Here is a 113,832-nt window from a genome sequence, read left to right as displayed (position 1 = left end):
CTCAACGGCAAACCGGTCTGCACCACGACGGGAGCCCGGGCAGCCCAGCTTCTGCCCACTTTGGCGCCGCAGGCAAAACTGACCCTGTTCGGCACTTACAGCGAGTGCGCCCAGGCCCTTAAGCAGAAGCGTGTTGACGCAGTCGTCACCAACGAATCGCTGCTCCTGGGCCTGATGGACCAGAACAAGGGCGACTTCAAACTCGTCGGCGACTACATGGCAAGCGAGGAATACGCCATCGGGTCCGCCAAGGACGACACGGCCTGGCACGACTACCTGGACGGCTTCCTCAAGAAAATCGAAGACAACGGTGAGTGGAAGAAGGCCTATGACAACACCATTGGCGTTGCCAAACCTTCTGATGTCACACCGCCGCACATCACCCTCTGAGGTCTGACATGTCGTTTTTCTCCGGTTACATCGCAGACTTCAGCAGTGGAGTCCTGATCACCCTTGAGCTCACCGTCCTGGGCTGGGCGGGAGCCCTGGTCCTGGGAACGGTCCTGACGGCCATGCGCGTCAGCCCCATCCGCACCCTCAACGCTGCAGCAGCGGCCTACGTGACGGTTTTCCGGAACATCCCGTTGCCGGTCCAGATGGTCCTGTTTGTCTTCGGGCTGCCGCTTCTTGGCATCCAGTACTCCCTCTTCGCCTCCGCCGGCATTGTGCTCGTGATCTATACGGCACCGTTTGTCAGTGAAACACTCCGGTCCGGGCTGAACACGGTATCCACGGGCGAACTGGAAGCCCTGCGTGCCCTCGGGTTCGGTCCACGCCCTGCCATGCAACACGTGATCCTGCCCCAGGCCTTCGGGACCGTGGTCCAGCCGTTGGGCAACGTCCTGATCACCATGATCAAGAACACCTCGGTCGCCGCACTGGTGGGCGTCGCGGACCTAACATTCGCCACTAACAAGGCAGCCGTGGACGAGGCCCAACCCTTTCTCATCTTCGGCGGCGCAGCTGTCAGCTACCTGCTGATAGGCCTCCTCGTCGGCCGCCTGGTCAGCACTTTGGATCGAAAGGCGGCGTTCAGCCGATGAGTACAAAAGTACTGTTCGACGCTCCCGGCCCCCGGGCCCGCCGGCGCCACACACTGATCGAAGTCCTCTGCATCGCCCTGCTTGCCCTGGGCCTCTACGGGGCCTATGCCCTGCTTGAGGAACACGGGGAGTTCAGCCCCGCAGCCTGGAAACCCTTCACCCAGCCAGGGCTGTGGGCGCTCCTTGGCCAAGGGCTACTGAACAACCTCAGGGCAGCCGCCGTCGGCATGGCCCTGTCACTGATCTTCGGCACCTTGCTCGCCTTCGGGTTGCTGTCACGGAAGGCTCCGGTCCGCATAACGTGCCGGATCTTCACCGACGTCTTTGCCAGCGTCCCGCTGCTCCTCCTCCTCTACTTCACGTCACTGGTCCTGCCGACCTACGGACTGAAGCTCTCCGATTTTTGGTTCCTGGTCATCGCCCTGACCCTGTTCAGCAGCGCAGTCGTGGGAGATCTCCTCCGCTCAGGGATCCGCGCCATCCCGTATGGGCAGACCGAAGCGGCCGAAGCCCTCGGCTTCTCCGGGTTCAGGACCATGCAGCTGGTCCTCCTGCCCCAGGCCCTCCGTTCCATGAGCCCGGCTCTGGTCAGCCAAATGGTAATCCTCTTCAAAGGCACCGCACTTGCCTATGTGCTCGGCGGGTACATCGAGCTCCTGCGAAGCGCCACCGTCATCGGCACCTACTACAGCCGCTCACTGCTGCAGGCCCAGGTCGTCGCCGCCATCGGGTTCATGCTGGTCAACATTGCGCTCGGCCTGCTCGCGACCGCAATGGCCCGTCGTCAGAGCCGGCAACGCATTGCGGAACCCGCCCGGGAAAACCTGGATGTGGCAGCGGAACTTACAACCACGTAACAAGAGACCAAAGCATGCGGGGCCCATCGTCCGATGGGTCCCGCGCGTTCGCTGACCAACTGCACGTGTTTGAGAGGCAGCCAGACTGTCAGCCGGCGCAACCTCCCTGGTGACGCCTGACGAGATACAGGCCTTCAGGAGCTTGTCGGAACACTTCGCAGCTTCGAATTGGACAAAGATCAACCGTAGAAGACCCTACCTTTTGGGCTGACTTTGCCGCAGCGCGGCCGATGGTGTCGAGGTAGTCCTGGGCGCCCGGGCCCTTCCGGACCGCATCGGCTTGTCCATAAGGCAGTCGAAGAAAAGCTGATACGACTAACGACCGCCGGCTCACCCAAGTGGGGAACTATCCGTGCTAGCGACGCCGTCCACGCCGAACCGCCGGTGTTGGCAGGCCACAGGTTCGAGTTTTTCACGGTTCACCCGTAGCGCTGTCTGCTTGGCGGCCCGGACTTCCAACTGCAGCGACTGGGCTACAAATGGGTTCATATCTCCCTGTGAACTTTACGTACTAAATGGATTTAACTTACGCATGATTGCTGCCGCCGCTCACCCTTGGAAGGCTTTGCATAACGGGGCGACAGATGCCCCATATGACAAAGGGGTCTCATGAAAGACATAAATCGGCGTACCGCACTCGCCGGAATTTCCGCAGCAGCTGTTGCAGCCTCGGTATCACAAGCCACCGCCGCAAATGCCGCCACCGCCCGGCCGGGAGTCCCAAAAGAAGTCCGCATGACTTGGTTTGGCATTAGCAACTGGCACTATCAAATTGGTGAGCTAGGGATCCTCCTGGACGGCGCAGTAGGCTTCCCGGCCGCCGAACCGAACCCCGCAGTCGTCCAAAAAGTACGCGAAGGGTTGGAAAAAAGGGGGACGATCCAGTACGTCCTGCTAGGACACCTGCATGGAGATCACTCGGTTGATACACCGGAGTGGGTAAAACAGACCGGAGCGACGCTAATAGCATCGGCCAACGCCTGTGCGGAGGCGGCCGCGTATGGAATTCCAGCCTCACAGCTCCAACCCGTCAAGGGAGGAGAGAAGTTTCAGCTAAGCCCTCACGTTGAGATGCACGTCGTGAAATGGGTTCACAGCGTCCGCGTCGGAGAGAAGAGCCCTGCCGACGGTGGTATCGAGACCTTCGGCTTCATCTTCAAGGTGCAGACCCCCGGTAAGATCCTTACCCTTTACGTTTCGGATAGTGGCGCCGGAGGCTCCGAACTCACAAAGGAGCACCTTGTCGAGGGGGAAAATCGCGGGGCGCCCCTCAGCAACCTCGGTAAAGCCATGCGCGCGGCGGATCTTCAAACATTCGAAATCTGGCAGCCCGGTCCCGAGTCCAGAATTGTTACTCAGGCCCGAGTCATCGTGCCTGCGTACCGTCCGAGGTACTTGATGCCGCATCACCTCGGTGCACGCGGCGGCTTCGACCTGTTTGGCGGGCTGCACTACAGCTTCAAGCCTGAAGAGGTCCCCAAGCTCATGTCGGTGCTGGACGACTTCGATGTCCCGCTTGTGCCGCCTGTCAACTATTTTGATGCATGGACGTATGACCGCGACGGTCTCCACTCCGTCGACAACTCTGAAGTGAAGCTATCGCTTGGCCTGCCAGCATCGGGTCCAGGACCTAACCCCCAGGGACCGAACCCTCGCGCTGGAGACCTGGAAGGACCCGACGACTAACCTCAAAATCCGGCTCATTGTCTTTTGCGACTCGGCCTCGGGAATTGATGCATCGTGCACTCGTAGCTGTCTGAGCAGCTATGAGTGCACGATGTCTGGTCAACAAGGAACGTGGTAGTCAGGTCCTGATTCGTGCCGGAGTCTCACTGGGGACAAGCCCGGGTCGCCGGCAGCGATCGCCATGGAATTCATGGACTTACAGCTGTATTCGCAGGCCGCGGCCATCGTCTTCAACAAAATCTGCTTTCCGGACGTCAGCCCCGTCATCGATCTGATCGCTGCGATGGCCACCTACGGCGTGGGCTACGTTCCCCGCCTGTTCGGTGCCATCTATTTCGGCCGCATGGGTGACCGGATCGGCCGCAGAAGGTCCTCTGCATCACCATCGCCTTGGTGGGAGCCTCCACTACTCTGATCGGTGTCCTCCCCACGTACGCCATGACGGGGATCTGGGCGCCCATCCTGTTCGTGGCTCTGCGCCTCTTCCAAGGGTTCGGGGCCGGTCCGGAAATCGCCGGCGCCACCGTGATTCTGGCGGAATTCGCCTCTGCACGCCGCCGCGGCGTCATCTCGTCCCTGATCTGCCTGGGCACCAACTCCGGAACCCTGGATGCCTCCACGCTGTGGGCCATCCTGGTGGCCTCGCTCTCCCAGGACCAGTTTCTGAGCTGGCGTTGACGCATCCCCTTCATGGCCAGTTTCGTTATCATGCTGTTCGCCATCTGGATCCGGCGCTCCATCAAGGAAAGCCCCGTCTTCGAACAGCGCGCCGATGTCGTGGACGGCGTGGCCCTCACCAAGGACAAGATCAAGACCGCCGCAAAGGCGCCGGAACTCACCGGAACCAGCACCATCGAAGCCGCCCTGCACCAGAAAAAGGGCAAGTCATTCCTCATTGCCCTTGGCCTGCGCCTCGGCCAGGCCGGCAACACCGGGCTTGTCCAAACGTTCCTGGTGGGCTACCTCGCCACCGTCCTGCTTACCGACAAGACCGTGGGCACCGACGCCATCATGTACGGTTTCCTCCTGGGCTTCGTCACCGTACCCGTGGTCCGCCTCCTCGGTGACCGGTTCGGCCGGCGCCCGCTGTACCTGGCCCTCAGCGCCCATACCGCTGTTTACGCCATCCCCAAGATGCTGATGATCACCAGTGGCAATAGCGCACTCATCACCATCGCCATGGTGGTCGGCCTTTACCTCGGTGTCCTGAGCCTGTTCGCCATGGAAAGCGTCACCATGGCCGAGTTCTTCGGAGCCCCCCACCCGCTTCACCCAGCTTGCCCTCGCCAAGGAAATCGGGGGCATCCTAGCCACCGCGATCGGCCCACTGCTGGCAGCCAACCTCACTGCCGTCACAGGGCACTGGTGGCCGCTCGCAGCAATGCTCATTGGCTACTCGTTGATCACCCTGGTCTCAGCCGCGGTCGGCCCCGAGGTCCGCGGCCGCGGCCTGGTCCGCCTCGAGGACGCCGTATGAAAGCCGTTGTAGTCCACGGCGCAAACGATCTCCGCATTGATGACCGGTCTGAGCCAGTTGCCGGGCCGGGGGAAGTAGTGCTCGACGTCGAATGGGGCGGCATCTGCGGAAGCGAACTTTCGTACTGGCGCCACGGAGCGTCGGGAACGGCGGCGCTGAAGTCGCCGCTCGTCCTGGGGATGAAGTGGCTGGCCGCATCGCCAGACTTGGTGCCGGCGTCGAACACCTCGAGGTGGGCCAGCCGGTCACGGTGCTCCCGGCCGAACTCGTGGGGGACGGCACCATGCCGGAGCGCCTGCAGGGCCGGACCAACCTCTACCCACAGATCCGGTACTTCGGCTCGGCTGCGTTCGACCCCACACCGACGGCGGCTTCAGCGAACAGAAACTTGCGAAGGCATCCGAGGTGCGTCTCCTTCCAGACGGCGTGGACACCCTCTGCGGGGCGCTGGCGGAACCGCTGGCCGTCGCCATGCACGGGGTGAGCCGTGCGGGCAGCCTGCACCGGCCGGGACATGCTGGTCAGCGCCGGCCCAATCGGGTCGCTGGTCACCGCGGCCGCCCAATTTGCCGGAGCACGGACTGTGACAGCCACAGACATCAGTGACACGTCCCTTCAGATGGCAAAGGCAATGGGCGCTGACGAGGTAATCAACGTTTCGGACAATCCCTTGCCCGCTGACGTGGAACTCGTCTTAGAGGCCGCCCGCATGCTCGTCTACGAACTCCTGGGCGGCGCGGCGGGCGAAGGAGTCATGGTCTACGGCCACGCCAGCGGTACCACGCTGGAGGACCTCGGCGCCGATTTCCAGCACACCTCGTGGGGCGTCCGCATAACGACACAGGTGATCCCACGGTCCTCGCCTCACAGGCAGACGAGATTCTGTTGAGGCTGGACGAGCTACTTGTCCGGGGGGCAGGGCGGACGGTGACCTGTGCAGAGTAGTTTCGCCAACGGTCGGTTATGGATAGTCCTAGCCTCGGCACTGACCGCTCCGCTGGCATTCCGCTCTGGGCCTACTGTCCGTTGTGGGCGTGGGCGGCGAAAATGCGATAGCGGCACGGGCCTTTAGGTCCATGCCGCTTCGCGCTGCTGACTGTGTTCGGGTTTTGGCTAGGGGGACAGTTCTTCCAGCACCCGGCCCTTGGTTTCGATGGCGAAGAAGATGGTGACCAGGCCACCGATGAGGGCGACGGCGGCGAAGACTGTGAAGACGACGCTGATGCCGTAGTTGTCCACGATGTAGCCGACGAGGATGGGCCCGATCGCTGAGCCGGCTCGGAGCCAGGCGCTGCCGAAGCCGGTGCCGATGGCGCGCAGCCGGGTTGGGTAGAGCTCCGCGGAGTAGAGGTAGAGCGAGAACGAGATGGTCTGCAGGATGGCGTAGGCGATGCTGGCGAACACGACCACCTGGGTTGCTGAGACGGCGCCGAGGGCGGTGAGGATGATCAGCGGGATGGTGGCTGCAAGGAAGGCATATGTGTACCAGCGTTTGCGGCCGACGCGGTCGATCAGCAGTGCGCAGAGGATTGATGCTACGACGCCCACGGCGGAGGTGACCCAGCCGTAGGCGAGGCTGGTCTGCAGGGGCAGGTTGAATGTCTGCTTGTAGAGGGTCGGCAGCCAGGTGACCAGGCCGTTGTTGACCATGTAGACGCAGATCCAGAGCATCCAGATCATGAAGGTGCGCTTCTTGTAGATGCCTGAGAAGAGTTCGCGCCAGCTGGTGCGGGCAGTTGCTTTCGGATCCACGGGGCGAACGACGGGCTCGGAGAGGGTGTGTCCTGCCTTGAGTGCTTCCTTTTCGAGCATGGCGACGACGGTTTCGGCTTTGTGGACGTGTCCGCGGGAAGCGAGCCAGCGCGGTGATTCAGGCATCAGCCACCGCATCGGGATGGTGAGCAATGCCGGGACGATGCCGACGATGAACATGGCCTTCCAGCCAACGACCGGGACGAGGAAGTATCCGGCGATGCCCGCGAACATGAGACCGACGGGGAAGATCACCTCGTAGAGCAGGAAGAACCTGCCGCGCTTCTTGGCTCCGACGAATTCGTTGATGTAGGCGCTGGCGACCGGTACTTCGCCGCCGGTGCCGATGCCTTGGAGGAAGCGGAAGATGATCATTGACGCGGCGCCCCAGGCGAAGAGGCAGGCTACGTCCATGGAGACAAAGAGAAGAATCGTGATCAGCAGGACCGGGAGGCGGCCGATCCGTTCGGCGAGTTGGCCGAAGAAGAGTGATCCGAAGATCTGGCCGACGTAGCCGGCGGAGAGGATCATTCCGATTTCCCCGGCGGTCAGGTGCCATTCCGAGGACAGCTGGGGCATTGCGAAGGCGATGGCCAGGACGGTGTACGCGTCGAAGAACGTGGCTGACCCGATGACCACACGAATCAGGGTCAGGCGTCGGGTGAGCGGGAGCCGTTCGAGGCGGGCTACGAGCTCTGCATTGATCCTGGCGGCGTTGGGGCCGCCCGCCATGGTGGTGGTGTTGTTTGGCTCGCGCATTGCGAGTCCTCCTTCTCCAGCGAAAGATGCTGGGGTCCTCATTGACCAAGAGTGGAGACAGGCTAAAGCCTAGGGGAGGATGGCGGGAGTTGCTCCCGCCATCCTCAGGATCCGGGGATCAGGCGCTGACGGTGACCTTGCCGATGTTTGCGGCGGCGAAGGCTTCCGCGATTTCAGTCTCGGCCCCTTCCGGCAGGGGCAGGAGTGGGGTGCGCACCGTGGCGTGGTCCAGAATGCCGCGGTTCACGAGGCCCCACTTCAAGGCGACGGTGCCTTCCATGTGGGAGCCGCGGTGGTAAACGTTCTTCGTTACCGGGAGCAGCCGCTCATGGATTGCGTGGGCACGCTTGTAGTCCTGCGCCTTGCCTGCTTCGATCAGTTCGACGAGCAGCTCGGGGGCGATGTTGCCGTAGCCGACGAGCAGGCCGTCGACGTCGAACATTGTCGGCAGCAGGTATTCGTCGTGGCAGGACAGGATCTGCAGTTCGGGGTACGCGGCGCGCAGCGCGGGGATCTCGGTATACCACCGGCGCATGTTCCGCACGCCGTTCTTTGTGGCAAAGACGCCCTCCTGGCCGGCGATCTCCAACTGGGTGTCCAGGTCGTAAGTTGCCTTGGTGTTGTCGGGGTACTGGAAGAGGATCAGCGGCAGGCCGGACTCTTCGTAGATTTCCTTGTAGCGCGACTGCGGTGCGCCCTGCTGGTAGCCGAAGCGCAGCCAGCCGTGCGAGGGGTAGACCAGGCCAGCCGATGCGCCGGCCTCAACGGCCTTCTTGGCCTCGAGGGCCGCAGTCTTGTTGCCCTCCTTGGTGATGCCCGCCACGACCGGTACACGGCCGTCGGTCGAGGCAACGAACGCCCGGATAACGTCAAGCTGCTCCTCTTCAGTGAGGAACGTGCCTTCGCCAGCGTGGCCCAGGACGACGAGGCTCTTCACGCCCTCAATCGATCCGAGCCACGAACCCAGGCGCTGGATCGCAGCGAAGTCGACAGCGCCATCTTCGGTGAACGGGGTGACGGGTGCGGGGCTGAGTCCGCGGAGATCGAGTGCCATTTGCAGCTACCTTCTTGTCTTCTTTGATTTTCGGTATTCCCGCTATGATGAGAACGTTTGCGGGAACGTTTTCAAGTTTGCACGTGTCGCAGCTCACTGTCAAGAGAACGTTTGCAAGAAAGAGGAATAGAGTGTCTGTTACACCCTTGCTGAAGAGGAGAACCGCGATGGAGCAGGCCTTACCCGCAGCTATCGTTACCCTGAAGGACGTTGCCGCTGCCAGCGGCGTGAGCATCTCCACGGCCAGCCGTGCCTTGGATGAACGTTCAACCTCCCGCTCAGCCGCAGCCGCGCACGTCCGTAAAATTGCTGAGGAACTTGGCTACCGCAGAAATTCTTTCGCTTCCAGCCTCCGCCGCGGTGAAACGCGCACCTTGGGAGTACTAGTTCCCCGCCTCAGCGATACCGTCATGGCGCTGATGTTCGAAGCATTGGAACGAGCCGCGTCGGCGCGGGGCTACTTTGCCATGGTGGCCAGCAGCGGCGACGATCCTGAGGATGAGCGGCGTGCTGCGGAGACGCTGCTGGACCGAAATGTCGACGGCCTAATACTGGCCACTGCTCGGATCGGCGACGAACTACCGCAGCTGCTGCGTCAGCGCCGCGTGCCGCACGCTCTGGTCCTGCGTACTGACGGAGAAAGCCCTTCGGCCATCGGCGATGACGAAGTCGGGGGCTACCTCGCCGTCCGGCACCTGGTCGACCTGGGGCACCGCGACATCGCCGTTATCACCGGCCCGGACTTCACCTCCACTGGAACCGCGCGCCTGGCAGGAGCTCGCAAGGCATTGAACGAAGCAGGTATCCAGCCACGCGAAGAATGGCTGATCGCCGCCGGCTACGGCATCGAAAACGGCTACACGGCCGGCGAAAAACTCCTCGCCCGAACCCCGGAATCCCGTCCCACAGCAATATTCGCGGCCAACGACAACATCGCCATGGGCGTCATGGCCGCGGCCCAGCACAACGGTGTTTCCATTCCTGATGACCTTGCGCTGGTCGGCTACAACGACACGCCCCTTTCCGCGCGCCTGCCCACCCCACTTAGCTCCGTGCGCGTCCCACTGGATCAGATCGCGGCAACCGCCATCGACCTCATCGTTAACCCCGCTACTGAACCGCGGATCCGGCGCGCTACACCCACCCTGATACCCCGCCAGTCCAGCGGAACGCCTGTTCACTTCGCCCGCACAGTTCAGCACTGACCCCCACAGGAGATCCACGCGTATTGCGCGATCTTCCATTGTCAACGAGCCGATGTTTGGCATCACTGACGGCGAAACAGGCGGGGAAGAAACCACCGCCATCAATGGCGATCCTTTCCTTGAGGGCTCTTTTCGCCCGGTTCCATCCACTCGTTGATGGGAACAAACGGACGGTGTGGAAGTTCATAGGGCTGCTGTGGATCAACGGTTACCGGCATGGCTTCAGCGCGGACGAAGGCTTCGACCTCGGTGTTGGAGTCGCCGCGGGCAATATCCACTTATTGGACTGTGCCGCCGAGATTTCTGGACGTCCGGTGCCCAGGTAGTCCTCCCGCGCCCCCAAAAGGGCGTGGACAATGTGCACACTTTTCGTGTCGTACTAGGCCAAACAGCCTTCGGAGTGGCCAGGATCCCGCATGTTTTCGCGGGTTCCCTGTGTTTGCAAGGGCGGGAACGCAGTTCGAGTCCCACCTCGGGCACAGTGTTTCCGCAGGTCAGAAGCTTTTAGTGCTGGCTATGGTGTACAAAACGTCCACGATGGCAAATCAAGGTGTATAAGCGGCAGCTGTCGATCGTGTTTGCGTGAGCCCTGTGTTTTATTGCAAGGGGTGTGTTAGCGGCGTCGTGAGAGTTCATTTCATTCGCGGCCTTGTTCGATTCTGGCGCAGTAGTCGCGCTGACACCCGAGGCGCTGATATTTCCTTCCTGCGCAGCCCCGTACTCGTGCTCCGGATGAAGGAACGCCCGGAACGGTCAGGCTGGCACACCTTCTCGCTCAGGGCGCTGGCCTTTGGCCGTAGGCATACCCCGGTTTCATAAGTGGCTCGTGGGCCTGGCGTGGACAGGCCCCCGAGCAGTCAACTCAACTCGTTCCTGTGTCGGTCCCGAACCGTCGGGGGCGGGGGGCTACTGCTGAAGGGTCGGCCGGACGACGAGCTCATTGATGTCGACATTTGCCGGCTGGGCGACGGCAAAGGCAATAACGTCGGCCACAGCTGTAGCGGGAATCCCGAACTGTTCGGCTGCGGCGTGGGCAGCGGCTCGGACTTCGGGATTGCCGCCCCGGTCCGTTAGTTCAGTCAGCGTGAAGCCGGGCGAAACCACGGTTACGCGCACGTCGGTGTTCTCCTGGCGGAGCCCTTCGGAAAAGGCCCGGACGGCGTATTTCGTAGCGCAGTAGATTGCTGCGGTCGGGTCAACGCGCAGACCGGCGACTGAAGCGACATTGATGATGTGACCTGCCCGCCGGGACCGCATGCCGGGTAAAACAGCTGCCACGCCGTGAAGTACGCCGCGCAGGTTCACATCGATCATGGAGTTCCACTCTTCGATGCGCAGATCATGCACGGGGGACAACGGCATGACTCCGGCGTTGTTGACGAGGACGTCGACCCGGCCGAAACGCTGTTCGGCTGCTTCCACGAACTCGCTGAAGTCGGCAAGGTCTGTTACATCGAGCCGGCGGTAGTCTGCCTCGCCGCCATCCCGCTGGATGTCTGCCACGAGGGTCCGCAGTGAATCCTCACGCCGCGCGCCGAGGAATACCCTGTGGCCCTGGGCCGCCAGAGCGCGGGCAGTGGCTTCCCCGATGCCGCTGCTGGCGCCTGTGACGATGATGTTCTTTTGGTTGTCTTGGTTCATGTTTTGATACTCATTCACTTGAGGATGGGGGGAAGGACAGGTCTGCCTGGGCGTGCCGCACCTTGTCAGTACTGCCTAATGTTTTGGTGGCCGTTTACGGCAAGAATCAGCCTGCCCGTCACGGTCCGTGCTTCCATTTGTGCGTGTGCTTCGGCAGCTTCTTCCAACGGGAGCAGGCTCACCGGGAGGGTGAGCTGACCGCTTGCGATGAGGGGTAGGACAGCACGTCCGGCGGCTGCCCCGCGTTCGGGGTTTTCGGAGAGTGCCAGCCCGGCGCTGAAGCCCAGGATGCCGATGTTGCTGCGCCAAATCCTGTTGGTGTCCACCATGGTGCCCGCGTCCTGTGCGGCGCTGCCGACGACAAGCATGCGTGCATGCTGTGCCATGAGGTCCAGCGTGGCGAGGCGATGCTCTCCTCCTACTGGGTCGATAACGAGATCGAACGTTTCGTCGTGGAGGGCGTCGGGAAATTCGTCGGAGACAATGACACGGTCCAGCCCGAGAGACATAGCGGCTTGAGCCTTGTCCCTGGTGCGGACGGTACCAACTATCCGGTTGGCTCCGAGCATTCGGGCGACGGCGGGAAACGCGGAGGCGAGGCCGCCAATGACGCCGTGGATCAGCACGCGCGATCCGGCACGGATGTTGCCGAGCTCGGTCAGTGCCATATGGGCGGTCGCGGCGTTGCCCAGTCCGGCGACGACCTGGACTGGATCAGCGCCGGATCCTTCGAGCGAGACGACCAGCGCGGCCGGGGCGGCCACGACTTCTGCGTATCCTCCGCTGTTCGGAAGGGTCACCGTTGCGACGTGTTCACCGATCGAGAGACCGCTAACCCTTTCCCCGAGGGCGCGGACCGTCCCGGTGACCTCGAGTCCCGGTATATAGGAGGGCTTGGGGACGTACTCGAGGTCGGCAAACGTTCCTCGACGGATGATGGCATCGATGAGGCCGACGGCTGCGTACTGGACATCAATCGTTATTTCCCCCGCGGCCGGCTCGGGGGTGGGAAGGTGGACTTCTTGAATGACTTCCGGGCCGCCGTAGGCCGTGGTCGACATGCTTTTCATCATGGTTGTCCTGTCGGTGTTGGTTCTCGCCGGCATTGCTTAGACGTGCTCCGGCACGGTGCGCAACAAAAGCAGGTTCCGGTAGTCCTGCGCCCGGTCCTGCAGCTGTTCGTCCGTCAGGTCCCGTACGCCGTGAACGATGAAGGGGCTCAGCCATTGCATTCCGAGCCGGCGGGCTGTGGCCTGCAGTGGGATGAGGATGTCGTTGTAGTCCCACCCGTGGAAGCCGTCGGGGGAATAGGCCTCTCCGGCACCGCCTGTGCTGGTGGCAACCCGGAGTGTCTTGCCTGCAAGTGCTCCGGGTGCCCCGGTGCCGTAGGCCCAGCCGCGGACAAGCACCTCGTCGAGCCAGGTTTTGAGGAATGCCGGAGGCGCGTACCAGTGGGTTGGGTATTGCAGGACGATGTTTTCGGCCGCTTCCACCGCGGCCCTCTCGGCGGCAAGGTCGATGTGGCCGTCGGGGTACAGGCGTCTCAGGTCGTGCACCGTCAGATCCGGTGCATCTTCAAGCGCGGTCGCCAGTGCCCTGTTGATACGGGAAGTGGAAAGGTCAGGATGGTCCAGGAGGACCAGCGTCTTGTGATGTATAGGTGTCATGGTCGTGGTTCCATTTCGTTGGAGGGGAAGCCGCAGCAGGGTGTGGACAGCGGTCGGTTCCAAACCCTCCTGTCGGGTGGCACGCCTGGGTTATTTGTTCAGGAAGCGGAGCAGGATTTCGTTGATCTCGTCACTGTGCGTCCAGAGCATGCCGTGCGGGGCGCCTTCGATCTCCACGTACTCAGCGGATGGAAGACGCTTGGTGAACTCCCGGCCTGTTGCGTCGATTGGGAGGATCCGGTCGTCCGTTCCGTGGACAATCAGGGCCGGGACGGTGATCTTCCCGACGTCGGCACGGAAGTCGGTGAGCCATGAGTCGACGACGGCGAACGAGGCGTACCAGGAGGAGCCGGCCGCAACGTTCCATGCGCTGCGCAAGGCTTCCTCGCTGAGTCGGCTTCCAAGGAAGGTGTCGGTGTTGAAGAAATCCTTGTAGAAACTGGCGAACCAGGCGTAGCGGTCTTCGAGGGCGGCGTTGCGGATGCTGTCGAATACTGAGGAAGGAACGCCGGTGGCGTTGTCCTCGGTGTGCAGGAGGAATGGTTCGAGGGAGGCTAGGAACGCTGCCTTGGCTATCCGTGCCTCGCCGTAGGTGCCGATGTACCGTCCGACTTCGCCGGTGCCCATCGAGAAGCCAACCAGGACGACCTCCTGCAGGTCCAGGGTTTCGAGGACGGTGTTGAGGTCGGCTGCGAAGGTGTCGTAGTCGTAGCCGGTGGTCGGTTTGCTTGACTTGCCGAAGCCCCGGCGGTCGTAGGTGATCACGCGGTAACCGGCGTTCAGGAGGGCCGCGCTTTGCTTCTCCCATGACCCACCATCCAGCGGGTAGCCATGGATCAGGACAACGGGCTGTCCGGTGCCGTGGTCCTCGTAGTAAAGCTCGACGTCCGTGCTGTTTTCCGTACCGACTTTGATGAAAGCCATAATTCTGTTTTCTTTTCTTGAGGGGAGAACGTGGTTCTCCAGCTGTCTGCACATCGAATTGAGGAATGTGGCTTTGGTAGGGGCTGGCTGCCCGGTTCGACGAGGGCGCACTGCCCGAGCAGATGCGTCGCTGAACCTTCCGGCCGGTTACTTGTCCCGAACGGGTGCTTTTTCGGCCAGCTCGGTTCGGGTCACCGGATGGCCATCGATGGACTCGTAGAGGCTCTTGGAACGGGCGAGGCCGTCCATCAGGCTGGCCGGTCCCCGGAAGGGAAGACCGCCGATGTGCCAACCGTCAGTATGCAGTTCTTCGATGAGGACCCAAACGACCTCACGGAAAGCCTCGGATCCTTCGAACTGAACCATGACGTCTGTCAGTGCCGCCGCCATACGGTGCTTTTCGTCTTCGGTGAAGACCCCGTCGACGAGCTTGACGTTTACGAAGGGCATGGCCTTCTCCTTTGTTGTGGTTGCTCCGGTTTGCCCCGGTACGTCAAGCATCGTTCCTGGAAAGAATCAGGGGACCCGCTGATTCGGTCAGGAAACCCACAATTAGCGTCAGGCTGTAGAAGTTACGCGGGGAGGTGGCCGCCGTCGCCGTGGCGCGGTGTGAGGCGCTCAAGATACAGGGAGGGACTCATTCCGATTTTTTGCGTGAATACGCGCCTCAGTGTCTCTGCACTTCCGAATCCGGTTGCGGCTGCCGTTGTGGCAACAGTGGCTCCGCGTTGGAGCATCGCCTGCGCGGCTTCGATGCGTACCTTTTCGACATACCGTGCTGGACTGGTCCGGGTTGCCTCTTGGAACCTGCGGGTAAGGCTGCTGGCGCTGAGATTTGTCATTGCGGCCATGGCGTCTATCGAGTAGTCGGCGGCTGGCTCAGCTGTGATCCGGTCCAGCAGTTCCCTTAGGACGTGGTCCCGGGAAGTGCTCGTACTGACGGCCACTGAACGCTGTGATTGGCCGCCGGGCCGTTGGTTGAATATGACCATTTGCCGAACGACGGCGCGTGCTACTTCCGGACCATAGTCGTCCTCAACCATGAACAACGCCAGGTCCACGCCGGAACTGATGCCGGCGGAAGTGATGATCGGATCATCCTGTACAAACAATGCGTCGGGGACCACATTAACCAGGGGAAATGACTTTCTGAACCGCTCGACCTGGGTCCAGTGCGTTGTCGCGTTGCGGTAGTTCAACAAGCCCGCGTGCGCCAGGAGAAAAGCACCAGTGCAAACGGATGCAATCCTTTTGGCATCGTTCGTCAGCTGGGCAACGGCATCGACTAGTTCCTGCTCGAAAGGCTTGGCCACCATGCCGTAGGCCCCAGGAACGAGCACCGTGTCCAGGGCACCTGCCCCCGCGGCGGTGGTTTCCACCATCAGAAAGTGGCCGTTTGCAGCCCGTTTGGCTTGGCCGTCCGCTGAAACCATAACCGTCTTATAGTCGGCGCCAAAGACATTGGCATGATGGAACACGTCAGCTGGCCCGGCGACGTCCATCATCGTGACGTTGTCGTGGACCAGGAACCCGATGGTCCTGCCGAGTTCACTCACTTCTCACCGCAGTCCTCGCATCCGGCGCTGCACGCCACCAGGCATTTCTTTGCGCGCCTTTCCCATCATGAATCCTGACCCGTAAGTTCACAACGGCTCGACCAGAGGCTAGAAAGCAGGATTAATCCCCTGGCCGTGGCTTGAGCCCAAATGAGCCTGCAGCAGCCCACCGGGCCAGGAGGATGGAGGTGCCTTCTCCGGGTTGCGCAGTGCCTGGCCAACGACTCTCTGGCCCAGGCACTGCTCGATCATCAGCCGAGGATACGTTGCTTCGACTTCGGAACGGTGTTTCTCAGCACGGGGCAGCAGGCTGTCGTCCCCGAAGTCGGCCCGAACGCCGAGTCGGAGGTACCTTGCCACGGGTCCCCGGCGTTCAGCGATCTGAGGTGAGGTGTGTAACGCAATCGCTTCCCAGACCGAGTCAACCCGGGTGGCTTCCCATCCGTGGGTGGTCAGGAACGCCGCGGCCGCGTCTGCACCTTCGACTTCAAACCGCTGGGGGCCGTCATACTCATCGGCGGTCCCCGCATCGTGGAAAAGGGAAGCGAGCCGCAGAGCTGCAACATCAATGGCACAGCCCTCGGCTGCAGCGATGGCTCGGGCATACTCGAACACCCGGGCGCTGTGGTTGAAGATGGGCGGCTGCAAAAGCCGAACCAACAAATCCTCGGCAGCTGCAAGTACGACACCCTCGTTATTCATGATCTTTAGCGTAAACGAGTCCTCGCCTTGTTAGGGGAGGGACAGAGGAGTGCGTCAGCCACCTGTCCAGGGCGAGCGTAGATTGGGGAGGTGGCGAAAAATGAGGCTTTTAGCCAATACCTGCAGGCTCGTCGTGGGCTTGTTAGCCCAGAAGATGTTGGTCTCGGTGGCTTTGGCCGGCGTCGGGTCCCGGGTCTTCGACGTGAAGAGGTCGCAGGACTGGCGGGTATCAGCGTCGATTACTACGTGCGGCTCGAGCAGGGAAAGGACCACCACCCGTCACCGCAGATCCTGGATGCCCTTGCCCGGGCCCTTCGCCTGGATCCACCCTCGACGCTGCATCTGCACCGCTTGGCGCGCCCCGACTTCGTGGCCGTGGCAGGGGTGGAAGAGACAGCAGGCGTTGACATAGGACTTTCGCATCTGCTGATGACCTTGGGCCATGTCCCGGCTTTCGTGCAGGACCGCTTCATGAATGTCCTCGCTGCCAATCCTTTGGCAGTCGCTCTGTCACCCAGGAACAAGGCGGGGACCAACATGCTCCGGGAAGCGTTCCTGGATCCTGCCGAGCGGGAGCTTTACGAAGACTGGGAACAGGTCATGGCGGAGGCCACCGCCGGCTTGCGGGCCTCGGTAGGTGAGCGGGTCAGGGACCCCGCGCTTGAGGCGCTGGTCTCTGACCTGTCAAAGAGCAGCGCCTACTTCCTTCAATTGTGGGCCCGCCACGATGTGCGCCCGAAAGTCGCAGGGAAACGTCTTCTGCATCATCCACTCGTGGGAGACATGGAGCTCTTCCACGAAAAACTGGCAGTAACCGGCACCGACGGGCACCTTCTGGTCATTCATCACGCCGAGCCCGGGAGCCGATCCGAACTGGCCTTGCAACGGTTGGCAGCCAATCTTCCGCAAGCGGACTGAAACTCGACGAGGAACCAAGACGGTTCCTTAGGGTAGCCCTGGCATTCATATGAAATTCAGGGTTCTGGCTGCCCCTTTTCGACCGGCGCACACTGAGTCATAAGCCGCCCGTTCACCGGACTCCTACTCGGAAGTTGCCGAGGTGTGGGCGTTGCCTCCTCAAGATCCTTCGACTCGCGCCTGTCGCAAGAAAGTTCATCACCATGACAAGAATCACCACCAAGTTCGGGTTCAGCTCAACCACCTCCGACGTCACGGAAGGCATCGATTTCACAAGTAAACGTGTCGTGATCACCGGCGGGGCCTCCGGCATCGGCATCGAGACCGCCCGCGCATTCGCCAACATTGGAGCCGAAGTCACTCTCGCGGTCCGCAACGTCAGCGCAGCCGCACCGGTTGCAGCCGATCTCCGGAGTTCAACCAGCAATCCGAACATCTTTGTGGGCCGCGTGGACCTTTCGGACCGGTCCTCTATCTCAGAGTTCGCCGCGCAGTGGAGCGGCCCCCTCCACGTATTGGTCAACAACGCCGGCATCATGGCCCTGCCTGGGCTGGAACGGACCCCTGAAGGCTGGGAAATGCAGTTCGCCACCAACCACCTGGGACATTTCGCCCTCGCCCGCGCCCTGCACGCGGCACTGGCAGAGGCCAGGAACGCCCGAATTGTCTCCCTGAGTTCCAGCGGCCACCTGTTTGCCCCGGTGCTGTTTGATGACCCTCACTTCAACTTCATCCCCTACGACCCGTTCGTCGCCTACGGCCAGTCCAAGACAGCCTCGACATTGTTCGCCGTCGCGGCGACCGAGCGCTGGGCCAAAGACGGCATTACTTCAAATGCGGTTATGCCCGGCGCCATTGCCACCAATCTTCAACGCCACACCGGCGGCTTGCGGACGCCGCTCGAGCGCCAGAAGACTCCGCAACAGGGTGCAGCCACCACCCTGTATGTCGCCACTTCCCCTGACCTGGAAGGCATCGGCGGGCGTTACTTTGAAGACGTCAACGAAGCCCCCGTCGTGGACCACCGCGGCCCGGACTACACGGGGGTGGCTCCCTACGCCCTCGACCCGGCCAACGCCCAACGCCTCTGGGACCTCTCCACCGAACTTCTTCGCGCAGCGCGCTAAGTGAACGCCATCACCTCCTCAACAGGAAGGAAACTCAACATGAGCATCTCCGGAACAGACACACCGCGGGAACCAACCAACCCGAACACAATTCTGCGAGACACAAAAGTGGGCTGGATAGGCCTTGGAGACCAAGGCGCTCCCATGGCCCGAGCCATCGCCGCCGCAGGATTCGAGCTGCATGTCTGGGTCCGACGCGAAGCCTCCCTCGCCACCCTCCAAGGTCTGCCATACGTCCGGCATGACACCCTTGCCGGACTGGGGGCCGCCAGTGACGTCGTCGGACTATGCCTTAGGGAGGACTCCGACATCGAGGAGGTTCTCACCTCGGGGGGACTGCTGGAAAGCCTCACGCCGGGGAACATCCTGATCAACCACGGCACCGGACTTCCCGGCTACGCAGAGTCAATGGCCCACCGCGCCGCATCGTGCGGGGTGCTGGTGCTGGACGCTCCCGTCAGCGGTGGCCGCCCCGGCGCCGAAGCCCGGCAGCTGACGACCATAGTCGGCGGCCCCATCCAGGCGCTGGAGACCGTCCGGCCCGTTCTTTCGGCTTTCTCTGGGAAGATCACCCATATGGGACCGGCCGGATCTGGTCAAACCGGCAAGCTCATCAACAATGCACTCCTCATGATGAACCAGAAGAACGTCCAAGACATCCTGGCGCTGGCCAACAATCTGAAGCTGAACGTGGGACCCCTGATGGATCTGCTGCTCTCCGGAACCGGCAGAAGCTTCGCGCTTGAGGCACTTACCGGCGCCGTCACAACCGACAACGCCGAACACCTCAAAGTCCTGCAGGTCATTGACATGGACATCTTTACCGAAGCGATGACAAGCCGCGGCCAGGATGTCGCCACCATCGACTGGTATGCGCGGGCGGGGGCGAACGGGCTTCCCGGTGCAGCCCGACTCGTGGCAAAGGCAGCGCGGACAGCCTGAAGAACGAGCGCTCAGACAGGCCCTCGGCTGCTAGGCGAGGTTCCGTTGCTGAATGTCGATAGTGCGGTTTGCCCAGGAAGTCGGCGAGGCCTGTCAGGAGTGGGTGTCGAGGTAGTGCAAAATCGCGTGCGCCGTTTCCTCCGGCGCGCTCACGTGGGGGCAGTGCCCTGTTGCCCGAAGCTGCACCAGGGTGCTGTGTTCTAAGTTCTTGTGCAGGTAGGCGCCCACTTCGAGCGGGGCTAGCAGATCGTTGGAGCACTGCAGAATGAGGCAGTTTGTGTGCACCTTAGCCAGTTCGGGGCGGGTGTCGGAAAAGAAGGTCACTTCGGCGAAATGCCGTGCGATTATGGGGTCTGTCCGGCAGAAGCTGGCACGCAGGTCTTCTGCCAGTTCCGGCTCTTGCGGGTTGCCCATGACGATGGGTGCCAGGGCCGCGGCCCAGGCGAAATAGTCGCTGTCCAGAGCTGCCAGCAGACTCACGATGTCTTCCCGCGAGAATCCGCCGACGTAGCCGTCGTACGGGTCGTTCGTATGGCGGGGTGAAGGAGCCAGCAGGATCAGGTGGGAAAAACGGGTGGGCTCCTGGGCTGCGGCGACCACGGCGATCATAGTGCTGACGCTGTGTCCGACCAGGATGACGTCCTCAAGTTCAAGCGCGCGGCAAATCTCCAGCAGATCCGCCGCGTACCCCTTCAGGGATCCATACTTTTCCCAGTCATAGGCGCTGATGTCCGAATGTCCCGAACCAACATGATCAAAAAGCACCAGCCGGTAGTCATTCATGAAGTAGGGGAGCAGGTTCCGCCACATGGTCTGGTCGCAGCCGAAGCCGTGCGCAAACATCATCACAGGCCCATCATCCCGACCCAACAGGGTGACATTGTTCCGGGCGATTACCATAGCGTCCGCTTTGACCACATTCTCACTGACCCTCACGTAGGGTGGCGTTCTTTCCCAGACTATCCACGGGAAATCAAGAAATCCTAGGGCTCCAGCGACTATGACCTTCAAGGTGACGCGGACCCAGCCATGGCGCACGAGGTGCCTTACCGGATACCGCGGCCAGGACAATTGAGCTAGAACCTCAAGCTGGAACGCCGATGACATTGTCAACGCCCTTGATTACGCCATCGAAACCCCACGGCACGTAAATGTTGGCATGCTTGAACTCATGCCCACCTTCCAGGTCCCCGGCGGCCTGACCTTCGACCGCCGCCAACCCACCACCTAACACCCGCCCGGCACCTCAACCACCACCAACCGACAGGCCCCACCACATGCAGCACGTGCACACCGTCAGTTTCCCGGACTCCCAGCTCCTGGCCGATCTCTCACCGCTTCCCGGCAGCCTCCGCGGCGTGGTCTGGGACATGAAGGACGCCCCGGGGGAGGACCTGGGCAGCATCGACGGCGTCATCCTCCCGTACCTCAACGCCGGGGCAGTGCTGGGTTCCCTGGGCGTAGTGCCGAGCCTTAAGTTCGTGCAGACACAGTCAACGGGGTACGACGGCGTCTTGGAGGCTGCCGGTCCGGGCGCCGCGGTAGCAAACGCCTCGGGCGTCCATGCGGCGGCCACCGCGGAACTTGCTGTTGGCCTCATCCTTGCGAAACTGCGGGGGATCGACCAGGCGGTCAAGGATCAGCAAATTGAGAGCTGGAGGCCGCAGCGGCGCCAGTCCCTGGCGGACCGCAAAGTCCTGCTGCTGGGCATCGGCGGGATCGGCAAGGAACTGGCCCGCCGGCTGGAGCCCTTCGAGGTGACCATCACGCGGGTGGGAAGCACGGCACGCACGGACGCGGACGGGCAGGTCCACGGTCCGGATGAGCTGATGGCCCTCGCTGCGGACCACGACATCCTGGTCTCCGTCCTGCCACTCAATGACAACACGCACCATCTGGTGGGCCAGGAAGTCCTGGCCGCCCTGCCGGACGGGGCGCTGGTAGTCAATGTGGGCCGCGGTGCCGTCATCAGCACCGAGGCCCTGACCCGCGAAGTTGTCTCCGGCCGCCTGCAGTGCGCCATCGACGTGGTGGATCCCGAGCCGCTTCCCGCCGGCCACCCGCTGTGGTCGGCGGAGAACGCCCTCATCACCCCGCACGTTGGCGGCAACGCTTCGGCCTTCGAACCCCGGATCCTCAAACTGCTCAAACGGCAGCTCCAGGCGCTGGCCGACGGCCAAACCCCCGCCAACCTCGTCCAGAAGGGACCTTTCGCATGAGCGCCTTATTTGACCTCACCGGGCGCGTAGCCCTGGTCACCGGCTCCAGCAGGGGCATCGGTTCGGCCCTTGCCAAGGCGCTGGCCGACGCCGGTGCCACCGTAGTGCTGAATGGCGTCAACGAGGAGCGGCTGAAGGAAGCCGAAAACGCGCTGGCAGCGGAATTCCCGCCGGGCCGGATCCACAGCGTCGCCTTCGACGTGACCGACGACGACGCCGCTGCCCGGAGCATTGTCTGGATCGAGGAGAACGTGGGTCCGCTGGAAATCCTGGTCAACAACGCCGGCATCCAGCACCGGGTGCCCATGCTTGACCTGGAAGTGGCGGACTGGGAACGCGTCCTCTCCACGGACCTCACCAGCGCCTTCCTGGTGGGCCGCGAGGCCGCCCGTCACATGATCGGCCGCGGCCGCGGCAAGATCATCAACATCTGCTCCGTGCAAACGGACCTGGCCCGCCCCACCATTGCCCCGTACATCGCGGCGAAGGGCGGGCTGCGGAACCTCACCCGCGCCATGACCGCCGAATGGGCCGCCTCCGGTCTGCAGATCAACGCCGTCGCGCCCGGCTATATCCACACCGAAATGACCCAAAACCTGGTGGACGACGAGGAGTTCAACTCCTGGATCCTGGGCCGGACGCCGGCGCACCGCTGGGGCACCGTGGAGGACCTGGCCGGTCCTGTGGTGTGGCTGGCCTCTGACGGCTCCAACTTCGTGAACGGACAGACCATCTTCATCGATGGCGGAATGACGGTGGTGGTCTAGTGGCTGCAATGACTGAAGAACTCCCGGCAACCGTCCCGGCCCTGGTGGCCCACGCCGCCGGGGACCTGCGCATCGACGAGGTGCCGCTGCCCCAGCCGGCGGCCGACGAAGCGGTGGTAGAGGTTCTGTACGGCGGCATCTGCGGGTCGGACCTGCACTACTGGCTGCACGGCGCCGCGGGGGAGTCCATCCTCAAGGCGCCGCTGGTCCTGGGCCACGAGATCTCCGGCGTGGTGGTGTGCCCGGCAGCCAACGGAGCAGGGCCGCAGGCCGGGACCGCCGTCGCCGTCCACCCCGCAACCCCGGGCCCCGGCGCTGCGAAGTATCCTGCGGACAGGCCCAACCTCTCACCGGGATGCACCTACCTGGGCAGCGCAGCCCGCTACCCGCACACGGACGGCGCCTTCAGCCGCTACGTCACCCTGCCGGTGCGGATGCTCCGGCCCCTTCCCGAGGGCATGAACCTGAGGACCGCCGCCCTAATCGAACCCGCCAGCGTTGCCTGGCACGCAGTCTCCCGCGCTGGGGACGTCCGCGGAAAGACCGCGCTGGTCATCGGCTCCGGCCCCATCGGGGCCCTGGCCGTCGCCGTCCTGAAGCGTGCCGGCGCCGCCCGGATCACCGCCGTCGACCTCCATCCCAAGCCGCTGGAGATCGCCCAGGCCGTCGGGGCGGACCAGGTGATCAACGCTAGAGACACTGAAGCCATCGCCGCCGTGGAGGCCGACGTCGTGATCGAATCCTCCGGTAGCCACCACGGACTGGCCTCGGCCATTCAGGGCGCCGTGCGCGGCGGCACCGTAGTGATGGTGGGGCTGCTGCCCACCGGCATGCAGCCGGTGCCCATCTCGCTGGCGATCACCCGCGAACTGGACCTCAAGGGCTCCTTCCGCTTCAACAACGAAATCGACCAGGTAATCGCTGCCCTCGCCGACGGCTCCCTGCACATCGAGCCCGTCATCACGCACCAGTTCCCGCTGGTAGACGCCCTCCACGCCTTTGAAGTGGCCAAGGACTCCACCAGCTCCGGCAAGGTGCTGCTCAGCTTCGGTGAGGGGGAGACCCGGTGAGCGGGCAGTTTCCGCCGCTCGTGGTGATGGGAGTCTCCGGCTGCGGGAAGTCCACGTTATGGCAATCTTTCTCAAAGCGGCGGTAATGCGGACCACCTGGACGGCCCGCCCCCTCGAAGTGCCCAAAAGTACCGTCCCGGTAGGAGCGCGGAATACTGTCTTCTTCCACGAACCCCCGGCAGCTGGAGTGCAACCGGGGGAAAGCTGGCGTCCTCGCAATCCATGCCCGGGGTGGACAGGGCTTTCTTCCGGTAGATGAAAAGTGCCTGGCTGGACTTCCGGTACGACTGAGAGGATTCCGCGATGGACATGATCCGCATTGAGCCGCGCTGCCGCGTCGTGATCGACAATGACTGGGCGGGCGACCCGGACGGGCTGGTTGCCCTGGCCCACCACGCGATGTCGCCCGCCAACAAAATCGTGGCGGTGACCAGTTCGTTGACCAACCCGATGTTTGGGCCGCCTTGCGGTATGGCGCAGGCCGGTGCGGACCTCGCGGAGGATCTTCTCCGGGTACTTAAGCTGCCCGGCCTGGCAGGTATCCACGCCGGTCCGGACATTCCCTTCACAGGGCAACCGCGGAACAGTCCTGCTGCGCGGGCGATTGTTGACGCAGCCGGCGCCGTGGGAGACCTTCCGCTGCTCCTCGTGTGTGCCGGCCCCCTGACCAACGTTGCCGATGCGCTGCTACTGGAGCCCGCCGTCGCCCGTTCATTCACCCTGGTGTGGGTCGGCGGCGCCGAGAAGGATGAGGAGGAGTACAACTACTTCACGGATCCCGCGGCCGCAGACTTTGTGTTGGGCAACCGGGATTTGGCCCTATGGCAGTTTCCGGCGGAAACCTACCGGCAGGTTGTTGTCCCGGTGGCTGAGCTCGACCACGCCTTCAGGAACGCCGGCCCGGCAGGCGCGTGGCTCTGGGAGCACTTCAACAGCCTGGAGGTGCCTGACTTCGTGAAGTTCGGCCCACTTTGGTGCCTGGGCGATAGCGCACCCCTGGTGGTGACGGGACTGGATGACCTTACGTCCACGTACGTCGAAACGTCGGCGAAGCCCCAGCGGCGGAGGTATACCTCGGTGGACACCAGACTGGTCATGGCCGACTTTGTCGCCAAACTCCGGCTGCAGGCTTAACCGGGCGCAAGACAAGGGCCGGATCTCCTGCGGAGATCCGGCCCAATTTCCCGTTATTAAGCGGGCAGGGTGACTTGGGGTGCAGCGTGCTCCCCTGCCAGGCTCCCCAGCCAGCGGGCGCTCTCCTTAGGTGTCCGCTCCTGGGTGGAACGGTCGACGGCGATCAGGCCGAACTTGGGCCGGTAGCCGAAGATCCACTCGAAGTTGTCGAACGCCGTCCAGGCGATGTAACCCCGGACGTCGATGCCATCGGCAAGGCAGGAGGCAACGCCGTCGACCGCTGTCTTGAGGTAACCCACCCGCTGGGTGTCGTCTTCCGTCGCCAGGCCGTTCTCCGTGACGATCACCGGGACACCGGCAACCCGCCAGGCCTCCCGGACGGTTGCCTCCAGCCCCTGCGGGTAGATCTCCTCGCCCATCTGGTTGGTGGCAACGCCCTCCGGCGCGGGAGCGTGGCCGTCCGGGCCGTAAACAGTCCGGCCATAGGTCTGGATGCCCACGAAGTCGTCGCCGCGGGAAGCCTCCAGGAAGCGTTCGTTCACGTCGCGGCGCACCCGGTCCGCGGTTTCTTCACCGCCGGGAATCGACTGGATGTCCGAGTTCGCCAGGGTCCAGCCCACCTGCAGGTCCGGGCGGTGCTTTTTGATGGCTGCCGTGCCGGCGCGGTGTGCCGCCAGCTTGACGTTGAAGCCCGCCTCCGTGGAGCAGAACTGGAACGGCGCCACGGTGCTGGCGTCAACGCCGAGCCGCTGGGCCGCGGCAGCCCACATGGGGACCTTGCCCCGGTTTTCCGGCGCCTCGCCGCCGATGCCGAAGGATTCCAGCAGCCAGGGAAGGTTGGGCTCGTTCAGGGTGCAGGCGACGCCGATCAGGTGGCCCAGGTGCGCCATGACCCGGTCGCAGTACCGCGCGAAGAGCTCCGGCGTGCGCCCGCCCTCCCAGCCGCCCGAACGCAGCAGCCAAAGAGGTGAGGCGAAGTGGTGGAAGGTAACCACCGGGGTGAGGCCGTGCTCCACGCAGGTCTCCAGCACGCGCTTGTAGTGGTCCAGTTCAGCCACGGAGAAGTGGCCCTCTTCCGGCTCGATCCGGGCCCACTCCAGGGAAAAGCGGTAAGTGGTAAAACCAAGGCCGGCAATCAGGGCGATGTCCTCCCGGTAGCGGTGGTAATGGTCCACGGCGTCCCCCGAGGGCTCGGCAAAGATGCTGCCCGGAAGGTGCTCCAGGAACCAGATATCGCTGTTGACGTTGTTGCCTTCCACCTGGTGGCCGGCGGTGGCAACGCCCCAAAGAAAGTTGCGCGGAAACGGGTTGGTCATAGGGATTCCTCTCATGATGGACGCACGCAGACGTCCTAGGCCTCACTGCCTGCCTCCATCCTGTCGAGCCACGTGACCGCCGCCACAATACTTTTTCAATCAATGACATTCTCATGTTTGGCCCAGTCGGCCCCGCCGGATTCTTGTAGGGAGCCGGAGACCCCCGGTCCCCTGAATTTCCTCCGTTTGCAACCGTCAAGAATGCGAAGGCGCACTAGATGAAACTTATGACCACCACCGCACGCGGCAGCGCTGCCGTCCTGACCGGTGCCCTGCTGATCGGTTCCCTGGCCGGCTGCGGCGGCGGGTCCAGCCAAGCCTCCGCCAAGGCTGATACCAGCAGCCTTACATTGGCCATCGATAGTGACTCGGGATCTTTCGGTTACGACCCCCTGCGCGTTTCGGCAGCCCAGCGCCAGTTCTTCGAAGGCCTCTACGACAGCCTCATGACGCTCCAGCCGGACGGCTCCACGGGCCCCGGCCTGGCCAAGGCCTTCAGCTACAACGCGGACAACACGGTCCTGACGCTGTCCCTCAAGGAGGATGTCACCTTCACCGACGGTTCCAAGCTCGACGCAGCCCTGGTCAAGGCCAACCTGGACCGACGCTCCGATCCTGCGCTGACCGCCTACTCCGCCGTGGCAAAGGGCGGCGCACAGGAAATCACCTCCGTGGACGTGGTCAGCCCCACCCAGGTGGCCCTGACCTTCGCCAAGCCGCAGCCGGGCTTTGAGAAGAACCTCGCCTCCACCACGGGCATGATCGTGGGCAAGAACGGCGTCACCGACACGGGCAGCCTCGCGGCGACTCCGGACGGCTCCGGCCCGTACACCCTGGATCCGTCCACGGTGAAGGGCAACAAGTACGTCCTGGTGAAGAACGACAAGAGCGCGGAGGCTTCCAGGTACGCCTACAAGAAGGTGGTCTTCAGCGTTGTCATGGACCCGCAGGCCCGGGCCAACGCCCTGGTCTCCGGGCAGGCGGACGTTGCCATGCTGACCTCGAACACCGTGGACTTCGCCAAGTCCAAGGGCGTCGGTGTCACCCAGATCGGCGGCACCGTCAACACCATGATCTCGTTCGACAAGACCGGCAAGACCGCGCCGGCGTTCGGCCAGGAGAAGGTCCGCCAGGCCATCCAGTACGCCATCAACCGGCAGGCCCTGGTGGACGCCCTGCACAAGGGTGACATTCCCGCCTGGAACGCCCTGCCCAAGGATTCCGCCGGCTTCACGAAGGACCTCGAAACCAAGTTCGCGTACAACCCGGACAAGGCCAAGAGCCTGCTGGCCGAGGCCGGCTATCCCAACGGCTTCGAGTTCACCATCATCGCTGGCGCCCAGACCCAGACGGACCTGCAGGCCGTCCAGAAGGACCTCGCCGCCGTCGGCATCACCATGAACGTCAAGATGGCCGCGTCCACCGACGAAGCCTTCGCCGCCGTCGCCACCACGCCCCTGGGCTACGCGCCACTGAACTGGGACAACCCTGTCGGGGTGATGTACGGCGCTATCCTCAACGGCTTCACGAATGTCCAGAAGGCCACCGACGACCAGCTCAGCGCCGCCACCGGCGAACTTGCCGCAGCCAAGGACGACGCCGCGGTCAAGGCCGCCGCCACCAAGCTGAACACCCGGCTGGTGGAGTCCGGCTGGATGATCCCGCTGTACGAGGCGCTCACCAACCAGGGCTACAACACCAAGAAGGTGTCCCCGGTGAAGTTCGCCGGCACCAACGCCTACCCGCTCCTCTCGTCCTACGCCCCGGCCAGCTAACACCCGCACCTTCCCGCCGGCCCTCCCCATCAAGAGGAGGGCCGGCGGGCAGGGCCTGACCGATGGAGGTCACCATGGCACTATTCATCACCAAGCGCCTGCTGATGGCGCTGGCCACCGTGCTGGTGGTTGCGGTGCTGGCATTCCTGCTGGTCCACGCAATGCCCGGCAGTCCCGGGGCCGTATCCCTGGGGGCCGGGGCCTCCCAGGAAGCCATCGACGAGGTCAACCAGCGGCTGGGCTGGAACGACCCCCTGGTTACCCAGTTCGCTACCTGGCTCGCGTCCGCCATCCAGGGCGACCTGGGCGTTTCGCTGATCGACGGCCGCTCACTCAGTGCAGACCTTGCCAGCCGGCTGCCCGTCACGGCCTCGCTCGCCGCCGGAGCCACCATCCTCAGCGCCGTCCTGGGCATCGCCCTGGGCGTCACCGCTGCCGTCCGCGGCGGGCTGCTGGACCAGGTGATTGGTGGCTTCGTGGGCCTCCTCGTAGCCCTGCCGGCCTTCTGGGTGGGCGTTATCTTCGTCTACCTTTTCGCCGTGCAGTCCTCCGTGTTCCCAGCCACGGGATATGTTCCGTTCGAGGTGTCACCCCAGGACTGGGCGATGTCCCTGGCGCTGCCGGTGATCACCCTGGCCGTGGGCGGCGCCGCCTTCATCGCCCGGCAGACCCGGGCGTCCATGCTGGAAGCGCTGCAGCAGGAGCACATCCGCACGCTGCGCGCCACAGCCACCCCCACCTGGAAGATCCTCTACGTCCACGCCCTGCGCTACGCAAGCCTGCCCATCGTCGCCGGCATCGCCCTGCAGTTCATCGGCCTGTTCGGCGGCTCCGTCATCGCCGAGCAGCTGTTCGCGATGCCCGGCCTGGGCCAGGCCGTCCAGTCCTCCGTCAGCACCCACGACGCCCCCGCCGTGCAGGGCGTGGTGGTGATCGCCACCGTGGTGGTGGTCGCCGTCAACCTGGTGCTGGAGCTCGCCACCAAGTTCCTCGACCCGAAGTTGCGTGCCTCATGATCCCCACAGTTGCCCCGGCCCCCGCGGACGCGGACCAGACAGGAAGTACGACGGCGGCAGGAGCCCCGGTGCCATACGCCGGCAAGGCGGCACTCGCCAGGTTTTCCAGGCACCGTCTCTTCAGCTCGCCGGGTGCCGTGGCCGGACTCCTCTGGCTGGCCGTGCTGGTTGTCGCGTCCCTGACCGCGCCGCTGTGGCTGCCGTTCAAAACCGAAGACCAGGACTTCACCGCCGTCCTCTCCGGCCCCACCGCCGCGCACTGGCTGGGCACCGACGAACTGGGCCGGGACATCCTCAGCCGCATCTTCGCCGCCGCTGCCGGCACCCTGGGGACGTCGCTGATCACGGTGATTGTCGGCGTCGGACTTGGCACCGTCCTGGCCATGCTCGCCGCAGGCGCGGGGGAGCGGACCGAAGCCGTAATCAGCCGGGTCACCGAAATCATGATGTCCCTCCCGGGCACCGTGATCATCCTGGCCGTCATCGGCGCGGTGGGCACCAACATCCCCGTGGTCATGGCCATCCTGGGCATCCTAATGTCCGCCGGCATCTACCGGGTGATCCTGGGCCAGGCCAAGTCGCTGCAGTCCCAGCTCTACGTGGACGCTGCGAAGGTGGATGGCACCAGTCCGCTGGGGATCAGCCTCCGGCACGTCCTCCCGGGCCTGGCCAACACCATCGTGGTGCAGGCCGCGCTCATCTTCGCCGTGGGCATGCTCATCCAGGCCGGCCTGGCCTTCATCGGGTTCGGGCCGCCCATTCCGCAGCCCAGCTGGGGCGGTATGGTCCAAGCCGCCTCCCAGCACGTCTATGACGCCCCCTGGATGATGGTGCCCACCGGTGCCGTGCTGGCCCTGACGGTCCTCTCGGCCAACGCCATCGGCAACGCACTCGGCAAGGCGCCCAATGCCGCGGCCCCGCACCTGCCGTCGGCGGCGGCCCGCCGCCAGCGGGCGAAAGCAGTCGCCGCGATCGCGGCCGCCCCCGGCCTCTCAGGCGGGGACCCAGCCAAGGGGATGCTCGGCGTCCGCAACCTCTCGGTCGCCGTCGACAGCACGGGTGCAGGCAACGGCGTCCGCCTGGTCACCGACGTCTCCTTCGACGTCCAGCCCGGAACCGTCCTGGGGCTGGTGGGGGAGTCCGGCTGCGGCAAAACCATGACCGCGCTGTCCCTCTTGGGACTGCTGCCCTCCGGGGTTTCCGTCGCCGGCGGCCAGATCCTGTGGAATGCCAGGAACCTCGGCGCCACCACGGAGAAAGACATGGAAGCCGTCCGGGGCCGTGAGATCGCGCTGATCAGCCAGGAACCCATGCGCGCCCTGGACCCGATGTTCACCATTGGCTACCAGCTCACCGCCACCATCCGCCGGCTCCGGGGCATGGGCAGGGCCGAGGCACGGGCGGAGGCGTTGAACCTCCTCGAAAAGGTGGGCATCGTCGATGCCGCCCGCATCCTGAAGACCTACCCCCACCAGATCAGCGGCGGCATGGCCCAGCGCGTGGCCATCGCCCTGGCGCTTTCCGGCCGGCCGAAGCTGCTGGTGGCGGATGAACCCACCACCGCACTTGACGTCACGGTGCAGGCCGAAATCCTCTCCCTGCTCCGGACCCTGGTGAAGGACACCGGAATGTCCGTCGTCATGGTCACCCACGACCTCGGCGTGGTGGCGGACATCTGCGACCAGGTAGCCGTGATGTACGCCGGCCAGGTGGTGGAAAACGGAAAGACCGCAGCCATTTTGGACAACCCCCGCCACCCCTACACACTTGCCCTGCTGGCAGCGGACCCGCACGCCAACCACGCGGACAGCATGCCCGAACGCCTGGCCACCATCAACGGCCAGGTGCCGCAGCCCAAGGACTGGCCCACCGGCTGCCGGTTCGCCGCCCGCTGCCAGTTCGCCGGCTCCGCCTGCCTGGAACCGGTTCCGCTGCTGCCCTCAGGTGCGGGAGAAGGCCTGGTGCGGTGCGTCAAGGCCGACCAGCTCGCCGTCGAAGGGATGGACTGGCTGGCCACGGACGTTCCCGCCGCGCGCCAGCTGGAAGTCACCCCCACAAAAGACCACATCGTTGAAAAGGACCTGGCATGAGCACTGCTGTCACGGAACGCCGCGACCCCACGCCGCAGCCCCCCGCCACTCCCATGCTGGAGGTCAAGGACCTGGTGGTCCGCTACGGACGGGGCCGAAAGGCAGCCGCCGCACCCGCCGCCGTCGACCGTGTCAGTTTCAGCATCGCCCCTGGAGAGACGGTGGGACTGGTGGGGGAGTCCGGCTCCGGCAAATCCACAATCGGCAAGGCGATCCTGGGCCTGCAAAAGGTCTCCGCGGGGTCCATCACCTATCAGAGCAAGGACATCACCTCCGCCGGCGCTGGCCAGCGCAGGACCCTGGGCGGCGAGCTGCGGGCCGTCTTCCAGGACCCCAATTCCTCCCTGAACCCGCGGAACACCATCGGCACGTCCCTGGCCGAACCGCTCCGGCTCCGCGGCGCCTCTCCGGCCGAGGCCCGGGCCAAGGCAGAGGACATGCTGGAACGCGTCGGCCTGCCGCGCGAGGCCGTGGACCGGTACCCCAGCCAGTTCTCCGGCGGTCAGCGGCAGCGCATCTCCGTGGCACGCGCCCTGATTTGCGACCCGAAACTGGTGGTCTGCGACGAAGCCGTCAGCGCCCTGGACCTCTCCACCCAGGCCCAGGTCCTCAACCTCCTGGCCGACCTCCGCGACGAACGCGGCTTGAGCTACCTGTTTATTGCCCACGACATCGCAGTGGTGCAGTTCCTGGCCCAGCGCGTGGTGGTGCTCTACCGCGGCCAGGTGATGGAATCTGGTCCGGCCGCTGTTGTCACCGAAAACCCGAAGCACCCCTTCACCCAGGCCCTCGTTGCAGCCTCCCCGGTGCCGAGGCCCGCCGAGCAGGCAGCCCGGCGCGAAGCCCGCGAGGCGCTGGGCGTCCGCACCGGCGCCGCCGCCGTTCCCGGACCCGGCGGCTGCCCCTTCCGGCTCCGCTGCCCGCTGGCCACGGACCTCTGCGCCACCGAACGGCCCGCGCTGCGCAAGGTGGGCAGTGCGGACGTTGCCTGCCACTATGCCTGAGCGGATCAACGCCGGCATTTCCGGAGGTGCGGCTTCCTGTACCACCGTAAAGACAGCATTCAACCTGGAAGTGGAGACCCGATGACTGAGCAGCAACAGCAGCCGGATGGAACAAGCGATCGGATTGTCATGCTGGGAGTCAACGGTGGCCCCGTTCTGGCCCCTGACGAAGCCAAACCTGCCTTGGCGCTGGTGGTCAACGACGCTGTGTACCTAGTTGATTGCGGCTTGGACACATCCCGTCAGCTGCTCAATGCGAAATTGGGATTCGCCGGGATCCGGGGCATTTTCATCACACATCATCACCTGGACCACACCTCAGGGCTCCCCGGACTCCTGTTGCACGGCTGGACAGCGCGGCCGCCCCTTCCGGCCGTGGACATCTGGGGGCCGCCAGGAGCTAAGCAGAAAGCGACCAATCTCTTGGCCGGCTTTGAGGACGAAATCGCTCTCTTTCAGGCCGGTGGTGGCTTCGGAAACTTCACGGCACCGGCCGGACATGACGTTGAGGTTCCCCTGGACGGCGGAATCGTACCTGTCATGGAAGACGACAACGTACGTGTTGATGCCACCCGGGTGTTCCACGGTCCGGAAGTGGCCGATGCCTATGCCTACCGGTTTTCGGTTAAGAGAACAGGCAAGGTGATCATCTTTTCGGGTGACACCGCCGCCCATGACGTAAACCTTGCCGCCATCGCCAGGGGATGCGACGTGCTGGTCCACGAAACGCAGGACAACAGCGCCATCGAACGCATTGCAGCCGAACTTCCCCACCCCCGTGGGAAGGAGCTGAAGAAGCATCTCTTCGAAGCACACTCCAGCGTCCTTGACCTCCCGGCTGTCGCGCAGGCGGCACAGGCCAAGAAGCTGGTCTTCTGCCACTACACGCCGGTTGCGCACCCACCCGCTGTCTGGCTTGCGATGGCAACGCCTGCGGCGGAAGCCATCGGCTACCAGGGCGAGATCATCGCGCCGAAGGCGCTGGACGTCATACCGCTCTAGCAGGAGGCTGTATCTGCTGTCACTGCCGCCCACTCCTAACCTGATACCCGCTACACAGAACGGACCGCTTCATTCATGACTTCCACCCCCTGGCACGCCGCCATGATCACGCCCGAAGAAGACTTCGACGGCGCCCCGCTGCTCCGCAAGGAGTTCACGCTCGAGGAGGGGCACGGCGCCGTGGTGAAGGCGACGCTGCGCGCCACCGCCCTGGGCGTCTACGAGGCGTTCATCAACGGCGCGCCCGTGGGCCCGGACGTGCTCAGCCCGGGGTGGAGCTCCTACGAGTGGCGCCTCCGGTACCGCAGCTACGACGTTACGGCGCTGATCAAACCGACCAGCGTGATCGGCGTGGAACTGGGCAATGGCTGGTACCGCGGCCGCCTCGCCTGGCACGGACTGTCCAACCTGTACGGCAACGAACTGGGGTTCTTCGGGCAGCTGGACATCGAGTTTGCTGACGGCCACGTCCAGACAGTCGCCTCGGACCCCAGCTGGCAGGCCGGCCCTTCAGCCACCATCTTCAACGATCTCTATGACGGGCAGACCATTGACGCCCGCCGGCTCCAGGCAGGCTGGGCGGAGCCAGGCTTCGCTTCCGGCACGGACTGGACCGGCGTGCGGGAACTGGCGTTCGACGGCGGCCGCCTGGCTGAGCCGGTGGGCCCGCCCGTGGTGCGTGCCGGCGTCGTCCGTCCCGTCAAAGTCTTCACCTCACCCGGCGGGAAGACGCTGGTGGACTTCGGCCAGAACCTAGTGGGCTGGTTGCGGTTCAGCGTGCAGGGCGAGGCAGGCCGGGCCGTCACCGTCCGGCACGCGGAGGTACTGGAAGACGGCGAGCTGGGCGTCCGCCCGCTGCGCTCCGCAAAGGCCACGGACACCTTCATCCTCTCCGGCGGCCGGGACACCTTCGAGCCCACCAAGACGTTCCACGGCTTCCGTTACGCCGAGATTACCGGCTGGCCCGGAACGTTGATGCCGAATGACCTGGAAGCCGTGGTGGTCCACTCCGACCTGGAACGCATCGGCAGCTTCGAATGCTCCAACGACCTGGTCAACCAGTTGCACCGCAACATCGTCTGGGGCCTGCGCGGCAACTTCCTGGACCTGCCCACGGACTGCCCGCAGCGCGACGAGCGGCTCGGCTGGACCGGGGACATCGCCGTGTTCGCGCCCACCGCCGCCTACCTCTACGACGTGAAAGGCTTCCTGCAGGACTGGCTGCTGGACCTCGCTGCCGAGCAGAAGGCACAGGACGGGCTGGTCCCCATCACCGTTCCGGACGCCCTGAAGTATTGCCCGCAGCCGCCGGAATTCCCCGCTCCTGAATCTTCAGCGCTGTGGAGCGAGGCCTCGGTGTGGGTGCCGTGGGCGCTGTGGGAGGCCTACGGGGACCACTCCGTGTTGGAGAACCAATATGAATCGATGGCCGCGCACACCCGCCGCGTCGAAGGCCTGCTCTCACCTGCCGGGCTGTGGGACTCCGGCTTCCAGTTCGGCGACTGGCTGGATCCCGACGCCGCGCCGGACCAGCCATGGGCGGCCAAGGCGGACACCGCCGTCGTGGCCACCGCCTGTATGTACCGCACCGCGCGCCTCACCGCGCAGGCCGCCGGGCTCCTGGGAAAGCACGACGACGAAGCCCACTTCAACGCCCTCGCTGACCGGGTGCGGAACGCCTTCGCCGAGCACTATGTGGCGGCCGACGGCACCATCCGCAGCGACTGCACCACGGTCTACGCGCTGGCGATCGCCTTCGACGTGCTCCTGACGCCGGAACTGAGGGACTTCGCGGGCAACCGCCTGGCGGAACTGGTCCGGGCCAACGGCTACCGGGTGTCCACCGGGTTCGCCGGGACACCGTTCATCACCCACGCCCTGACGGACACCGGCCACGTGGACGAGGCATACCGCCTGCTGCTGGAGGAGGGCTGCCCGTCCTGGCTGTACCCGGTGACCATGGGGGCCACCACGGTCTGGGAGCGCTGGGACTCCATGCTCCCGGACGGCAGCATCAACCCCGGCGAAATGACCAGCTTCAACCACTATGCCCTGGGCGCGGTGGCGGACTGGATGCACAAGGCCATCGGCGGCATCCGGCCGCTGGCGCCCGGGTACGCGAGCGTCCTCATCCACCCGCAGCCGGGGGAGGGGATCGACTGGGCCAGGACCTCCCTGAAGACCCCGCATGGCGAGGTCCGCGTCTCGTGGACGTCCGACGGCGGGGAGTTCCGGCTTGAGGCGACCGTCCCTGACGGGGTGGCGGCCGACGTCGTGCTTCCCGATGGTGCGCGGCACAGCGTGGAGGGTGGGACCTACTCCTTCGGCGCGCCCCTCACGCTTGGTGTCGCTACCGGTGCCTGAGTGCTTTGACATGCGTTCCAAGGGGGTCTCGTTTTGGGGTTTCTCCCATGGATCGTGCTGGTGGGGCGTGGTAGTTTGGCCCTCTCGCGTCGCTTATCCGAAGCGATCCAGGAGGAGGGCCTACTCATGAGTGATACCAATTCCGCAGGAACGAACGTCGATGTCGTGGACATCCTGACAAGCGACCACCAGGACATGATCGCGCTGATCGGGCAGATCAAGGGTGCGCCCGGTGAAAGTGAGCGCAGGGACCTGGCTGACACCTTGATCGCGGAGGTCATGCGCCATGCGGTCGCCGAGGAAATGTACGTGTACCCGGCCATTGAGGACCATGTGCCCGACGGCCACAACGAAGTGGAACATGACAAGAAGGAGCACGGCGACATCGTCAAGCTGATGAAGCAGCTGGAAAAGGCCGAGCCGGCAGAGGCGGCCTTCCTGGAGTTGGTCAACGAGCTCGAGGCACAGTTGAGCCACCACGCCAAGGACGAGGAAGCCGATCAGTTTCCGAAGCTCCGCGAGCACATCCCGCACGAGAAACTCGTGGACATCGGGAAGAAGGTGGAGAACGCGAAGAAGCTGGCGCCCACCAGGCCGCACCCAAGTGCACCGCATTCGGAGCTGTTCCATAAGACCGTGGGGCCGGGCGTGGGCATGGTGGACCGGATCCTGGACAAACTCACCGGCAGGCACACCGGCTCGTAGGGCGGTGCCTTGATCGGTTTACGGCCTGGGTCTGGAAGGATGAGCGGGTAAACACCCCAGGGAGGACTCATGCCGTACACCGTGGATTTCAAAGATGTGTCCACCGTTGGTTTGGAATCGTCGCCGGTTGCCGGCGCGCTCGCCGGGTTGCGAGCCAACGAGGCGCGCTACTACAAGAACAAGTACGACCATGACTTCACCGTGACGCCCGCGGGGGACGCTCCTGAGGTTGTGGAGTACGTGAACAACATCCTGTCCACGGAGCGGAACCTGGTCATTGCGTCCAGGCCGCTGGAGGTGTCTTCGTTTGAGGTGGACGGGCTGCGGATGGCGTACGTGTTCTACGAGTCCGGACTAGCCATCAACGTCATGTACGGCCTCGACGAGGGGTCGAAGCGGGCGGTCGGGTTCAAGCTCTCCGACGGCATGGAGGTTCCGGGGGAACTGGCATCCAGCTTCAAGTTCGCGCGGCAGAAGTCCAAGCTTGCCGGCACCATTCGCGGCTCCTACTTCGTGATCAAGGGCCAGTACTGAACATTCCGGCTACTGCGTAAGCCAGACAAATGGTTTGAATGACCTCCCGAACCGGTCCGGACTTGTGATGACGCATGGCGCCCGCCGTTGGCGCGGCGAGTGCTAGATCGAACTGCCGGAAGTCGTTCGTCCAAAACTGTCTGGCCATAGGCGGCATTCGATGTGTCTCACAACTAGTGGTTGGCACGGCGAGTTGCGCCAACTCACAAGAACTTGGATACTTCAGTCGTGCACTCCTGTCCGCCGGTCAGACGTCTCATATCGCAAGGGTTTAGAGACAATCTGGAGCGTTGCGGTTAGGGCACCTTCACCGTGCATTTCATCGTGCGGGGTATACGTGCACATGGGGGCCAGCAACGGTTGCGAAAGAAAAATCCTTGCCCAGCTGCACGGTAAACGACCGGCTTACGGGCGATCAGCTCGGCTACCGACTTCACAGAATGACTGGGAGGATCGGGATGTGGTTCTTTTAATTGACACCTCTCGTGCGCTCCGCACCCCAGACCAAGTACGGTCGCTCATTCAAGCTGTCTTCGAGGCAGAGCCCGAGGATGAGAGCCGATCTATCGAATGGAAGTCGGCATACGGCGACCTCACCAGCACAGAAGCCTCGTTCGCCATCAGTCGAGCAATTCTTGGGTTGGCAAATCGTCCCGTCACCGTCGCGGCCGCCTCATTCGAGGGCGTGGGTTACGTCGTAGTCGGAGTCGAACCAGGTTCGCTGGAAGGACAACGCGTCCCCGACAGTGCAGAGCTCCTAAACGCCATTCATCGTTACACGGGGCACGGATGGCCTTATTGGGACGCTCGAACTCTGACATTCAACGATGCGACAGTGCTCGTAGTAACGGTGGAGCCCCCGCGCGATGGTGACCGCATCGCCTTGTTGCAGAAGTCGTATCAGGCGGCGAAGGGGCCCATGGTTCCAGAAGGGACGATCTTCGTGCGCCGCCCGGGAGCCACAGAGCGTGCTTCACGTGCCGAATTGGAGATGCTGCAGGATCGGTTGCTAAGCGGCTCCGAGGCAGAGGGCGCCGCATTGCGTGAGGCCACAAGGAAGAGCGAGCTGCGAGAGATTGTCACAGACCTCGTTCAAGCAGGGAACCGCTGGGCAGATACGATGCAGATCCTGGTCATGTCGAGCACTGGTCACGAGTGGAAGCAGCGGGATTGGATCGAATGGGTGGACACCGACAGCGGCAGAGAGATGACCCAGAATGCTCAGTCGGTGGATCGCAATATTCGGAAGCTTCGGCTCCACACCGGCGAAGACTCGCTTGTACTGCCCGCGTTGGAGGCGCAGCGAAGGATCCGAGGTGGCAAGGCGTTCGCTGTCCTTCATTCCAAAGGCAGGGACAGTCAGGACGATCGGGTTTCCGCCTACCAAGAGATAAATGCGATCAAGTCAGATTTGGTGAAGTTGGAGCTCGCCGCCATTAAGCTGCTCACCGCTGCGAAGTGACCACGGAGTCCGGAAGGAATCCTCCACCGGGCGCCCATCGTCGAAATCCAGCTGTCGGGTACGGGACATCACTTCGTAGCCGGTTAAGGGCAGTGATTTAGGCTGGCCATGTGAGTATCAGCGCGGCCCAGGCGAGCCGCTTCTACCAAGAGGTCATCCTGCACCAGCAAGTGTGGGGAATCCGTGATTCAGGTGGCTTCCCTGCACCCCGCAATGGAGATGGTGAACGCAGCATGCCATTCTGGTCGCTGCGAAGCAGAGCTGAGAAAGTGATCAGTAGCATTCCGGCGTATCGCGCCTTCGAAGTAGAGGAGATCCCCCTCAGCGTCTGGCGCACGCGGTGGATTGATGGGCTCGACCGAGATGGCATTCTGGTGGGCCTCAACTGGTCGGGCGTTCGCGCAACGGGTTATGACGTTCAGCCGCTTGTAGTCCGCGCAGGACTCGAGGCCATCGAATAGGGCCTAACAGGGCCATTTGGACTACACGGTAAAGGATCCCTTTACGGGCGCCGGAGCGTCCCTGATCTACCGCTGATGGGCGGTGCTCGCTGGCTAGCCGGGAGCCGCGATCGTGGGAGACACCTCTTTCATAGTGGGCGGTTGGAGCGGGGTCCAATAGCCCATGTCACTTGGAGTTGTCGGCGGATAACAACGCTCGTGACGGCCCCGCACACCGCCAGCGGCCGCGAGCCCAGGCCAGTTGCTAGTGGAGAAGAATTCTAGGGCCCAGCCGAGATAGACAAAGATGACGGATCCTGATGCAACTGCGAAAAGCAATCTTGGAGTGCTGCGGACTGGGTGGTTGAGCGCCAGTCGTGCAATTCCCCCGAACAAGGCTCCGATCGCACCACCGCTAAGAGCAGCAACAGATATTACAATCACCCTCACCCATGGGCTGGCATGGGTAGACGGCAAAAAGATTCCCGCTAGCACGATGAAAGTCATAAAGATCCCGCCAATGAGGCTGCCTTTTGCGGCACCGACAGCCACCCAACTCCTGGTCGAACTGAGCTTTGTTTGAACTAGCGGCTTCATAACTCTCCGAACTAAATTCTGAATTCCGTTGATGGCGGCCCACGGGCGCGCCGCAGTCCCCTTAGCGTACTGAACTGGCGGTAACGGACCCGGATATGTGCGGCCTTCCCGCCAGTGGGTGAGTATCTGGCCAAGCCACGTGAAAGGAACGGCCCTGAACAGGTTCACCGGGACAAGGAACTGTGCCGCAGCTGCTGCAGGAGCTTCGGCCCGCAGTAACGTCCGGTAAAGGATCCCCAAAGGATTCTCTAACTTCAGACAGCACCGTCGAGATCGGGCTCCTCAGACTGTGAGTCTCCCGGTCATCCATTCCTCGAGATAGCGCATGACGGTCGGCGCGACCCATGTCCGACTGTCGTCCACGTGGTTCCAGACGTAGATCTCGCAATTTCCGCTGAGAGAAACGGCGAACTGGTCACCGTTGCCGGCGTCAGCAAAGAATACGAGTCCTAGGAACGGCATGTAGAGTTCCCGGTAGTCGGCGTCGGTCCGGAAGTAGGTGTTATCTCTGGCGATCCGCTCTGTGCTCCAGAGCAGACCCAGACCGTACTCACCCTGAATGCCATTCGTCTCTTCCAAGAGTTGCCGAAGGTGGCCGGGGAGTTTTCCTCAGTTGTGCTTCGCAGGTTTGGATGGCGTTCACCGATGCAGGGGCGCTGAATGTGGCCTTTCCCCAGCGCTGAATCTCGTCCGTGAGCATCGTGCCATAATGCCACGCCGAACTCTGCGTGGTCCGCACACGAATCCGATCGGACGCCGAAAGAAGGAGCACTGTGCGCCCGTTCGAGGATCCTCAACCGGACGCTTGGAGCAGTCGGTTGGTCCGCTCTACCGTTCAGGTGTGCCTCGGTCAGGTGTCACTGGGCGGAGGACGGGTAGTCATCGGCCACCAAACCGATGCCTTGCCCACATCGATCGTTCGAGCCCGTCAGTTAGCGGCGTTGCTGAACGCGACTGCCACTTCACCCAGGGCACCCTCTCACAAGTCACCAAGCACCGCTGACGCGGCCCTCAGGGTAAGAAGTCAGGCCCACCTGCCAAGAAGTTCCCTGTTGGCGTCCCGAAGGGTGTCGAAACCCTCTTGTGGGAAGTTTTCCATCCTTGACCACCAGCGTTCGGCGGCTGGGGCGATGAACATCCGCCGGCCGGAGCCCAGTGGCACGACGTCCCAATAGGCAGCCGGTTTCAGGTCGGGGTGTCCTGGCCCGAGTACCTGTATTCCGAAGATGCCTGGGGCTGCTGCCTTCATAACGGCATGATCGGCTGACAGCTCGCCCTGGCGCGGCGAGGGGAAGCCCCTTTGGCTGATCACGCTCACGGGCGTGAGGAGTCCGAAGTGAACCTTTGCGACTGCTGCGTAGTCGTAGAGGGGCGCCATGCCTTCCAGTAGGTGAGTCAGGGACTCCAGGGCGTCACCCTTCCCGGCGCTTATTTCAGTGCCTGCCACTATCCAGCCTTCAATCGTGAAGTGGACGTACCAGTCTCCGCTGGCTGTGGGGAAGAGCATCTCGGCCCACCCGATGTCCTCGCAGCATCGCATGATGACCTCTGCCACCTGGTGCGGTTCGCATCGGGACATGGTGAAGTGGAGCCCAGCCAGAATAGGGCCGGTGGCGTTGGTCTTGGCCCAGCCCGACACGAATTCAACGATGCCCTTGAAAACAGGGTTCTGGACTGCCCAGGTGTCCCAATTTTTCTTGACGGCTTGAAAAGCCGTCGGAACTCTGTCGTTATCCCGCGCTGCGTCCACCGAGCAGATAGCCGCACTGTAGGCGAAACGGCCGGTCCGCGGCCTGAGTCCGACCTTGTCGACACAGGCGGTGACGGCGCCGGTAAACCCCAGTGGCCGGACAGCCTCAGCGATACTCTCGGCTAGCTGCACTGCGTGCTTCGGGGAATCCACCGGGAAGACGTAGATAGCCACCCCCTGACTGACCTGTACGGCGTGGAAGCGCTGGTCTGGATAATCTGGCAGCCGTAATCCGGCCACGGCTGAGTTCATGTCAGCTGTCGATGGGCGGTCACTTCCGGGAGACGGAACACACAGGATTCCCAGCGCGAAAGTGGATTCCGCAGTAACCCTCCGGATCCGAACCGCGTCCACGATGATCTCTGAGTGCTCAGGCAACGAGTGCTCCCTTAAGGCTGTAGGTTCCCCAGGAGTTGCGGGTGATGTCGGTGGTCATTTCCAGCCGGTAGTCCCAGCGTGCTCGGCCGCTGGCATCACAGATCTCGTCAACATACCGCCAGGTCCTCCACGGTTGCCTCTCGTATCTGCATGCCTAGAGCTTACTGACTGACGGAGCGCAGCTGGGCGTAGAGTGCGCGTTCAGGGATCGACTAACGGGCAGCCAAAGTGGCCTCTGACATAGAGTCAGCACGTCAGGGAAGCGCGACTATTAGGAGTGGCATGGCAGCGGGTCGAGGAACGGGCAAGCGGAATGCGCAGCCATCGCTAGCGACAGAGCAGTACTCCGAGTTAAATGCGACTTTCTATTCTTCCGGCGGACCTCACGAGTACATAAGAGCCCGACTGCAGTCGATCATCTTCACGCTGTCCGATGCAGACGAGGCAGAGGCTATCTTGCAGCAAGACCTGCTCATCGGAACTCTGCAGGCAGGAGGGACCCAGCGCCTAGCTCAGGACGTCAGACAACGTTACGCGCTCATGGAGAGTACTGTTCTGCTTCACCATGCCGGGGAAGCGCTGCTACGGCTGTGGATGGCTCATAAAGACTCACCGCCATGTCCGTGGCTGGAAGTTGCCAGTCTCACCACCCCGAGAATTTTCAAAGAGGAAGCAGATAAACACGCCTCAGATACGAGTCGTATGCCTCGATCAAACGTCGGCTCTGTTTTTCTCGGAGGGAGCACCCGGGAGGACGCCCACGTGGAAATGACGGAGGAGCAGTGGGAGCGTTCGATCGACGGATTGCAAGAGTTGCTCCGGCTCGTGGCACACACGGTTACCAGGGACGCTACGCTCTACAACGCAGCCAAACATGGGCTGGTCGGTCTGCCCGGTGATCAAGCAGACATCGTGTATGAGGGAAAGCGTGTGGCCGGCGGAGGTGGTATCACCTTACCTTGAAAAAACCCCTGACAATTCTAAATTCCGATCAGGGCCACATAGCTGGTGGCTTACGACGTCATTCACCAACCTCGAAGCTAATCTGTTTCTCATCGAATTGACTGTGCGAGCCATCAGTTCCCTATGGGCGGTGGCTAGGAGAAGGCACCTTGGGGTTCCTGGCGAAGTCGTACTAGTGAGTCTTGATGAGGTACTGACGGCCGTGGCGATGGGTCCCATCGCGGACAACCGAATGCTGTCATCGTTTTCCGAGAGTCTTGTGACCTATACCTATGAGTCAGGACAGCGACAGTTTGGCCAACGAGTGCACCGCCCCAACTTGATCAGGTTGGGGTCAGATGTTGTGGAGGCTTTTGATCGCGTGAGTGGCGAACATGTTCCTATAACGTTCGTGGCCTTGCCTCTGCGTGAACGGGATAAGCGCACGCCATCGACATCAAATAAGCAGTTCTTCCGCTCGTCACCTCCGGGCAGTTCAAGCGTCTAGAGCAAGACTCTGGGAAGAACCTGCACTGGCGAGGCAGCAAGCAAAAGGGAGAGCGGAACAGGATCCTTCACCGCGCATTGACTCCCATGCTTATGAGGGGACGTACGAGCCCTATGGCTGTCTGTCAGCTCCAAGCATCCACGCCCGGCAGGGGCGCAAAGGAGTTGGGCAGTCCAGTTGATCGGTAGAAGCGCTCGATTTCACTTTTCTTGTATTTGCTCACACGAATTGATTCCAGAGACTGACAGTTCTCCAGGGCGTTTAGTTTGCCGTCCTCGGGAAGCACACCAAAGAGCTCGAGGTGAGCGAGGTGCGGCAACCCAGTTAGAGGGGCCAGGGAATGCACGATCGTCTTCTTCCCAGATGAGTCCCAACTGGGGAGTGTGCTGAGCCTGATCGTTTTCAGTTTGTGCAGCTGACCGAGAGGGTCTAGATCGGAGACTTTTGGCATGTGCATGACGCTCAGATACTCGAGCTGACTGAGACCGTTCAAAGGAGTCAGGTCAGCGTCTGGATAAGTTGCAATGACAAGCGTTCTAAGATTGGTAAAAGTTGCAAGGCTTCCCAGCGACTTGTATTTGCAGTGCCACACGCGCAGGGCAGTCACTTCAGCTGGAGTAGGGTGCCCCGGCATGGACCGAGCTTCGTCTCTCGTGAAATCGGCGATCATTATGTAACCGTAGGGGAAGTCAAGCACCTTCAGCGACGAGGCTAAGGCGGCCCTTAGGGTCCCTGGAGCCAAGTATTGTGACTTGGCAGTCTGCGCACCTCGTTAGCCGTCCGGTAGAGGATCCTTTACCGACCGAACTGAAAGTAGCAGGCAGGCTCTCGGCTGTCCTCAAGGGCTTGAGTTGTAAATGCCCGACCTTACTTAGTGAATTCGCTGCCTAGCACTTTGCCAGTGACGCCATCTAACGTCACCCGGTACCCGTTCCAGGTATTCGCAAGAACAGTGCCGTCAGCAGATGGATCCATGGAAAGGTAGCATTCGCGAGAACCTGTCTCAGGAAGTTCTGCGATCCAGACCGTGGCGCCTACTTCACTGATCTTTGCGAGATTGCGGGCAGGCCCCTCACCCATCTCCATGTAGTCCAAAAGGACAAGGACCGACTCCTCGGCCGGAAGCTCGTTGACGTCTAGAACGGTCACCCCAAGAACCTTGCCGTCCGGACCGATGCCTTTGAACATGCATGAAGCCTACGCTCCCCGCTCCCGAAGAAGGATCTTTAGAGGGCCAAGCAGCTCATGAACCCTTGAGAAATCGCAGCAGCGTCCGGAACTCGTTAAGAGCGACCGTGGTCTGGCGGTCAACGTCAAACTCATCTTCAACCGTCGCTGTGTCTAGTTCTGCGTCGAGCAGCACGTTGAAGGCGTTATAGGTGAAGTATCGCCGCCCAGTCTGCAACTGTTCGATTGCGGTGAGGAGCTGAGCGCAAACGGAGTCGTCCAGCTCTCCGGTAAGAAACTCGTCAAGCGGTGGCCGCAACATTTCAGCCAGCACCATTCGTGGGTTTCAGTATCAGGATCACGGTTGATTCAACCACAGAGGGTCCTGGGAATTGCCCAGTCGGAAAGCCCGAACGGTCAAACTCCTTCCTCTCAACAAGAAGATAAACAGTGCACGGAACAGGATCCTCATACGGGACAGTGAATCTACCGGTCTCTCCTAACCCACGCGTCTCAAATCCTAGGGATACAAGACGGTCCGCCTCCCAATCGCACGCTAAATAGAGGGATCAGTCGCCCCCAATTGTCGGCAACTCGACTCACTTCGCCCGCCACTTATGCAAACAGTACTGACTGGGTCAGGCGGCCCGCGGCGGTTCGACGACCGCAAGCTGGCCAGTGGTGTCCGGAACCCCGGGAAGCTGCATGGCCGGCGCCTCAGAAGCTGAGCCGCCAACCACGCCACGCATCCGGAGAAGTGCAACGGCGGAAATGAGAAACCAGGCGACGTTCGAGGCAACTGACGGCCATGCCTCGTGAAAGGCCCCGTTCAGGATGAAAGCGCAGGCGCCCACCAGGTTCGCGGTCTGGAAAGCCCTCCCTGCCTTCAGCCATCCCATGGACACCGACATGAAGGCGCTCAGAATCATCGCTGCGCCTGCCCAGCCGGCAATTTCCCAAACCAGTTCCATCATGCCCCTTCCCAAGTCGTTACCTAACCGCAATTCTGGGGGCCGAAGGAGATGTAGTTCAATTGCATTCTTCTGCAGCCCTGGTTTAGAACTACTTAACATGGATCTGGACCCGCGCCGTCTGCTCGTTCTACTTGCTGTTGCCCGGACGGGCGGCGTGCTAGCGGCCGCCGATGAACTGCGCCTGACGCCCTCCGCGGTGTCCCAGCAAATCACCAAGCTGGAGCGGGAAACCGGGCATGCGCTGATGGTCCGCACTCCAAAGGGCTCAGTGCTGACTCCCGCAGGCCTTGCCATGGCAGAAGCCGGCGAAGAAATTGAACGCGCCCTCAGCGTCGCCCGGACCCGGATGGAGAGCGGGGCCAACATCTCAGGCGTGGTGCGGCTGGGCGGCTTCACCAGCTTTATCCGCACCGTGGTAATTCCCCGGCTGCCCGAGTGGCGGAGCCAGTATCCGCAGCTCCAGATCCTCATCGTGGAGGATGATTTTCCCGCGCTGATGCGGCTGCTCCGGCAGCGCCAGCTCGACGCCGTGGTGGTGGAGCATGACTCCACCGCCGCCGTCCAGCATTCACTCGGGGCAGGAATGACCGAGGAACCACTGCTGGATGAACCGTGGAGGTTGGCGGTGCCCACCGGAGCACTGCTTAGCACTGAGAGTGTGGACCTCGGCCGGCTGCCGCTTCCCTGGCTCGGGGTGGATTCTGCAGCCGCCAATTCCGCTGTGCTGGGGCGGCTGCGCCATTCGACGGGCGCCAGCATGGAGACGGCGCACCAGTACCAGGAGACCCTGACGGCGCTCGCCCTGGTCGCTGCCGGCGAAGGGGTTGCCATCCTGCCCACCCTGGCCCTGGCTGGAGTGGCGCATGAAGGGGTGGACATCCTGGACGTTCCGGGGCTGGGGACACGGCGGATCGTCCTCCGGCGGTTCGACGGGCGCCGGCGTTCCAGCACCCCCGTGGACACCGTTGCGCGGCTCCTGCGCGAATCAGCGGCGGCCTTCGACGCGCGATCGGCGAACTGACCAGGCGGCGCCTACCCCTGGAAGTGCGTCCGGATCCCGGCGCTGGCCTGCGGCTGGAAGCCCAGGTTCCGGGACACGGCCCGGGCGGCGGCCCGTACTGCCGGTGCCAGCACATTCGGGGGAGTGGACCCGTCCGGGACGACGATGGATAGTGACGCCACCACGGCCCCCTGCGCATCGAAAATTGGGGAGGCCACAGAGACCGTCCGGGACGGCAGGCTGCGCCGGATCATGGCGATGCCGGTGCGCCGCACGTCGGAGAGCGTCCGCCGCAGCTGCCCCTCCGGCATCTCGGAGACGCCGGGCTCGTTTTCCGGCGGCCGCTTCAGGATGGTCTCCTGGAACTGCTGGTCCGCCCCGGCGAGCAGCACCAAACCGATGGCCGTGGATCGCAGCGGCGCCCGGCCGCCCACGCGGTACGCCACCTCGGTGGCGTCCTTGGCGGACAGCCGCTCGATCAACACCGCCTCCTCGTTGTCCCGCACGGCCAGCAGGACGTGGTGCCGGGTGACCTCGAACAGGTCCTCGAGGTAGGGGAGGGCAATCTCGCGCACCCCATGTCCGCGGGGCGACAGGGATGCAACCTCCCACAGGCGGACCCCCACAACGTACCTGCCGTCGTCGAGCCTTTCCAATGCACCCCAGGCCACGAGCCGCGCGATCAGGCGCAGGGCCGTGGGCGCGGGCATGCCCGCATGCCGGGCCAGTTCCGAGAGGGTCAGCGCACGCCGCCGGTCCGAGAAGACGGCCAGCAGGCTCAGCGCGCGGTCGATGACCGGTTCGCCCTGTTTGGGCCGTTTTCCCCGAATCGGCGCGTCAGATGGGGTATCCGTGTCCGGTGTGGCAGTCATGGCAGTGGTTCCTAGCGCCGGTGGTAGTGGAGGGCTCACAGTGAGCTGAACCACAATACTATTCCAACCATTGAAAGCTACCGGTGGAGGGAAAGCCATGGCGCGCGAAGCTGGGACTCCAGCAACCGCACCCTGCAGGAGTCCTGTCAGCATGAGCACCCCCACCCGCCTTCGGGCTGAGCACCTCCCTGAGGCAATGGGCCTGACCTTCTGCGAGCCACGGCTTAGCTGGACCCCGCCCGCCGGAACCCTGGGCCAAACCGCTTACCGCATCACGGCCAGCAACGGCTGGGACACCGGCAAGGTTGCATCAGCCGCCTCCTCTGCCCGGTACGACGGTCCCACGCTGGATTCCCGCAGCCGGTTCGAGTGGCGCGTCCGCACGTGGAACGTCAACGAAGACGGCAGCGAAACGTCAACCGACTGGTCCCAACCCATGTCCGTGGAACTGGGCCTGCTGCACGCCACGGACTGGACCGCGCAATGGATCGGCCCCGATGAGCCGGAGGTCCCAGCCCCCGGACAGCGGCCCGGCTACGCTCTCACCAAAACCTTCACGCTCCACGCAGCTCCGGAAAAGGCGCGCGCCTACGCCACGGCCCGCGGGATTTACGAGCTCTTCATCAATGGCCGCCGCGTGGGCGACCAGCAGCTCACCCCCGGTTCCACCAGCTACCACACCACGCTCCAGGTCCAGACTTACGACGTCACCACGCTCCTCGTCCAGGGCAGCAACACCATCCGCGCCGTCCTCACCGACGGCTGGTACCGCGGCACCTTCGGCTACACGCGCGACGCCGACATATACGGCACGCGCACGGCTTTCCTGGCGCAGCTTGAGGTGGAGTCCGGGGCTGGCAGGCAGGTCATCGGCACCGACAGTTCCTGGCTGGCGTCCACCACGGAGATCACCAGTGCCGACCTCATGGCCGGCCAGGACGTCGACTTCCGGATGCACGACGGCGGGAGCACACCGTCCGGAGGCACGGCACCCCGGGTGCGTCCCGCCGTCGTACGTCCCTACAGCTTCGACGCACTGACCGGGCCGCTGTCCCCTCCCACGCGTGTGACGCAGGAGCTGGCTCCCGTGTCGATCACCCGCCTCCCCAACGGCCACCAGGTGGTGGACTTCGGCCAGAACATCCACGGCTGGGTCCGTCTGACCAGGCTTGGGGCCCCCGGTGAAACTGTCACTCTCGATTACGGCGAGGCGCTGGGAAAGGACGGCGACGTCACCCGGGACCATCTGCGCCCGCATGACTTCCGCACCCCCGGCGCGTTCCGGGACGCCGGGCAGCTGGACACCGTCATCGCCGCGGGCACTGCCGGGGAACTCTTCGAGCCCCGGCACACCACGCACGGGTTCCAGTTCGTATCCGTCCAGGGGCTTGGGCCGGATCTGCAGCCGGGCGACATCACCGGCTGCCTGGTGCGGACCGACCTGGAGCGCATCGGCTCGTTCAGCTGCAGCGACCGGCGGCTGAACAAGCTCCACGACATCGTGGAATGGAGCTTCCTGGACAACTCCTGCGAGGTCCCCACCGACTGCCCACAGCGCGAAAAAGCGGGGTGGACCGGGGACTGGCAGCTGTTCGTCCCCACCGCCGCGTATCTGTACGACGTCACCGGCTTCTCCCGGAAATGGCTGCGGGACGTCCGCGCGGACCAGTGGGACAACGGCGTGATCGTGAACATCTCACCGTCGCCCGGACGTGCCGTCACGTCGGCTGAGTTCATGGGATTCACCAACGGTTCCGCGGGCTGGGGCGACGCCATCGTCATGGTGCCGTGGGAGGTCTACCTCGCATCAGGGGATGCCGGGATCCTGGCCGAGAACTGGGAGGCCATGAACCGGTGGCTGAATTTTGTGCGCACTTCCGCCGAAGCCCGGCGGCATGCCAGCCGCGAGGCGGCGCGCCCCCAACCCGCCCCGCACGAAAAGTACCTGTGGGACACCGGTTTCCACTTCGGCGAGTGGATGGAACCGGACGGGCCCGAACCCGATCTCTTCGCCGCCCGCACCGCGGACCACGGCATCGTGGCCACCGCCTACTACCGGCACACCACGCACCTGATGGCCCGCATCGCCACGGTCCTTGGACTCCCCAGCGAGGCCGCGAGGCTGGCGGATCTCTCGGCCAACATCCGGGCGGCCTGGGAAATGGAATACCTCGACACCGCCGGACACGTCACCGAAGCGCGCCAGGCCAACTGCGTCCGTGCGCTGGCCTTCGACCTGGTCAGCCCGGAGCGGCGCGCCGCAGTCACCGCCCAGCTGGCGGAACTGATCCGCGCCGCCGGAATGCACTTGGGGACGGGGTTCCTGGCCACGCCGTACCTGCTCCCCGTCCTGGCGGATAACGGCCGGCTTGACCTGGCCTACGAACTCCTGATGCAGGACACGGAGCCCTCCTGGCTCACCATGGTTGACCGCGGCGCCACCACCGTGTGGGAACTCTGGAACGGCGTCGACGCGGACGGCATCCCGCACCAGTCGCTCAACCACTACAGCAAGGGCGCCGTGGTGTCCTTCCTGCACCGCTACACAGCCGGGCTTCGCCAGGCACCGGCCAGCTCGGGTTGGGAGCGGATCATCATTGAGCCCCGCCCCGGCGCCGGTCTCACCTCCGCGTCCACTTCCCACCAGGGGCCGCGCGGCCTGATCGAGGTGCAATGGATGGTATCGCCGGGAAACGCGGACGACGGCGGGCTGACGCTCACTGCCACGATCCCTGCCGGTACCACCGCGGAGGTGCTGCTGCCCGGCCGGCCGGGAGCCGTCGTCGGACCCGGACACCACACTTTCCCTGCCGGACCCGGCGGGGACTATGCACAACCTGAGCTGATGAGGAGCACACTATGACAGTGGATGACGCTACCGGGGTCCTCGACCCGTTCCATGATGTTTCCCGACCGGGCGGCCGGGCTGTCCCGCCCTTCCCCGTCTTCGACGCGCCCGGAACACCGGAACAGGCCGGTGATGACTCGCTGGTGCACCGCGAGCTCACGTACGCCCGGGCCATCGGTTTCCGGCCGCTGAAGATGGACATCTGGCTGCCCCGCAAGGCATCCGGCCCCACGCCGCTGGTGCTTTGGGTGCACGGTGGCGCGTTCCAGCTGGGGGACCGGCGGGAACTGCCGCCCACCTTCGCCCCCAACTCCGTGTTCCGGCTCCTCAACCAGGCGGGCATTGCCTGCGCTACGGCGGACTACCGGCACTCGCTCGAGGCCCCCTTCCCGGCGCAGCTGCACGACCTCAAGGCCGCCGTGCGCTACCTCCGCGAGTTCGCCGCTGAGCTCAACCTCGATCCGGACAGGTTCGGGGCCTGGGGCGAATCCGCCGGCGGCCACCTGGTGGCGCTGCTCGGACTCACCGGCAACCGCGGGGATCTGGAGGGCGCACTCGGTGCGCAGGGGCACCCCAGTGGCGTCAGCGCCGTCGTCGACTTCTACGGCGTCTCCTCGCTCGCGGACATCCCGCCGATGCAGCGGCCGGACGGCCTGTTCCCGCCTGCACTGACGGCCGCGGTACCGCCGGGAATGTCCCTGCAGCCCGAATACATGCTGGTGGGCGGTTCCGACGATCCCGAACTGCTTGCCGCCGCGAGCCCCGTCAGTTACGTGCACGCCGATGCCGCCCCGTTCCTGCTGGTCCATGGGGACAGCGATGGCCTGGTGCCGCACTCGCAGACTGAACTCCTCGCAGCGGCGCTCGCCGAAGCCGGTGTTGAGCATGAGGTGGTGACCGTCGCCGGTGGCGACCACTGCTTCTTCGGCGCCGAAGACCAGATGGACAGCATCCTGGGCACCGCGGTGGACTACTTCTCCCGGAAGCTGGGGACGCCATGACCTCGCGAACGGAATCCGCCGCGGACGGGACAGGGACTCTGCCGCCCGGTGAGGCGTCCGCCGCCGGCTTCGCCGAGTACCTTGCCAGCCCGGAAGGACCACAGTTCCTCAACCCGGATGCCGAGCGCGCGCCGGGCCCTGACGTGCGTATCCGCTTGGTTACCGCGGACGGGCGGCACGGGCCGGTGGGCATCCGGATTTACGGTGAATCCGCAACTGCAGGCAGCCCCGCCCTGGTGTGGCTGCACGGCGGCGGCTTCGTCAGCGGCAGCGTGGACAGCCCGGAATCGGACTACCTCGCAAGGGTGCTGGCCAGCCGGGGAACACCGGTGCTGTCCGTCGACTACCGGCTGGCCCGCGACGGCGTTTCGTATCCAGTCCCGCACGAGGACGCCCTGGCCGGATGGTTCTGGGCCCGGAAGAACGCCGGCTCCCTGGGCCTGGACCCGGACCTCCTCTGCCTGGGCGGAGCGGGTGCCGGCGGAAACCTGGCCGTGGGCGCCGCGCTCTACCTGATCGACGCCGGCAAAACGCTGCCAGCAAAACTCCTGCTGGCCTATCCCTTCCTGGACGCCGAACTTCCGCCGCCCGTCGGTGGACTGGACGATGACGTCATGGCCGGACTGCCGCGCCACCTGCGGTTCACGCCGGAGGACTGCATCCGGACTGCCGAAAACTACGTGGGCGGGCCGGTCAGCATGGCACCTTCCTACGCCATGCCCGGCTACGCGGACCCGGCCGGGCTTCCGCCCACAGCGCTGCTCGCCTGCGAGTACGACGACGCCCGGGGCTCAACCGAGCAGTTTGCTTCGGCCTTGGAACGGGCCGGGGTTCCGGTCTCCTACTTCCTTGCCAAGGGTGGGGTGCACGGCCATTTGAACCACACCGCCGGGCTGCCGGAGGGGCAACCGGCCCTGGATTTCCTTGCCCGGGAACTGTTGACGGCCGTGCCGCGGCGTTAGTGCGCGGGGACGTATCCGGCGCCAGCACCCATGATCCTCGGTGGTGCAGCACTTGTTTGCCTCTACTACGGCGTGCGGGCTGCCGCGCTGCCGCGCCAGGACGTCAACAGCTTGGCCCGGCAATCCCGGTTTGCCCGATCTAGTTTCATTCAGTGAAACCGCCAGCGCGTCCCGCCCCGGCCATGGGACAAAGTGTGTTTATGAACGCGGGCCTGGTTTTGGCCCGCACGGCCCACAGTACAGGAATGACGCCTCATACATGGATTCAACGATGACGGCACTGCGGATCCTTCGAGGGATCGAGTTCGCCAGGCCAGCGGAAGCCTCTCCACTGCTGTTGGACCTCTATCTTCCCGGCGCCGGGTTGGAGGGACTGGACGCAGTGGGTGGACCAACCCATCGCGGCCGCCCCGCCGTCGTCCACCTTCACGGCGGCGGCTGGAGGACGGGGGAGCGGTCCTCACTGGGTCCGGTCGTTGACGGTTTCAGGCTCGGCCCCATTGAGCAGTTGGCGTTGGCAGGGTTTGTGGTGGCTTCCGTGGATTACCGACTGACCGACGTTGCCACCTTTCCCGCGCAGCTGCTGGATGCGAACGCAGCGGTCCGCTGGCTTCGCTCCCACGCCGCGGAGTACGGCGTGGACCCGCGCCGGATCTACGCCTGGGGCGACTCCGCCGGGGGACACCTCGCCTGCCTCCTGGGACTCACAGCCGGAGTCGAAGAATTCCGTGAACCGGGCAGCGGCGGCGAGGGTGGAAATGACGGGGTCGGGGCCGTCGTAGCCTGGTACCCGCCCACCGATCTGGAACGGATGGGTGGACAGGCGCGGCCGGACGCCGTGGCCCGCGCCGATGATCCCGGCTCCCGTGAAGCCCTGCTGATCGGCGCACAGCCGGCGGACGCGCCGGACAAGGCCAGGGCCGCCAGCCCCATCACCTACGTTCACGCCGGCGCCCCGCCCTTCCTCCTCATCCACGGAACGGCCGACCGCTTCGTCCCCGCGGCCCAGTCCGCCGGACTGGCCGACGCGCTGGCAGGAGCGGGCAACGCCGTCGAACTCCTCCTGCTGGACGGCGCTGACCACATGTGGGCCAGCCAGGACGGCAGCAGCAATGCCGCCGAAAAGGCCATAGCCGCCACCATCGATTTCCTCCGCCGCCAGGCGGAAGAGCACTGATTCCCCACCACTTCTCCGGACTACAGACGCCCGGGAAACAGACCTGAAAGGCCATCCATGCAGTTCATCGGCATCACCCATAACGGCGAACCCTATGCAGCAGCGCTCGCCGGCTCCCGCATCCTTCCGCTCGCCACCGTCACCGAATTCTGGGCTGACGCGGAAGGCTGGCAGGACAAGGCCGCAACGCTGGTTGCCGCCGCGACGGACGCGTCCGGCGCCGGCAGGGAAGCGTCCGACGACGGCGCCTGGCTGGGGCGGGGCAGCGTCACCGAGGTGCCACTCGTCCCAGCCTCGGCACGGGTCATTTGCGTGGGGCTGAACTACAAGGCGCACGTCGCCGAGGGGAGCTTCAAGGACCAGGAACTGCCGCCCTACCCCACCCTGTTCGCCCGCTGGACGGCCTCCCTGTCCGTTGGCAACGTGCCCGTCCCTGTTCCTGCAGGCGAAGCCGGCCTGGACTGGGAGGGCGAAGTGGCCGCCTACATCGGCCGCCGCGTCGAGTCCGCTGGGGAGACGGAAGCTGCCGACGCTGTTTTTGGCTACTCCACCTTCAACGACATCACCTCCCGGAAGGCCCAAAAGCTCACCTCGCAGTGGACCCTGGGCAAGAACGGCGACTTCAGCGGCCCACTGGGTCCTCTGGTCAGCCGCGACGAGGTGGGCGACCTCCGCGACGGGCTCCAGGTCCGCACACTCGTGAACGGCACTGAAGCCCAGAACGGCAACACCCGGGACATGATCTTTTCCGTCCCGGCCATCATCTCGTTCATCAGCCAGACCTTCACGCTGCACCCGGGCGACGTCATCGCCACCGGGACACCGGAAGGCGTGGGTTATGCCCGCACCCCCCAATGGCTCCTCCAGCCGGGCGACACTGTCGAGGTGGAGATCGAGAAGCTGGGCACCCTCACCACCCCTGTGGGCGATCTTTCCCTCCGGAGCCGTGCCTGATGAGCACCCTTCATAACGCCTCCGCCGCGGACATCCCCGGGGAGGTGCAGGTCCTCATTGCCGGGGGCGGCCCCAGCGGCCTGTTCCTGGCGCTGGACCTCGCCTCGCGCGGCGTCGCCAGTACCGTCGTGGAACCTCGGACCAGCGTGGACCCCACCCGGCCGCGGGCCAAGACCACCAACGCCCGCACCATGACGCACCTGCGCCGACTGGGCCTGGCCGGCGCGCTCAGGGATGCCTCGCCGCTGCCCGTGGAATACGCGCAGGACGTCATCTTCTGCACCGGCCTGACCGGTCCCGCAGCGCACCAGCTGCGTCGGTTCCGGAACGCCTTCCAGCTGGTCCCGGGCCGCTATGGGCCGCAGCCCGAGTGCGGGCAGCAGGTTCCGCAGCCCGTCCTCGAAGAGGTGCTCCGCGCCGCCGTCGCGGGAAATCCGCTGGTGACCTTCGTGACCGGCTGGTCCGTCACAGACGTTCTGGGGGCCGCAGGTCCCGACGCCGGGGCGCCCTATGCCGTCGTCGTCACCGATGCCGCAGGCGCCTTGCGCACCATCGCTGCCACATACGTCGTTGGGGCCGACGGCGGTTCCTCCGCCGTGCGCCGCAGCCTGGGGTTGCGCCTGGAGGGCGGCTCCGCGGAGCTATCGAATATCAGCATCCTTTTCCGCTCGCAGTCACTGGCTTCGGCAATTGCGCTGGACCCGGCGGTGCAGTATTGGGTGGTGGGTTCGCAGACCTCGGGGATGGTGGGGCCGATGGACCTCGACGGTACCTGGTGGGCCATCGTCCAGGGTGTTGACCCTTCCGTCGCCGTGGGCATGGAGGACGCCGCCTTGATGGTCCGCTCATTGGTCGGTGCCGATGTGGACATCGACGTGGTGGCCACCGATCCCTGGACCGCCCGCATGCTGCTGGCTCCCGAATACGGCAGGGGCAACATCTTCCTGGTGGGGGACGCCGCGCACCTCAACCCGCCTTGGGGCGGCCACGGCTTCAACACCTGCATCGGCGATGCGGCCAACCTCGCCTGGAAGCTGGCCGCCACCATCAAGGGATGGGCTGGTCCTGGACTCCTTGCCAGCTACGGGGCCGAACGCAGGCCCGTGGCAGCGCGGACTATCCGCGACGCAGCGGAGAACGGCAAGGCGCTGGCCTACCACTTCGCGGATCCGGACCTGGGGTTCGCGGGGCCAACCGGGGAAGCCGCCCGGCAGGCGGCGTACCAGGCACTAGCCGTAAAGCAGAGCGAATTCGACTCCCTGGGCCTCGTGCTCGGATATGACTACGGCGGCTCGCCGGTGGTGGTGCCGGACGGCCTGCCGCGTCCGGAGGAGGACCCCATCCATTATGTTCCTTCCGCCAACCCGGGAGCCCTGCTGCCGCACGCCTGGCTGGCGGACTCGGTCTCCCTGTACAGCCTGTTGAGCAACGGATTCACCCTGCTGGCAGATTCCGGATCCTTGGGCGGGGCGCCGGCGGACGAGGTGTTCGCCCCGGTCCTGGCGGCAGGTGCCCGGCAAGGCATTCCGGTGACCGTCGCCGCCGTCGGCCCTTCCGACGACGGGACGCACCTTTCCCAGGTATGGGGCGCCAACGCCGTGCTGGTCCGCCCGGACCAGCACGTGGCCTGGCGGGGCAGCTCCGCGGCGAAGGCAGCCGCCGCCTTGTCCGTTGCCGCAGGGTGGGCCCGTTCCCCGCTGGTTGGCCCTTCAGCAGCCGAACAAGCCGCATCACCTGAAACAGCAGCTTCATCCGAGACAACCAGGAGCGCCCGTGTCGACGCCGTCATTCCGTGACTTCCTTTTCCCCCCGGACCACCCGCGCGTGGCGGATATCCGGGGCCTAAAAGCCCGGGAGTACGCCGAAGCGGCCAAAAGTGACCCCTTCGCGGGACCAATGATCGAAGGCTGGCAGAAGCTGTACCCCCAGCCCTTTGTCGGGATCACCAGCGACGGCGTCCGGCGGGAGGGCCTGTACCGGCTGGCTACGGCGAGGCCGGGCGAGGAAGCGCCGACGGCGGAGATGACAGCTGCGGCACGGAAGCTGCTTGGCGCCGTGAGTGCCGAGCAGGCACGGAAGCTCCGGTACGCGGTGGACGCGCCCGAATGGCAGAGCTGGGCCAACCCCGAGTTTCTGCAGCACGATACGGGGCTGCGCCTGGACGAGCTGGAGCTTCCCGTCCGCGATGCTGTCCTGGGCATGGTGGAAGCTTCATTGAGCCCGCAGGGATTCGAACTGGTGCGGAACCTGATGCGGATCAACGGTTTCCTGGGCGACCTCGTGGAACTGCCGTTGCTCATGAACGAGTTCAGCTACAACTTCGCCCTTTACGGCGAGCCGTCGGAGAGGGAACCGTGGGGGTGGCAGCTTTTTGGACACCACGCGGCGCTGAACTGCCTGGTGGCAGGCACGCAACTGGTCATCTCGCCGGTGTTCATGGGGGCCGAACCGGACATGATCGACGCCGGCCCGCACCGGGGCGTGAAAGTGTTCAAGGAGCGCATTTCCCTGGCGCGGCAGCTGATGGAGGCCCTCCCGGCTGAGCTGCGGGGACATGCTGTTGTGTATGCCTCGATGGTGGACCCGGCGATGCCCGAAGGCCGCCTCCACCCGGGCGATGAACGGCACCTGGGCGGTTGCTTCCAGGACAACAGGGTGATTCCCTACGAAGGAATCCGCGTCAGCGACATGCCCTCCCGGGCGCGCGCCCTGCTGGAGGCCATGGTGGACGATTTCATCGCCTACCTGCCTGATGGTCCCCGCGCGGCGCGCCGCCGGGAAATCCGGGAACACTATGACGAGACCTTCTTCAGCTGGATTGGTGGCTGGCAGGAAGATGAGGCCTTCTACTTCCGCCTGCAAAGCCCCGTGGTCATCCTGGAACTGGACCATCACACCGGCGTGTTCCTCAGCAACGATCAACCTGCCCCGTTCCACATGCACACAGTGGTACGAACCCCCAACGGCAACGACTACGGCCGCGAACTTGTACGGCAAGCCACCCCCTGACCCGCCCACCGTCGATTGCTGAGAAAACGCCGTTTTGGGGCTCCGTAACGGCATCTACTCAGCAATCGATGGGTGTTTTAAGACCAGAAGGCCCGGATTTCCTTTCGGAAGTCCGGGCCTCAAGCATTTGGAGTACGTCCTTACGGGATGTCCAGGGCTGCGCGGCGCTGTGGAGGCGGGCCCACGACGGTCAGGTCCATCTCGGCCTGGGCGCGGCCGAAGCCTTCCATGTCCATGTAGGGCTCGCCACCCTCGGTGTACATGTAGTCCTCGGTGGGCTCGTTGAAGTACTCGAAGAACCCGTTGAACACCGACGGCGTCAGGAACCCCACCATCTGGGTGTTGTGGGCATCGAGCGCGAACGAGTGAATGGTCCCCGCGGGGGCGTGCACGAAGTCGCCCTTGGTCAGGAGCATCTCCCGGCCGTTCGCGTAGAGCCACATCCGGCCCTCCGTGCAAAGGAAGTTTTCGGTGTGCTGGGAGTGGAAGTGCAGCGGAATGTAGGGGGATTTCGCGCCTTTGGTGTGGACGGCGAAGTAGTTGGATCCGGTGTTGGCTGGCCGGGACAGGTATGTGAACATGGTCTGGTAGCTGACCATCCGCTCACCCTCGCCGGCACTCAGGAAATAAGGGCTCTGGGTGGGTGGCAGGCCGGCGTCGTGCTTGAAAGAGGGCGGCACGCGCTCAACGTCCGGGAAGGTGATGCCGAACTCGGCGCCCACCTCGGCCTGCTCCTGCCGGCTGGCTTGGTGCCCGGGCCGTACGGGCGGGACGTGGGAGTCGATGGGCGTGCCCACCCGCTCGTAGTACTTTTCGCCGCCGCCGGGGGTCATCCAGTTCAGGAAGCGGGTGTAGTGGCTGGCCATGCGGTAAGCGTGCGGGGTGTTCGGGGGGATGACCACCGAATCGCCCGGGGTGAGGATCCTGCTCTCACCAGGCAGCCAGACGTGCAGGATTCCGTCGAAGACGTAGAGCGTCTTGTGCTCGATGCTGTGACTGACAAAAGGGGATTCAGCCCCCATGCCGCCGGAAACGTAAGCAGCGCTGAAGATGCCGCCAGTATCTGCGGCGCGGGCGATGACGGTCACCAGTTGGCCGTTGATTTCGTACCGTGTTCCTTCGCCCGACGCCATGCAATACGGGACTGCCTCGCCGGGCAGCATGTTGGCCACCGGGAGTTGCTTGTTCATTTCCTCAACGCTGAGGGACATGGTTTCCTTCTTTCCAGTCGGCCGGCCCTTGCCGGAGCGTGAGCTACATCATTTCTGCTCCCCGGTCGGGCCACGAGTACCTATTCCAATGGATGAAAGCCGAACGTTCCTGCCTCGTTGCACTCGCGGGAGCGGGGCCATGCTTACGTTGATGCGGGTGGACAGCTACGCCCCGCCGTCCTGGCCTGATGGCCCGCAGAACCAGCAGGCAGCGCCACCCTCGGTCGGTTGGGAATTTCGCCGGGCAACGGATTGAGAAATGGACAGGGGAACCCCGTTAGGGGGACAGGACCAGGTCAAGCACTGTAGGGAAGCTTGTGACGCCGTCTTCTGCCATGAAGTGTCCGGCTTCGGGGTGGACCAGCAGCCGTGCCTGGAGGCGCCTGGCGATCTTGTCCGACGCTTCCGGTGGAACGAACGGGTCTGTCTCTGAGCGGATGACCGCCCGCTTGCGGATGCTCTCCGCCAGGCGTTCGACCTCCACCCCCGTTGCGAGGTATCGATTAAGTTCCGGCAAGGCGCTGAGCGGTTCGATGAACCCGGCTACCAGGACGAGTCCGCCCAGCTGCCACGGCTGCGGGAGGGCTGCCAGGACCCGCAGTGCGGTGATCACACCTAAAGAGTGGGCCACCATCACCGTTCCCGCATCCGGCACCCCAAGCGCCCGACTTACAGCGTTCTCCCATGCTGTTGTCTCCGGGTCATCCGGGTCGGGGAGCGGAACAACCGAGACGTCCACGTTCGCTGACTGAAGCTCGCGCTGGAGCCAGGGGAACCAGTTCGCGTCCGGCGCCGACTCGTACCCGTGGACTATGATGACACGCTGGACGAGCCCGGCCGGGGTCGATTCTGCATCCATTAGGCAGACCCTACCAGCGACCCCGGGAAGCCACCCGCGCAGTGTCCGCGTGGTACCCGCGGTTTCTAAGGAACCAGCCTCGGCATTCGTGGGGTGCCGACGCGAGGCGGGTTCCTTTACCGGAAGATCAATATCCCGCGATTTCGTGTGGGACGTACGGATTTTCGAGTTCTGACTTTTCCTCCGGTGTGAGCGTTAGCTCGAGAGAGCTCACAGCGTCGTGGAGATGTTGTGGCTTGCTCGCACCGACGATGGGCGCGCTGACCACACTGTTGGAGCGGACCCAGGCCAAGGCCACTTGGGCGCGGGACACTCCCCGGCGTTCGGCGATAACGCGCACGGCGTCCGCGACCGCCCGGTCACCGCTTTCTGCGCTGTAAAGCGTCTTGCCGAACTCGTCCTTCTCCGACCGGTTGGTTTTCTCGTCCCAGTCCCGGGTCAGTTTGCCGCGGGCCAGCGGACTCCAGGGAAGAACCCCGATCTTTTGGTCGGCGCAGAGGGGGAACATTTCGCGTTCTTCCTCCCGGTAGACGAGGTTGTAGTGGTCCTGCATCGTCACGAAGCGGACCCACCCATGGATCTGCTGCAGGTACAGGGCCTTGCTAAACTGCCAGGCGGCCATCGAGGAGGCCCCGATGTAGCGGACTTTGCCGGACTTGACGACGTCGTGCAGGGCTTCAAGCGTTTCCTCGATGGGAGTGGCAGGATCCCAACGGTGAATCTGGTACAGATCCACATAGTCCGTCCCCAACCGGGCCAGGCTGGCGTCGAGCTCCGCGAAGATGGCCTTGCGCGAGAGTCCCCTTCCGTTCGGGCCGGGTCGCATCACGCCGTGGACCTTTGTGGCAATCACAATTTCCTCGCGACGGGTGAACTCGGCCAGCGCCTTGCCCACGATTTCCTCACTGGAGCCGTTGGAGTAGACGTTCGCGGTGTCGAAGAAATTGATGCCGGCATCCACGGCTTGTCGGATCAGCGGCCGGCTTTCACTTTCAGGCAGCGTCCACGGATGGGGACCCCGCGCGGGATCCCCATAGGTCATGCATCCCAGTGCCAGGGGCGAGATGTCCATGCCCGTGTTGCCGAGCTTTATGTAATCCATGTTCGTCCTCCGCCTTGCAGTCCCGGGCACAGTTGCGCCCCTGCCCCCACGCTATGTGAAGAACAGCCCCTTGTGGGTCGGCGTCCGCATGGCGACACGGGCGCTGCCGCTGTCCCGGCCTCGAAGGCATTTGCCGCTCCTGTTGGGATCTCCCGAGACTTTTCTTTTCGCGGAGTGCCCGACTTTCTAAAGGGGCGTGTTTCCCAGCGAAGCGTCGTAACAAGGCGCGGACTTCTAAAGAAATTTTTGGCCTGCGGTTGGTGATGGCCACCGGGCGAATAATCGCCAAGCCGTCCCTTCCCACTGTCCTGATGACGATTGGCCGGGAGAACTCGGCAAGTAAGCGCGAACCCGGGCCTGGCTGCGTGACTTACGGAGACGTCGCGCGACGGCGTACCGGCGGGTAGATATCGAGAGTTTTCCCTGCTTTGCCTTAGGTTTCGCTTCTTTCCCCAGCATGGCGTTGTGTGTCGACTTTGCTCCGTGCGACGCCATGTGAGCGGCCGGTTACTCCCGGTTTCCCCGAATGAATACCGCCCTTCTGGGCTGCATTCATCTCTGCTTCCATGGTGGACACACCAGCCGACCGGGCAAGCCCAGCCCGCACAATCCATTTCCGAAGCTCAGGAGTCCTTCATGAAAAACATGCCCCTATCCCGAAGAACATGGCGCAGTGGCTCAACGACTACTCGGCAGCATTCGCCTCAAGCCACGCTGACGCCATCCACTCCGCGACGTTCTACCCAGAGCCAGGCGTGGATACCGTCGTCGCGGAGAGCTTGAAGCAAGGCGCCCGGATCTTCAAGGTACACATCCAGGTGGGAGGATTCTCTCCCTTGGACTCTCGGCTTGCACCGGCCTGGAAGCTCATCGAGGACTCTGCTGCGCCGGTCGTCATCCACTGCGGTAACGGTCCGCACCCCGGCGAATACACAGGACCCGAACCCATCCGCGAACTCATCAAGAGGTACCCCGAACTGGTGCTCATCATCGCCCACGCGGGCCTGCCGGAGTACCGCGAGTTCGCCGAGCTTGCCGCTAACCATCCCCACGTCTACCTCGACACCACCATGGTGGGCACCTCCTACATGGAACAGGTCGCCCCGATCCCGCCCGGCTACATAGACACCCTTGCTGGGCTGTACCACAAAGTCGTCTTCGGGACGGATTTTCCTTCGATTCCCTACTCCTACAGCCACCAGATTCAGGTACTCGAAAGTTGGGGACTCGGAAGCCGATGGATGCAGAATGTCCTCTGGCATACGCCGCAGGCACTCCTGCATCTGGACCGGCTGCCCTGGTCGGTGTTAGGTGGCACCGGTAACGGTGGTGAAGAAGCGCCGCGGCATTGACCTCGACTCTTTCCCCTGCATATAGTTCAAGGAATAAACTAATACGGTGCCAGTGGGACTTTTTTGTGGGGCCGGCAATGGCGCCCCCTGAAGCCTCCGGCTACGTACTCACCCTGTATCAGCGCAGCAATACCACCTAGGAGACATCATGAAGGTCCTCATCACTGGTGCCCATGGAAAGGTCGGTCGGGCCGCTACCCAGGCAATGATCGATGCCGGGCATGGAGGTGCTCACCACCGACCTCACGCGTCCCGGCTTCGAGCGCAAGCCCGAGGGTGCGCCAAAGTACATGACGGCCGATCTCACCGACGCAGGGGAAGCCTACTCCGTCGTCCGGGGAGTGGATGCGGTCGTCCACATTGCGGCAATCCCGGAACCCACAGGTCATCCGCCCCACGTCGTATTCCAGACCAATCTCATGGCGACCTTCAATGTTCTTGAGGCCGCCATCCGATTTGGCGTAAAGCGGTTCGTCTACATCTCGAGTGAGACTGTCCCCGGGTTCTTCTTTCCCGAGCGCGATTTCCTCCCTGAGTACGCACCCGTTGACGAGGAGCACCCGATCCACCCGCAGGACCCTTACGCTCTTTCCAAGCACTTCGGCGAGCAGCTCATGGACGCTGCAATCGCCCGCTCTGACATCCGGTGCATCTCCCTTCGGCCCAGCTGGGTGCAGTTCGAGGGCAACTACGAGACAAACCTCGGACCGCAGGTCCGGGATGCGTCCGTCCTCAGCCCCAATCTATGGAGCTACGTCGACGTCTACGACCTCGCCGACGCCATCGTGTTGGCCACCGAGTCGGACCTGCCCGGACACGAGGTCTTTTACATTGCTTCCCCGGATAATGTGGGCGGTTACGACTTCGCCGAGATCCTGAACAAGTACTACGGTGACAAGATCGAATTGCGCGGCCTTGACCGCACCGACGCTTCGGGCATTTCCAGTGCGAAAGCCCAACGAATGCTGGGTTGGACGCCCAAACGTTCCTGGCGGGACTACCTCGACGCCGAAGGACACATGATCAACCGCTAGCCCTTCCCACCGGGGAGGCCGTGCCCTTGCGGGTGAAGGTCACCATGGAGATATGGGAACCGTTCCCACCCGCCGCCCCTCGGCGTCGCTCAGGTGCCCCATCCGCTTGGGCGTGCTCAGCGCGACCATCCTGTCCAGCACCGTCAGGGAGGGAAAGCTGTTGCTCGTCCTTGCCTCCAGCCGTTGCAGCTCTCCGAGGTCACGCACCCAGAAGGTGGAGTAGATGTTGGCCGCCCCGGTCACAGCGGCAACGAAGCGGCACTCCGGCCAGGCGGCCAGCCCCTGGCAGATGCGGTCAAGGTCCGCGGCGGGGGCCTGCGCCAGCAGCGACGCCTGGATCGGCCATCCCGCCAGGGGGTGGGCTATTTCACAGCGGAATGCGACGATCCCGGAGGACATGAGCCTGCCCACGCGACGTCTGGCGGTCGCCGTACTTGTTCCGGTCAACCCCGACAGCTCGGCCCAGCTTAGCCGTCCATCGTGAGCCAAGTGTTCCAGCAAAGATCGATCCAACCCGTCAAGATCGATGGCGTGCTGGCCCCGGGGGAGGGACATCGTGCCCTTTGCCAGCACGCTAAGCTGCCCCTGGTCCAGGGACCGCAGCCTCCACCGGCTGCCCTCCAGGTACAACGACGTCGTCAATAGGACGGAGACGGAAGTGATGCCCTGTACTCCGTAGACCTTGCCCGTGAGGAAGCGGTCCAGTTCCCTGAGGTCGCGGGTCAGCACGTCGCAGTTGATGTCGTGGCCTCCCGTGGCCACCTCAATAGTGGCCGCTTCCGGGCACCGTGCCAGTTCCGCCACCACATGTGATCGTTCCCGCGGATCGGAGCGGATCATGACATAGGCGATGCACCGGCTGCGGCTGAATTCCCGGCCGAACGAGGCAGTTACCCAGGCGAGGCCTGCAGACGACAACCGGTCCCAACGACGTGCCAGCGTGGTCGCGGTGCTGCCCAGCGGCCGTGCAAGATCGACCCAACTCGCCCGCGGCTGTAACTGAAGTGCATTCACCAGGGCGAGGTCCAGCTCATCCATGCCGGCCGAATCCTGCAAATCAGGCTGAGCAATGTCGGATTCTTCCAATTCTGGCCGCTGCATGCACCAAGTGTCACATATTTAACGAAGCCCCCGCCGGCTTACCCGTTTCCTGTCCACCGGAACGCGGGGACCGCCGTCGAACGACCCTGAACCACTGAAAGTTTGGTTGCTTTGACCGTCTCTGAAACCCGCTCAACATCCCGCGCACAGGAAATGGCTTCACGGATTGCAGGTGACCTGTCCAGCTTTCGACGCGAGCTGCACCGCATCCCGGAATTGGGCAACGACCTTCCGCTTACCCAGCAAAGGGTGCTGGCCGAGCTCGACGGCCTGGGGCTCGAAATCACCACCGGCAAGAAGCTTTCTTCCATCACAGCCGTCCTGCGCGGAGAGAGCCGCCCGGTCAACGGGCCCAAGCCTGTCGTCTTGTTGCGTGCGGATATGGACGCCCTTCCGGTCGCGGAAGACAACGATCTGCCCTACAAATCAGCTCATCCTGGGCTGATGCACGCGTGTGGCCACGACATGCATGTGGCAGGGCTGCTGGGCGCTGCCCGGATTCTGCACTCGCTCATGGCGGAGCTGGCCGGCGACGTCGTCTTTATGTTCCAGCCAGGTGAAGAAGGACCCGGCGGCGCCAGGCCCATGATTGAAGAAGGTGTATTGACGGCGGCGGGCCGGCGGGCAGATGCTGCTTTCGGCTTGCACGTCTTCTCCGCGAGCCAACCGCAGGGCACCTGGTTCGGGCGCCCCGGAGCGCAGATGGCCGCCGTCGATGACCTGTCTGTCCGTTTCACAGGGGCAGGAGGCCACGGCTCCCAGCCTCATGAGGCCAACGATCCGATCCCGGCCCTATGCGAGGCAGTGACAGCACTTCAAACCATGGTGACAAGGGCCTTCGACGTGTTCGATCCGGTCGTCCTTACGGTCGGGAAGATTGCTGGCGGGACAAGGGAAAACATCATTCCCGACCACGCGGTGTTTGAGGCCACCGTCCGGAGTTTCAGCGCGTCATCGCGTGCGAGCATCAAGGAAAGAAGCGTCCGCCTGATCGAGGGGATTGCTGCCGCCCACGGGTTGCAGGCCTCCGTCGACTACCAGGAGCTGTACCCCGCCACGGTGAACGCGCCGGATGAGTACGAGCTCGCCCGTCGGACCATTGTGGACTTGTTTGGTGAAGACCGTTACCGGGCCATGGCGAATCCGATGCCCGGTGCCGAGGATTTCTCCTTCGTCGCCAACGAGGTGCCCAGCGCCTTCCTGTTCCTGAGCGCCTGCGCCCACGAGGATCCCGCCACTGCAGGATCCAACCACTCCCCGCTGGCACTCTTTGACGACGCCGTGCTCCCTGACGCAGCCTCGTGGCTGGCGGAAGTGGCCATCCGTCGCATCAACCAAGGAGCTTAGGGGCAGCTTCATGGGGCTGTTGACCGTAAAGGTCTCCCGGTGACCCGGTTCCCACCTGTCCGCAGTTTCCATAGTTCGCAGAGATAAAGGTAGCTAAGCCATGGATATGAAGAAATTGAAGACCACTAAGGCCACGGCCATCGTCGCCGCCAGTCTGATCGTGCTCACGGGATGTACCTCCGCATCCGAGTCAGGCAGCACCAACCAGCCCTCCGGCGCGACCACCTTCGACCCGGCAAGTGTGTCGAAGGACGATGCCCTGGCAGCGCTGGTGCCGGACAAAATCAAGAGCAAGGGAACACTGGTGGTCGGTTCGGATACCACCTACGCCCCTGCGGAATTCCTTGCGGCCTCCGACGGACAGACAGCAGTGGGCTATGACATCGACATCGCGAAAGCCATCGGTGCGACCCTGGGCCTGAAGGTGGAGGTACAGACCTCAGGCTTCGACGGCATACTTCCCGCACTCGGCCCGAAATACGATCTTGGCGTCTCCTCCTTCTTCATCACAAAAGAACGCAGCAAGGCTGCAAACTTCGTCAGCTACTTCCAGGCCGGCACCCAGTGGGCGACCCAAAAAGGCAACCCAAAGAACGTCAACCTTGACGACTTGTGCGGTAAGCCTGTGAGTGTCCAGACAGGCACCTTCCAGGAAGACCCGGATATTTCCGGCCGCAGCGCCAAGTGCGTGGCGGCAGGAAAGCCCCCTATCCAAGTCGTTTCATTGAAGAACCAAACCGACGTAGCCACCCGCCTCGTTACCGGTGGCGTGGAGTCAATGGCAGCAGGGTCGATCACGACGGCGTACGCCATCGCCCAGTCCGACGGCAAGCTGCAGACGTTGGGCGATGTATACGGTGCTTCCCCGGTCGGTATCGCCGTCGCCAAGGACGACCTGCCGTTGGCAGACGCTGTCGCGCAGGCGATGAACAAGCTCATCAAGGACGGCTCATACAAGAAGATCCTCGACGCCTGGGGCACCGGTACCGGTTCCATCGACAAGGCGGAAGTCAATCCCGAGGTCAACAAATAAGATCACGCCGGCAGGGGAGGTCCGGCGCTGTCAGGCTCCGGCCTCGTCCTTGCCGGACTCAGGAGAATCTTGAAAGGCCCGCGCATGAGGCGCTGTAAGGCCGTCAGCGGGCTGGTCAGGACCGAGTCGCATCACTCGCCGCCATGTGCTCGGCGATCCGCTTGATGGCGGCGAGCGTTTTCGGGATGCCCTCAAGTGCTTGCTGGGTACGGTCGGCGATCTCAGCGGACGCTCTGTCGCCGAACCTCTCCTCGAACATGGCGATTCCTGCTGGCAGGAAGTGCCAGGACTCGGTCAGCGTCGTCCCTGATTCCGCCGGGGCCAGGGTGAAGCCCCAGCGGACATAGCTATCACCCACTGCCCAGGCGAACTCCCGGCCAGGCTCGGCAGCGACCACCTGGGACCGGGTTTCCCAGATCCGGTGCGGGAGCTCATTACGCCCGGTGAACCAGGCACCGACCTGTCCTGCGCTGGCCTCGTCGTCCCACCAGCACGAAGTACAGACCGGGCTCCACTCGCCCGTGCGGCTAATGTCGGAAACCAGGTCGTACAACGTCGTGGCGGGAGCCTGCACTGTAACGGACTCCTGGTGATGGCGCGTGCTTGCCGTATTCATGCATCCATCCTTACAGACGCTTATTTTTTCTGCCGCCGGCTGCCGCCGTGCCAGTCCTCTTGCTTGCCGACCGTTCCGGGCGTGTATCCGAGGGCAGGAAGCTGTGGCTGCTCGCGCAGGCTCCGCTTGAGTTCGGCAAAACCAGGGAAGCGTGCCAGACCGACCACGTGGTCCCACAGCTCGGCGGCCGAATCTTCGTCCGGGAGCCGGCTGATCACCGGACCGAAGAATGCCACGCCGGCTGGAGGCTCAAAATGAATGATCGGCGTCCCGACATCCTTACCGGTCAACCCCAGCGCCTCATCCGTCTCCTGACGGATCTCGCGGTCCCACGACTCGTCGTCGAGAGCTTCCGCCAGCGCCAAGGGTAAGCCAGCCTCGGCAAGGATCGGCTCGACGAACTCGCGCGTCCCACGCCGCTCCCGGACTTCAGCCTCGCTGTGCGGGCCCACTGAAGCTGGGGCAGTTTCGAAGATATGTTTGCCGAACGCGGCATAGAGCCCTGAAATCGACTTGCGACCATGCTCCGCACGCGCCCGGGCGGCCACCCGCAGGAGCCGGAGCCCGGCCATGTGTCCGGCCTCGTACTCAGGCGGGAAATGCGCGTCGTAGTCAACGTTGGAGTTGACCAGACGCAACGAGATAAACCGCCAGTCCACTGTATAGTCGCGCTGCGCCTGCACCTGCCGCACCCACTTGCTCGTCATCCAGGCGAACGGGCAGACCGGGTCGAAATAGAAATTCACATCGGCATTCATACTCCACCCTTACATTGGCCGGTAATTCCCGCCTAATTAGGCGAAGACCCGGTTCGGATGCCGATGGTGTTCCCAATAGCTGGAGAAGATGCACCTACTCCAGGGCCGCTCACTGCTGGGCGTCAAGGCCCTGTCGGTCCAGCGAGAGGTAGACCGTGCGGCCTTCGATGCGGGCGATCGCATCAGCGGCGGCGTAGTAGTTCTCGGCCCAGAAGTGCGGAGCCTCAACCTTGAGGTACCCCTGACGGAAGAGTTTGAGGGCCATCTCCGGCGGTACTTTCGGCTCGACCCTACGATTGATCCCACCCCGAGGGTGATCAGCCCATGGATCGAGGCCACCCGCTCTTCGAAAGCTGCCGCCTTCGGGTCGGGGGCCCGAATGAACTCGACCCGGCCCAGGTCCTCGCCCCGGGCATCGATGACCGACATGCCGACCTGGACCTGCTCGAGCAGACTCACCATCGCCTCCTTCAAGGACGCAGCATGGACAGTGGTAGGGCGGTATAAAGACTAGGTCCCCTCATGTGCCCGGGCTAGGGGCTTAGTGCCCCTCCACCTCCACCTGATCGTGCTTCTTGAGGGAGGGGAGGCCAAGGGGTTTCCGTCCTTACGGCTGGGAAGGAATAGAAGGGGCGGTTTCGGCCTTGTACTTAGCGAGGCGCCGACCGCTGGCTGCCTCGCTCGAAAGGACCCCCTTGCCCGTAGCTTTCATTCCCTTCACCATGCACGCCTCCGTGCGCGACAACCACCGGCGCACTTTCCGCACCGACATCGAACGCCTGACCGACGGACACCTCCGGTCAACGCCACTGGACGTGCTCCGCTCGACGAACACCCAGGCCGTATTCCGCGGCGCCGTCCCGAAGGGCCCGCACACAGCCACCGACGCGAGCCTTACCCAGTACCTTCAGGACCGTCTCGCCAGCGAGAACATTCACCTGGATCTTAACGTCACCATCGAACGGTAAGTTGAGTTGCGAAGCCCCGGACCGCCGCTGGTCCGGGGCTTCGTTTTATAGGCCGCCGGTGAAGGTGAAGGACGCAGGCAGAGGATTCGGGGCTGCGCCATGGAACAGCACAATTTCGTCGTGGGCTTTCAGGACGACGTCGGTGATTTTCCCATCCTGCTTGGTGCCGTTGACCGCCACGTTCCACCCGTCGATACCTGAGTGCGGCGTTCCAGGGGTCTTGTCGGTGCCGTCCAGGACACCCCATTCGGTGAGGAACTGCCCGAGGGTGTAGGTGGCCCCGGCGGTGGGTGCCTCGATGTGGATGACGCCGGTTTCGTCGTGGCTGTGCAGGGCGGAAATCCCGTTGGGCTGGCCGGCAGTGTTGAAGCTGAAGCCGATGTCGGCCGGGACGGTCACGGGCTTGCCCTCCGTGAAAACGTCGAGGTGGGCATGGAAGTGTTCGGCGGCGCCTTCGGCAGTGAGTACCTGCAGGCCGGCAGCTTTGATCCGGTCCGCTGCACCCTTGGGATTCAGTCCCCAGCCCACGGAGGTGGAGGTGGCGGCGGGCGTTGGCCCTGATGCGGACGCGCTGGTGGCGCCGGCCGTGGGCGCCGTGCTTGAGGGGGCGCAGGCTGATGCGGTCAGGACAATGCCGGCCAGCGCGGCCATGAGGGTGATGCGGTTTTCCAACGGACACTGCTTTCGGTCAGGGTAACAGGCACCTCGGGCATGCCTATGGAAAGCCTAATAGCCGGTTCCACCTGTCACGGACAGTTTTACGCAGCAGCCGCCCGGTACCCACGCGGGAACGCCGGCACCCCTCCCCGCGGTGGCAGGAAGGGGTGCTGGGCTGGCAGGTTCCTACAGGTTCCTAGTAGGTGATGCCGGTTCCGGCGGGACCCCAGCGGATGACGCCGTTCTGGAAGTTCTGTGCCACGTTGCCATTGGCCCCGGTCGGGTATTCGCCGCTGGTCGGGAAACCGAGCCGCCCGGTTGGCCCGCCGGCGCCCCGGTACAGGCTGCTGATGCCGCCGAAGACGAAGTAGCCGCCTGAGTTGGGCAGCCAGGTGATGAAGCCGCCCTGGTAAGTCTGGTAGACGCCGCCGTTGGCGGGGATCTCGCCTGATGACGGGTAACCGAGGACGCCGTTCTCGAAGCCGGTGGCGGCCCAGATGGTGCGGACTCCGCCGACGGAGACCTGGGTGCCGGTGGCGGGGGAGTACAGCAGGGCGCCACGCTGGAAGTTCTGGTAGAAACCGCCGTCCCTGATGGCGGTCTTGGCGCTGGTGGCCACCCCGAGGTACGCGCTGTTTTCCCGGTACCGGGCCAGCATCTCACCGGAGATGACGCGTGCACCGGTGGCGGCGCTGTAGGTGATAACGCCGTTCTGGTAGTTCTGGGCGCTGCCACCGTCCACCGCGTAGATCTCCGAAATGGGGTAGCCGAGTGCGCCGGCTTCAAAACCGGTCGCGGCCCAGGCGTTTCGGATGGCACCGGTGGAGATGTGCGCCCCGGTGGCGGGTGACCACAGGACGGCTCCGCCCTGGTAGTTCTGGTAGACGCCGCCGTCCTTGATTCCGCCGACTTCGTCGGTGACCGGATATCCCAGGATGCCGTTTTCGAATCCGTAGCTGGCCCACAGGTTCCGGATTGCGCCTGTCGAAACATGGGCTCCACTGGCAGGGGAGTAGATCAGAGCGCCGTACTGGTAGTTGCGGTACGAGCCGCCGTCCTTGAGTCCGTAGATCTCGGGGGATACCGGCAGGCCCAAGGCACCGTTGATGGCTGCGGCTTTGACTGCCAGTGGGGTTTGCGTTGTCGGGGAGGTCGATGGTGCGGTGGGCGCCGTCGTGGTGGTGGGGTAGGCCGCCATGTTGGAGACCATCAGATGCCAGCCGGCGTAGGGTCCGCTGGTCGGGACGACATAGCCGATGCCTGCATCCGTGCCACGTGGATCGAGCATAGCGGCCTTGTGGCCGGGGGAATTCATCCACCAGTCGACCAGCTGGGCAGGGCTGAAGTTGAACCCGATGTTCTCGCGGTACCAGGTGGCGCCGGCCGGGATCTCGTTGCCACCGGCGTCGGTGCGGTGGATGTTGGCGAAGTCGAAGTTGGGGTCCATCGTGGCAAGGCCCAGCTGCTTGGCCCAGTCCTGGGAGACGTCGGCGATCTTCTGGTTCCAGACGAAGGGCCGCGCACCGACCTTTACACGTTCGGCGTTGATGAGGTCGAAGGTCTGCTTGGTGAACGAGTCGGAAATGGTTGTGGCCGGGACCACGGCGGGGGCCGGTGCAGCGATGGAAGTGGTGGCGGCAGCGAGGCCGCAGGGCATGGTAAGCAGCAGTCCGAGGGTTAGCGCGGACATGCGTGAAGAAGAGAATTTCATGGATACCTTGATTGGGGCCGGGGGGTAATACCGGGAGACGGAACAAGTCTGCCCCGGCCCTATCGCGGGAAACGCCGAATTGTGGTGATGCTGCGGAAAGTCTTGGCAAACTCTGCGGAAGCCAAGTTGCCGTGGGTACGCTCAGGCGCTTAGATCAGCGAAACTCTATTCGGCCCGCAGGACGGTGCGCCGGGGGAGTGGTTCCGTCCACGTGGCAGGGACGGGCTTAGTCATCACCGGAGACCGCCGAACAGCAGCAACAGGACAGCCGCAATGCAAATGACCGCGATCACCGAAAGTGCCACCCACAGAAGCTTCTTCATGCCTATAGTTTCGTCCGCGGGACGCATGCCCGGCATCTGGTCCCCGCTCGGCGGACCATCGGCGGACGACGGCGGGCGCCCACCCGCCGTCGTCCGCTTCCTGTCTTCAGGCCCACCTGCGGAATTTGCGCCTCCGGAACTTCTTGCGCTTATGCAATAGTTGCGAAAAAATAAAAACGTAGGTTCCCGGGGATAAACGCCAGTGCATGGCGGGGCATTGCCGGCCGGTGCCAGTTCCACGGGAGATCAACAGGCGTACTGGGGCGCGGTCTGATGAGCCATATCGCGAAGGAGCATTTCCTATGGCACAGAACGTAACGGCAGCAGCGGCAGTGGGTAATACCCGATGGAAGCGATTGATCCCCGTCGCCATCATCGTCTACATCATTTCGTTCATGGACCGGACAAATATCGGGTTCGCCCTGAACGGGCTCCACCAGGACCTGGGCATTGACGCCGCCCAGCAGGGCCTGGCGGCAGGCATCTTCTTCATTGGCTACCTCGTCCTGCAGATACCGGGCGGGCATCTTGCCGAACACTGGAGTGCCAAGAAATTCGTGGGCATCATGGTGCTCATTTGGGGCGTCCTGGCTGTCCTTTCCGGGTTCATCCAGGATTTCACCCAACTGCTCGTGGTGCGCTTCTTCCTTGGCGTGGCCGAGGCCGGGATCTGGCCTGCGATCCTTGTACTCATCAGCCACTGGTTCCCCGCCGCTGAGCGGGCGCGGGCTTATGCGTTCTGGATGATGAACATCGCGATCGCCTCGATCATCACGGCACCCCTCTCCGGGTGGATCCTCTCTTTCTCGGACTGGCGTTGGCTGTTCATCATTGAAGGCATATTCCCGTTCATCATTGCGGCTCCCCTGTGGTGGGCCCTGATCGCCGACCACCCGCGTGAAGCCAAGTGGTGCTCCGTCCAGGAGCGTGAATATATCGAGAAGGGACTCGCTGCTGACGCAGCGGCACACCCCCAGCAGGAAAAGCTGGGCCTGCGCCACGTCATGTCCAATTCAGTGGTGTGGCGGCTGACCCTGGTGTACTTCCTCATCCAGATCGGCTTCTACGGCATCAACATTTGGCTTCCCCACGTGATCAAGACCATCACCTCCGGGTCCTCCCTTGAAGTTGGTCTCATCACGGCCATCCCGTACGTGCTGGCAATGTTCGGCCTCTGGTACAACGCCAAAGCAGCCGACCGTACGGGCCGCTACTCCACCCACGTGCTGCTGTCCATGGCAGTGGGAGCTGTCGCCCTGGTCATCTCGGTAGCTACCGGTGACAGCGCGCCGGTCCTTGCCGTCACCCTCATCAGCATCGCGGTTGCAGGCGCCCTGGCCTACGACGGTCCCTTCTGGGCGTCAGCGTCCCGTGCAATGCCGGCCGCCGTTGCCGGTGCTGCCATGGGGTTGATTAACGCGGTCGGCAATCTCGGCGGGTTCGTTGGGCCCTATGTGGGAGGCTTCCTGCAGGATGCGACGCATGGCAGTTTCCTGGCCACGTCCATTTTCCTGGCGGCATGCCTGCTGGCCGCGGGCCTGGTGATGCTGACACTGCGGCGCGGCGGTGACCGGCCGCTGGCCGGCAGCCGTTCGGGGGAGGGGCAACCCGAAAAGGCCAAGGCAGAATCACCCAGGAGGAACACCCGCTAAAGGTTCTTTGCAAGAGGTACATCGTGGGGCCGGCCTGCATCGCAGGCCGGCCTCAATGATGCCCCACTGCTTATGAGGCGCTCACTCTGCCTTCTCGCTGGGAGCCCCCACTTCCCCTGCCTGGTCCCGGTGATGGTCTTCCGGGCTGTGCAGGGGAGTATTGCTTTGCCGTGAGCGCCCGTGCTGCAGTTGCAGGGCGCAGTGGATGAGCGGGAAGTGGCTGAAGGCCTGCGGCGTGTTGCCTAGTTGCCGCTGGTTCCTGGGGTCCCATTCTTCGCTGAGCAGGCCAACGTCGTTGCGGAGCCTGAGGAGGCGCTCAAAGAGATCCTCGGCCTCGCGGCGCCGGTTGATCCCCAGCAGGGCGTCGACCAGCCAGAAGGAGCACGCGAGGAACACCCCTTCCGTCCCGGGCAGGCCATCATTGCTCGCCTGTGGCCGGTACCGGAGGACAAAGCCATCTTCGGTGAGATGGTGCTGGATGGTTTCCACGGTGCCGACTACCCTGGGATGGTCGTGGGGCAGGAAGCCCACGCGGGGGATCAAAAGGAGGCTCGCGTCCAGCTCCTTGCTTCCATAGGACTGGACGAAGGTATTGCGCTCGCTGTCGAAGCCGTGCGTCATGACGTCTTTATGGATGGTGTCGCGCAGCGCCGACCAGCGCCCTTCCGGGCCTGGCAGCCCGGAGTGCCGGATGCCCTTGATCATGCGGTCCGCCGCCACCCAGCACATGACTTTCGAATGGGTGTTGTGGCGGCGGGGACCCCGCATTTCCCAAAGCCCGTTGTCGGGCTGGTCCCAGGCGCCCTCAAGGTATTCCATGAGGGCCACCTGGATGTCCCAGGAATCATCGGCAGTGTCCGGAAAGGCCGCGCGGGTCAGGGAGAGCCCGTCCAGGACCTCACCCCATACATCCAGTTGCAGTTGAGGAGCGGCGGCGTTTCCAACCCTGACCGGTTTGGAGTTTTCGAACCCGGAGAGCCAGGGCAGCTCTGTTTCAGGGAGTCGGCGGGTGCCGTCGATGCCGTACATGATCTGTAGGTCGGCGGGGTCGCCGGCGACGGCGCGCAGCAGCCATTCCCGCCAGGCCGCCGCTTCCTCGGTGTAGCCGCCGGCAAGCAGCGACTGCAGGGTTAAGGTGGCATCGCGAAGCCAGCAGAAGCGGTAATCCCAGTTTCTGGATCCGCCCGGGTCTTCCGGCAGGGAAGTGGTGGGGGCTGCGACGATGCCACCCGTCGGTGAGTAGATAAGTCCTTTCAGGGTGATCAACGAACGTTCAACCGCATCCTTGTACTTTCCTTCCATCCTGCTGCGGCCGATCCAGTTCCGCCAGAAGTTCTCCGTTGTTTCCAGCGCCTTCTTCGCGTCGGTTTCCGGCGGGGCCGGCTTGCTGCTGGGAACCCACCGCAGTACGAAGGGCACTTTTTCACCGGCCCGGACGGTGAAGTCGCTGATGGTGCGCATGTCCCGGCCCTGGAGCGGGGCTGTCGTGGTGAGGTAAGCGGCGTCCGGGCCTGCGATGGCGGTCAGGCGTTGGTTGCTGCGCCGCACCCACGGCACGATGTGGCCGTAATCGAAGCGCAGGCAAAGTTCCCCGTACATCTGTACGCTGCCGCGAAGGCACTCGACTATACGCACTACGTCGGCGCCGTCGTCACGGATAGGCATGAAGTCTGTGACCCTGACGCTCCCATCAGACGTTTCCCACTCGGTTTCGAGGATGAGCGTGCCCGGGCGATACCGCCTGCGTGTGCACTTGCCTGCCCCCGCAGGTGCCAGCAGCCAGCGCCCCGCCGCGGGGGTGTCCAGCAAGGCGGCGAAGCAGGCCGGGGAGTCAAAGTTCGGCAGGCACATCCAGTCGATTGACCCGTCGTTGCTGACCAAAGCAGCCGTGTGCAGGTCCCCCAGGAGCGCGTAATCACTGATGTCAGACATGGCTGCCCTTTCTGCTTTTACGTTCTGGCCTCAGCGGACCCGGTACTTGTCAGCTTCGACTGTGCGCAGCGTCAGCCCGTTGCCGGGTCTGTCTCCCGGCTGCAGGGACCCGCCTTCGGGGTCAAGCGTTCCGTCGAAGAAGAGGTTCTCGATGCGGACATGGTCGTGGAACCACTCCAAGTGGCGGAAGTTGGGGGTGGCGGCGGCGACGGCGGTGCTCAGGTGGGGTGCGCAGTGGCCGGAGATTTGCAGGCCGTGGGCGGCGGCGACGGCGGCGATGCGCAGCCATTCGGTGATACCGCCGCACCGGCTGACGTCCGCCTGCAGGCAGTCGATGGCGTCGGCGGCGCACAGGCGCTGGAAGTAGGGGAGCCCGGTCCCGTATTCGCCGGCCGCCACGTCGGCGTCGACGGCGTCCCGCACCACCCGGAGCCCGGCCAGATGGTCGCTGGAGACTGGCTCCTCGAACCAGGTCACGTTCTCGGCAGCAACCTCGCGCATGATGCGGACGGCCTGTTTGGCGGTGTAGGCGCCGTTGGCGTCGACGAACAGTTCCACGTTAGGGCCGACGGCGGCACGCGCCTGGCGGATGCGCTCCAGGTCCCGTGGCGCGTTGGTTCCATTGTCCTGGCCGATCTTGATCTTCACGCGCGGGATGTGCTGGCCGTGGGCCCAGCCCTCCAGTTGGCTCCGGAGCTGCTGTTCGGAGTAGGTGGTGAACCCGCCGCTGCCGTAGACCGCCACTTCGTTCCTGACCGCGCCGAGGAGTTTGTGCAGCGGCAGGTCCAGGAGGCGGGCCTTCAGGTCCCAGAGGGCGCAGTCGACGGCGGAGACGGCGTAGGACGCCAGTCCGGTGCTGCCGGGGTTGCGCACCGCCCGGGCCATCGCCACCGCAGCGGCCGGTACGTCCAGGGCGTCAACGCCATGGACGGCCGGGCCGAGGAGCCCTTCCACCAAGCCCGCGGCGGCGGCCGGGGCGTACGTCCACCCCAGGCCCGTCTTCCCGCCGGCGGCGGCCTGGACCAGCACCATGGTGGTGGAGTCCCAACTGAAGGTGCCGTCCGCTTCGGGAGCGTCAGTGGGCACGGTGTAGGCCGCGGCCTGGACGGCGGTGACCGGAGCCTCCGCGGGTGCCACGGTCAGCCCTCCTTGTGTGGCAGGAATTCCTGGATCTTGGTCTTGACCCCCTCCTTCACGACGCCCCAGGCGCTGTCATCGCCCTTGACCATGGCCTCGGCTGTCTTCCGTGCCTGTTCCAAAGTGGCGTGCGGCGGGATGGGCGGAATGTCGGGGTCGGTGCGGACGTCCAAAAGTGTGGGCCTGTCCGCGGCGAGGGCCTTCTCCCAGGCCGGGCCGACGTCGTCGGGATTGTCGACGTGGATGCCCTGCAGTCCCAGGCTTTCAGCGAACCCTGCGTAGTCCACGTCCGGGAGCGCCTGGGATTCGCGGAAGGCGGGCACTCCACCCATGGCCCGCATCTCCCAGGTGACCTGGTTGAGGTCGTTGTTGTGCAGGACGGCCACCACCAGGCGCGGGTCGTCCCATTCGTGCCAGTAGTGCTTGATGGTGATCAGCTCGGCAAGCCCGTTCATTTGCATGGCACCGTCGCCGGCGAAAGCGATGGCCGGGCGGCCGGGGTGGGCGAATTTGGCCCCGATGGCGTATGGAACGCCGGGGCCCATGGTGGCAAGGTTGCCCGACAATGAGCCGCGGACTTCTCCCCGGAACTTCAGCTGCCGCGCGTACCAGTTGGCTGACGAGCCCGAGTCGGCGCTGAGCATGGCGTTGGCCGGCAGCCGGGTGGAGAGCTCCGCGAACAGCAGCATGGGGTTGACGGGATCGGCGCTGACCATGGCCTCGTCGTGCATGGTCTCCCACCAGCGGCTGATGGACGACTCCAGGCCCTCCTGCCAGGACCGGTCCTGCTTGCGTTCGAGGTGCGGGATCAGTGCGCGCAGGGCGGTGCCGGCGTCGGCCACGATGTTGAACTCGTTGGTGTAGCGAAGCCCGATCATCTTTGGGTCCACGTCAATCTGCACCCCGCGGGCCTGTCCGGGTTCGGGCAGGAACTGGGTGTAAGGGAAGCTCGAGCCCACGGTGAGCAGGGTGTCGCAGTCGCGCATCATCTCGTAGCTGGGCCGGGTACCCAGCAGGCCGATCGATCCCGTGACGTAGGGCAGGTCGTCGGGCAGGGAGTCCTTGCCCAGCAGGGCCTTGGCCACGCCGGCGCCCAGCAGCTCTGCCACTTCCCGGACCTCGGCGGAAGCTCCCCGGGCACCCTGGCCAATCAGGATGGCCACTTTGGAGCCCTCATTCAGGAGCTGCGCGGCTCCGCGGATGGATTCGCTGTCCGGCTGGATGTCCGGCCAACGGATTCCCACGCTGGAAGGCACCATCTTGAATTCGTGTGTGGGCGCGGCGTACTCGAGTTCCTGGACGTCGGCGGGGATGATCACGGCGGTCGGAGCCCGCTGCGCCTCCGCGATCCGGATGGCCCGGTCGATGACGTTGGGCAGCTGCTCCGGAACCGTGACCATCTGCACGTAGTCCGAGGCGACGTCCTTGAACAGGGTCAGGAGGTCCACCTCCTGCTGGTAGGACCCGCCCATGGCGCTGCGTGCGGTTTGTCCCACAATGGCCACCACGGGAACATGGTCCAGCTTGGCGTCATACAACCCGTTCAGGAGGTGGATTGCGCCGGGGCCGGAGGTGGCCATGCAGATGGCGGCACCGCCACTGAACTTGGCGTAGCCCACGGCTTCGAACGCTGCCATCTCCTCGTGCCGGGCTTGGATGAATTTCGGCTGGTTGCCCGCCTTGCCGAAGGCGGCCAGGATGCCGTTGATGCCGTCTCCGGGGAAACCGAAGACCTTGTCCACGCCCCATTCGCCCAGGCGGGAGAGCAGGTAGTCAGCCACTGTAGTTGTCATGATCAGTCTTCCTTCGTGCTCGTGACGCCCCTCCGGGCGCCTTGGACCAGGACGCCGGCCGCGCGGGCCGCCAGCGCCATGATGGTCAGGGCCGGGTTTGCGCTGCCCTGGGTGGGCAGGACGCTGCCGTCGGTGACCAGCAGGTTGGGTACTGCGAAACTGCGCAGGTTCCGGTCCACCACTCCTTCCTGCTCAGCACCGGCCATCCGGGCTCCGCCCACCAGGTGTGCGTAGCGGTTGATGGTGATGACTTCCTCCGCTCCCGCCGCTGTGAGGATCTGCTCCATGACCTGCTGCGCTGCGGACATCAGCTGCCGGTCGTTCTCGCACTGGCTGTAGCTGAAGCGGGCCACGGGGATGCCGTTGCGGTCCGTTTCGTCGGCGAGCGTCACCCTGTTCCCTTCCAGCGGGAGGAACTCGCAGAGCGCGCCAAGGCAGGCCCAGTGGGGGTAGTCGCTCATGTACCGGCGGAGGGCAGCGCCCCAGTGCCCTTGGGCGGCAACGTGCTCCGCCCAGGTGATGGGAAGCGGGGAGACGCACTGGATGGAGAATCCGCGTTTGTAGGGCTTGGCGGGGTCTGTTTCATAGAAGTCTTCGGTGCTGACTTCCGGGGGCGGGGCCTTCCACATCCGCACCTCAGCCTGGAACCGCCCGCCGGTCTGAGGTGCCCCCTGCACCATCAGGTACCGGCCCACCTGGTCAAAGTCATTGCACATCCCGTCCGGGAAGCGCGTTGACGTGGAGTTCAGCAGCAGCCGGGGCGTTTCGATCGAATAGCCTGCCACCGCCACCAGGCGGGCGCGCTGGAATCTCTGGATGCCGCCCTGGACGTATTCGACGCCGGTTGCCAGGCCGGTGCGTTCGTCCAGGCAGACCTTGGTGGCCATGGAGTCGGGCCGGATTTCGGCGCCATGCGCCAGGGCGTCCGGGACATGGGTAATCAACGGTGAAGCCTTGGCGTTGACTTTGCAGCCCTGCAGGCAAAAGCCGCGGTAGATGCAGTGCGGACGGTTGCCAAACCGCCCATTTGCGATGGCCACCGGCCCCACCTTTGCCGTCACGCCGCAGGCGTTGGCGCCCCTCAGGAACAGTTCCCCGTTGCCGGACACCGGGTGCGGCCGGTGGGGGTAGCTGTGGGGATCGCCCCAGGGCCAGTGTTCGCCGGAAACGGGAAGCTCGGCTTCAATGTCCTCGTAGTAGGACCGGAGCTCGCCGTACTCCAGCGGCCAGTCGGCGCCCACACCGTCCGCGCTGAGGGTGTGGAAGTCGCTGGGATGGAAACGCGGGGTGTAGCCGGCGAAATGCACCATCGATCCGCCCACGCCCCGGCCGGAATTATTGGAGCCCAGGGGGACGGGGTCGCTGCCCCCGATCACCCGCGGTTCGGTCCAGTAGAGGTGGTGGGAGCCGGCTTCGTCGCTGACCCAGTCCTGCTCGGGCTCCCAGAACGGTCCCGCGTCCAGGCCCACGGCCCGCCATCCGGCCCGCGCGAGGCGCTGGAGCAACGTGGCGCCGCCGGCACCGCAGCCCACGATGACGATGTCCACCTCGTCGTCGTCGCGGAACCGGCGCATGTTTTCCCTCAGCCCCAGGTTGCTGCCCGGGCCCTTTGGCAGCAGCCACGCGGATTCGTTGCGTTCCCGCAGGGTGCTCATCTGTCGGCACCATGGGTGGGGTCCGCGTCGGGGCGGACATCGCGCACCTCGAATGGTTCCAGCCGGTCCACACCGAGGTTCTTGTAGCCACGGGGGTACGCCGGCCCGGCGAAGCCGATCTCATCCCACGCCAGGGGATGGGAGTAGAACGCGGTGCAGGCATACCGCGTCCACAGGCTCCACACCCGGTCCGCCGGCAAGCCATGCCACAAATCCCGGTCCAGGTCGCAAATGTCCTGCAGCAGCTTCGCTTGGCCGTCCAAACTGAGCAGGGCGAAGGTGCAGTCCATCCGGGCCCGGGCCTCATCGTCAAGCGCGGCCAGGGAGGCGCGCCAGGCCTCGCCGTCCCGGGGCATGTTGTCGTAGTGCCAGCCGTCGGTCTCCTCCTCGGCCAGGCGCGCGTCCACCATGTTCACTACCGGCACCCGCGGTTCCGCGTGCTGGTCCAGTAACTGGTCAAACAGAGCCCGCGCGGCCGCTTCCTCCGCCGGGGTGAAGAATCGCACGTCCGGAGGCAGCGCCGTCCTGGACTGTACGACGGCGGCTGTCACCGGGTCCCAATGCCGCGCCTGGGCGAGGGTGCTGAAGCCCGGGTAGCGCCCGCCGCCGTCGTCCCTCTGCAGGGGGAGCCCGGTCACGGTTCCCTCCTCAGCACCGAGGCCAGCACACCCATGCCGCCCACGAGGGTGACCAGCAGAGGTGCGAAGAGCGGAGGGCCCATCTCCAGGTTGTAACGCAGGTTGGCCAGGCCGCCGGGCTTTTGCCGGATGCCCTGCAGGTGCAGCCACGTGCCCTGCAGCCCGTTGGCGATGATGGCTGCGCTGGCCAGTGGAAGCGCCGTCTTGGCCATGCGGCGGCTGAAGACCCCTGCCACCCCCGCGGCTGCCCCCAGAGGGCCAAGGGCAACCGGGGCCCACATCCACTTGTTGCCGAAACTTGCCTTGTCATGCTCAAGGAAGATCTCTGCGGCAGTCACCAGCGCGCCGGCCGCCGTCAGCGCCGAAAGGGACCGCTCAAACCGCCCGGTCTGAACATTCCTGATGAGCCGGTCGATGCCGTTGACCGTGCTGCTCACCGGATCTGTAGGCTGATTCGTCCTCATGATTCTCCTTACCGCGCCCTGACGCTGCGCAACCTTTGCAGTTCGGTAACTATCCGGGGAAACTGGTGGGTATGGACACAACTGCCGCACCGGGCGGCCTCACACCGCCGGCAAGCCGGGAAGTAGAAGCCGTGCTCGCGGCCGCCGATGTACTGCTGCGGGTGGTAGCCAGTTCCGTGGCGGAAGTGGAGGACGTGGTGAACACCCCCCAGCTGCGGGTTCTGGTCCGCATCCACTCGCTTGGGCCCCAGAATCTGGGCGGGGTGGCCGCTGAGCTGGGGGTGCATGCATCCAACGCCACCCGGATCTGCGATCGGCTGGTAGCTGCCGGCCTGCTGGAACGGCGGGAGGACCCGGCAGACCGGCGGTACGTCCGGCTCGAGCTGACGGCGGATGGACATGCCCTGGTGGATTCTGTGCTGGACCACCGGCGGCAGGCGATTGGAGAGGTCATTTCGAGGATGCCCTCGGGTCGGCGTCCGGCGCTGGCTGCTGCGCTGGAGGCCTTTGCGGCCGCCGCCGGGGGCCAGGGCACCTCCGACGGCCGCTTTACATTGGGAGCCCGGCACGTGAAGTGACCGGATTCTGTTGCAGCAAAAGCCATATTTTCATTGAACTCCGATACTTGCGCTTTCGCAATGGTTCACGTTGTGCTCGTGTGGCTTTTCCTCGCGGTCTTTTCTTAGAGCGGCCTGATGCCCCACCGGCCGGTGTGGGATTGCCCGGGCTCAAGGGTGATCAGCCCCTCGCCGGAGTTGAAGGCATCAGGTGCGCACGTCATGGGTTCGACGCCCAGTCCGCTACGCCGGCGGTCCGGCTGGGGGAGGGTGTCTCCCGTGAAAATTTCCAGGTACGGATAGGTCTCGTCCACCCACAGCTCAACGCCTCCGGATTGGTCCGGACGCAGGAGCTTCACCCGTGCCCGGCCGTCGCCGCCGCGGACAAGGTCGGTGTAGGCCACATCGATGTGCCGACCGCTGAGCTGCTGGAGTTCACGCAAGTCGTACTCGGTGCCATCCACGCGCGTATGGCCGGTGGGGATCCCCCGTTCGTCTACAGGCAGGTACGTCCCGCCTGGCACCTGGACCAATCCCGCATCGATGACCTGGCCTGGTAGACCCAGGCTCAGGTAAGGGTGCGCACCAGTCCCAAAGGGGCACGGCTCCTCGCTACGGTTGGTGACTGTGGTGCGCACGCTCAGCCCGCCGTCGTCGAGCTGGTAGTCCAGGCGGCAGTCGAGCACCCAGGGCCAGCCCTGGCAGGCATGAAGGGTGTAGGCGAAGGAAATGGAGTCGGCGGTACGTTGCTGGACGGTCCAATTCCGCCACCGTGTCAGCCCGTGGATTGCCCCTCCCTTGTCCGGCTCGCTCAGGTCCAGCTGGAGGTGCCTGCCTTCCCAGGCGTAGCCGCCACCCTTGATCCGGTTGGGCCAGGGGATCAGCGATTGTCCCCGCGCTCCCGTGCACATGTCCTCCGGCCTGTACCCGTCCAGCAGGTTCTGGCCGTCCCGGCTGTACACACGCAACGCAGCGCCGACTTCGGTCAGCGTGGCGCTCTGGCGGTCGAAGGCAATGTCGTACTGCTGCCCTGATGGAAACCTGTGCCCACTGTCCCCTTCTTGAGGGCCACCCTGATGGTTCATGACTGCTGGTTCCCCCCGTCGGCTCCTGCCGTCAGGTCCAGGACCACCTTGACGTCGTCGGGTTGGTGTTTAAAGGCTTGCGCGAAGTTTTCCAATGGAACCCGGCGGCTGATGAGGCGGCGCAGCCAGCCAGGGTCTGCCTTCGCAAGGGCCTCGGCGCCGGCGTCGTAATGGCGGCGGTTCGCGTTGACGCTGCCAAAGACCACGCCGTTCATCAGCACTTCCTCGCGGTTGAGCGCGCCCACGTCCACCCTTGTTTGTTTGCCTGTTCCGGAAACGCCTGTCAGGCAGGTAATGGCATCCTGCGCCCGGCATCTAAGTGCGTCCAGGACCACGGGGGTGACGCCGGTGCATTCAACCAGGACGTTGGGTTTAATGCCGGAATCCGGCAGGGGTTCGCTGTGGTAGGTGGCCCCAAGGTCACGAACAAGCTGCGGCTTGGGACCGTCGGTGACGATGTCGAAAACATGGACGTCCAGGCCTTGCTGCACTCCCAGGAGCGCTGCAAGCAGCCCCACAGGGCCGGCTCCGGTCACGACGGCGGTGTGGGGGTCGAAAAATGCCCGCTGCCCGATCCGGTTGATTTGCTCCCACGCCTTGGCCACGATGGTGGTGGGTTCCAGCAGGACGCCCACATCCTGCAGGCTGGAATCCAGTTTCACCATCGCGTCGGAGTCTGCCCGCCACCGTTCCCGGGCGAAACCGTCCAGGCCTTTGATCCCGTGCTCGGTGTACTTGCCATTGAGGCACATGTCCCATTCCCCGGCGGCGCAGGCCTTGCATGGCTCGGGGTCCGGCCGGCGGACAATTCCCACCACCAGGTCGCCTTTGGCCAAGCCGGAGTCCGGGGAAGCGTCGAGGACCCGGCCGAGGTTTTCGTGGCCCAGCACCAGATAGTCCTGGCCCGGGGGCGCTTCCCCGTAGTCTGCGGCGATGATCTCACTGTCGGTTCCGCACAGGCCCACGGCCAGTGCCTCCACCAGTACCTGGCCCTCGCCGGTCTTGGGGTCTGGAACCTCCCGGAGGTGCAGTGAGTCCTTTTCTCCAGGTGTAACGGCCAGCGCACGCATCATGCCTCCCTTTAGCCTCGGATACCTTTGGCCAGTGTCCCGCGTTATTTGCGTGAGCGCAACGGTATGCGTCGTCTGCTCCAGCGGGAGGATTTCGATGGAACCCATCGTCGTCTTCGTGAGGCGGCATCTTGTGAAGTAGCGGGCTCCGGACGCTGTAGTCTCCAGGGATGGCATCGTGGCACCGGAACCGGCTCAGTGCCGAACAGGCCTGCTTTGTGGAAACCCGATTTCCAGGCGTTCGCCTGCTGAATGACCATTCATGGAATCTCGTGGACACCGCAGTCCTGGAAGTGGAGCACTGTGGGCGCAGGTACGTGGTCAAGACTGCCGGGCCCGCCAACCATCACATCGGGCGTGAAATAGACGCACACGAATCCTTCCTCGCTATCTGGGCCGCCAAGAACAGGGCGCCCAGCCTCGTGAAGGCAAACCGATCGCTGAACCTCTTGGTGACGGAGTACCTGGACGGCTCCCTGGTGGAAGGAGGCGCCGCCGAATATGCCCCCGACACCTACCTGCAGGCCGGCCAGCTCCTCCGTGCGTTCCACGCCCAAGCGGTACATGTCGACCCGCAGTATGAGGAGGCAGCCACCGCCAAAGCGATGGCGTGGCTGGACAAGCCCCACCGCATCGAAGAAGCTGCCGCAGAAAGAGCGCGAAGCATTCTCGCTGCCTACCGGCCCGAGCCGGTCACCGCCGTCCCAACCCACGGCGACTGGCAACCACGCAACTGGCTGATAAGCGGAACCGAGCTCAGGATCATCGACTTTGGCCGGTTCGGGTTCAGGCCGTCCATCAGCGATTTCTGCCGCTTGGCCGCACAGCAGTGGCTGTCGGGCCCCGAGCTGGAGGATGCCTTCTTCGAGGGCTACGGTTCGGACCCACGAGAGAGCAGACTTTGGAACATAACCATGCTCCGCGAAGCTGTCTCCACCGCAGCCTGGGCGTTTCAGATTGGTGACCCTGAGTTTGAGGAACAAGGCCACCGGATGCTCCGGGATGCCCTCGCTTGCTACTGACCGGACGTGCCTTCAGGCTGACTTCGGGGCTTCGGCTCAACATGGTCACCAAGTCTGCAAGGCTTCGAAGCGAGCCACCTCGTCCAGCGCCTTTCCTGTCGAGGTGTATCGCCTGCAGGCCGGTTATCTCGGAGCTGAAGACCTCGCCGAGGAATGGCTCGAGGCCACGTCCCCTGCGAGGATGACAAGGCACTGGACCCGGGACTTCAGAAGCCCATGGCGCCCAGCTGCATCACAACGGTCAGCATCAAGGCAAGCCACTCACCTTTCATTAGCCGTCCAGCAGAGACCGCCAGGGTGATCATGCGCGGCTGAGTCCCTTTTAGGAGCAACATTTTCTAGACTCGCTGGGTGACTGAAGACGAAGTCCTGCATGCCTACGCTGCCCGGGCTGCAGAGTACGAGAGCCTTCTTGGCTCCGTAGAGGACATGGGCGAGCTGGACCGCCGTCGTATCGAACGGTGGGCGGGGGGACTTGAAGGGCCCGGACTTACCGGACCAGTGCTCGACGCCGGCTGCGGCCCCGGGCACTGGACCCACTTTCTGCAGGGGCTGGGACTGGACGTCTCCGGTGTTGATCTCGTCCCTGAATTCATTCGGAGTGCCCGCGTCCGCTTCCCGAACGTGCCGTTCCGGGTGGCATCGCTTCGTGCCCTCGACCTGCCCGATGGCCACCACGCAGGCGTCCTGGCCTGGTATTCACTTATTCATTTCGCACCCACAGAACTGCCCCCTGCCATCATGGAGCTTCGCCGTGTCCTGCAGCCAAAGGGGCGCCTGCTTGTTGGCTTCTTCGAGGGCGATTCCGGCGAGCCCTTCGATCACGCGGTCACTACGGCGTATTACTGGTCTGTGGACGAAATGAGTGCGATGTTGCAGGACGCCGGCTTCGAGGTCCTGGACGTGGAGAGCCGGCAGGTCCCCGGCCGGCGGCCACACGCCGCCATCGCCGCGGTCGCCGCGGTCGCCCGGAGTGAGAAGACGAGCTGACACCGACGCTGCGTGCCATGCGGACTTACCGCTAGAGACCCATGCCATGGGCTTGGGATCACGGTCTGGCAAGTCCCTGGCGTCCGCCGTCATGACACGGGCTCGGGAACGGAAGCTGACCCCAACATACTCCTGTAGTCCTGCGCCAGCCCGAGCAGTTGCTCGTCCGTCAGGTCGCGTACCCCGTGCAGGACGAACGGGCTGAGCCACTGCATCCCCAGCCGGCGGGCAGTCGCCTGCAGGGGAATGAGGATGTCACTGTAGTCCCATCCATGGAAGCCGTTCGGAGAGTATGCCTCCGCGTTACCCCCTGTGCTGGTGGCAACCCGGAGCGTTTTGCCCGCAAGCGCCCCCGGCCCGCCGGTGCCGTAGGCCCAGCCGCGGACAAGTACCTCATCGAGCCAGGTTTTGAGGAATGCAGGCGGGGCGTACCAGTGCGTTGGATATTGCAGGACAATGTTCTCCACCGCTTCCACCGATGCCCTTTCAGCCGCGACGTCGATCCGGCCGTCTGGATACAGGCGCCGCAAGTCACGCACGGCAAGATCGGGTGCCCCTTTCAAAGCGGCAGCGAGGGCACGATTTACGCGTGATTGGCTGATGTCGGGATGGTCGAGAAGGACCAGGGTTTTGGGTTTTTCATATGTCATTATCGTGTTCCTTTTGGCGGATGGGTTGGGGCGTTTGGGCCAGGACTGCTGCCCGGGCCGACGATTTGGCTGCGTCGACTACTGAGCGGGACTGGGTCAGCCTGCCGGTGGCCAGCGCCCCGTCGATCAGCAGCCCAAGATGGCCGGCAAGGTGTTCCGGGTCGGTGGCGTTCGCGTCCCGGCTCAGTTCGAGGAGCCACTCGTTGCGGCGCTTGACATGGATCAGCGTGGCCTGTCTGGCCGCCGAGTCCAGGGCTGCCTCCACGCCGGCGCTGACGAAGGGGCAACCGAAGAATCCGTGCCGGTCGAACGCCTCGGACAGTGCGTCAAAAAGTGCCACGAGCTGGTCCCGGGGCTGGGCTGCCTGTTGGGCTGCGGACTGTAACTGTTCAAGCCAGGCGACATCCGTGCGGGCCAGATAAGCAGCCACGAGGTCATCCTTAGTCCGGAAGTGGGTGTACAGGGTCGACTTGGAGACTCCGGATGCGGCCACCACGTCGTCCACCCCCACGCCGCGGATGCCGGACTCATAGAACAGTCCTGCTGCTGCCTCCAGGATCCTGTCCACCGATCGGGTGCGGCGCTTTGTCGCCATGGCCCTCCTTATTCGAACTGATCTGTTCGTATAAGGAGAAGTGCGCGCGCTATATTCCCGGCCATCTTGCCCCGGGTTCCTCAGCTGGAACTTCACTGGGAATGCATCGGACGGGACACGCCCAACCTTGTCCTGTTACACCGGCCGTGGTCCGGGGTAAGCTCCAGAAATGGCACCGCGAAGTTTTCTTCAATGGCCGGTCGTCCGTCAGCTGAGCACGGGCGACCTGCTGGGCCGTGGCCCAGCGGTCACATCGGCCAAGACCAAGGCAATAGCTCCCCGCACGGCCACAGCTGACCGTGTGGTGCAGAGCGTTTGTCCCTACTGCGCCGTCGGCTGCGGACAGCGCGTTTATGTGAAGGACGAAAAGGTAGTCCAGATCGAGGGCGATCCGGATTCACCCATTTCCCGCGGCCGGCTGTGCCCCAAAGGCTCTGCCAGCGAGCAGCTGGTCAATTCGCCGGGCCGGCAGACCAGGGTGCTCTACCGTGCGCCGCGTTCCACCGAGTGGGAACATCTGGACCTCGAAAAGGCCATCGATATGGTGGCTGACCGATTCATCGAGTCGCGCCGCAGGACCTGGCAGCAGGAAGACGACCAAGGCCGGCTGCTGCGCCGCACCATGGGCATCGCCTCGCTGGGCGGCGCAACACTGGACAACGAAGAGAACTACCTGATCAAGAAGCTCTTTACGGCTGCAGGGGCGGTGCAGACCGAGAACCAGGCCCGCATATGACACTCCGCCACGGTTCCCAGTTTGGGAGCCTCGTTTGGACGCGGTGGTGCAACGCAATCACTGCAGGACATGGCCAACGCCGACTGCATCGTCATCCAGGGTTCCAACATGGCCGAGTGCCACCCTGTGGGCTATCAGTGGGTGGCGGAGGCGAAGGCACGCGGAGCGAAGGTCATCCACGTCGATCCCCGCTTCACGCGCACGTCAGCGGTCTCGGATAAGCACATCCCCATTCGGGCCGGCTCGGATGTCGTGCTTCTTGGCGCGCTCATTAACTACGTCATCAGCAATGATCTCTGGTTCAAGGAGTACGTCAGCGCCTACACGAACGCTGCCACTTTGGTCCACGACGATTACCGCGATGCCGAGGATCTGGGCGGGCTGTTCTCCGGCTTCGATCCGGAGAAGGGTGCTTACGACACGTCGTCATGGGCATACGCCGAACGCGAGGACGGCGCCATCGACGAGCCCGGGCCGGGGTCGGAACACGGAGCCAATGGGACGGCGCGCGCTACAGGCCATTCGTATGGCAGCGGTGGCCCGCCCTTGGAGCATGCCGAAGTCCAGCGTGACGATACCCTCCAGGACCCACGCACCGTTTTCCAGATCGTGAAGCGGCACTACGCCCGTTACACGGCGGAGATGGTGCAGGACATGTGTGGCATCAGCGTGGACGACTTTGAGTACCTGGCGCGCACCATCACGGAGAACTCCGGACGCGACAGGACCACCTGTTTCGCGTATGCCGTCGGCTGGACCCAGCACTCGCTGGGCACGCAGTTCATCCGTGCCGCCGCCATCCTGCAGCTCCTGCTTGGAAACGTTGGACGTCCAGGGAGTGGAATCATGGCCCTGCGCGGACATGCCAGCATCCAGGGTTCCACCGACATCCCGACGCTGTTCAACTTGCTGCCCGGGTACCTGCCCATGCCTAGCGCGGGCCGCCATGACAGCCTCGAAGAGTATCTGTCCGTTATTGGGTCGAAGCAGCAAAAGGGTTACTGGGCTAACGCCGACGCCTACACCATCAGCCTTCTGAAGGCATGGTGGGGCGACGCCGCCACCGCGGACAACGACTGGGCCTACGACTACATTCCGAGGCTGACCGGAGCCCACGGTACGTACGAAACCGTTATGGGCATGCTCGAGGACGAGGTGGAGGGATACTTCATCCTCGGACAGAACCCCGCGGTTGGTTCGGCCCATGGCCGGATGCAGCGGCTGGGCATGTCGCACCTGAAGTGGCTTGTGGTTCGGGATTTGAACCTCATCGAATCCGCTACCTGGTGGAAAGACGGTCCGGAGATTGAATCGGGGGAGCTGCGCACCGAAGACATTGAGACCGAGGTGTTCTTCATGCCGGCAGCAACCCACGTGGAGAAAGCAGGATCCTTCACGCAAACCCAAAGGCTGCTGCAGTGGCGTCACCAGGCGGTCGCACCGCCAGGGGAGTGCCAAAGCGAACTGCAGTTCTTCTTCGAACTGGGCAAACGGATCCGGGAGAAACTCGCTGATTCCCAGGACGAGCGCGACCGTCCGCTGCTCGACCTGACATGGGACTATCCCACGGACGAACACGGCGATCCCGACGCCGAGTCGGTGCTTGCGGAGATCAACGGCCGTCACCTGACGGGTCCGGACGCCGGGAAACCCCTGTCCTCCTACACGGAGATGCAGGCCGACGGTTCCACGTCTGGCGGCTGCTGGATCTACACCGGTGTTTACGCTGACGGCTTCAACCATGCGGCCAACCGTAAGCCGGGCCAGGAACAGGGACCGGCGGCGTCGGAATGGGGCTGGGCTTGGCCGGCAAACCGCCGGATTCTCTACAACCGCGCCTCGGCCGACCCCGACGGTAAGCCGTGGAGCGAGCGGAAGAAATACATCTGGTGGGACCAGGAACAGGGTAAATGGGTCGGAGACGACGTGCCCGACTTCCCGGTTGACCGCGCTCCGGGCAGCCACCCCGACCCCTCGGTTGGTGGTCCAGCTGCCCTCAGCGGAGATGATCCCTTCATCATGCAGGCTGACGGCAAGGGCTGGCTGTTTGCGCCGAAGGGCCTCATGGACGGACCGTTGCCCACGCACTACGAGGCACAGGAATCACCGGTGGCCAATGCGCTGTACCCGCAGCAGCAGAACCCCGCGCGGCTGGTGTTCCCCCGCAAGGACAACCTGACTGCGCCCAGCGCAGGGACCAGTGGCTCCGACGTCTACCCTTACGTCTTCACCACGTACCGGCTGACCGAGCACCACACCGCGGGCGGAATGAGCCGCTGGCTTCCGTACCTGTCCGAGCTGCAACCGGAGATGTTCTGCGAGGTCTCGCCCCAGCTGGCGGCCGAACGGGGTCTGGAACCTTATGGCTGGGCCACGATCATTTCGGCGCGCTCCGCCATCGAGGCAAAAGTGTTGGTGACTGACCGCATGGCACCCCTCAAGGTTGGCGGCCACACGGTGCACCAGATCGGGCTGCCCTACCACTGGGGCGTCGGCAGCAATGCCGTCGTCAGCGGCGACGCCGCCAACGACCTGCTGGGGGTGACGCTGGATCCCAACGTCCAGATCCAGGAATCGAAGGTGGCGTCCTGTGACATCCGGCCGGGCCGCCGGCCCCGCGGGGAGGATCTGCTGGCCTTGGTTGCTGAGTATCAGGAACGGGCCGGCGTAACCACCGAGACCGGCAACCGCGCCGTCACCGATCCCGCGGCGGAAGGGATCGAACCCCGCCCGGATAAAAAGGGCAGCGCCGAGGGTGGGAAGCATTGATGAGCCCGTTCCCCGCCGCTTCAGCCGAAGCACACATTGTCCCGCCCGGAACGCCGCCCGCCGGTGGCGCTCCGGACACCGACCCGACGACGGAGGACTAGATGGGCCAGCTGTCCGGACCGACCGACCCCACCGCCGATGCCCATTGGGAGCACAACCATCCGCGCAAGGGGTTCTTCACCGACACTTCGATCTGCATCGGCTGCAAGGCCTGCGAAGTTGCCTGCAAGGAGTGGAACCACAACCCGCAGGACGGAAACCTGGAACTGCTGGGGTCCTCCTACGACAACACCGGGTCGCTGGGTGCCAGCACCTGGCGGCATGTCGCCTTCATCGAACAGGGCCAGGAACGGATTGTCGAGGCACGGGAATCAGGCCGCGCCTTGGTCAGCCTGGGCATGCCGCGAATTGGTCCTCCGGCCGCGGCAGCGCCCGTCACGGACCTGGCGGACGCTGATACCACCCCGCCGGACACCGCTGACTTCCGGTGGCTGATGTCCTCGGATGTCTGCAAGCACTGCACCCACGCCGGCTGCCTTGACGTCTGTCCCACCGGGGCGCTGTTCCGCACCGAGTTCGGTACTGTCGTGGTCCAGGATGACGTCTGCAACGGCTGCGGAACCTGCGTGGCCGGGTGCCCCTTCGGCGTGATCGAGCGCCGCAGCAACGGCACGGTCAAGGTTGCCAGCAGCAGGGAAGAACAGCACGCCAAGCCTCCCGCCGTCCCCAACGAGGGCATCGCCCAGAAGTGCACTCTGTGCTACGACCGGCTGGTTGATGACCAGACGCCGGCGTGTGCCAAGGCATGTCCGACGACGTCCATCAAGTTCGGCGACCACGATGACATGGTGGAGACGGCCCGGGAACGGGTGGCCACCCTGCATGCGCAGGGCATGACCGAAGCAAGGCTTTACGGCGCGAACGAAAACGACGGCGTCGGCGGAACTGGATCGGTCTTCCTGCTGCTCGACGAACCGGAAGTGTACGGGCTTCCGCCGGACCCGCGGGTTCCCACTGCAGACTTGCCGAAGATGTACCGCCGGGCCGGAGTGGCCGTGGCGGGCATGGCCGCGGCCGCTGCACTGGCCTTCCTGGGAGGACGGGCGTGACCCTCTCAGAGTTCGACAGCTTCCGTCCATCAGAGCCTGCCCGGCGCCGCCGGGAGGGCGGCAAGCGCGGCACCGGCCGCCGCCGCGACAATGGTGACGGTTCACGGGAAATGCCCATGGTGCCGGAGCCCGAGTTCACCTCGTACTACGGCCGTCCAGTGGTCAAGCCGGCTCCATGGGGCGACGACGTGGCCATCTACCTCTTCCTGGGTGGCGTGGCAGGCGGATCGGCCCTCCTTGGCCTTGGCGGGCAGCTGACCGGCCGGCCTATCCTGCGCCGCAACGCCCGGCTGGGCGCCTTGGCAGCAGTCAGCGCCGGTGCCGTTGCCCTGGTGAAGGATCTGGGCAGGCCGGAGCGTTTCCTGCACATGCTGCGGACCTTCAAGGTGACGTCGCCCATGAGTGTTGGCTCATGGATCCTCAGCGCCTTCAGCGCGGGCACGGCCGTGACGGCGGTCGCGGAAATTGACCGGATGACCGGAAGCCGGCTTCCACTGGGTCCGTTGCGGAAGGTCCTGCATGCAGTTGAAGGCACAGCAGGCGTCGAAGCGGCGGTCTTCGCCGGGCCACTGGCCGCCTACACGGCCGTCCTGCTCGGGGACACCGCCACTCCGACGTGGAACGCCGCGCACGAGGAACTGCCATTCGTCTTCGTCAGTTCGGCCTGCCTCGCTTCTGCCGGGCTCGCCATGGTCACCACACCCACCCACGAGACAGGGCCCGCCCGGAAACTGGCCGTGCTCGGCGTGCTGGGCGACGTCGCTGCCATGAAGGTGATGGAGCGCCGGATGGACCCGGTGGCCGCGGAACCCCTGCACCAGGGCAAGGCGGGCACCATGCTGAAGTGGAGCGAGCGGTTGGCGTTGGCCGGTGGCCTGGGGACACTGTTCGCCGGACGCAACCGCGTGGTGGCGGCAGTTTCAGGATTGGCGTTGCTGTCCGCTTCGGCACTGACCCGCTTCGGCGTGTTCGAAGCGGGCCTCGCCTCTGCCAGGGATCCGCGGTACACCATCGAACCCCAGAAGAACCGGCTCGCTGCCCGCCGTGCTGCCGGGGTGACCGGGGACGCGATCACCACCGCCAGCTGAGGGGGCAGCCGGGGTCAGCGGACCTCGATGCCCCGCCCAGCGGTGGTGTGGCCGATCACGGGGTAGCCCGGCAGCTCGCCGATCACCAGCAGGCCGCCTGAGGTCTGGGCGTCGGCCAGAAGCAGCAGGTCGTCTTCGGTGACACCCGCGGCTGGGCCCAAGTGCGGCCGCACCCAATCGAGGTTGCGCCGGGTCCCGCCGGAGACGAAACCGTCGCGGAGGGCCTCCCGCGCGCCCTCGATCAGCGGAACGGCCTTCAGATCGATCACCGCGCCCACTTCCGAGGCGCGGACCATCTTGTGAAGGTGTCCCAGCAGGCCAAAGCCCGTCACGTCGGTGGCGGCCCGGACGCCGGCGGCAACCGCGGCGTCGGCTGCGTCCCGGTTGAGGGCCGCCATCGTCTCCACCGCTTCAGCGAATACCTCACCGGTCTGCTTGTGCCGGTTATTGAGGAGTCCGACGCCGAGTGGCTTGGTGAGCGTGATCGGCAGTCCGGGCTGGGCGGCGTCGTTGCGGAGCAGCCGGTCGGGGTGGGCGACGCCAGTAACGGCCATGCCGTACTTCGGCTCAGGATCGTCAATGGAGTGGCCGCCGAGCACCGGGCAGCCCGCCTGGGACGCCACGCTCAGCCCCCCGCGGAGGACTTCGGTCATCAATTCCATGGGCAGGACACCGCGGGGCCAGCCGACAAGGTTGATCGCCGTGACCGGCTTGCCACCCATCGCGTAGATGTCCGAGAGGGCATTGGCGGCCGCAATCCTGCCCCAGTCAAAAGCATCGTTGACCACGGGAGTAAAAAAGTCAGCTGTGGTAAGGACGGCCAGATCATCGCGGACCAGGACGGCCGCGGCGTCGTCGCCACTGTCCAGGCCGACCAGGACCTCCGCGCCAGGCTGGCCGATCAGGCCACGGACCGCGTCCTCGAGTTCACCGGGCGGAATTTTGCAGGCGCAGCCCCCACCGTGGGCATAGTCGGTGAGCCGGAGTGCACCGGCAACACCATCATCAACTTGCTGGACTGATGTCTGGGCCTCATTCACCCGCCAAGCGTACCCCTCCGGTTAACCCTGCTATATTGAGGCGCGGTGGCGTCCGGGTCCTGGTGGGCCCCCCGGTCTTCAAAACCGGTGAGGCTGAGCATCTCGGCCTGGCGGGTTCGATTCCCGTCCGCCACCGCCAAACTACCGGCGTGATTGCCGTGAAAAGAGGAGGGCTGTGGACCAGGTCGATCCCCGGCGGCTGATTCCCCGCACGAACGACCTGCTGGCGCTGCCGGCCGTCCGCGAGGCCCGGACGCGGCTCAATGAGCGCGTCGTCCGCGAACTCGTCCGGAAGGTCCTGGAGCAGGCCCGGCGCGGTGACCTCCCTCCCGGCAAGGTGGAACCTGCCCTGCTGGCCGCCGTCGCTTCACAGAAAGCAACAACCCTCCGTCCGGTGCTGAACGCAACGGGCGTCATCGTGCACACGAACCTTGGCCGCGCCCCGCTTTCCGCAGCCGCGGTGGAAGCCCTTGTCGCCGCCAGCGGCTACGTTGACGTGGAGCTGGACCTGGCAGACGGCAGCCGCTCCCACCGCGGTGCCGGCGCCCGGGCTGCCCTCCTCGCCGCCTGTCCCGCCGCCGAGGACGCCCTGGTAGTCAACAACGGCGCTGCAGCATTGGTGTTGGCCACCACAGCCCTGGCCGCGGGCCGGGAAGTGGTGGTGAGCCGGGGGGAACTCGTCGAGATCGGTGCAGGCTTTCGGCTGACCGATTTGATGGAGTCGACGGGCGCGGTGCTCCACGAGGTGGGCACCACCAACCGCACCCACCTGCATGACTACGCGGGCGCCCTCGGACCGGACACGGGCTGCATCCTCAAGGTGCACCCGAGCAACTTCCGGGTGGACGGCTTCACGTCCTCAGTTCCGATTGACGACCTGAGCCGCCTGACTGCGGCACACGGAATACCACTCGTGGCTGACCTGGGCAGTGGGCTGCTTGCTCCCGATCCCTACCTGCCCGACGAGCCGGATGTTGCCTCCGCCCTGGCAAGCGGGGCCGACGTCGTCATTGCCAGCGGTGACAAACTGCTGGGCGGCCCCCAGGCGGGCCTGCTGCTGGGCCGCAAGGAGATCATCAGCAGGCTGGCCCGCCACCCGCTGGCCCGTGCGGTCCGGGCGGACAAGCTTGCCCTGGCCGCCCTGGAGGCGACTGTCGCTGGTGGGCCGCCGCCGGTGGTAGAAGCGCTGCACGCCGACGTCGAACAATTGCGGCGCCGTACTGACAGGCTCGCCGAAGCCCTCGGGGTACCTGTGGAGGCCCATGACGGCCGGGTGGGCGGCGGCGGTGCCCCCGGCTTCCCGCTGCCGGGGTGGGCGCTCCGGCTGCCCGAGGGAATTGCTGGACGCCTGCGCACCGGCGACCCTGCCGTGCTGCCACGGGTCCACGACGGCGCCTGCCTGATCGACCTGCGCTGTGTGCCGCCCGCCGACGACGACCGGATTCTTGACGCCGTACGCCAGGCATTGGCAACCCTCGACGCGGCAGACGCAGGCAGGGCGGGCTGAACCGTGCACGTCGTTGCCACGGCCGGACATGTCGATTCCGGGAAAAGTACCCTGGTCCGCGCCCTTACCGGCATGGAACCGGACCGCTGGGAGGAAGAGCGGCGCCGCGGGCTGACGATTGACCTGGGCTATGCATGGACAAGGTTGCCGTCAGGCCAGGACGTTGCCTTCGTTGACGTTCCCGGCCACGAACGCTTCCTTGGCAACATGCTTGCGGGCATTGGACCGGCGCCGGTGGTGTGCTTCGTCGTGGCTGCGGACGAGGGCTGGCAGGCCCAGTCGAGCGACCATCGCGATGCGGTGGCCGCGCTCGGAATTGAACACGGCGTTGTAGTGCTCAGCCGCGCGGACCGGGCATCCGCGCAGCGGGCCGCCGATGTGCTGTCGCGGACCCGCACGGAGTTGGCAGGGACCGGGCTGCGGGATGCTCCAGCCATCGCTGTTTCGGCCATCGACGGCACCGGCCTGGCTGAGTTGCGTACAGCGCTCGACGGCGTCCTGGCCCAGGTGCCTGCCCCCACCACCACTGGGAGGGTCCGGTTGTGGGTGGACCGGTCGTTCACGATTACCGGTTCCGGAACGGTGGTCACCGGAACACTGGCAGCCGGCACACTCGCCCAGGGGGACCGGCTGGAACTGCTGGGTCACTCGGAGTCCCGGCCGGTGGTGGTCCGTGGCCTGCAAAGCCGCGACACCTCATACACCTCGGTGGAGCCGGTCAGCCGGGTGGCGTTGAACCTGCGCGATGTAGCCGCAACGGACATCAGGCGCGGGGATGCACTGGTGACCCCCGAGGCCTGGCCCACCACCGGCGTCGTAGGCATCCACCGCACGACTGGAGTGGCCTACACCGACGTGCCCGAGCAAATCATGGTGCATGTCGGCACGGCATCGGTGCCGGCGCGGCTGCGTCCCTTCGGGGCAGACCACGCCCGGCTGGTCCTCGACAGGCCCTTGCCCCTGGTTCTCGGGGACCGGCTGGTGCTGCGCGACCCCGGCAGCCGCTCGGTCCTGGGTGGGGCACGTATTCTTGACGCCGACCCACCGGAGCTGCGGCGGCGCGGTGACGGCGCGCACTGGGCTGAACGGCTCTCGGGCATGGATCCCGCAGGAGACATTCTGGGGGAAGTAGCGGCCCGCGGAGCGGTCCAGGTGGATCATCTCCGCAAGCTTGGGCTGCTGCCCGGGCACGGCACGGAGGCCCCGCAGGGTGTGCGGGTTTTCGGTGACTGGTGGGTGCATGCCCCTGTCCTGGAGGCATGGCAGCACCGGCTGCGCGCTGCCGTCGAGGCGCTGCAGGAGAAGGACCCCTTGGCCCCGGGCCTCTCCATGGGCGCGGCGCGGGACCTGCTCAGGTTGCCTGAGGAGAAGCTGCTTTCCCACGTCATCCAAGGGGCGGAGCTGGAGCAGGAGGGTGGCCATGTCCGGCTGCCGGGCAGCCATGACAACCTTGGTCCCATCGAGCCGGCGATCGTCCAGTTGGAGCGCAGGCTGAGCGCGACCGCGTTCCACGCCCCGGAAGCTGATGAACTGGCCGCCCTGGGCCTGGGCGCACGGGAACTGGCCGCCGCAGAACGCACGGGACGGTTGCTGCGGCTGCGCGACGGGGTGGTGCTGCTTCCCACGGCGCCGGCACTCGCGATGCGCACGCTTGCCGGCCTGGCCCAGCCCTTCACCACCAGCCAGGCACGCCAGGCGCTGGACACCACACGCCGGATTGCGATTCCACTGCTGGAGCACCTCGATTCGCGGGGCTGGACCAAACGGATTGATGCCGGTCACCGCACGGTTGTGCGCTGACCGGGCTGTCAGGGAGCATGTCTGGACAGACGACTAGGCCAGCCCGGCTGACTGGACGCGCCGCAGGATGTCGTCCACGACGCGTGCGAGCGGCGCGGTGGCGTCGATCGCGATGCCGCCAGGCGGGATTTCTTCCCGTGTTTGGTGCAGGTGCTCGATCAGGTCCCGTTCTGTCCGCCGTCCTCCCCATTCGTCCTCCGGGCGCTGGTCTAGCCGTCGCTTCAACGTTTCAAGGTCCACCTCCAGAACGAAGACGGCATCGAAGAGATCGATGAATTTTGCGAGATTCCGTGAGCCGCCGCAAAAGAAGGTCACCGCTTCCCGCTGGTCCGCGGCCAACGCCCTGACCTGGTCCACTCTCCAGAGGTGGTGCCCGTGTACGGCGACTCCGCTAATTTCCCCAACCGGTTCGCCGGTTTCCGGGTTACCTTGATAGGCGAGTTCGCGGTCGCCGTTGATGGCCTGATAACCGCGCCGCCGCAGTTCATTGCAGACTGCAGTCTTGCCGGTTCCAGAGCCGCCTTCGATCAGGTAGTTCTTCCTGCCCATGCCTGATGGTACCGGTCATGGCCAGGGGGAGTTCTCCCCGTGTCCCTTTCGGGCACTTGGGCTGGGGGCTGCCTAAGCTGTGGTCATGACAATGCCACCACACGTTTCCGCAACACCGATGAAGTCCCTGCTGTACTGGCGGAAGAGCAAGATCAACGGAGCCAAGACGGTGCCCGTAATTGTCAGTATGGATTCCGCAGGGATTTTCCGCATGGTGGATGCCGCAGGCGTGAGCGTGCTCTCTTTGCCTGTGCAGCAGGCGTCATTCCGGTTCACCAGCATGGGAACGATGGTGGTGACAGCCCAGGGCCGTGCGTATGACGTGCTGGGGGTGGGGGCGTCAATGTCGCCGGACCCGTCGCCGGAGCAGAAGGCGGAGATAAAGGCGGCTGTCGCCGACTTCAAGGACCGCACAGCCCTCAACCGCGCCGGTTCCGCCGGTGCTGCAATGAGCGGCGCAGGGGGATTGGGCGGTGTGGCAGGCCTCGCCGGGAGTGCCTTGATGATGTTTTCCTACTACGAGGGGCTCGAAACCATCAAGGCCTGGCAGGCCGTCCTTCCAGAAACGGGGGCTTCCGTCCAGACGAGCACCATGAAGGCCGGGCTCTACATGATGCTGGGGCTCGTAGCGGCCATCACCATCGGCATCATTGTTGCAATCAACGTCCTCTAGGCTGGATTTTATGCGTGCAATCGTCATGGACCGGATCGCAGGTCCGCTGGCTGTCCAACAGGTGGCCGTACCCGGGCTGCCGGCAGGCGGTGTCCTGGTGACCGTTGCCGCCACCGGCCTCTGCCGCAGCGACTGGCACGCCTGGGCCGGCCACGACGACATCGTGCTGCCGCATGTCCCGGGCCATGAGTTCGCCGGCGTCGTCGCCGCCGTGGGCGCAGGGGTGACAAAGTGGGCGGTCGGCGACAGGGTGACGGCGCCCTTCGTCGAGGGCTGCGGAGCATGCGAGTGGTGCCGTGGGGGTAACGCGCAGGTCTGCCCAGAACAGCAGCAACCGGGTTTCACCCACTGGGGTTCCTTCGCCGAGCAAGTGGTCATTCACGCGGCGGACACGAACCTTGTCGCAATCCCGGCGGGAGTCAGTTTCGAGGCGGCGGCAAGCCTGGGCTGCCGTTTTGCCACGGCATACCGTGCACTCACCGGCAGGGCAGGTCTTGCCCGCGGGGAGTGGGTCACCATTGTCGGAGCCGGCGGCGTGGGCCTCAGCGCCGTCATGATTGCGAAGGCGCTCGGTGGCAAGGTAGTCGCCGTGGACCGGAACCCGGGCGCCCTTGAGGTGGCGGCATCCCTTGGGGCCGACCACAGCTTGGTCGCCGACGGCCCGGACATCCCCTCACAGGTGCAGGCCATCACGGGTGGAAGCCACGTCTCCATTGACGCCGTAGGCAGTGAGCAGACTTGCGCCGACGCGCTGCTTAGCCTTCGCCGCCGCGGCCGGCACGTCCAAATCGGCCTCCTCCCGCCGGTGGAGGGGCATCCGCGGGTGCCCATGGCCCGTGTCATTGCCTGGGAACTGGATGTCTTCGGCAGTCACGGCATGGCAGCGGCGGATTACCCCGGAATGCTCGCCCTGATCGCATCGGGGGCGCTGGAACCACAGAAGCTGATCGAGCGCATTATCGGGTGGAGGAGGCCGCCAAGATGCTCCCACATTTCGACAAGGCGAACGTCGCCGGCATGACAATGATCGATCCCACGCGGTGACGCTTTCGGCCGGTGGATTGGGTGGTTTGATTAGTCAGTGCTTCGTGTAAGACGCTTCATAGTTTTCAGCCTGTTCGTGGTTTGTGCCAGTGCGGTTTTCTCGTTTTGGGCCATGGGTCAGCCCGGGGCGGAAGCCCGGGTGGCGCTTTCGGCGCCGCCGCGGGCGGCGGTGACCCTTGGAAGCGGAACTCGTGGCATGAGCACCGCCGTGAACGTGACCCGCAGTCCCGACGCCGAATGGCTTCGAGGGGCTTCCGCCGGCACCGGAATCCCTGCCCGTGCCCTGCGGGCCTATGTTGCTGCGGCCGTAACCGCCAATGACTCCTCGCCGCACTGCGGAATCGGCTGGAATACGCTGGCCGCCATCGGCTTCGTCGAATCAGGCCACGGAACCTATGGTGGCGGCAGCCTGGACGCCTCCGGCCAGGCCAGTGGGCCGATCGTGGGCCCGAGCCTCAACGGGGCAGGTTTCGCCGCCATCCCCGATACCGACGCCGGTGCACTGGATGGCGACGCCAACTGGGACCACGCGGTGGGTCCCATGCAGTTCATTCCCTCCACTTGGCGTCTTGCAGGAATGGACGGGAACGGGGACGGAACAGCAGACCCGTTCAATATCGACGACGCAGCCCTCAGCGCGGCCACGTATCTTTGCAGCCACGGCCGGGACCTGACTACCGCACAGGGGTGGACGGATGCCATCTACGCCTACAACCAGTCCGACGCCTATATCCGCAAGGTACGTGCGCAAGCCACTGCTTACGCCACGAAAACGGGTACAGCCGAGTAAGCAACGACTGGCGTGGGAGACAGCCACTGCCCCTGCAAGGTCAGGCCGGCTGCCAGGTGATGGGAAGTTCCTTCAACCCGTAGACGATGGTGCTTTCCATGCGCTCCAGCTGGGCTCCGGCTGCTAGGGACAGCCCGGGCAGTCGGGACAGCAGGGCAGCCAGTGCGATCTTCGCCTCGAGTCGGGCCAGTGGTGCGCCCAGGCAAAAATGGATGCCGTGGCCGAATGCCACATGCCGGTTCGGGCTGCGGTCGACGTCGAACTCGGCCGCCCGCTCAAATTGCCGCTCGTCCCGGTTGGCCGAGCCGATCCACGCCACGATTGGTGCCCCGGCCGGGATGCGTGCGCCGCCCACCTCGGTCTCCGCTACGCTCACCCGGTACATCGACTGGACGGGGGAGCGAAAGCGCAGAACCTCTTCGAGGGCCTGGGGTAACAAGGCCGGCTCCTTCAGGAGGCGCTCAAGGGTACCGGGCGATTCGGCCAGGCATAGGACGGCGTTGCCGATCAGGTTTGTGGTGGTCTCGTTGCCGGCGACCAGCAGCAAAGCGCAGAAGCCCAGCAGTTCAGGCACCGAGAGTTTTTGACCCTCAATCTCGGCAGACAGCAGGCTGCTGATCAGATCCTCACCCGGACGGCTCCTGCGCTGGTCGATCAGGGCCAGGAAGTACTCGACCATTTCCGAGGTGGTGGAGTCCTGGCTGCCGCTGCCCGGACCGGTCCGTGTTTGGCTGACAATGGTGTCCGACCAGTGCTTGAAGCGCTCACGGTCCTGCGCCGGAATGCCCATCAGTTCGGAGATCACGATGACCGGCAACGGGTAGGCCAGGTCCTGGATCAGGTCTGCGCTGCCACCCCGCGCCGCGATCCCTTCCAGCAGTTCGTCCGTGAGAGCGGAGATGCGGGGGGCCAGCGCGTCGACTGCCCTCGGTGTGAAAGCCTGGGTGACCAGGGAACGCAACTGCCGGTGCCGCGGAGGATCTGCCGTGATCAGGCTTGACGCGAACAACTGGCCGGAACCTGAGGGTGCGTCGCCGCCCATGCGTGAGGAGAACGTTGCGTGCTCGGACAGCACCCGCTGAACGTCGTTGTACCGGAACACGTGCCAGCTTCCAGATGGTTCGTCATGGAAGACCGGCGCGGCCGCGCGCATGCGCTCATAGTGGGGAAAGGGATCCAGCGGGTATTGCGTGGACTGGGTGGCGTCCATGGTGGCCTCTCTGCCCGGCCGGCGCCCTGTGCCTCACGCTGCTGGCGGCGACGAAGAGTGCCGGGTCCTCAATTGACTGACCGTAGAACCTCGATCCTAACCAAAGCCTGCCCCCGGGTCATTAGTCCCGCCGTCGTACGCCATAACGCTTCACTTTGGAATTCCTGGACTCCCGCACTCCAGCCAAGCCGAGCCGCCGCTCATGCCTCGCGGCGAACCACACGGCGGCCACCATCAGGCCCAAGACGTCCACGAACCCCAGGATCGCCTCCCACGGCATTTGGATGGACCCTCCCCGCAGGTTGTTGTAAAAGGAGCCGAGGGGGACCAGCAGGGGCCAGAGGACGATGAGGTTCCGGGCGACGCTGAAGGCCACCGCGTAGACCACTCCGAGGCCGAAAAGGAAGAGCGTCTCAGACCAAGCCATGCCATAGCCGACATGATAAGCGGCGTACAGTGCGGCGGCGCCGGCCACACCCGGGACCGGGCCGAAGCTGGCTTCGAGGCGCGCCTGGACGAAGCCCCTGAAGAAGACTGCCTCGAAGAACCCGACGGTGATGGCGAGGGCCGCCAGGGGCACCCAGTCGACGGGGCGCGGAAGCGGGTACCCCCAAAGGGTGATGACGAATTGCACCGCTGCGAGGACGAGTCCCAAGGCAAACGCCTGGCCCAGGTTTGTGCGGCTGATCCCCAAAGCGGCCAGGGACCGCCGCCGGATCCACGTGTTGTACCCGATGGGACCGAGGACACCGAGGAGCATGCCGGCAGCGAACGACAGGAACAGCCCCAGGGTGTTTCCCTGGGTGAAGACCCTGAACGCCAGCCAAAAGAGGGCCACGACGCCCACGTAGAGCGCGGCTATGGCGCCGACGTCGGGCCAGTCAGGATGTCCGGCCCAGCGGGGCCGGGATGTGGGCACGATGAGCGCCAAAATTAGAGCGGCAACGGGAACGCCGACACCGTAGACTGCCGGGTTCCCGAGGGACAGCAGCAGTATCGCGCCGACGAGGAACACGGGCCAGGCAATGCGCGGCAAAGCCCTGGCGGTTCCCCTCAGGTTCGTTTCCGACATGACACCCACCTCCAGGTAACGGCGGACTGCATGCATCAAGTCTTTCCTTGGGCGGGCCTGGCCTATAGGGGCGAAGGGCCCAGCCGGTCTTGAACACTGCTCCCAGACCGCGCCAAGCCACCACCAGGGTCAGCGGCCAACCCCTGCGGCCTGGTAGATTGCGTCAATGATTTTCATGTTGGCCAGGCAGTCGGACCCCTCCGTGGGCAGTTCGCGGCCCGTTTGAAGAGCATCGACGACAGCCTCGAGCTGGTGGTCATAAGTCTCGAACCCCCTCACCGTCCAGGTGCGTTCCAAGCCCTCGGTGGTAAGGGTGATGGAATGTCCCCGGGAGGGGAAGACCATGTTGTTGACGCGCAACTGTCCTCCGGTGCCGGTTACCTCAAGCGAAGAGTTCAGGTGCTGTGCCTGTTCGACCATCGCCGAGGTGACCAGCGCTTGTGCTCCCGAAGGGAACTGCAGGTCAGCGCTGATGCTGAGGTCCGCGCCGAGGGGATTGAGCGACGCGCTCGCCCCAAGCACGGTTGGTTCCTCGCCCATAAACGCACGCACCCAGTGGACGGGGTAGCACCCCAGGTCCATCAGCGACCCGCCGCCCAACTGGGGATCATGCCGCAGCGATGCCGGATTGAACGGGTTCGAGGCGGAAAAGTCCGCCCGCAGCATCGTGATCCCGCCGAGCGCCCCCGAAGCCTTGACGGCATCGAGTTCAATGCTCAGCGGGTGGTAACGGTCGTGGAAGGCCTCGATGAGCCGGCAGCCCGTCGAGTGGGCCGCTTCGATCATCCGGGCGGCCTCTTCTGCGTTCATCGCAAACGGTTTCTCGCACAGCACATGCTTACCCGCCTCAAGGGCCGCGATTGACCATTTGGCGTGCTCGGAGGGCGGGAGCGCGTTGTAGACCAGGTCCACCCCGGTATCGGCAAGCATCTGCGGGTAATCCCCGTAGGAGCGGTCAATTCCGTGGCGCTCCGCAAACTGCCGGGCACGCTCCTCCCTACGGGATGCCACGGCCACCACCTTGACGTCGGAACGGCGCGCGGCGGGCCGGATTATTGCAGCGGGCGCAATTCCTGCTGCACCCAGGATTCCTATTCGTAGCACTCTGTTTCTCCTTGCCATGGGGCCGCCGTTGTCGTTTTCCGAAGTCGTCTGCACAAAATATCCATAGTCCCCTGCACAAGCCGGACGGCCCACAAAGACCGACGATGCACTAAGCCTTGTCGGCTAGCTCGTTCATCCGCAGACGCTGCTCTTCCCACTGTTCGGGCGAGAGATCTGGGATGTTCGGCGCTGAGGGGCGCAAACCGACGAAACCGTCCAACTGCTCCCGCACGATGTCCAAATGGCCGGCATGACGGTGAGACTCAGCGATCATATGCACCACAAGGCGTTCCACCGAAGTGTGCCGATGGTTTACCCACCACGGCACCACGGCCGGTGAATCCAGTTCCAATTCGTCGAGCACTGCATCGGCCGCGGCCGTTGTTTACCGATAAATCTCCACCGCGTCGGCCAGCGTCATATCCGACGGCGGGAGGAAATCTGCCTGAGCGTCCTCGGATGCGATAACGCCCCTGATAACGGGGTTCTTAATTTCCGCCCAACACATGAGATGAGGTACTGGGATTCGGTGACGGCAAGGTGGAGCAGTAGGCCCATGACATGCGTGCCCGTCTGAGTAAGGGGAGTACGCGCCTGGGCATCACTCAAGCCCTCACATTTCCACAAGATTGCTTCGCGGGCATCGTTCAAATACTCACGAAGCTGTGCCCCTCTGTCACTTTTATGGACTGGCATGAACTGAACGCTACACGCTGCTGTGTGCCGTATCCCTAGCGTTTTGAGGCAATGGGGGTTTCGAGACACCCTAGGTGCACGTAGCTACGGGCTTTGGTTTTGGAAGCACTTTCCTTCCCGCCTTGTAGTTGTGCCGTAGCCAATCGGCCGTGGCTTACGAAAGGGCCACTGTCGTGGTTGGAGCGAGACGAATAGCCCACGTCAGAGATGGACGCTTTCTGTCCGCGGTCGGATGTCTATTCCAGGCCGACAATGGATGGGGGCGGCATAGGCTCAAGATGTTTTGCGAAGCAGATTGAAGTCGGGATGGCGTGCTCGTAGGGAGGGTAGGTTGGTATCCGCTGGTATCCAAGTTTCCGGTAAAGGGCTTCAGCTTCGGCCTGCTTGCCGCCGGTTTGGAGGATAACGCGGCGGGCGCCGGCGCGGGCGGCAATCCTCTCAAGTTCAGCCATGAGTACGGTGGCTGCGCCAGTACCTCTGGCTGCAGGGTCTGTAATGACCCTCTTGACCTCCCACTGGCCGTTCAACTGGCGAAGAGCACCGTGCGCTATGGGTTCACCGACGGCGTTGAGTACCAGCACGTTGGCAATGAAATCCTGTGGTGGCACGGACAAGGCTTCCCTGGCAGCTTCGGAAAGCTGTGGCTCCTTTTCGGTAGCGTAGCGGGCGAGAAGCTCGTTGGTTAGCAGCCCCCGTAGGCGGACTGCTCTTGGGTCTTCATAGTCAACAATTTCGAGTGTCACTGCCGCTGGATTACCGGACATCTAACTCCTCTTGATGTGCGTCATGTCAACATTCGATGGTTCGTGCGGATGCAGGGGACGACCTAGGCGTGTTCAGTTTTTCGAATTTTCCTCTACTAAGTCACGGGGGTCACGTCGGCCGCTGACACGAGCGGCCCCAGCATTAGGCTGCCCACTTTAAATTCCTCGCCGCATTCCGCGCAGGTCAGCACCGGTTTCAAGTTGGCCCCGCAACTGTGCCGGTAGGAGGCGCGTGGTGTCTCGTCGCGCATCCAGGTGCTGCTCCACGCTGCGAGTGATACGAGGATGGGAGCAACCTCGGCCCCTGACTTTGTGAGGTGGTACTCATGGCGCGGGGGGCGCTCAGAATACTGGATGCGCTCGATAATGCCGTGGTCTTCCAAGGTCCGTAGCCGGCTTGTCAGGATGTCACGGGAAGCACCGGTATTGACGGCTATCTGGTCGAAACGATGGACCCCCAAGGACATTTCCCGAAGGGCCAGTAGTGCCCACCGCTCACCCAGCACCTCAAGTCCTGCTGCGATGAAGCATGCCCTAGGCCGCGTCTTCGCTATATCGGTCGGTTTCATGACTTCCCTGCTTTCAGTGCTTTCTCCAAGCATACAAGTAAGTTGGAATTTCCAACCTCCTCCACTAATCTGACTTTCGAGGGCCGCAGCATCCGCGTCGCCGCCCTGATTGAGACCAGGAGAATTCATGCCACTGCTGTCTGGCGCCGTTGCCCGCCCGCTCCTTGCATTTCCCCATCAACCGAATGCGTTGGCACGATGACGCAAAGTGCCAGCACTATTGCCGTGGCGCCGGCCACCCAAGACCCTCTCCAGTCGCCAGCGGCTAAGCCGGGAGTGCATGCTCTGAGCCGTTTTGGCATTCCATTGGGGCTGGCAGGACTGGGCGGCGGCTGGTCCGCCGCGAGGAGCTACCTCGCAGCCCCCCTCTGGCCGGAGGAAATTCTCTACGCAACAGCCACGGCGATGTGGTTGGTCCTGACCGCTACGTACGTGTTCCGGGGCCTGCGGCGGAAAGGAACATTCCGTTCTGATCTCAAGCACGAGGTGGCAGGGCCTTTCGCCTCCTTCGTTCCATTGGTCGGGATCCTGCTTTCCTCCCACTACAGCCAGTACTTGCCGCCCTGGGGTTTATGGGTGTGTGGCGCGTTCATCGCCGCGCTGGCCATCGTCGCAGCCCAACTCCTCGCCCACTGGGTCACTGGCGGGGTATCCATGCAGTCCATCCATCCCGGCTACCTGCTACCCGTCGTAGCCGGATCCTTTGTCGCCAGCATCGGATTCTCCATCATCCACGCCCATGATGCCGCCATAGCCACGTTTGGTGTTGGCATGTTCTTTTGGCTTCTCGTTGGAACGGTCGTCACCGTCCGGCTCATGACCGGTGGCGAACTGACACCCGCAGCCAAGCCCGGACTCACCGCATACCTGGCTGCCCCTGCAACAGCGAATATCGCGTGGATGGTCTCACACCCCGGTCCGATGGGCGCCGTGCAGCTCGGCCTCACCGGCGTTCTGGCAATCATGACGCTCCTGCAGGTCATGCTCCTCGCCGAGTACCGCAAGCTCCGGTTCACGCCAGCTTTCTGGGTGTTTACCTTCCCCGTGGGTGCAACCACCAACTACGCCATCCGCTGGCTCGCGGCGACCAGCCTCCCGGGCCGGGAAATTTATGCTTGGACCATTCTGGGTCTCGCCACAGCCTTCACCCTCGCCATTGCCGCCCGCACCGCAGCATCTAGAAGTAGCCGCATACAGCGAGACAAGTCCCACACTGTAAACGAAGGCGGCTGACCCTGTTTTAGGGTCGCATGGCGCGAATTGACCAGGCCCGAAGCGAGGGTAATGAACTCACCCTCCCCGTCTCGTATCTCTTGGGATACGAGACGTCTCACCGGCCCTGTTCCTTAAGATCCTGGTTCCTGTGAAATCTCGCGGCTTTCTTTGCGTCCGGCGATTCTCATAACTATGTCTCGAAACCTTCTGCTTGAATCGACGTACCAATCACTAGTTATGAGACACATCGGGTCCTTCAAGCCGCGCGTGACCTCGGGTATGAGTCCAGCCTGGTAGCCAGCAGCATGCGTTCCCGCAAGACGGGCGTTATCGGAGTGCTGGTGGCAGACTTCGAGCCCTTCAGTGCCGAGATCCTGAAGGGCGTCGGCTCCGCCCTCAGCGGTTCCCGCTACGACCTGTTGGCGTACAGCGGGTCGAGCCAGCTCTCCTCCGAGGGCTGGGAACGGCGCTCGCTCAGCCGCTTAAGCGGCACCCTCATCGACGGCGCGATCATGGTGACGCCCACGGTGGTGAACGTCACCGCGGATGTGCCGATCGTGGCTGTGGACCCGCACACCGGCCGTGCCGACCTGCCGACAGTGGAAGCGGACAACCTGGGCGGAGCCCGTGATGCGACCAGGTTCCTGATGGGCCTGGGCCACCGGCGGATCGGTTTCGTTGCCGGCCGGCCCGACCTCCGTTCTGCCATTGCAAGGGAGGCGGGTTACCGCCGCGCCCTCTCCGAAGGCGGCCTTCCCTTCGACCCAACCCTGGTCGAAGTCGGCAATTACGACCCCGAATATGCCCGCAAGGCGGCACACCGGCTTCTCAGCAGGCACGACCGCCCGACGGCGGTCTTCGCTGCCAACGACCTCTCTGCCATCGTGGTCATAGCGGTGGCCCGCGAGTTGGGAATACAGGTACCCGGTGAGCTTTCGGTGGTGGGCTTTGACGATAGTCCTGAAGCAGCGCGGCATGCCCTGCCGCTCACGACGGTGCACCAGCCCATGAGCCGCATGGGGGCCTCGGCAGCTGCCCTTGTGGTGGCGCTGATGAATGGCGAGACGCCTGAAACCACCCAACTCAAGATGCCGACACGGCTGATTGTCCGAAGCACCACGGCCCCGCCTGCTCCTTGAGATGCCAGGGCTTCCCGTGCGCCCCTAACTCAGGCCCAGTGCGACGGCCAGCTCCGGCCCCAGTGACTTCGCAAAGGTATTCGTCATGTGGTTGTCCCGGTAGACCAAAACATTGCCGATGACGGCAGGGCAAACGCCGTCCCGGCAAAACAGCTTCGACAGGTCCACAACTTCGACGCCGTTAATCCGGCCGGCTGCCGACACAAGCGCGTCCTCGCTGTCCATGAGGGCTTCGGAAACGGGCGTGGCACAGGCGCCGCCGTCCGCGTGCTTTTGAACGCATTCCACGGGGTTGCCTTGGGGATATGGCAGGTCCGCGACGACGGCGACGCGCAGCCCGGCAGCGCGCAGGCGGGAAAGTGACTGGACATAACCATCCAGGAGTGGGGCATCCGGCCCCCAGGACCATCCAAGCGCCTTGCGGTACCCCGCTTCGCGCATCCCGGCAACCAGGACAAGGTCCGGTTTTGCTGCGGCGATTTTTTCCGCCGTTACAGCGTTTTGGGTCGAGCAGTTAGTGTACAGGGTGGCGGCAGACCGCGGGGGCGTCAGCGCAAACGGACAGCCATTGCGCACCATGGCGTGGATCCTGAGCGGAATCTTCCTTGCCACGGCGATGAGGGGGTCCACGAACTGGCCGGCATGGGAATCCCCGACAACCACCACTACCGGGGCACTTTGCTCTGCCGTTGATCCGAACCAGCAATCCGTGTCGGGCACCAGAGTGGGGTCGTACACCCCACAGGCCCCTGCGCTTGTGGCGGGCACGTCCTGCATGGCAACAGAGGGTTCGGGGCGAATGGGCAGGCCGGCGGGCACCGGCGAGGGCCGGCCAGACCACGCCTGCGCACCGGGGTAATCGTGGTCGGACAGTTCGGTGGACAACTGCGCGCGCTTGAACTCGATAACCTGCCAGGGCGCCCACGCTGCCACGGACACCACCATCGCCCCGCAAAGCGCCATCGCATAGACCCGTCGGTATGCGCGCCAGCCGGCATGCCCTGCGTGGTGCCGGAAGCGCTGCTCCACGAAGTGGTAGGAGGCGGTGGCGAGGACAAGGCTGACGACGGCGAGGAGCAGTGCTTCCCTGATGCGCGGTGTGCGGCCCAGCAGTGCCACTGCGAAAACGATGACGGGCCAGTGCCACAGGTACAGGGAATACGACACGTCTCCAACGAACGTCATGGGCCGGATGCCAAGGACCCTCGAAGCGGACCAGGAAACGCCCGTGGACAGGCTGCCCGTCCGAAGCAGGATGGCGGTGCCGAGCACTGGAATGGCGGCGATGCTCCCGGGGAACGCCATGTCGGTGCTGAAGAGGAAGGCAGGCGCGACAATGGCACAGACGCCCAACCACCCGCTGAGCGCGGAAAGACGGGCGGAGCCCTTCAGCCTGGTTGGGAGAAGGGCCGCAAGGCCGCCGACGGCGAGTTCCCAGATTCTGGTGGTGGTGGCAAAGTACGCCATGGTGTGCTCGTGGTCGCTCAGGTAAATGCTGTAAGCGAACGACGCCAAGGCAGTCCCCGACAGGGCCGGGACAATGAACCGGCCGGCCTTTTGCCCTGCGGACTGGGCCGCAGCGATCAGGCCAAGGAAGAAGAACGGGATGACGAGGTAAAACTGCTCCTCGACGGCGAGGGACCAGAAGTGCTGCAGCGGAGATACTTCCTGCGTCGCACCCGCATAGGACACGGCGGAAAGTGCCTGGTGCCAGTTCTGTACCTGGAGCAGCGAGAACAGGACATCGGAGGAGATGTTCTGCCAGCGGCTTGGGGCAAGCAGCAGGACAGCGCCGGCCAGGACTGCCGCCAAAACAACCGCCGACGCCGGAAACAGCCGCCGGATGCGGCGGGCGTAAAAGTCGAGGACGGAAATGGACGCGTTCTTCGCCGCTTCCCTTGCAAGGGAGCCAATGATCAGGAAACCGGAGACCACGAAGAATACGTCGACTCCTACGAATCCGCCCGGCAGGGCTTCCGGCCGAAGATGGTAGATCACCACTATCCCTACAGCCAGCGCCCGAAGGCCCTGGATGTCCGGCCTGGGCCCATGGCTGCTCCGGGTCTGCGCCCGGCGGCCCCTAACCGCGGCGTGCCTCATTGCTCCCCCTCCAAAACAACGCTGTCAACCTCCGCCCTGAAGGGGGATTCAAGGCGAGTGAGGCTCGCCGACAGCCGATTTTATCCGAAGACCATATCCAGCAGGGCCGGGCACGGACGGGGTAGGTTTTGTGGTAGGCATTTTGGGCCCCCTAAGGTTGATGCTCGATGAAAGCCCCTGAGAAGACTTCCGATCAGCCGCGCGCCGAATCTGCCCGCGGACCCGTTTTTGTTGATGCCTCGGGCCGGCGCCTGCGGCGCATCCAGTTGATCGGACTGGGGGTCGTCGGGCTGGTGGCGGCTTACGTCATCCTGGTGCTGGCCGCATTTATTGGCGGTTCCGGGGTGTCCGCGCCTTTCCTGCCCCTGCCGGCCGCCGCCGGGCCGCGCGAAACTCCGTCAAGCCCGCCGCCTGTAGATCCACGGGCCGGCCTGACCGGGCCGGCTATTCCGGTTGTTGAGCAGTCCCCGGCGGCCGTCCCGCTGCCTGCCTCTGCTGTTACTGCCGTACCTCCGGTGGCGGGTCCCGCCGTCGTACCCGCCGCGCCAGCCGCCCCCGCGCCTGCCCCCGCCGCTGCTCCGGTTCCGGCTCCAGCGCCGGCAGCGGCCGGGACCGCCGCTGCTTCCGGTGCAACTGCCCCGGGCTCCAGCGGAACAGCACCTGGCTCAAGTGGAACGGCGCCGGGCTCCAGTGGCACCGCTCCCGGTGCGAGCGGCTCGGCTCCGGGCCAGACCACACGGCCCACCGCCCCTGCGCACCAGTAGCATGATCCGCCTGAATAAGGGTTCCCGACCCGCCAAGAGCAACGTCCCCGCCAATGTCAGGGCGCATTGGTTTGTCCTTCTCGCCACCCTGATGGCCCTGGGCCTCGCCCTCGCAGTGCAGGGTTACATCCATCACCTGGGCGGCGCGCCGGGGGACTCCCTGCCGCCGGACAAAGCCGCAGGCTCCGTCCCCACAACGCTCGCGCACGGCGGCCCCGTGGTTGATTCGCGTGGCGGCGCCGTCACCACCGTGAGCCCGCCGGACCGGACCATTGCCCTGACGTTTGACGACGGGCCGGACCCGGTATGGACCCCCCGAATCCTCGACGTCCTTCGGGAACACCACGTCCATGCCACCTTCTTCGTCGTTGGTTCCGCCGCCGTGGACAACCCGGACCTTTTGCGCCGCATTGTGGCCGAAGGCCACGAAGTGGGTGTCCACACGCTGACCCATACAGACCTCGGCACAGCACCGCAGTGGCGCCGCGAACTGGAGGTGCAGGGCGGACAGGATGCGATTGTGGGAGTCACCGGCCAGGCGGCCTCGCTGCTGCGCCCGCCTTACACGGCCGGCAACGGCGCCATAACGAACGGCATGTGGTCCGCAATGCATGGACTGGCGGATGAGGGTTACCTCACCGTGCTGAGCAGCCTGGACAGCGAGGACTGGCAAACCCCGGGGACCAAAGCGATCGAAGCCAACCTGGCACCGCCAGGCCCGCAGGGGCAGGTGGTCCTCATGCACGATGGCGGCGGCGACAGGGAGCAGACCGTCGCCGCGCTGGACTCCGCCCTGTCCCGTTTCGCCGACCAGGGGTACCGCGTCACCACGGTAGGCGACGCCGTGGGCGTTGACACCATGCGCCCCGCCTCAAGCATCGAACAGCTGCGCGGATCCGCGCTGGTGTGGGGTATGCGCCTCAGCGATTTCGTGGTCTGGGCCATCTCCTTGGGGCTCGTTGCCGCCGGCGTGGTGACATTCCTCCGGGCCATCCTGGTCATGTTCTTCGCGTCGCGCCACAGCCGTGCTGCACGCCGTCTCCCTTCAGCCGGTCGCGGCCGCCGACGGGTGGACGTTATGGTGGGCCCGGCGGTCACCGAACCGGCAACAGTGATAGTCCCCGCCTACAACGAGTCCGCCGGTATCGAAGCCGCCGTCCGGTCCATCGTTGCTTCCACCCACCCGGTTGAGGTCATCGTGGTGGACGACGGTTCCACCGATGGAACCGCGGACATCGTGCAGGCCCTCGGCCTCCCCGGCGTGACCGTCATCCGCAAGGAGAATGGCGGCAAACCATCCGCCCTGAACGCCGGCATACAGGCGGCCAGCCACGATCTGGTGGTGATGGTGGACGGGGACACCGTCTTCGAACCGGACACGGTGCGTGCCCTCATCCAGCCCTTCGCCGATCCCCGCGTGGGGGCCATCTCCGGCAACACCAAGGTGGCTAACCGGGGAGGCATCCTGGGTGCCTGGCAGCACATCGAGTACGTGGTGGGCTTCAACCTGGACCGCAGGTTGTTCGACGTCGCTGAGTGCATGCCCACCGTCCCCGGCGCCATTGGTGCCTTCCGCCTCGAAGCCCTCCGCAACGTGGGGGGTGTCAGCGACGATACCCTCGCGGAGGACACCGACTTGACCATGGCGCTGTGCCGCGATGGCTGGCGCGTGGTCTACCAGGAGAATGCCAGGGCCTGGACGGAGGCGCCGGCGACCCTTGGCGCCCTCTGGAAGCAGCGGTACCGCTGGTGCTACGGCACCTTGCAGGCAATGTGGAAGCACCGGGGCGCCGTCGTGCAGGGCGGGGCAGCCGGAAAGCTGGGCCGCCGCGGGCTTGGCTACCTGCTGGTCCTCCAGGTGCTGCTGCCCCTCTTCGCGCCCATCGTCGACGTCTTTGCCCTGTACGGACTCGTCTTCCTCGACCCCCTGCGGATCGCGGTTTTGTGGCTGGTCTTCCTTGCAGTTCAATTCCTGATGGCGGCGTACGCGTTCAGGCTGGACCGGGAACGGCTCGGACTGCTTTGGACACTTCCCCTGCAGCAGTTCGTCTACCGGCAGCTGATGTACCTCGTGGTCATCCAAGCTGTAGTTACGGCCGTGGCCGGAGTCCACCTGCGGTGGCACCGGATGGAAAGGTACGGCAGCCTGCGCGTCCCGCAGACCCAGGGCCACGCCTAGGGTAAGTTTTTCCTATAGGATTCGTGGCTTCCCGATCCGGGACGCCGCCCACGTCGCCGTTTTCCGGCGGCGGCAGGCATCCCGAATGCAAAGGAGCTCCCTTGGCTGGCGAACTGACCATCGGCGGGTTGGAGTGCCTCTTCACAGGCACGGTGTGGGCCGAGGGGCCGTTGTGGGTGCCCTCCTCGCAGACCGTGCGCTGGAGCGACATCCCGAATGACCGGATTCTTGAGTTCGATCCAGCCACCGGCAGCACCCGCGAATATGCCGTCGGCGTCGAATACACCAACGGCCGCACACTCGACGCCGATGGCAGCGTGGTGCAGTGCAGCCACGGCCGGCGCCGGGTGGAGCGGGACAGCGAAGGGACCGTAACAGCCCTGGTGGACTCCTTCGAGGGCCGGCGGCTGAACTCACCCAACGACGTGGTGGTGGCCCGCGACTCCAGCATCTGGTTCACGGACCCGCCGTACGGCATCCTGCCGGGCACAAGGGAAGGCCACGAGGGCGAGCAGGAGTACGGCGGCTGCAACGTCTTCCGCTTCGAGCCGGCCACCGGAACGCTCACTGCCGTCATCACGGACCTGGTACACCCCAACGGGCTGGCTTTCTCGCCTGATGAGTCTGTCCTCTACGTCGCGGACACCGCCGGTCCCAGTTATGGAGTACCCCTGCGAATCGCCACCTACAGTGTGGGCCAGGGCCAGTGCTGCGACCGGACCGGCACTTTGGAGCTGGAGGACGGCCATCCGGCAGACGGCTTGAGGGTGGACGTCGAAGGCAGGATCTGGACCTCGGCCGGCCCTTCGGTCCGTATCTATTCACCGTCCTTTGAACTCCTGGACACCATCGCCGTGCCGGAAACGGTGTCCAACCTGTGCTTCGGCGGTCCGGACGGGCAGGACCTCTACCTCACGGCAACCACCAGCCTGTACCGGATCCGCACCACCACCACGGACGCGGCCGCCCGCACCTTTTCGCCCAACCCCAACTGATCGCGAGGACTCCCATGCAGTACCGGACTTTAGGAAACAGCGGCACCATCGTCACCAACTACGCCTTGGGCACCATGACCTTTGGCGCAGAGGCGACGGAGGAAACCTCCCATGCCATCCTGGACAGCTACTTCGAGGCCGGCGGCAACTTCATCGACACCGCGGACGTATACAGCGCGGGAGTGTCGGAAGAAATCATCGGCCGGTGGCTGGCCAAGCGGCCCGAAGCCAGGGACAGCGCTGTGGTCGCCACCAAGGGGCGCTTCCCCATGGGGACGGCACCGAACGACGTCGGGACGTCCCGCCGGCGCCTGACGCGCGCCCTGGACAATTCCCTCCGCCGCCTGGGCGTGGAACAGATCGACCTTTACCAGATGCACGCATGGGACCCGATCACCCCGCTGGAGGAGACCCTCCGTTTCCTGGACGACGCGGTGGGTAGCGGCAAGATTGCCTACTACGGTTTTTCCAACTTCCTGGGCTGGCAGCTCACCAAGGCCGTCCACGTGGCCCGCAGCCAGGGCTGGAACCCGCCCGTGAGCCTGCAGCCGCAGTACAGCCTGCTGGTCCGGGACATCGAGTTCGAAATCGTTCCGGCCGCGCTCGACGCCGGGGTTGGCCTGCTGCCTTGGTCGCCGCTGGGCGGGGGCTGGCTGTCCGGCAAGTACAAGCGGGACCAGCGCCCGTCCGGTGCAACCCGGCTCGGCGAGAACCCGGAACGGGGGATGGAGGCCTGGAAGGCGCGCAACGAGAACCCGCGGACCTGGGCAGTTCTCGACGCCGTTGCGGACATTGCCTCTGCCCACGGCGTCAGCCAGTCGCAGGTGGCGCTCGCTTGGTTGGCGGACCGGCCTGCAGTGACCTCCGTGATCCTGGGAGCCCGCACCACGGAGCAGTTGGCCGACAACCTGGCCGCCGCCGAACTGGAACTCACTAAAGACGAGATCTCCCGTCTCACGCAGGCCAGCCAGCCCGAAACCGGCGTCTATCCCTACGGGCCGATGGCCCAGGAGCAGCGCAGCCGCAAGAGGGAGGGCGGCCGGTAGCACCTCCGGGGCAGGCCGGACGTGCTCGGGCTTACTCTGCATGCCTGAGCACGTCCGGCAGTTCGTCCACATACACCGTTTGTGGCGGGTCGAAGTAGATCACCAAGACTTCAGCGCCCACCGGGAAGTCACTGGACTTGTCGAACGGGTGGGCGTGGAAGGCCATGATGCCGCCAAGATAGGGCAGCATGACTTCGCCGATGGTGTCCGGGGCG

At 64.5% G+C, this 113,832-nt stretch carries 105 protein-coding genes, 1 tRNA gene and 5 pseudogenes (2 of these 111 running past the window's edge); 60 read left to right on the top strand and 51 right to left on the bottom strand.

All coding sequences use genetic code 11. From position 1 onward, the window contains the following. The 6 genes from FBY30_RS18615 to FBY30_RS21075 form a co-directional block, all read left to right on the top strand. Positions 1–390: the end of a glutamate ABC transporter substrate-binding protein gene (locus tag FBY30_RS18615; protein ID WP_142134110.1), read on the top strand. Its footprint begins 477 nt before the window's first position; only the last 390 of its 867 coding nucleotides appear in the window; its start codon lies beyond the left edge, outside the window; it ends in the stop codon at positions 388–390. An 8-nt stretch (positions 391–398) separates the two neighbouring features. Further along, a complete protein-coding gene (locus FBY30_RS18610) occupies positions 399–1,043 on the top strand; it encodes an amino acid ABC transporter permease (protein WP_142134108.1) in 645 nt (214 codons plus the stop codon). Further along, positions 1,040–1,900, top strand: coding sequence for an amino acid ABC transporter permease (locus tag FBY30_RS18605; protein WP_142134106.1), 861 nt, complete (start codon positions 1,040–1,042; stop codon positions 1,898–1,900). Before FBY30_RS18610 ends, FBY30_RS18605 begins: the two co-directional genes overlap by 4 nt. A 735-nt stretch (positions 1,901–2,635) precedes the next feature. Beyond that, on the top strand, positions 2,636–3,586 hold the full coding sequence (locus FBY30_RS18600; protein WP_142134104.1) for an MBL fold metallo-hydrolase: 951 nt from the start codon (positions 2,636–2,638) through the stop codon (positions 3,584–3,586). Between the two features lie 190 nt (positions 3,587–3,776). After that, positions 3,777–4,001, top strand: a complete 225-nt coding sequence (locus FBY30_RS21080) for a hypothetical protein (protein WP_235009502.1) — start codon at positions 3,777–3,779, stop codon at positions 3,999–4,001. After that, positions 3,980–4,264 carry an MFS transporter gene (locus tag FBY30_RS21075; protein WP_235009501.1) on the top strand — a complete coding sequence of 95 codons (285 nt, stop codon included), beginning with the start codon at positions 3,980–3,982 and terminating at the stop codon, positions 4,262–4,264. The genes FBY30_RS21080 and FBY30_RS21075 overlap by 22 nt, the downstream gene beginning before the upstream one ends. Positions 4,265–4,471: 207 nt before the next feature. On the opposite strand, the gene FBY30_RS21070 is transcribed toward FBY30_RS21075, so the two are convergent. Then, positions 4,472–4,696 carry a hypothetical protein gene (locus FBY30_RS21070; RefSeq protein WP_235009500.1) on the bottom strand — a complete coding sequence of 75 codons (225 nt, stop codon included), beginning with the start codon at positions 4,694–4,696 and terminating at the stop codon, positions 4,472–4,474. Between the two features lie 458 nt (positions 4,697–5,154). On the opposite strand from FBY30_RS21070, the pseudogene FBY30_RS21065 reads away from it, so the two are divergent. Continuing rightward, a pseudogene (locus tag FBY30_RS21065) lies at positions 5,155–5,346 on the top strand (hypothetical protein); the annotation flags it as partial. Positions 5,347–5,378: 32 nt separating this feature from the next. Here the strand turns inward: FBY30_RS21065 and FBY30_RS21060 are convergent. Next, the gene (locus FBY30_RS21060; RefSeq protein WP_235009583.1) at positions 5,379–5,615 is read right to left on the bottom strand and encodes a hypothetical protein; all 237 of its coding nucleotides are present in this window, start codon (positions 5,613–5,615) and stop codon (positions 5,379–5,381) included. A gap of 31 nt (positions 5,616–5,646) precedes the next feature. Between FBY30_RS21060 and FBY30_RS21055 the strand changes: the two genes are divergently transcribed. Continuing rightward, on the top strand, positions 5,647–5,952 hold the full coding sequence (locus FBY30_RS21055) for a hypothetical protein (RefSeq protein WP_235009499.1): 306 nt from the start codon (positions 5,647–5,649) through the stop codon (positions 5,950–5,952). A gap of 224 nt (positions 5,953–6,176) precedes the next feature. Here FBY30_RS21055 and FBY30_RS18585 read toward each other — a convergent pair whose 3' ends face one another. Beyond that, entirely contained in the window at positions 6,177–7,574 is a 1,398-nt protein-coding gene (locus FBY30_RS18585; RefSeq protein WP_142134102.1) for an MFS transporter, read from the bottom strand. Positions 7,575–7,692: 118 nt separating this feature from the next. After that, a complete protein-coding gene (locus FBY30_RS18580) occupies positions 7,693–8,628 on the bottom strand; it encodes a dihydrodipicolinate synthase family protein (protein WP_142134100.1) in 936 nt (311 codons plus the stop codon). Positions 8,629–8,795: 167 nt separating this feature from the next. Between FBY30_RS18580 and FBY30_RS18575 the strand changes: the two genes are divergently transcribed. Continuing rightward, on the top strand, positions 8,796–9,833 hold the full coding sequence (locus tag FBY30_RS18575; RefSeq protein WP_142134098.1) for a LacI family DNA-binding transcriptional regulator: 1,038 nt from the start codon (positions 8,796–8,798) through the stop codon (positions 9,831–9,833). 101 nt (positions 9,834–9,934) lie between these two features. Here the strand turns inward: FBY30_RS18575 and FBY30_RS20745 are convergent, their stop codons facing one another. The 8 genes from FBY30_RS20745 to FBY30_RS18540 all read right to left on the bottom strand — a co-directional run bounded on the left by FBY30_RS20745 (position 9,935) and on the right by FBY30_RS18540 (position 16,323). Next, on the bottom strand, positions 9,935–10,111 hold the full coding sequence (locus FBY30_RS20745; RefSeq protein ID WP_160141496.1) for a hypothetical protein: 177 nt from the start codon (positions 10,109–10,111) through the stop codon (positions 9,935–9,937). 628 nt (positions 10,112–10,739) lie between these two features. After that, positions 10,740–11,474 carry an SDR family oxidoreductase gene (locus FBY30_RS18570; protein ID WP_142134097.1) on the bottom strand — a complete coding sequence of 245 codons (735 nt, stop codon included), beginning with the start codon at positions 11,472–11,474 and terminating at the stop codon, positions 10,740–10,742. A 65-nt stretch (positions 11,475–11,539) separates the two neighbouring features. Further along, positions 11,540–12,535 carry a quinone oxidoreductase family protein gene (locus FBY30_RS18565; protein ID WP_235009498.1) on the bottom strand — a complete coding sequence of 332 codons (996 nt, stop codon included), beginning with the start codon at positions 12,533–12,535 and terminating at the stop codon, positions 11,540–11,542. 48 nt (positions 12,536–12,583) lie between these two features. Continuing rightward, on the bottom strand, positions 12,584–13,141 hold the full coding sequence (locus tag FBY30_RS18560) for an NAD(P)H-dependent oxidoreductase (RefSeq protein WP_142134095.1): 558 nt from the start codon (positions 13,139–13,141) through the stop codon (positions 12,584–12,586). A gap of 90 nt (positions 13,142–13,231) precedes the next feature. Continuing rightward, on the bottom strand, positions 13,232–14,065 hold the full coding sequence (locus tag FBY30_RS18555; RefSeq protein WP_142134094.1) for an alpha/beta fold hydrolase: 834 nt from the start codon (positions 14,063–14,065) through the stop codon (positions 13,232–13,234). A 147-nt stretch (positions 14,066–14,212) separates the two neighbouring features. Continuing rightward, positions 14,213–14,515: a tautomerase family protein gene (locus tag FBY30_RS18550; RefSeq protein WP_142134092.1), complete on the bottom strand. Its 303-nt coding sequence runs from the start codon at positions 14,513–14,515 to the stop codon at positions 14,213–14,215. Between the two features lie 122 nt (positions 14,516–14,637). Further along, the gene (locus FBY30_RS18545) at positions 14,638–15,621 is read right to left on the bottom strand and encodes a GlxA family transcriptional regulator (protein WP_268815706.1); all 984 of its coding nucleotides are present in this window, start codon (positions 15,619–15,621) and stop codon (positions 14,638–14,640) included. A gap of 108 nt (positions 15,622–15,729) precedes the next feature. Continuing rightward, the gene (locus FBY30_RS18540; RefSeq protein WP_142134089.1) at positions 15,730–16,323 is read right to left on the bottom strand and encodes an HD domain-containing protein; all 594 of its coding nucleotides are present in this window, start codon (positions 16,321–16,323) and stop codon (positions 15,730–15,732) included. 90 nt (positions 16,324–16,413) lie between these two features. Between FBY30_RS18540 and FBY30_RS18535 the strand changes: the two genes are divergently transcribed. The 3 genes from FBY30_RS18535 to FBY30_RS18525 all read left to right on the top strand — a co-directional run bounded on the left by FBY30_RS18535 (position 16,414) and on the right by FBY30_RS18525 (position 19,310). Continuing rightward, entirely contained in the window at positions 16,414–17,241 is an 828-nt protein-coding gene (locus tag FBY30_RS18535; protein WP_142134087.1) for a helix-turn-helix domain-containing protein, read from the top strand. 203 nt (positions 17,242–17,444) lie between these two features. Beyond that, entirely contained in the window at positions 17,445–18,368 is a 924-nt protein-coding gene (locus FBY30_RS18530) for an SDR family NAD(P)-dependent oxidoreductase (RefSeq protein ID WP_142134086.1), read from the top strand. Between the two features lie 39 nt (positions 18,369–18,407). Beyond that, positions 18,408–19,310 (top strand): NAD(P)-dependent oxidoreductase, encoded by a 903-nt coding sequence (locus FBY30_RS18525; RefSeq protein WP_142134084.1) that lies wholly within the window; start codon positions 18,408–18,410, stop codon positions 19,308–19,310. 93 nt (positions 19,311–19,403) lie between these two features. Here the strand turns inward: FBY30_RS18525 and FBY30_RS18520 are convergent, their stop codons facing one another. Beyond that, complete coding sequence (locus FBY30_RS18520; RefSeq protein ID WP_142134082.1) at positions 19,404–20,210, bottom strand: alpha/beta fold hydrolase; 807 nt, start codon at positions 20,208–20,210, stop codon at positions 19,404–19,406. A 187-nt stretch (positions 20,211–20,397) separates the two neighbouring features. Between FBY30_RS18520 and FBY30_RS21205 the strand changes: the two are divergent. The 5 genes and pseudogenes from FBY30_RS21205 to FBY30_RS18495 all read left to right on the top strand — a co-directional run. Then, positions 20,398–20,541: pseudogene (locus FBY30_RS21205) on the top strand (SDR family NAD(P)-dependent oxidoreductase); the annotation flags it as partial. A 46-nt stretch (positions 20,542–20,587) separates the two neighbouring features. Beyond that, positions 20,588–21,529, top strand: a complete 942-nt coding sequence (locus tag FBY30_RS18510; protein WP_142134080.1) for a 2-hydroxyacid dehydrogenase — start codon at positions 20,588–20,590, stop codon at positions 21,527–21,529. Further along, positions 21,526–22,296, top strand: coding sequence for an SDR family oxidoreductase (locus FBY30_RS18505; RefSeq protein WP_142134079.1), 771 nt, complete (start codon positions 21,526–21,528; stop codon positions 22,294–22,296). Before FBY30_RS18510 ends, FBY30_RS18505 begins: the two co-directional genes overlap by 4 nt. A gap of 8 nt (positions 22,297–22,304) precedes the next feature. Continuing rightward, positions 22,305–23,366, top strand: coding sequence for an L-idonate 5-dehydrogenase (locus FBY30_RS18500; protein ID WP_142134078.1), 1,062 nt, complete (start codon positions 22,305–22,307; stop codon positions 23,364–23,366). A 303-nt stretch (positions 23,367–23,669) separates the two neighbouring features. Next, positions 23,670–24,500 carry a nucleoside hydrolase gene (locus FBY30_RS18495; RefSeq protein WP_142134076.1) on the top strand — a complete coding sequence of 277 codons (831 nt, stop codon included), beginning with the start codon at positions 23,670–23,672 and terminating at the stop codon, positions 24,498–24,500. A gap of 56 nt (positions 24,501–24,556) precedes the next feature. On the opposite strand, the gene FBY30_RS18490 is transcribed toward FBY30_RS18495, so the two are convergent. Further along, entirely contained in the window at positions 24,557–25,816 is a 1,260-nt protein-coding gene (locus FBY30_RS18490) for a glycoside hydrolase family 1 protein (protein WP_142134075.1), read from the bottom strand. 218 nt (positions 25,817–26,034) lie between these two features. Between FBY30_RS18490 and FBY30_RS18485 the strand changes: the two genes are divergently transcribed. From FBY30_RS18485 to FBY30_RS18440, 10 genes are all read left to right on the top strand, one after another. Continuing rightward, on the top strand, positions 26,035–27,591 hold the full coding sequence (locus FBY30_RS18485) for an ABC transporter substrate-binding protein (protein WP_142134073.1): 1,557 nt from the start codon (positions 26,035–26,037) through the stop codon (positions 27,589–27,591). Positions 27,592–27,653: 62 nt separating this feature from the next. Beyond that, positions 27,654–28,607 (top strand): ABC transporter permease, encoded by a 954-nt coding sequence (locus FBY30_RS18480; RefSeq protein WP_142134072.1) that lies wholly within the window; start codon positions 27,654–27,656, stop codon positions 28,605–28,607. Further along, on the top strand, positions 28,604–30,697 hold the full coding sequence (locus tag FBY30_RS18475; RefSeq protein WP_142134071.1) for a dipeptide/oligopeptide/nickel ABC transporter permease/ATP-binding protein: 2,094 nt from the start codon (positions 28,604–28,606) through the stop codon (positions 30,695–30,697). Before FBY30_RS18480 ends, FBY30_RS18475 begins: the two co-directional genes overlap by 4 nt. Continuing rightward, complete coding sequence (locus FBY30_RS18470; protein WP_142134069.1) at positions 30,694–31,701, top strand: oligopeptide/dipeptide ABC transporter ATP-binding protein; 1,008 nt, start codon at positions 30,694–30,696, stop codon at positions 31,699–31,701. The genes FBY30_RS18475 and FBY30_RS18470 overlap by 4 nt, the downstream gene beginning before the upstream one ends. Positions 31,702–31,782: 81 nt before the next feature. Further along, a complete protein-coding gene (locus tag FBY30_RS18465; protein ID WP_142134068.1) occupies positions 31,783–32,703 on the top strand; it encodes an MBL fold metallo-hydrolase in 921 nt (306 codons plus the stop codon). 75 nt (positions 32,704–32,778) lie between these two features. After that, on the top strand, positions 32,779–35,067 hold the full coding sequence (locus tag FBY30_RS18460) for an alpha-L-rhamnosidase (RefSeq protein WP_142134066.1): 2,289 nt from the start codon (positions 32,779–32,781) through the stop codon (positions 35,065–35,067). 126 nt (positions 35,068–35,193) lie between these two features. After that, the gene (locus FBY30_RS18455; protein WP_142134065.1) at positions 35,194–35,772 is read left to right on the top strand and encodes a hemerythrin domain-containing protein; all 579 of its coding nucleotides are present in this window, start codon (positions 35,194–35,196) and stop codon (positions 35,770–35,772) included. 69 nt (positions 35,773–35,841) lie between these two features. After that, positions 35,842–36,306 (top strand): phage tail protein, encoded by a 465-nt coding sequence (locus FBY30_RS18450; RefSeq protein WP_142134063.1) that lies wholly within the window; start codon positions 35,842–35,844, stop codon positions 36,304–36,306. A gap of 460 nt (positions 36,307–36,766) precedes the next feature. Next, positions 36,767–37,768: an RNA-binding domain-containing protein gene (locus FBY30_RS18445; RefSeq protein ID WP_142134061.1), complete on the top strand. Its 1,002-nt coding sequence runs from the start codon at positions 36,767–36,769 to the stop codon at positions 37,766–37,768. 110 nt (positions 37,769–37,878) lie between these two features. Continuing rightward, positions 37,879–38,229, top strand: coding sequence for a DUF2750 domain-containing protein (locus FBY30_RS18440; RefSeq protein WP_142134059.1), 351 nt, complete (start codon positions 37,879–37,881; stop codon positions 38,227–38,229). Positions 38,230–39,087: 858 nt separating this feature from the next. On the opposite strand, the gene FBY30_RS18435 is transcribed toward FBY30_RS18440, so the two are convergent. Together FBY30_RS18435 and FBY30_RS18430 are read right to left on the bottom strand one after the other, a co-directional pair. Beyond that, positions 39,088–39,384 (bottom strand): SMI1/KNR4 family protein, encoded by a 297-nt coding sequence (locus FBY30_RS18435; RefSeq protein WP_200830719.1) that lies wholly within the window; start codon positions 39,382–39,384, stop codon positions 39,088–39,090. Positions 39,385–39,829: 445 nt separating this feature from the next. Beyond that, positions 39,830–40,729 (bottom strand): hypothetical protein, encoded by a 900-nt coding sequence (locus FBY30_RS18430; RefSeq protein ID WP_142134057.1) that lies wholly within the window; start codon positions 40,727–40,729, stop codon positions 39,830–39,832. A gap of 486 nt (positions 40,730–41,215) precedes the next feature. Between FBY30_RS18430 and FBY30_RS18425 the strand changes: the two genes are divergently transcribed. After that, positions 41,216–41,896 (top strand): hypothetical protein, encoded by a 681-nt coding sequence (locus FBY30_RS18425; RefSeq protein WP_142134055.1) that lies wholly within the window; start codon positions 41,216–41,218, stop codon positions 41,894–41,896. Positions 41,897–42,507: 611 nt separating this feature from the next. On the opposite strand, the gene FBY30_RS18420 is transcribed toward FBY30_RS18425, so the two are convergent. The 4 genes from FBY30_RS18420 to FBY30_RS18405 form a co-directional block, all read right to left on the bottom strand. Then, positions 42,508–43,053, bottom strand: a complete 546-nt coding sequence (locus tag FBY30_RS18420) for a hypothetical protein (RefSeq protein WP_200830718.1) — start codon at positions 43,051–43,053, stop codon at positions 42,508–42,510. A 197-nt stretch (positions 43,054–43,250) separates the two neighbouring features. Then, a complete protein-coding gene (locus FBY30_RS18415; RefSeq protein WP_142134053.1) occupies positions 43,251–43,571 on the bottom strand; it encodes a hypothetical protein in 321 nt (106 codons plus the stop codon). Positions 43,572–43,626: 55 nt separating this feature from the next. Beyond that, the gene (locus FBY30_RS18410; protein ID WP_142134051.1) at positions 43,627–43,887 is read right to left on the bottom strand and encodes a hypothetical protein; all 261 of its coding nucleotides are present in this window, start codon (positions 43,885–43,887) and stop codon (positions 43,627–43,629) included. A 301-nt stretch (positions 43,888–44,188) separates the two neighbouring features. Continuing rightward, positions 44,189–44,524, bottom strand: coding sequence for a CBU_0592 family membrane protein (locus FBY30_RS18405; protein ID WP_235009496.1), 336 nt, complete (start codon positions 44,522–44,524; stop codon positions 44,189–44,191). Between the two features lie 97 nt (positions 44,525–44,621). Here FBY30_RS18405 and FBY30_RS18400 point away from each other — a divergent pair, with 97 nt between their 5' ends. Then, entirely contained in the window at positions 44,622–45,545 is a 924-nt protein-coding gene (locus FBY30_RS18400; RefSeq protein ID WP_142134049.1) for a LysR family transcriptional regulator, read from the top strand. A gap of 11 nt (positions 45,546–45,556) precedes the next feature. Here FBY30_RS18400 and FBY30_RS18395 read toward each other — a convergent pair whose 3' ends face one another. Beyond that, positions 45,557–46,396, bottom strand: coding sequence for an IclR family transcriptional regulator (locus FBY30_RS18395; protein ID WP_142134047.1), 840 nt, complete (start codon positions 46,394–46,396; stop codon positions 45,557–45,559). Between the two features lie 151 nt (positions 46,397–46,547). Here FBY30_RS18395 and FBY30_RS18390 point away from each other — a divergent pair, with 151 nt between their 5' ends. The 7 genes from FBY30_RS18390 (at position 46,548) to FBY30_RS18360 (ending at position 56,347) form a co-directional block, all read left to right on the top strand. Beyond that, positions 46,548–49,259: an alpha-L-rhamnosidase gene (locus FBY30_RS18390; protein WP_142134045.1), complete on the top strand. Its 2,712-nt coding sequence runs from the start codon at positions 46,548–46,550 to the stop codon at positions 49,257–49,259. Then, a complete protein-coding gene (locus FBY30_RS18385) occupies positions 49,256–50,245 on the top strand; it encodes an alpha/beta hydrolase (RefSeq protein ID WP_142134043.1) in 990 nt (329 codons plus the stop codon). The genes FBY30_RS18390 and FBY30_RS18385 overlap by 4 nt, the downstream gene beginning before the upstream one ends. Next, complete coding sequence (locus FBY30_RS18380) at positions 50,242–51,207, top strand: alpha/beta hydrolase (RefSeq protein WP_142134041.1); 966 nt, start codon at positions 50,242–50,244, stop codon at positions 51,205–51,207. Before FBY30_RS18385 ends, FBY30_RS18380 begins: the two co-directional genes overlap by 4 nt. A 271-nt stretch (positions 51,208–51,478) precedes the next feature. After that, positions 51,479–52,384, top strand: coding sequence for an alpha/beta hydrolase (locus FBY30_RS18375; protein ID WP_142134040.1), 906 nt, complete (start codon positions 51,479–51,481; stop codon positions 52,382–52,384). A 57-nt stretch (positions 52,385–52,441) separates the two neighbouring features. Then, entirely contained in the window at positions 52,442–53,338 is an 897-nt protein-coding gene (locus FBY30_RS18370) for a fumarylacetoacetate hydrolase family protein (RefSeq protein ID WP_142134038.1), read from the top strand. After that, positions 53,338–55,134, top strand: a complete 1,797-nt coding sequence (locus tag FBY30_RS18365) for an FAD-dependent monooxygenase (RefSeq protein WP_142134036.1) — start codon at positions 53,338–53,340, stop codon at positions 55,132–55,134. Before FBY30_RS18370 ends, FBY30_RS18365 begins: the two co-directional genes overlap by 1 nt. After that, entirely contained in the window at positions 55,112–56,347 is a 1,236-nt protein-coding gene (locus FBY30_RS18360; protein WP_142134034.1) for a DUF3500 domain-containing protein, read from the top strand. Before FBY30_RS18365 ends, FBY30_RS18360 begins: the two co-directional genes overlap by 23 nt. A 140-nt stretch (positions 56,348–56,487) precedes the next feature. Here the strand turns inward: FBY30_RS18360 and FBY30_RS18355 are convergent, their stop codons facing one another. The 3 genes from FBY30_RS18355 to FBY30_RS18345 all read right to left on the bottom strand — a co-directional run bounded on the left by FBY30_RS18355 (position 56,488) and on the right by FBY30_RS18345 (position 59,519). Then, positions 56,488–57,558, bottom strand: coding sequence for a quercetin 2,3-dioxygenase (locus tag FBY30_RS18355; protein WP_142134032.1), 1,071 nt, complete (start codon positions 57,556–57,558; stop codon positions 56,488–56,490). Between the two features lie 277 nt (positions 57,559–57,835). Next, a complete protein-coding gene (locus tag FBY30_RS18350; RefSeq protein ID WP_142134030.1) occupies positions 57,836–58,417 on the bottom strand; it encodes an RBBP9/YdeN family alpha/beta hydrolase in 582 nt (193 codons plus the stop codon). Between the two features lie 127 nt (positions 58,418–58,544). After that, positions 58,545–59,519, bottom strand: coding sequence for an aldo/keto reductase (locus tag FBY30_RS18345; protein WP_142134028.1), 975 nt, complete (start codon positions 59,517–59,519; stop codon positions 58,545–58,547). Between the two features lie 665 nt (positions 59,520–60,184). Between FBY30_RS18345 and FBY30_RS18340 the strand changes: the two genes are divergently transcribed. Further along, positions 60,185–60,871, top strand: coding sequence for an amidohydrolase family protein (locus tag FBY30_RS18340; RefSeq protein WP_235009495.1), 687 nt, complete (start codon positions 60,185–60,187; stop codon positions 60,869–60,871). Positions 60,872–61,083: 212 nt separating this feature from the next. Continuing rightward, entirely contained in the window at positions 61,084–61,905 is an 822-nt protein-coding gene (locus FBY30_RS18335; RefSeq protein ID WP_235009494.1) for an NAD-dependent epimerase/dehydratase family protein, read from the top strand. A 39-nt stretch (positions 61,906–61,944) separates the two neighbouring features. Here the strand turns inward: FBY30_RS18335 and FBY30_RS18330 are convergent, their stop codons facing one another. Then, positions 61,945–63,006 (bottom strand): Lrp/AsnC family transcriptional regulator, encoded by a 1,062-nt coding sequence (locus FBY30_RS18330; RefSeq protein WP_142134024.1) that lies wholly within the window; start codon positions 63,004–63,006, stop codon positions 61,945–61,947. Between the two features lie 153 nt (positions 63,007–63,159). Between FBY30_RS18330 and FBY30_RS18325 the strand changes: the two genes are divergently transcribed. Then, entirely contained in the window at positions 63,160–64,353 is a 1,194-nt protein-coding gene (locus tag FBY30_RS18325; RefSeq protein WP_142134022.1) for a M20 metallopeptidase family protein, read from the top strand. 100 nt (positions 64,354–64,453) lie between these two features. Then, complete coding sequence (locus FBY30_RS18320) at positions 64,454–65,386, top strand: ABC transporter substrate-binding protein (protein ID WP_142134021.1); 933 nt, start codon at positions 64,454–64,456, stop codon at positions 65,384–65,386. A 115-nt stretch (positions 65,387–65,501) separates the two neighbouring features. On the opposite strand, the gene FBY30_RS18315 is transcribed toward FBY30_RS18320, so the two are convergent. From FBY30_RS18315 to FBY30_RS20740, 3 genes are all read right to left on the bottom strand, one after another. Next, positions 65,502–66,002, bottom strand: a complete 501-nt coding sequence (locus FBY30_RS18315) for an SRPBCC family protein (protein ID WP_142134019.1) — start codon at positions 66,000–66,002, stop codon at positions 65,502–65,504. A 20-nt stretch (positions 66,003–66,022) separates the two neighbouring features. After that, positions 66,023–66,760: a mycothiol-dependent nitroreductase Rv2466c family protein gene (locus FBY30_RS18310; protein ID WP_142134017.1), complete on the bottom strand. Its 738-nt coding sequence runs from the start codon at positions 66,758–66,760 to the stop codon at positions 66,023–66,025. A 109-nt stretch (positions 66,761–66,869) separates the two neighbouring features. After that, complete coding sequence (locus FBY30_RS20740) at positions 66,870–67,025, bottom strand: hypothetical protein (RefSeq protein ID WP_160141495.1); 156 nt, start codon at positions 67,023–67,025, stop codon at positions 66,870–66,872. 430 nt (positions 67,026–67,455) lie between these two features. Here FBY30_RS20740 and FBY30_RS18305 point away from each other — a divergent pair, with 430 nt between their 5' ends. Next, a complete protein-coding gene (locus tag FBY30_RS18305) occupies positions 67,456–67,728 on the top strand; it encodes a hypothetical protein (RefSeq protein WP_235009493.1) in 273 nt (90 codons plus the stop codon). A 45-nt stretch (positions 67,729–67,773) separates the two neighbouring features. On the opposite strand, the gene FBY30_RS18300 is transcribed toward FBY30_RS18305, so the two are convergent. Both FBY30_RS18300 and FBY30_RS18295 read right to left on the bottom strand, forming a co-directional pair. Continuing rightward, entirely contained in the window at positions 67,774–68,400 is a 627-nt protein-coding gene (locus FBY30_RS18300) for a hypothetical protein (RefSeq protein ID WP_142134015.1), read from the bottom strand. A 181-nt stretch (positions 68,401–68,581) separates the two neighbouring features. Beyond that, on the bottom strand, positions 68,582–70,096 hold the full coding sequence (locus tag FBY30_RS18295; protein WP_142134013.1) for a CAP domain-containing protein: 1,515 nt from the start codon (positions 70,094–70,096) through the stop codon (positions 68,582–68,584). A gap of 625 nt (positions 70,097–70,721) precedes the next feature. On the opposite strand from FBY30_RS18295, the gene FBY30_RS18290 reads away from it, so the two are divergent. After that, positions 70,722–72,071 (top strand): MFS transporter, encoded by a 1,350-nt coding sequence (locus FBY30_RS18290; RefSeq protein ID WP_142134011.1) that lies wholly within the window; start codon positions 70,722–70,724, stop codon positions 72,069–72,071. A gap of 81 nt (positions 72,072–72,152) precedes the next feature. On the opposite strand, the gene FBY30_RS18285 is transcribed toward FBY30_RS18290, so the two are convergent. Genes FBY30_RS18285 through FBY30_RS18260 form a run of 6 tightly spaced genes read right to left on the bottom strand, consistent with a single transcriptional unit; the run spans position 72,153 to position 79,690 of the window. Further along, on the bottom strand, positions 72,153–74,003 hold the full coding sequence (locus FBY30_RS18285; RefSeq protein ID WP_142134009.1) for a glycoside hydrolase family 15 protein: 1,851 nt from the start codon (positions 74,001–74,003) through the stop codon (positions 72,153–72,155). Between the two features lie 30 nt (positions 74,004–74,033). After that, positions 74,034–75,140, bottom strand: coding sequence for an enolase C-terminal domain-like protein (locus FBY30_RS18280; protein ID WP_142134007.1), 1,107 nt, complete (start codon positions 75,138–75,140; stop codon positions 74,034–74,036). Between the two features lie 2 nt (positions 75,141–75,142). Further along, positions 75,143–76,933, bottom strand: a complete 1,791-nt coding sequence (locus FBY30_RS18275) for a thiamine pyrophosphate-requiring protein (protein WP_142134005.1) — start codon at positions 76,931–76,933, stop codon at positions 75,143–75,145. Positions 76,934–76,935: 2 nt separating this feature from the next. Next, positions 76,936–78,588: a GMC family oxidoreductase gene (locus FBY30_RS18270; RefSeq protein WP_142134003.1), complete on the bottom strand. Its 1,653-nt coding sequence runs from the start codon at positions 78,586–78,588 to the stop codon at positions 76,936–76,938. Then, entirely contained in the window at positions 78,585–79,226 is a 642-nt protein-coding gene (locus FBY30_RS18265) for a gluconate 2-dehydrogenase subunit 3 family protein (protein ID WP_142134001.1), read from the bottom strand. Before FBY30_RS18265 ends, FBY30_RS18270 begins: the two co-directional genes overlap by 4 nt. Next, entirely contained in the window at positions 79,223–79,690 is a 468-nt protein-coding gene (locus FBY30_RS18260; RefSeq protein WP_142133999.1) for a hypothetical protein, read from the bottom strand. The genes FBY30_RS18265 and FBY30_RS18260 overlap by 4 nt, the downstream gene beginning before the upstream one ends. A gap of 71 nt (positions 79,691–79,761) precedes the next feature. Between FBY30_RS18260 and FBY30_RS18255 the strand changes: the two genes are divergently transcribed. Next, complete coding sequence (locus FBY30_RS18255) at positions 79,762–80,268, top strand: MarR family transcriptional regulator (RefSeq protein WP_142133997.1); 507 nt, start codon at positions 79,762–79,764, stop codon at positions 80,266–80,268. A gap of 104 nt (positions 80,269–80,372) precedes the next feature. Here FBY30_RS18255 and FBY30_RS18250 read toward each other — a convergent pair whose 3' ends face one another. Next, on the bottom strand, positions 80,373–81,332 hold the full coding sequence (locus tag FBY30_RS18250; protein WP_142133995.1) for an aldose 1-epimerase family protein: 960 nt from the start codon (positions 81,330–81,332) through the stop codon (positions 80,373–80,375). Next, positions 81,329–82,405, bottom strand: a complete 1,077-nt coding sequence (locus tag FBY30_RS18245; protein ID WP_235009492.1) for a glucose 1-dehydrogenase — start codon at positions 82,403–82,405, stop codon at positions 81,329–81,331. Before FBY30_RS18245 ends, FBY30_RS18250 begins: the two co-directional genes overlap by 4 nt. 269 nt (positions 82,406–82,674) lie before the next feature. Between FBY30_RS18245 and FBY30_RS18240 the strand changes: the two genes are divergently transcribed. Continuing rightward, positions 82,675–83,424: a phosphotransferase gene (locus FBY30_RS18240; RefSeq protein WP_235009491.1), complete on the top strand. Its 750-nt coding sequence runs from the start codon at positions 82,675–82,677 to the stop codon at positions 83,422–83,424. A 351-nt stretch (positions 83,425–83,775) separates the two neighbouring features. Further along, positions 83,776–84,414 carry a class I SAM-dependent methyltransferase gene (locus FBY30_RS18235; protein ID WP_235009490.1) on the top strand — a complete coding sequence of 213 codons (639 nt, stop codon included), beginning with the start codon at positions 83,776–83,778 and terminating at the stop codon, positions 84,412–84,414. Positions 84,415–84,503: 89 nt separating this feature from the next. Here FBY30_RS18235 and FBY30_RS18230 read toward each other — a convergent pair whose 3' ends face one another. Further along, positions 84,504–85,064 carry an NAD(P)H-dependent oxidoreductase gene (locus FBY30_RS18230; RefSeq protein ID WP_142133991.1) on the bottom strand — a complete coding sequence of 187 codons (561 nt, stop codon included), beginning with the start codon at positions 85,062–85,064 and terminating at the stop codon, positions 84,504–84,506. Beyond that, positions 85,054–85,659: a TetR/AcrR family transcriptional regulator gene (locus FBY30_RS18225; RefSeq protein ID WP_142133990.1), complete on the bottom strand. Its 606-nt coding sequence runs from the start codon at positions 85,657–85,659 to the stop codon at positions 85,054–85,056. Before FBY30_RS18225 ends, FBY30_RS18230 begins: the two co-directional genes overlap by 11 nt. 169 nt (positions 85,660–85,828) lie before the next feature. On the opposite strand from FBY30_RS18225, the gene fdh reads away from it, so the two are divergent. The 3 genes from fdh (at position 85,829) to nrfD (ending at position 91,361) form a co-directional block, all read left to right on the top strand. After that, positions 85,829–89,164 (top strand): formate dehydrogenase, encoded by a 3,336-nt coding sequence (gene fdh, locus FBY30_RS18220; RefSeq protein ID WP_142133989.1) that lies wholly within the window; start codon positions 85,829–85,831, stop codon positions 89,162–89,164. A 101-nt stretch (positions 89,165–89,265) separates the two neighbouring features. Further along, positions 89,266–90,273 carry a 4Fe-4S dicluster domain-containing protein gene (locus FBY30_RS18215; protein WP_142133988.1) on the top strand — a complete coding sequence of 336 codons (1,008 nt, stop codon included), beginning with the start codon at positions 89,266–89,268 and terminating at the stop codon, positions 90,271–90,273. Further along, complete coding sequence (gene nrfD, locus FBY30_RS18210; RefSeq protein WP_142133987.1) at positions 90,270–91,361, top strand: NrfD/PsrC family molybdoenzyme membrane anchor subunit; 1,092 nt, start codon at positions 90,270–90,272, stop codon at positions 91,359–91,361. Before FBY30_RS18215 ends, nrfD begins: the two co-directional genes overlap by 4 nt. Before the next feature lie 14 nt (positions 91,362–91,375). On the opposite strand, the gene selD is transcribed toward nrfD, so the two are convergent. Next, on the bottom strand, positions 91,376–92,401 hold the full coding sequence (gene selD, locus FBY30_RS18205) for a selenide, water dikinase SelD (protein ID WP_142133986.1): 1,026 nt from the start codon (positions 92,399–92,401) through the stop codon (positions 91,376–91,378). 44 nt (positions 92,402–92,445) lie between these two features. Between selD and FBY30_RS18200 the strand changes: the two genes are divergently transcribed. The 3 genes from FBY30_RS18200 to selB all read left to right on the top strand — a co-directional run bounded on the left by FBY30_RS18200 (position 92,446) and on the right by selB (position 95,708). Then, positions 92,446–92,540 (top strand) — tRNA-Sec (locus FBY30_RS18200). 36 nt (positions 92,541–92,576) lie between these two features. Beyond that, positions 92,577–93,908, top strand: a complete 1,332-nt coding sequence (gene selA, locus FBY30_RS18195) for an L-seryl-tRNA(Sec) selenium transferase (RefSeq protein WP_142133985.1) — start codon at positions 92,577–92,579, stop codon at positions 93,906–93,908. 3 nt (positions 93,909–93,911) lie between these two features. Beyond that, positions 93,912–95,708: a selenocysteine-specific translation elongation factor gene (gene selB, locus FBY30_RS18190; protein ID WP_142133984.1), complete on the top strand. Its 1,797-nt coding sequence runs from the start codon at positions 93,912–93,914 to the stop codon at positions 95,706–95,708. 33 nt (positions 95,709–95,741) lie between these two features. On the opposite strand, the gene FBY30_RS18185 is transcribed toward selB, so the two are convergent. Then, positions 95,742–96,257, bottom strand: coding sequence for an AAA family ATPase (locus FBY30_RS18185; RefSeq protein WP_142133983.1), 516 nt, complete (start codon positions 96,255–96,257; stop codon positions 95,742–95,744). Positions 96,258–96,342: 85 nt separating this feature from the next. Between FBY30_RS18185 and FBY30_RS18180 the strand changes: the two genes are divergently transcribed. From FBY30_RS18180 to FBY30_RS18170, 3 genes and pseudogenes are all read left to right on the top strand, one after another. Continuing rightward, a complete protein-coding gene (locus FBY30_RS18180) occupies positions 96,343–96,930 on the top strand; it encodes a hypothetical protein (protein ID WP_235009489.1) in 588 nt (195 codons plus the stop codon). Positions 96,931–96,940: 10 nt separating this feature from the next. Continuing rightward, positions 96,941–97,974: pseudogene (locus tag FBY30_RS18175) on the top strand (zinc-binding dehydrogenase). Positions 97,975–98,170: 196 nt separating this feature from the next. Then, the gene (locus FBY30_RS18170; protein WP_442858289.1) at positions 98,171–98,764 is read left to right on the top strand and encodes a lytic transglycosylase domain-containing protein; all 594 of its coding nucleotides are present in this window, start codon (positions 98,171–98,173) and stop codon (positions 98,762–98,764) included. 40 nt (positions 98,765–98,804) lie between these two features. On the opposite strand, the gene FBY30_RS18165 is transcribed toward FBY30_RS18170, so the two are convergent. The 7 genes and pseudogenes from FBY30_RS18165 to FBY30_RS18135 form a co-directional block, all read right to left on the bottom strand. After that, positions 98,805–99,974, bottom strand: coding sequence for a cytochrome P450 (locus tag FBY30_RS18165; RefSeq protein WP_142133981.1), 1,170 nt, complete (start codon positions 99,972–99,974; stop codon positions 98,805–98,807). Positions 99,975–100,095: 121 nt separating this feature from the next. Beyond that, entirely contained in the window at positions 100,096–101,082 is a 987-nt protein-coding gene (locus FBY30_RS18160) for a CPBP family intramembrane glutamic endopeptidase (RefSeq protein ID WP_142133980.1), read from the bottom strand. Positions 101,083–101,175: 93 nt separating this feature from the next. Continuing rightward, on the bottom strand, positions 101,176–102,150 hold the full coding sequence (locus FBY30_RS18155; RefSeq protein ID WP_142133979.1) for a Gfo/Idh/MocA family protein: 975 nt from the start codon (positions 102,148–102,150) through the stop codon (positions 101,176–101,178). 109 nt (positions 102,151–102,259) lie between these two features. Continuing rightward, a pseudogene (locus FBY30_RS21145) lies at positions 102,260–102,517 on the bottom strand (mycothiol transferase); the annotation flags it as partial. A 50-nt stretch (positions 102,518–102,567) separates the two neighbouring features. Then, positions 102,568–102,846 carry a mycothiol transferase gene (locus FBY30_RS21265; protein ID WP_142133977.1) on the bottom strand — a complete coding sequence of 93 codons (279 nt, stop codon included), beginning with the start codon at positions 102,844–102,846 and terminating at the stop codon, positions 102,568–102,570. A gap of 236 nt (positions 102,847–103,082) precedes the next feature. After that, on the bottom strand, positions 103,083–103,589 hold the full coding sequence (locus tag FBY30_RS18140) for a GNAT family N-acetyltransferase (RefSeq protein ID WP_160141494.1): 507 nt from the start codon (positions 103,587–103,589) through the stop codon (positions 103,083–103,085). A 116-nt stretch (positions 103,590–103,705) separates the two neighbouring features. After that, positions 103,706–104,179: a winged helix-turn-helix transcriptional regulator gene (locus FBY30_RS18135; RefSeq protein WP_142133975.1), complete on the bottom strand. Its 474-nt coding sequence runs from the start codon at positions 104,177–104,179 to the stop codon at positions 103,706–103,708. A gap of 198 nt (positions 104,180–104,377) precedes the next feature. Here FBY30_RS18135 and FBY30_RS18130 point away from each other — a divergent pair, with 198 nt between their 5' ends. Next, on the top strand, positions 104,378–105,412 hold the full coding sequence (locus FBY30_RS18130; protein ID WP_142133974.1) for a TDT family transporter: 1,035 nt from the start codon (positions 104,378–104,380) through the stop codon (positions 105,410–105,412). A 227-nt stretch (positions 105,413–105,639) separates the two neighbouring features. Then, positions 105,640–106,533 (top strand): annotated as a pseudogene (locus FBY30_RS18125) (LacI family DNA-binding transcriptional regulator); the annotation flags it as partial. A 24-nt stretch (positions 106,534–106,557) separates the two neighbouring features. Here FBY30_RS18125 and FBY30_RS18120 read toward each other — a convergent pair. Beyond that, positions 106,558–108,633 (bottom strand): acyltransferase family protein, encoded by a 2,076-nt coding sequence (locus FBY30_RS18120; protein ID WP_142133972.1) that lies wholly within the window; start codon positions 108,631–108,633, stop codon positions 106,558–106,560. Positions 108,634–108,800: 167 nt separating this feature from the next. Here FBY30_RS18120 and FBY30_RS20735 point away from each other — a divergent pair, with 167 nt between their 5' ends. From FBY30_RS20735 to FBY30_RS18100, 4 genes are all read left to right on the top strand, one after another. Then, positions 108,801–109,397, top strand: a complete 597-nt coding sequence (locus FBY30_RS20735) for a hypothetical protein (RefSeq protein ID WP_160141493.1) — start codon at positions 108,801–108,803, stop codon at positions 109,395–109,397. 1 nt (position 109,398) lies between these two features. Then, positions 109,399–111,576, top strand: coding sequence for a bifunctional polysaccharide deacetylase/glycosyltransferase family 2 protein (locus FBY30_RS18110; protein WP_142133971.1), 2,178 nt, complete (start codon positions 109,399–109,401; stop codon positions 111,574–111,576). Between the two features lie 101 nt (positions 111,577–111,677). Beyond that, positions 111,678–112,571 (top strand): SMP-30/gluconolactonase/LRE family protein, encoded by an 894-nt coding sequence (locus FBY30_RS18105; protein ID WP_142133970.1) that lies wholly within the window; start codon positions 111,678–111,680, stop codon positions 112,569–112,571. Positions 112,572–112,585: 14 nt separating this feature from the next. Continuing rightward, positions 112,586–113,617 carry an aldo/keto reductase gene (locus FBY30_RS18100; RefSeq protein WP_142133969.1) on the top strand — a complete coding sequence of 344 codons (1,032 nt, stop codon included), beginning with the start codon at positions 112,586–112,588 and terminating at the stop codon, positions 113,615–113,617. A 31-nt stretch (positions 113,618–113,648) separates the two neighbouring features. Here FBY30_RS18100 and FBY30_RS18095 read toward each other — a convergent pair whose 3' ends face one another. Next, a protein-coding gene (locus tag FBY30_RS18095; RefSeq protein WP_142133968.1) for a hypothetical protein crosses the window boundary here: on the bottom strand, positions 113,649–113,832 show its 3' portion. 59 nt of this gene lie beyond the right edge of the window; 184 of the gene's 243 nt are visible here — the last part of the coding sequence; its start codon lies off the right edge, out of view; it ends in the stop codon at positions 113,649–113,651.

The sequence above is a fragment of the Arthrobacter sp. SLBN-83 genome (assembly GCF_006715285.1).
Taxonomy (GTDB): Bacteria; Actinomycetota; Actinomycetes; order Actinomycetales; family Micrococcaceae; genus Arthrobacter.
The sequence above is the reverse complement of the archived record's forward strand: the minus strand, read 5'-3'. Positions and strand labels throughout refer to the sequence as shown.

Bases quoted from the DNA above. Each gene is read 5' to 3' on its own strand.
- FBY30_RS18610 (WP_142134108.1), top strand. From the start codon at position 399: ATGTCGTTTTTCTCCGGTTACATCGCAGACTTCAGCAGTGGAGTCCTG.
- FBY30_RS18605 (WP_142134106.1), top strand. From the start codon at position 1,040: ATGAGTACAAAAGTACTGTTCGACGCTCCCGGCCCCCGGGCCCGCCGG.
- FBY30_RS18600 (WP_142134104.1), top strand. From the start codon at position 2,636: ATGACTTGGTTTGGCATTAGCAACTGGCACTATCAAATTGGTGAGCTA.
- FBY30_RS21080 (WP_235009502.1), top strand. From the start codon at position 3,777: ATGGACTTACAGCTGTATTCGCAGGCCGCGGCCATCGTCTTCAACAAA.
- FBY30_RS21070 (WP_235009500.1), bottom strand. From the start codon at position 4,696: ATGGGCGCTGAGGGCCAGGTACAGCGGGCGCCGGCCGAACCGGTCACC.
- FBY30_RS18585 (WP_142134102.1), bottom strand. From the start codon at position 7,574: ATGCGCGAGCCAAACAACACCACCACCATGGCGGGCGGCCCCAACGCC.
- FBY30_RS18580 (WP_142134100.1), bottom strand. From the start codon at position 8,628: ATGGCACTCGATCTCCGCGGACTCAGCCCCGCACCCGTCACCCCGTTC.
- FBY30_RS18575 (WP_142134098.1), top strand. From the start codon at position 8,796: ATGGAGCAGGCCTTACCCGCAGCTATCGTTACCCTGAAGGACGTTGCC.
- FBY30_RS18570 (WP_142134097.1), bottom strand. From the start codon at position 11,474: ATGAACCAAGACAACCAAAAGAACATCATCGTCACAGGCGCCAGCAGC.
- FBY30_RS18565 (WP_235009498.1), bottom strand. From the start codon at position 12,535: ATGTCGACCACGGCCTACGGCGGCCCGGAAGTCATTCAAGAAGTCCAC.
- FBY30_RS18560 (WP_142134095.1), bottom strand. From the start codon at position 13,141: ATGACACCTATACATCACAAGACGCTGGTCCTCCTGGACCATCCTGAC.
- FBY30_RS18555 (WP_142134094.1), bottom strand. From the start codon at position 14,065: ATGGCTTTCATCAAAGTCGGTACGGAAAACAGCACGGACGTCGAGCTT.
- FBY30_RS18550 (WP_142134092.1), bottom strand. From the start codon at position 14,515: ATGCCCTTCGTAAACGTCAAGCTCGTCGACGGGGTCTTCACCGAAGAC.
- FBY30_RS18540 (WP_142134089.1), bottom strand. From the start codon at position 16,323: ATGAATAACGAGGGTGTCGTACTTGCAGCTGCCGAGGATTTGTTGGTT.
- FBY30_RS18530 (WP_142134086.1), top strand. From the start codon at position 17,445: ATGACAAGAATCACCACCAAGTTCGGGTTCAGCTCAACCACCTCCGAC.
- FBY30_RS18525 (WP_142134084.1), top strand. From the start codon at position 18,408: ATGAGCATCTCCGGAACAGACACACCGCGGGAACCAACCAACCCGAAC.
- FBY30_RS18520 (WP_142134082.1), bottom strand. From the start codon at position 20,210: ATGGTAATCGCCCGGAACAATGTCACCCTGTTGGGTCGGGATGATGGG.
- FBY30_RS18510 (WP_142134080.1), top strand. From the start codon at position 20,588: ATGCAGCACGTGCACACCGTCAGTTTCCCGGACTCCCAGCTCCTGGCC.
- FBY30_RS18505 (WP_142134079.1), top strand. From the start codon at position 21,526: ATGAGCGCCTTATTTGACCTCACCGGGCGCGTAGCCCTGGTCACCGGC.
- FBY30_RS18500 (WP_142134078.1), top strand. From the start codon at position 22,305: ATGACTGAAGAACTCCCGGCAACCGTCCCGGCCCTGGTGGCCCACGCC.
- FBY30_RS18495 (WP_142134076.1), top strand. From the start codon at position 23,670: ATGGACATGATCCGCATTGAGCCGCGCTGCCGCGTCGTGATCGACAAT.
- FBY30_RS18490 (WP_142134075.1), bottom strand. From the start codon at position 25,816: ATGACCAACCCGTTTCCGCGCAACTTTCTTTGGGGCGTTGCCACCGCC.
- FBY30_RS18485 (WP_142134073.1), top strand. From the start codon at position 26,035: ATGAAACTTATGACCACCACCGCACGCGGCAGCGCTGCCGTCCTGACC.
- FBY30_RS18480 (WP_142134072.1), top strand. From the start codon at position 27,654: ATGGAGGTCACCATGGCACTATTCATCACCAAGCGCCTGCTGATGGCG.
- FBY30_RS18475 (WP_142134071.1), top strand. From the start codon at position 28,604: ATGATCCCCACAGTTGCCCCGGCCCCCGCGGACGCGGACCAGACAGGA.
- FBY30_RS18470 (WP_142134069.1), top strand. From the start codon at position 30,694: ATGAGCACTGCTGTCACGGAACGCCGCGACCCCACGCCGCAGCCCCCC.
- FBY30_RS18465 (WP_142134068.1), top strand. From the start codon at position 31,783: ATGACTGAGCAGCAACAGCAGCCGGATGGAACAAGCGATCGGATTGTC.
- FBY30_RS18460 (WP_142134066.1), top strand. From the start codon at position 32,779: ATGACTTCCACCCCCTGGCACGCCGCCATGATCACGCCCGAAGAAGAC.
- FBY30_RS18455 (WP_142134065.1), top strand. From the start codon at position 35,194: ATGAGTGATACCAATTCCGCAGGAACGAACGTCGATGTCGTGGACATC.
- FBY30_RS18450 (WP_142134063.1), top strand. From the start codon at position 35,842: ATGCCGTACACCGTGGATTTCAAAGATGTGTCCACCGTTGGTTTGGAA.
- FBY30_RS18425 (WP_142134055.1), top strand. From the start codon at position 41,216: ATGGCAGCGGGTCGAGGAACGGGCAAGCGGAATGCGCAGCCATCGCTA.
- FBY30_RS18420 (WP_200830718.1), bottom strand. From the start codon at position 43,053: ATGATCGCCGATTTCACGAGAGACGAAGCTCGGTCCATGCCGGGGCAC.
- FBY30_RS18415 (WP_142134053.1), bottom strand. From the start codon at position 43,571: ATGTTCAAAGGCATCGGTCCGGACGGCAAGGTTCTTGGGGTGACCGTT.
- FBY30_RS18410 (WP_142134051.1), bottom strand. From the start codon at position 43,887: ATGGTGCTGGCTGAAATGTTGCGGCCACCGCTTGACGAGTTTCTTACC.
- FBY30_RS18405 (WP_235009496.1), bottom strand. From the start codon at position 44,524: ATGATGGAACTGGTTTGGGAAATTGCCGGCTGGGCAGGCGCAGCGATG.
- FBY30_RS18400 (WP_142134049.1), top strand. From the start codon at position 44,622: ATGGATCTGGACCCGCGCCGTCTGCTCGTTCTACTTGCTGTTGCCCGG.
- FBY30_RS18395 (WP_142134047.1), bottom strand. From the start codon at position 46,396: ATGACTGCCACACCGGACACGGATACCCCATCTGACGCGCCGATTCGG.
- FBY30_RS18390 (WP_142134045.1), top strand. From the start codon at position 46,548: ATGAGCACCCCCACCCGCCTTCGGGCTGAGCACCTCCCTGAGGCAATG.
- FBY30_RS18385 (WP_142134043.1), top strand. From the start codon at position 49,256: ATGACAGTGGATGACGCTACCGGGGTCCTCGACCCGTTCCATGATGTT.
- FBY30_RS18380 (WP_142134041.1), top strand. From the start codon at position 50,242: ATGACCTCGCGAACGGAATCCGCCGCGGACGGGACAGGGACTCTGCCG.
- FBY30_RS18375 (WP_142134040.1), top strand. From the start codon at position 51,479: ATGACGGCACTGCGGATCCTTCGAGGGATCGAGTTCGCCAGGCCAGCG.
- FBY30_RS18370 (WP_142134038.1), top strand. From the start codon at position 52,442: ATGCAGTTCATCGGCATCACCCATAACGGCGAACCCTATGCAGCAGCG.
- FBY30_RS18365 (WP_142134036.1), top strand. From the start codon at position 53,338: ATGAGCACCCTTCATAACGCCTCCGCCGCGGACATCCCCGGGGAGGTG.
- FBY30_RS18355 (WP_142134032.1), bottom strand. From the start codon at position 57,558: ATGTCCCTCAGCGTTGAGGAAATGAACAAGCAACTCCCGGTGGCCAAC.
- FBY30_RS18350 (WP_142134030.1), bottom strand. From the start codon at position 58,417: ATGGATGCAGAATCGACCCCGGCCGGGCTCGTCCAGCGTGTCATCATA.
- FBY30_RS18345 (WP_142134028.1), bottom strand. From the start codon at position 59,519: ATGGATTACATAAAGCTCGGCAACACGGGCATGGACATCTCGCCCCTG.
- FBY30_RS18340 (WP_235009495.1), top strand. From the start codon at position 60,185: ATGGCGCAGTGGCTCAACGACTACTCGGCAGCATTCGCCTCAAGCCAC.
- FBY30_RS18335 (WP_235009494.1), top strand. From the start codon at position 61,084: ATGCCGGGCATGGAGGTGCTCACCACCGACCTCACGCGTCCCGGCTTC.
- FBY30_RS18330 (WP_142134024.1), bottom strand. From the start codon at position 63,006: ATGCAGCGGCCAGAATTGGAAGAATCCGACATTGCTCAGCCTGATTTG.
- FBY30_RS18325 (WP_142134022.1), top strand. From the start codon at position 63,160: ATGGCTTCACGGATTGCAGGTGACCTGTCCAGCTTTCGACGCGAGCTG.
- FBY30_RS18320 (WP_142134021.1), top strand. From the start codon at position 64,454: ATGGATATGAAGAAATTGAAGACCACTAAGGCCACGGCCATCGTCGCC.
- FBY30_RS18315 (WP_142134019.1), bottom strand. From the start codon at position 66,002: ATGAATACGGCAAGCACGCGCCATCACCAGGAGTCCGTTACAGTGCAG.
- FBY30_RS18310 (WP_142134017.1), bottom strand. From the start codon at position 66,760: ATGAATGCCGATGTGAATTTCTATTTCGACCCGGTCTGCCCGTTCGCC.
- FBY30_RS20740 (WP_160141495.1), bottom strand. From the start codon at position 67,025: ATGGCCCTCAAACTCTTCCGTCAGGGGTACCTCAAGGTTGAGGCTCCG.
- FBY30_RS18295 (WP_142134013.1), bottom strand. From the start codon at position 70,096: ATGAAATTCTCTTCTTCACGCATGTCCGCGCTAACCCTCGGACTGCTG.
- FBY30_RS18290 (WP_142134011.1), top strand. From the start codon at position 70,722: ATGGCACAGAACGTAACGGCAGCAGCGGCAGTGGGTAATACCCGATGG.
- FBY30_RS18285 (WP_142134009.1), bottom strand. From the start codon at position 74,003: ATGTCTGACATCAGTGATTACGCGCTCCTGGGGGACCTGCACACGGCT.
- FBY30_RS18275 (WP_142134005.1), bottom strand. From the start codon at position 76,933: ATGACAACTACAGTGGCTGACTACCTGCTCTCCCGCCTGGGCGAATGG.
- FBY30_RS18270 (WP_142134003.1), bottom strand. From the start codon at position 78,588: ATGAGCACCCTGCGGGAACGCAACGAATCCGCGTGGCTGCTGCCAAAG.
- FBY30_RS18260 (WP_142133999.1), bottom strand. From the start codon at position 79,690: ATGAGGACGAATCAGCCTACAGATCCGGTGAGCAGCACGGTCAACGGC.
- FBY30_RS18255 (WP_142133997.1), top strand. From the start codon at position 79,762: ATGGACACAACTGCCGCACCGGGCGGCCTCACACCGCCGGCAAGCCGG.
- FBY30_RS18250 (WP_142133995.1), bottom strand. From the start codon at position 81,332: ATGAACCATCAGGGTGGCCCTCAAGAAGGGGACAGTGGGCACAGGTTT.
- FBY30_RS18245 (WP_235009492.1), bottom strand. From the start codon at position 82,405: ATGATGCGTGCGCTGGCCGTTACACCTGGAGAAAAGGACTCACTGCAC.
- FBY30_RS18230 (WP_142133991.1), bottom strand. From the start codon at position 85,064: ATGACATATGAAAAACCCAAAACCCTGGTCCTTCTCGACCATCCCGAC.
- FBY30_RS18225 (WP_142133990.1), bottom strand. From the start codon at position 85,659: ATGGCGACAAAGCGCCGCACCCGATCGGTGGACAGGATCCTGGAGGCA.
- FBY30_RS18215 (WP_142133988.1), top strand. From the start codon at position 89,266: ATGGGCCAGCTGTCCGGACCGACCGACCCCACCGCCGATGCCCATTGG.
- FBY30_RS18185 (WP_142133983.1), bottom strand. From the start codon at position 96,257: ATGGGCAGGAAGAACTACCTGATCGAAGGCGGCTCTGGAACCGGCAAG.
- FBY30_RS18180 (WP_235009489.1), top strand. From the start codon at position 96,343: ATGACAATGCCACCACACGTTTCCGCAACACCGATGAAGTCCCTGCTG.
- FBY30_RS18170 (WP_442858289.1), top strand. From the start codon at position 98,171: ATGAGCACCGCCGTGAACGTGACCCGCAGTCCCGACGCCGAATGGCTT.
- FBY30_RS18165 (WP_142133981.1), bottom strand. From the start codon at position 99,974: ATGGACGCCACCCAGTCCACGCAATACCCGCTGGATCCCTTTCCCCAC.
- FBY30_RS18160 (WP_142133980.1), bottom strand. From the start codon at position 101,082: ATGCATGCAGTCCGCCGTTACCTGGAGGTGGGTGTCATGTCGGAAACG.
- FBY30_RS21265 (WP_142133977.1), bottom strand. From the start codon at position 102,846: ATGCCAGTCCATAAAAGTGACAGAGGGGCACAGCTTCGTGAGTATTTG.
- FBY30_RS18135 (WP_142133975.1), bottom strand. From the start codon at position 104,179: ATGAAACCGACCGATATAGCGAAGACGCGGCCTAGGGCATGCTTCATC.
- FBY30_RS18130 (WP_142133974.1), top strand. From the start codon at position 104,378: ATGACGCAAAGTGCCAGCACTATTGCCGTGGCGCCGGCCACCCAAGAC.
- FBY30_RS18120 (WP_142133972.1), bottom strand. From the start codon at position 108,633: ATGAGGCACGCCGCGGTTAGGGGCCGCCGGGCGCAGACCCGGAGCAGC.
- FBY30_RS20735 (WP_160141493.1), top strand. From the start codon at position 108,801: ATGAAAGCCCCTGAGAAGACTTCCGATCAGCCGCGCGCCGAATCTGCC.
- FBY30_RS18110 (WP_142133971.1), top strand. From the start codon at position 109,399: ATGATCCGCCTGAATAAGGGTTCCCGACCCGCCAAGAGCAACGTCCCC.
- FBY30_RS18100 (WP_142133969.1), top strand. From the start codon at position 112,586: ATGCAGTACCGGACTTTAGGAAACAGCGGCACCATCGTCACCAACTAC.